Annotated in this window: 114 protein-coding genes (1 of these 114 only partly in view); 46 read left to right on the top strand and 68 right to left on the bottom strand. The window is 70.5% G+C overall.

Features of this window, described 5'->3' with window-relative positions; genetic code table 11:
- The 4 genes from ABFJ78_RS26690 to ABFJ78_RS26675 form a co-directional block, all read left to right on the top strand.
- Positions 1-241: the final stretch of a TIGR03620 family F420-dependent LLM class oxidoreductase gene (locus ABFJ78_RS26690; RefSeq protein WP_436389221.1), read on the top strand. 659 nt of this gene lie to the left of the window's left edge; only the last 241 of its 900 coding nucleotides appear in the window; its start codon lies beyond the left edge, outside the window; the stop codon is at positions 239-241.
- Positions 238-1053: a TIGR03620 family F420-dependent LLM class oxidoreductase gene (locus tag ABFJ78_RS26685; protein WP_436389218.1), complete on the top strand. Its 816-nt coding sequence runs from the start codon at positions 238-240 to the stop codon at positions 1051-1053. The genes ABFJ78_RS26690 and ABFJ78_RS26685 overlap by 4 nt, the downstream gene beginning before the upstream one ends.
- Positions 1054-1181: 128 nt before the next feature.
- Positions 1182-2510, top strand: a complete 1329-nt coding sequence (locus ABFJ78_RS26680; RefSeq protein ID WP_436389216.1) for an ankyrin repeat domain-containing protein — start codon at positions 1182-1184, stop codon at positions 2508-2510.
- Between the two features lie 70 nt (positions 2511-2580).
- The gene (locus ABFJ78_RS26675) at positions 2581-3462 is read left to right on the top strand and encodes a nuclear transport factor 2 family protein (RefSeq protein ID WP_436389214.1); all 882 of its coding nucleotides are present in this window, start codon (positions 2581-2583) and stop codon (positions 3460-3462) included.
- Here ABFJ78_RS26675 and ABFJ78_RS26670 read toward each other — a convergent pair.
- The 4 genes from ABFJ78_RS26670 to ABFJ78_RS26655 form a co-directional block, all read right to left on the bottom strand.
- Complete coding sequence (locus ABFJ78_RS26670; RefSeq protein ID WP_086670329.1) at positions 3459-3737, bottom strand: DUF397 domain-containing protein; 279 nt, start codon at positions 3735-3737, stop codon at positions 3459-3461. The two genes, ABFJ78_RS26675 and ABFJ78_RS26670, sit on opposite strands and share 4 nt — an antisense overlap.
- Before the next feature lie 85 nt (positions 3738-3822).
- Complete coding sequence (gene ilvC / locus ABFJ78_RS26665; protein ID WP_043780773.1) at positions 3823-4836, bottom strand: ketol-acid reductoisomerase; 1014 nt, start codon at positions 4834-4836, stop codon at positions 3823-3825.
- 32 nt (positions 4837-4868) lie between these two features.
- Complete coding sequence (gene ilvN, locus ABFJ78_RS26660) at positions 4869-5375, bottom strand: acetolactate synthase small subunit (RefSeq protein ID WP_003080760.1); 507 nt, start codon at positions 5373-5375, stop codon at positions 4869-4871.
- Between the two features lies 1 nt (position 5376).
- Positions 5377-7269 (bottom strand): acetolactate synthase large subunit, encoded by a 1893-nt coding sequence (locus ABFJ78_RS26655; RefSeq protein WP_436389211.1) that lies wholly within the window; start codon positions 7267-7269, stop codon positions 5377-5379.
- A gap of 324 nt (positions 7270-7593) precedes the next feature.
- Between ABFJ78_RS26655 and ABFJ78_RS26650 the strand changes: the two genes are divergently transcribed.
- Together ABFJ78_RS26650 and ilvD are read left to right on the top strand one after the other, a co-directional pair.
- On the top strand, positions 7594-8043 hold the full coding sequence (locus tag ABFJ78_RS26650) for a PH domain-containing protein (protein WP_436389209.1): 450 nt from the start codon (positions 7594-7596) through the stop codon (positions 8041-8043).
- 47 nt (positions 8044-8090) lie between these two features.
- Entirely contained in the window at positions 8091-9935 is a 1845-nt protein-coding gene (gene ilvD, locus ABFJ78_RS26645) for a dihydroxy-acid dehydratase (protein WP_436389207.1), read from the top strand.
- A 237-nt stretch (positions 9936-10172) separates the two neighbouring features.
- Here the strand turns inward: ilvD and ABFJ78_RS26640 are convergent, their stop codons facing one another.
- Positions 10173-10748 carry a DoxX family membrane protein gene (locus tag ABFJ78_RS26640; RefSeq protein ID WP_436389206.1) on the bottom strand — a complete coding sequence of 192 codons (576 nt, stop codon included), beginning with the start codon at positions 10746-10748 and terminating at the stop codon, positions 10173-10175.
- 37 nt (positions 10749-10785) lie between these two features.
- Positions 10786-11694 carry an NAD(P)-dependent oxidoreductase gene (locus ABFJ78_RS26635; RefSeq protein ID WP_436389203.1) on the bottom strand — a complete coding sequence of 303 codons (909 nt, stop codon included), beginning with the start codon at positions 11692-11694 and terminating at the stop codon, positions 10786-10788.
- 65 nt (positions 11695-11759) lie between these two features.
- Here ABFJ78_RS26635 and ABFJ78_RS26630 point away from each other — a divergent pair, with 65 nt between their 5' ends.
- Positions 11760-12965, top strand: coding sequence for a PQQ-dependent sugar dehydrogenase (locus ABFJ78_RS26630; protein ID WP_436389201.1), 1206 nt, complete (start codon positions 11760-11762; stop codon positions 12963-12965).
- A 27-nt stretch (positions 12966-12992) separates the two neighbouring features.
- On the opposite strand, the gene ABFJ78_RS26625 is transcribed toward ABFJ78_RS26630, so the two are convergent.
- The 8 genes from ABFJ78_RS26625 to gatC all read right to left on the bottom strand — a co-directional run bounded on the left by ABFJ78_RS26625 (position 12993) and on the right by gatC (position 21192).
- Positions 12993-14135 (bottom strand): Gfo/Idh/MocA family protein, encoded by a 1143-nt coding sequence (locus ABFJ78_RS26625; protein WP_436389199.1) that lies wholly within the window; start codon positions 14133-14135, stop codon positions 12993-12995.
- Positions 14132-14848, bottom strand: coding sequence for a cupin domain-containing protein (locus ABFJ78_RS26620; protein ID WP_436389197.1), 717 nt, complete (start codon positions 14846-14848; stop codon positions 14132-14134). The genes ABFJ78_RS26625 and ABFJ78_RS26620 overlap by 4 nt, the downstream gene beginning before the upstream one ends.
- Complete coding sequence (locus tag ABFJ78_RS26615; protein WP_436389195.1) at positions 14845-15765, bottom strand: PmoA family protein; 921 nt, start codon at positions 15763-15765, stop codon at positions 14845-14847. The genes ABFJ78_RS26620 and ABFJ78_RS26615 overlap by 4 nt, the downstream gene beginning before the upstream one ends.
- Positions 15762-16835 (bottom strand): Gfo/Idh/MocA family protein, encoded by a 1074-nt coding sequence (locus ABFJ78_RS26610; protein ID WP_436389193.1) that lies wholly within the window; start codon positions 16833-16835, stop codon positions 15762-15764. The genes ABFJ78_RS26615 and ABFJ78_RS26610 overlap by 4 nt, the downstream gene beginning before the upstream one ends.
- A gap of 507 nt (positions 16836-17342) precedes the next feature.
- On the bottom strand, positions 17343-17873 hold the full coding sequence (locus ABFJ78_RS26605) for a hypothetical protein (protein WP_436389191.1): 531 nt from the start codon (positions 17871-17873) through the stop codon (positions 17343-17345).
- Positions 17874-17876: 3 nt separating this feature from the next.
- A complete protein-coding gene (gene gatB / locus ABFJ78_RS26600; protein WP_436389189.1) occupies positions 17877-19382 on the bottom strand; it encodes an Asp-tRNA(Asn)/Glu-tRNA(Gln) amidotransferase subunit GatB in 1506 nt (501 codons plus the stop codon).
- Entirely contained in the window at positions 19379-20896 is a 1518-nt protein-coding gene (gatA, locus tag ABFJ78_RS26595) for an Asp-tRNA(Asn)/Glu-tRNA(Gln) amidotransferase subunit GatA (protein WP_436389186.1), read from the bottom strand. Before gatA ends, gatB begins: the two co-directional genes overlap by 4 nt.
- Positions 20893-21192, bottom strand: a complete 300-nt coding sequence (gatC, locus tag ABFJ78_RS26590; protein ID WP_284743223.1) for an Asp-tRNA(Asn)/Glu-tRNA(Gln) amidotransferase subunit GatC — start codon at positions 21190-21192, stop codon at positions 20893-20895. The genes gatA and gatC overlap by 4 nt, the downstream gene beginning before the upstream one ends.
- Positions 21193-21427: 235 nt before the next feature.
- On the opposite strand from gatC, the gene ABFJ78_RS26585 reads away from it, so the two are divergent.
- On the top strand, positions 21428-22081 hold the full coding sequence (locus ABFJ78_RS26585; RefSeq protein ID WP_436389183.1) for an amino acid-binding protein: 654 nt from the start codon (positions 21428-21430) through the stop codon (positions 22079-22081).
- A 31-nt stretch (positions 22082-22112) separates the two neighbouring features.
- Here ABFJ78_RS26585 and ABFJ78_RS26580 read toward each other — a convergent pair whose 3' ends face one another.
- The 4 genes from ABFJ78_RS26580 to ABFJ78_RS26565 all read right to left on the bottom strand — a co-directional run bounded on the left by ABFJ78_RS26580 (position 22113) and on the right by ABFJ78_RS26565 (position 26603).
- A complete protein-coding gene (locus ABFJ78_RS26580) occupies positions 22113-22607 on the bottom strand; it encodes a GNAT family N-acetyltransferase (RefSeq protein ID WP_436389181.1) in 495 nt (164 codons plus the stop codon).
- Complete coding sequence (gene ligA / locus ABFJ78_RS26575) at positions 22600-24771, bottom strand: NAD-dependent DNA ligase LigA (protein ID WP_436389178.1); 2172 nt, start codon at positions 24769-24771, stop codon at positions 22600-22602. Before ligA ends, ABFJ78_RS26580 begins: the two co-directional genes overlap by 8 nt.
- Positions 24772-24782: 11 nt before the next feature.
- Positions 24783-25481 carry a hypothetical protein gene (locus tag ABFJ78_RS26570; RefSeq protein WP_436389175.1) on the bottom strand — a complete coding sequence of 233 codons (699 nt, stop codon included), beginning with the start codon at positions 25479-25481 and terminating at the stop codon, positions 24783-24785.
- A gap of 84 nt (positions 25482-25565) precedes the next feature.
- A complete protein-coding gene (locus ABFJ78_RS26565; protein WP_436389173.1) occupies positions 25566-26603 on the bottom strand; it encodes a methionine synthase in 1038 nt (345 codons plus the stop codon).
- 134 nt (positions 26604-26737) lie between these two features.
- Between ABFJ78_RS26565 and ABFJ78_RS26560 the strand changes: the two genes are divergently transcribed.
- The 5 genes from ABFJ78_RS26560 to ABFJ78_RS26540 all read left to right on the top strand — a co-directional run bounded on the left by ABFJ78_RS26560 (position 26738) and on the right by ABFJ78_RS26540 (position 31165).
- A complete protein-coding gene (locus ABFJ78_RS26560) occupies positions 26738-27562 on the top strand; it encodes a phospholipid scramblase-related protein (protein WP_436389171.1) in 825 nt (274 codons plus the stop codon).
- 105 nt (positions 27563-27667) lie between these two features.
- Positions 27668-28711, top strand: a complete 1044-nt coding sequence (locus ABFJ78_RS26555) for an MBL fold metallo-hydrolase (protein ID WP_436389169.1) — start codon at positions 27668-27670, stop codon at positions 28709-28711.
- Positions 28712-28790: 79 nt separating this feature from the next.
- Complete coding sequence (locus ABFJ78_RS26550) at positions 28791-29192, top strand: GNAT family N-acetyltransferase (RefSeq protein ID WP_436389167.1); 402 nt, start codon at positions 28791-28793, stop codon at positions 29190-29192.
- Between the two features lie 10 nt (positions 29193-29202).
- Positions 29203-29655, top strand: coding sequence for an N-acetyltransferase family protein (locus ABFJ78_RS26545; protein WP_436389164.1), 453 nt, complete (start codon positions 29203-29205; stop codon positions 29653-29655).
- A 346-nt stretch (positions 29656-30001) separates the two neighbouring features.
- Positions 30002-31165: a DUF222 domain-containing protein gene (locus tag ABFJ78_RS26540; protein ID WP_436389163.1), complete on the top strand. Its 1164-nt coding sequence runs from the start codon at positions 30002-30004 to the stop codon at positions 31163-31165.
- Between the two features lie 7 nt (positions 31166-31172).
- Here ABFJ78_RS26540 and mnmA read toward each other — a convergent pair whose 3' ends face one another.
- The 4 genes from mnmA to ABFJ78_RS26520 all read right to left on the bottom strand — a co-directional run bounded on the left by mnmA (position 31173) and on the right by ABFJ78_RS26520 (position 36225).
- The gene (mnmA, locus tag ABFJ78_RS26535) at positions 31173-32264 is read right to left on the bottom strand and encodes a tRNA 2-thiouridine(34) synthase MnmA (protein ID WP_436389161.1); all 1092 of its coding nucleotides are present in this window, start codon (positions 32262-32264) and stop codon (positions 31173-31175) included.
- Positions 32265-32268: 4 nt separating this feature from the next.
- The gene (locus ABFJ78_RS26530) at positions 32269-33465 is read right to left on the bottom strand and encodes a cysteine desulfurase family protein (protein ID WP_436389158.1); all 1197 of its coding nucleotides are present in this window, start codon (positions 33463-33465) and stop codon (positions 32269-32271) included.
- A gap of 64 nt (positions 33466-33529) precedes the next feature.
- Entirely contained in the window at positions 33530-34897 is a 1368-nt protein-coding gene (locus ABFJ78_RS26525) for an MFS transporter (protein WP_436389156.1), read from the bottom strand.
- A 44-nt stretch (positions 34898-34941) separates the two neighbouring features.
- A complete protein-coding gene (locus ABFJ78_RS26520; protein WP_436389153.1) occupies positions 34942-36225 on the bottom strand; it encodes a helix-turn-helix transcriptional regulator in 1284 nt (427 codons plus the stop codon).
- Positions 36226-36373: 148 nt separating this feature from the next.
- Between ABFJ78_RS26520 and ABFJ78_RS26515 the strand changes: the two genes are divergently transcribed.
- On the top strand, positions 36374-37276 hold the full coding sequence (locus tag ABFJ78_RS26515) for an NADP-dependent oxidoreductase (protein WP_436389152.1): 903 nt from the start codon (positions 36374-36376) through the stop codon (positions 37274-37276).
- 342 nt (positions 37277-37618) lie between these two features.
- Here ABFJ78_RS26515 and ABFJ78_RS26510 read toward each other — a convergent pair whose 3' ends face one another.
- The 4 genes from ABFJ78_RS26510 to ABFJ78_RS26495 form a co-directional block, all read right to left on the bottom strand.
- Positions 37619-38497: a lysophospholipid acyltransferase family protein gene (locus tag ABFJ78_RS26510; protein WP_436389150.1), complete on the bottom strand. Its 879-nt coding sequence runs from the start codon at positions 38495-38497 to the stop codon at positions 37619-37621.
- Positions 38494-39276, bottom strand: coding sequence for a GNAT family N-acetyltransferase (locus ABFJ78_RS26505; RefSeq protein ID WP_436389147.1), 783 nt, complete (start codon positions 39274-39276; stop codon positions 38494-38496). Before ABFJ78_RS26505 ends, ABFJ78_RS26510 begins: the two co-directional genes overlap by 4 nt.
- A 157-nt stretch (positions 39277-39433) precedes the next feature.
- On the bottom strand, positions 39434-40393 hold the full coding sequence (locus ABFJ78_RS26500) for an electron transfer flavoprotein subunit alpha/FixB family protein (RefSeq protein WP_372671856.1): 960 nt from the start codon (positions 40391-40393) through the stop codon (positions 39434-39436).
- 28 nt (positions 40394-40421) lie between these two features.
- Complete coding sequence (locus ABFJ78_RS26495; RefSeq protein WP_436389144.1) at positions 40422-41207, bottom strand: electron transfer flavoprotein subunit beta/FixA family protein; 786 nt, start codon at positions 41205-41207, stop codon at positions 40422-40424.
- Positions 41208-41450: 243 nt separating this feature from the next.
- Here ABFJ78_RS26495 and ABFJ78_RS26490 point away from each other — a divergent pair, with 243 nt between their 5' ends.
- Entirely contained in the window at positions 41451-42296 is an 846-nt protein-coding gene (locus ABFJ78_RS26490) for a DegV family protein (RefSeq protein WP_436389142.1), read from the top strand.
- Here ABFJ78_RS26490 and ABFJ78_RS26485 read toward each other — a convergent pair.
- Positions 42274-42699, bottom strand: coding sequence for a hypothetical protein (locus ABFJ78_RS26485; protein WP_436389140.1), 426 nt, complete (start codon positions 42697-42699; stop codon positions 42274-42276). The genes ABFJ78_RS26490 and ABFJ78_RS26485 overlap by 23 nt on opposite strands.
- A gap of 53 nt (positions 42700-42752) precedes the next feature.
- Between ABFJ78_RS26485 and ABFJ78_RS26480 the strand changes: the two genes are divergently transcribed.
- The 3 genes from ABFJ78_RS26480 to ABFJ78_RS26470 are packed head-to-tail and all read left to right on the top strand — an operon-like array spanning position 42753 to position 45527.
- Complete coding sequence (locus tag ABFJ78_RS26480; RefSeq protein WP_436389138.1) at positions 42753-43526, top strand: class I SAM-dependent methyltransferase; 774 nt, start codon at positions 42753-42755, stop codon at positions 43524-43526.
- Positions 43523-45028, top strand: a complete 1506-nt coding sequence (locus tag ABFJ78_RS26475; protein ID WP_436389136.1) for a 1,4-alpha-glucan branching protein domain-containing protein — start codon at positions 43523-43525, stop codon at positions 45026-45028. The genes ABFJ78_RS26480 and ABFJ78_RS26475 overlap by 4 nt, the downstream gene beginning before the upstream one ends.
- 10 nt (positions 45029-45038) lie before the next feature.
- Entirely contained in the window at positions 45039-45527 is a 489-nt protein-coding gene (locus tag ABFJ78_RS26470; RefSeq protein WP_436389133.1) for a glutathione peroxidase, read from the top strand.
- 38 nt (positions 45528-45565) lie between these two features.
- Here ABFJ78_RS26470 and ABFJ78_RS26465 read toward each other — a convergent pair whose 3' ends face one another.
- Complete coding sequence (locus tag ABFJ78_RS26465) at positions 45566-46795, bottom strand: YbiU family protein (RefSeq protein ID WP_436389131.1); 1230 nt, start codon at positions 46793-46795, stop codon at positions 45566-45568.
- 90 nt (positions 46796-46885) lie between these two features.
- Here ABFJ78_RS26465 and ABFJ78_RS26460 point away from each other — a divergent pair, with 90 nt between their 5' ends.
- Complete coding sequence (locus ABFJ78_RS26460) at positions 46886-48004, top strand: ROK family transcriptional regulator (RefSeq protein WP_436389129.1); 1119 nt, start codon at positions 46886-46888, stop codon at positions 48002-48004.
- Positions 48005-49014: 1010 nt separating this feature from the next.
- On the opposite strand, the gene ABFJ78_RS26455 is transcribed toward ABFJ78_RS26460, so the two are convergent.
- Complete coding sequence (locus ABFJ78_RS26455) at positions 49015-50778, bottom strand: glycoside hydrolase family 2 protein (RefSeq protein ID WP_436389127.1); 1764 nt, start codon at positions 50776-50778, stop codon at positions 49015-49017.
- 125 nt (positions 50779-50903) lie between these two features.
- On the opposite strand from ABFJ78_RS26455, the gene ABFJ78_RS26450 reads away from it, so the two are divergent.
- Complete coding sequence (locus tag ABFJ78_RS26450; protein ID WP_436389126.1) at positions 50904-52181, top strand: glycosyltransferase family 4 protein; 1278 nt, start codon at positions 50904-50906, stop codon at positions 52179-52181.
- Positions 52182-52263: 82 nt separating this feature from the next.
- On the opposite strand, the gene ABFJ78_RS26445 is transcribed toward ABFJ78_RS26450, so the two are convergent.
- Both ABFJ78_RS26445 and ABFJ78_RS26440 read right to left on the bottom strand, forming a co-directional pair.
- Entirely contained in the window at positions 52264-52392 is a 129-nt protein-coding gene (locus tag ABFJ78_RS26445) for a hypothetical protein (protein WP_436389125.1), read from the bottom strand.
- Between the two features lie 119 nt (positions 52393-52511).
- The gene (locus ABFJ78_RS26440; protein ID WP_436389124.1) at positions 52512-53291 is read right to left on the bottom strand and encodes a class I SAM-dependent methyltransferase; all 780 of its coding nucleotides are present in this window, start codon (positions 53289-53291) and stop codon (positions 52512-52514) included.
- Between the two features lie 303 nt (positions 53292-53594).
- On the opposite strand from ABFJ78_RS26440, the gene ABFJ78_RS26435 reads away from it, so the two are divergent.
- Entirely contained in the window at positions 53595-53771 is a 177-nt protein-coding gene (locus ABFJ78_RS26435) for a hypothetical protein (RefSeq protein WP_436389122.1), read from the top strand.
- On the opposite strand, the gene ABFJ78_RS26430 is transcribed toward ABFJ78_RS26435, so the two are convergent.
- On the bottom strand, positions 53768-54226 hold the full coding sequence (locus ABFJ78_RS26430; RefSeq protein ID WP_436389121.1) for a nuclear transport factor 2 family protein: 459 nt from the start codon (positions 54224-54226) through the stop codon (positions 53768-53770). The genes ABFJ78_RS26435 and ABFJ78_RS26430 overlap by 4 nt on opposite strands.
- Before the next feature lie 81 nt (positions 54227-54307).
- Between ABFJ78_RS26430 and ABFJ78_RS26425 the strand changes: the two genes are divergently transcribed.
- Complete coding sequence (locus ABFJ78_RS26425; protein ID WP_436389119.1) at positions 54308-54838, top strand: TetR/AcrR family transcriptional regulator; 531 nt, start codon at positions 54308-54310, stop codon at positions 54836-54838.
- On the opposite strand, the gene ABFJ78_RS26420 is transcribed toward ABFJ78_RS26425, so the two are convergent.
- Positions 54829-55695, bottom strand: a complete 867-nt coding sequence (locus ABFJ78_RS26420; RefSeq protein WP_436389118.1) for a hypothetical protein — start codon at positions 55693-55695, stop codon at positions 54829-54831. The two genes, ABFJ78_RS26425 and ABFJ78_RS26420, sit on opposite strands and share 10 nt — an antisense overlap.
- Positions 55696-55705: 10 nt before the next feature.
- Complete coding sequence (locus tag ABFJ78_RS26415; RefSeq protein ID WP_436389116.1) at positions 55706-56197, bottom strand: SigE family RNA polymerase sigma factor; 492 nt, start codon at positions 56195-56197, stop codon at positions 55706-55708.
- A 143-nt stretch (positions 56198-56340) separates the two neighbouring features.
- Here ABFJ78_RS26415 and ABFJ78_RS26410 point away from each other — a divergent pair, with 143 nt between their 5' ends.
- Entirely contained in the window at positions 56341-59883 is a 3543-nt protein-coding gene (locus tag ABFJ78_RS26410; protein WP_436389115.1) for a S8 family peptidase, read from the top strand.
- A gap of 116 nt (positions 59884-59999) precedes the next feature.
- Here ABFJ78_RS26410 and aceB read toward each other — a convergent pair whose 3' ends face one another.
- Entirely contained in the window at positions 60000-61607 is a 1608-nt protein-coding gene (gene aceB / locus ABFJ78_RS26405) for a malate synthase A (protein ID WP_436389114.1), read from the bottom strand.
- A gap of 93 nt (positions 61608-61700) precedes the next feature.
- Complete coding sequence (gene aceA / locus ABFJ78_RS26400) at positions 61701-62981, bottom strand: isocitrate lyase (RefSeq protein ID WP_400903133.1); 1281 nt, start codon at positions 62979-62981, stop codon at positions 61701-61703.
- Positions 62982-63209: 228 nt separating this feature from the next.
- Between aceA and ABFJ78_RS26395 the strand changes: the two genes are divergently transcribed.
- Positions 63210-64634 (top strand): short-chain fatty acyl-CoA regulator family protein, encoded by a 1425-nt coding sequence (locus tag ABFJ78_RS26395; protein ID WP_436389112.1) that lies wholly within the window; start codon positions 63210-63212, stop codon positions 64632-64634.
- Here ABFJ78_RS26395 and ABFJ78_RS26390 read toward each other — a convergent pair.
- On the bottom strand, positions 64624-65613 hold the full coding sequence (locus ABFJ78_RS26390) for a hypothetical protein (protein WP_436389111.1): 990 nt from the start codon (positions 65611-65613) through the stop codon (positions 64624-64626). The two genes, ABFJ78_RS26395 and ABFJ78_RS26390, sit on opposite strands and share 11 nt — an antisense overlap.
- A complete protein-coding gene (locus ABFJ78_RS26385; protein WP_436389109.1) occupies positions 65610-66101 on the bottom strand; it encodes a SigE family RNA polymerase sigma factor in 492 nt (163 codons plus the stop codon). Before ABFJ78_RS26385 ends, ABFJ78_RS26390 begins: the two co-directional genes overlap by 4 nt.
- Before the next feature lie 86 nt (positions 66102-66187).
- Between ABFJ78_RS26385 and ilvA the strand changes: the two genes are divergently transcribed.
- Positions 66188-67444, top strand: coding sequence for a threonine ammonia-lyase IlvA (gene ilvA, locus ABFJ78_RS26380; RefSeq protein WP_436389108.1), 1257 nt, complete (start codon positions 66188-66190; stop codon positions 67442-67444).
- 20 nt (positions 67445-67464) lie between these two features.
- On the top strand, positions 67465-68031 hold the full coding sequence (locus ABFJ78_RS26375) for an NADAR family protein (protein ID WP_436389106.1): 567 nt from the start codon (positions 67465-67467) through the stop codon (positions 68029-68031).
- 1 nt (position 68032) lies between these two features.
- Here ABFJ78_RS26375 and ABFJ78_RS26370 read toward each other — a convergent pair whose 3' ends face one another.
- Positions 68033-69409 carry an alpha/beta fold hydrolase gene (locus ABFJ78_RS26370; protein WP_436389105.1) on the bottom strand — a complete coding sequence of 459 codons (1377 nt, stop codon included), beginning with the start codon at positions 69407-69409 and terminating at the stop codon, positions 68033-68035.
- 515 nt (positions 69410-69924) lie between these two features.
- Positions 69925-70629, bottom strand: coding sequence for a FadR/GntR family transcriptional regulator (locus tag ABFJ78_RS26365; RefSeq protein ID WP_436389103.1), 705 nt, complete (start codon positions 70627-70629; stop codon positions 69925-69927).
- 75 nt (positions 70630-70704) lie between these two features.
- Between ABFJ78_RS26365 and ABFJ78_RS26360 the strand changes: the two genes are divergently transcribed.
- Together ABFJ78_RS26360 and ABFJ78_RS26355 are read left to right on the top strand one after the other, a co-directional pair.
- The gene (locus ABFJ78_RS26360) at positions 70705-71580 is read left to right on the top strand and encodes a carbon-nitrogen hydrolase family protein (protein WP_436389102.1); all 876 of its coding nucleotides are present in this window, start codon (positions 70705-70707) and stop codon (positions 71578-71580) included.
- Positions 71577-72902 carry an APC family permease gene (locus tag ABFJ78_RS26355; RefSeq protein ID WP_436389100.1) on the top strand — a complete coding sequence of 442 codons (1326 nt, stop codon included), beginning with the start codon at positions 71577-71579 and terminating at the stop codon, positions 72900-72902. The genes ABFJ78_RS26360 and ABFJ78_RS26355 overlap by 4 nt, the downstream gene beginning before the upstream one ends.
- Position 72903: 1 nt before the next feature.
- Here ABFJ78_RS26355 and ABFJ78_RS26350 read toward each other — a convergent pair whose 3' ends face one another.
- The gene (locus ABFJ78_RS26350) at positions 72904-73263 is read right to left on the bottom strand and encodes a hypothetical protein (RefSeq protein ID WP_436389099.1); all 360 of its coding nucleotides are present in this window, start codon (positions 73261-73263) and stop codon (positions 72904-72906) included.
- A gap of 61 nt (positions 73264-73324) precedes the next feature.
- Positions 73325-74077 carry an acyltransferase gene (locus ABFJ78_RS26345; RefSeq protein WP_364457597.1) on the bottom strand — a complete coding sequence of 251 codons (753 nt, stop codon included), beginning with the start codon at positions 74075-74077 and terminating at the stop codon, positions 73325-73327.
- A gap of 52 nt (positions 74078-74129) precedes the next feature.
- On the opposite strand from ABFJ78_RS26345, the gene ABFJ78_RS26340 reads away from it, so the two are divergent.
- The 5 genes from ABFJ78_RS26340 (at position 74130) to ABFJ78_RS26320 (ending at position 78461) form a co-directional block, all read left to right on the top strand.
- A complete protein-coding gene (locus ABFJ78_RS26340; protein WP_436389098.1) occupies positions 74130-75092 on the top strand; it encodes a nucleoside hydrolase in 963 nt (320 codons plus the stop codon).
- The gene (locus ABFJ78_RS26335) at positions 75089-76234 is read left to right on the top strand and encodes an NlpC/P60 family protein (protein ID WP_436389097.1); all 1146 of its coding nucleotides are present in this window, start codon (positions 75089-75091) and stop codon (positions 76232-76234) included. Before ABFJ78_RS26340 ends, ABFJ78_RS26335 begins: the two co-directional genes overlap by 4 nt.
- Before the next feature lie 100 nt (positions 76235-76334).
- Entirely contained in the window at positions 76335-76742 is a 408-nt protein-coding gene (locus tag ABFJ78_RS26330) for a YciI family protein (RefSeq protein ID WP_436389096.1), read from the top strand.
- Between the two features lie 5 nt (positions 76743-76747).
- Positions 76748-77245, top strand: a complete 498-nt coding sequence (locus tag ABFJ78_RS26325) for a pyridoxamine 5'-phosphate oxidase family protein (protein ID WP_436389095.1) — start codon at positions 76748-76750, stop codon at positions 77243-77245.
- A gap of 70 nt (positions 77246-77315) precedes the next feature.
- Positions 77316-78461, top strand: coding sequence for an RNA polymerase sigma factor (locus ABFJ78_RS26320; RefSeq protein WP_436389094.1), 1146 nt, complete (start codon positions 77316-77318; stop codon positions 78459-78461).
- 157 nt (positions 78462-78618) lie between these two features.
- Here ABFJ78_RS26320 and ABFJ78_RS26315 read toward each other — a convergent pair whose 3' ends face one another.
- Both ABFJ78_RS26315 and ABFJ78_RS26310 read right to left on the bottom strand, forming a co-directional pair.
- Entirely contained in the window at positions 78619-79434 is an 816-nt protein-coding gene (locus ABFJ78_RS26315; protein WP_436389093.1) for a hydrolase, read from the bottom strand.
- A complete protein-coding gene (locus tag ABFJ78_RS26310; RefSeq protein WP_436389091.1) occupies positions 79431-80273 on the bottom strand; it encodes an alpha/beta fold hydrolase in 843 nt (280 codons plus the stop codon). The genes ABFJ78_RS26315 and ABFJ78_RS26310 overlap by 4 nt, the downstream gene beginning before the upstream one ends.
- 98 nt (positions 80274-80371) lie before the next feature.
- On the opposite strand from ABFJ78_RS26310, the gene ABFJ78_RS26305 reads away from it, so the two are divergent.
- Positions 80372-80743, top strand: coding sequence for a winged helix-turn-helix transcriptional regulator (locus ABFJ78_RS26305; protein WP_436389090.1), 372 nt, complete (start codon positions 80372-80374; stop codon positions 80741-80743).
- A 4-nt stretch (positions 80744-80747) separates the two neighbouring features.
- Here ABFJ78_RS26305 and ABFJ78_RS26300 read toward each other — a convergent pair whose 3' ends face one another.
- Positions 80748-81116 (bottom strand): VOC family protein, encoded by a 369-nt coding sequence (locus ABFJ78_RS26300; RefSeq protein ID WP_436389088.1) that lies wholly within the window; start codon positions 81114-81116, stop codon positions 80748-80750.
- Positions 81117-81176: 60 nt separating this feature from the next.
- On the opposite strand from ABFJ78_RS26300, the gene ABFJ78_RS26295 reads away from it, so the two are divergent.
- On the top strand, positions 81177-81809 hold the full coding sequence (locus tag ABFJ78_RS26295; RefSeq protein WP_436389087.1) for a winged helix-turn-helix transcriptional regulator: 633 nt from the start codon (positions 81177-81179) through the stop codon (positions 81807-81809).
- Here ABFJ78_RS26295 and ABFJ78_RS26290 read toward each other — a convergent pair.
- From ABFJ78_RS26290 to ABFJ78_RS26280, 3 genes are all read right to left on the bottom strand, one after another.
- Positions 81799-81942: a hypothetical protein gene (locus ABFJ78_RS26290; protein WP_436389085.1), complete on the bottom strand. Its 144-nt coding sequence runs from the start codon at positions 81940-81942 to the stop codon at positions 81799-81801. The two genes, ABFJ78_RS26295 and ABFJ78_RS26290, sit on opposite strands and share 11 nt — an antisense overlap.
- A 47-nt stretch (positions 81943-81989) precedes the next feature.
- The gene (locus ABFJ78_RS26285) at positions 81990-82181 is read right to left on the bottom strand and encodes a hypothetical protein (RefSeq protein ID WP_436389083.1); all 192 of its coding nucleotides are present in this window, start codon (positions 82179-82181) and stop codon (positions 81990-81992) included.
- 83 nt (positions 82182-82264) lie between these two features.
- Complete coding sequence (locus ABFJ78_RS26280) at positions 82265-83416, bottom strand: MFS transporter (RefSeq protein WP_436389082.1); 1152 nt, start codon at positions 83414-83416, stop codon at positions 82265-82267.
- Positions 83417-83527: 111 nt separating this feature from the next.
- On the opposite strand from ABFJ78_RS26280, the gene ABFJ78_RS26275 reads away from it, so the two are divergent.
- Both ABFJ78_RS26275 and ABFJ78_RS26270 read left to right on the top strand, forming a co-directional pair.
- Positions 83528-83923 (top strand): YciI family protein, encoded by a 396-nt coding sequence (locus ABFJ78_RS26275; protein ID WP_436389080.1) that lies wholly within the window; start codon positions 83528-83530, stop codon positions 83921-83923.
- The gene (locus ABFJ78_RS26270; protein ID WP_436389078.1) at positions 83923-85131 is read left to right on the top strand and encodes an RNA polymerase sigma factor; all 1209 of its coding nucleotides are present in this window, start codon (positions 83923-83925) and stop codon (positions 85129-85131) included. Before ABFJ78_RS26275 ends, ABFJ78_RS26270 begins: the two co-directional genes overlap by 1 nt.
- Before the next feature lie 3 nt (positions 85132-85134).
- Here the strand turns inward: ABFJ78_RS26270 and ABFJ78_RS26265 are convergent, their stop codons facing one another.
- Positions 85135-85461 carry an antibiotic biosynthesis monooxygenase family protein gene (locus tag ABFJ78_RS26265; protein ID WP_436389077.1) on the bottom strand — a complete coding sequence of 109 codons (327 nt, stop codon included), beginning with the start codon at positions 85459-85461 and terminating at the stop codon, positions 85135-85137.
- Positions 85462-85514: 53 nt separating this feature from the next.
- Here ABFJ78_RS26265 and ABFJ78_RS26260 point away from each other — a divergent pair, with 53 nt between their 5' ends.
- From ABFJ78_RS26260 to ABFJ78_RS26245, 4 genes are read left to right on the top strand one after another with little or no spacing between them, the layout of a single operon-like run.
- A complete protein-coding gene (locus tag ABFJ78_RS26260) occupies positions 85515-85943 on the top strand; it encodes a MarR family winged helix-turn-helix transcriptional regulator (RefSeq protein WP_436389075.1) in 429 nt (142 codons plus the stop codon).
- Between the two features lie 41 nt (positions 85944-85984).
- On the top strand, positions 85985-86560 hold the full coding sequence (locus tag ABFJ78_RS26255) for a PadR family transcriptional regulator (protein ID WP_436389073.1): 576 nt from the start codon (positions 85985-85987) through the stop codon (positions 86558-86560).
- Between the two features lie 11 nt (positions 86561-86571).
- Positions 86572-88008: an FAD-dependent monooxygenase gene (locus ABFJ78_RS26250; protein ID WP_436389072.1), complete on the top strand. Its 1437-nt coding sequence runs from the start codon at positions 86572-86574 to the stop codon at positions 88006-88008.
- A gap of 33 nt (positions 88009-88041) precedes the next feature.
- Positions 88042-88527 carry a hypothetical protein gene (locus ABFJ78_RS26245; protein WP_436389070.1) on the top strand — a complete coding sequence of 162 codons (486 nt, stop codon included), beginning with the start codon at positions 88042-88044 and terminating at the stop codon, positions 88525-88527.
- Between the two features lie 452 nt (positions 88528-88979).
- Here the strand turns inward: ABFJ78_RS26245 and ABFJ78_RS26240 are convergent, their stop codons facing one another.
- Together ABFJ78_RS26240 and ABFJ78_RS26235 are read right to left on the bottom strand one after the other, a co-directional pair.
- Positions 88980-89510: a GNAT family N-acetyltransferase gene (locus ABFJ78_RS26240; RefSeq protein WP_436389068.1), complete on the bottom strand. Its 531-nt coding sequence runs from the start codon at positions 89508-89510 to the stop codon at positions 88980-88982.
- A 10-nt stretch (positions 89511-89520) separates the two neighbouring features.
- Positions 89521-90462: an SDR family NAD(P)-dependent oxidoreductase gene (locus tag ABFJ78_RS26235; protein ID WP_436389067.1), complete on the bottom strand. Its 942-nt coding sequence runs from the start codon at positions 90460-90462 to the stop codon at positions 89521-89523.
- Between the two features lie 646 nt (positions 90463-91108).
- On the opposite strand from ABFJ78_RS26235, the gene ABFJ78_RS26230 reads away from it, so the two are divergent.
- Positions 91109-91426 carry a hypothetical protein gene (locus ABFJ78_RS26230; RefSeq protein ID WP_436389065.1) on the top strand — a complete coding sequence of 106 codons (318 nt, stop codon included), beginning with the start codon at positions 91109-91111 and terminating at the stop codon, positions 91424-91426.
- 76 nt (positions 91427-91502) lie between these two features.
- On the opposite strand, the gene ABFJ78_RS26225 is transcribed toward ABFJ78_RS26230, so the two are convergent.
- From ABFJ78_RS26225 to ABFJ78_RS26190, 8 genes are all read right to left on the bottom strand, one after another.
- Positions 91503-92768 (bottom strand): tyrosine-type recombinase/integrase, encoded by a 1266-nt coding sequence (locus ABFJ78_RS26225; protein ID WP_436389064.1) that lies wholly within the window; start codon positions 92766-92768, stop codon positions 91503-91505.
- Positions 92769-92813: 45 nt separating this feature from the next.
- Entirely contained in the window at positions 92814-93014 is a 201-nt protein-coding gene (locus tag ABFJ78_RS26220) for a helix-turn-helix transcriptional regulator (protein WP_436389063.1), read from the bottom strand.
- A gap of 26 nt (positions 93015-93040) precedes the next feature.
- Positions 93041-94684, bottom strand: a complete 1644-nt coding sequence (locus tag ABFJ78_RS26215) for a replication initiator (protein WP_436389062.1) — start codon at positions 94682-94684, stop codon at positions 93041-93043.
- Entirely contained in the window at positions 94681-96264 is a 1584-nt protein-coding gene (locus tag ABFJ78_RS26210; RefSeq protein ID WP_436389061.1) for an FtsK/SpoIIIE domain-containing protein, read from the bottom strand. The genes ABFJ78_RS26215 and ABFJ78_RS26210 overlap by 4 nt, the downstream gene beginning before the upstream one ends.
- A 327-nt stretch (positions 96265-96591) precedes the next feature.
- Positions 96592-96954, bottom strand: coding sequence for a helix-turn-helix domain-containing protein (locus ABFJ78_RS26205; RefSeq protein ID WP_436389060.1), 363 nt, complete (start codon positions 96952-96954; stop codon positions 96592-96594).
- Positions 96947-97483, bottom strand: a complete 537-nt coding sequence (locus ABFJ78_RS26200; protein ID WP_436389059.1) for an AMED_5909 family protein — start codon at positions 97481-97483, stop codon at positions 96947-96949. The genes ABFJ78_RS26205 and ABFJ78_RS26200 overlap by 8 nt, the downstream gene beginning before the upstream one ends.
- 19 nt (positions 97484-97502) lie before the next feature.
- On the bottom strand, positions 97503-97790 hold the full coding sequence (locus tag ABFJ78_RS26195; protein ID WP_436389058.1) for a hypothetical protein: 288 nt from the start codon (positions 97788-97790) through the stop codon (positions 97503-97505).
- Between the two features lie 285 nt (positions 97791-98075).
- Complete coding sequence (locus ABFJ78_RS26190) at positions 98076-98552, bottom strand: hypothetical protein (protein ID WP_436389057.1); 477 nt, start codon at positions 98550-98552, stop codon at positions 98076-98078.
- A 452-nt stretch (positions 98553-99004) separates the two neighbouring features.
- Between ABFJ78_RS26190 and ABFJ78_RS26185 the strand changes: the two genes are divergently transcribed.
- On the top strand, positions 99005-100372 hold the full coding sequence (locus ABFJ78_RS26185; RefSeq protein WP_436389055.1) for a hypothetical protein: 1368 nt from the start codon (positions 99005-99007) through the stop codon (positions 100370-100372).
- A 3-nt stretch (positions 100373-100375) separates the two neighbouring features.
- On the opposite strand, the gene cutA is transcribed toward ABFJ78_RS26185, so the two are convergent.
- Positions 100376-100702 (bottom strand): divalent-cation tolerance protein CutA, encoded by a 327-nt coding sequence (cutA, locus tag ABFJ78_RS26180; RefSeq protein WP_436389053.1) that lies wholly within the window; start codon positions 100700-100702, stop codon positions 100376-100378.
- 258 nt (positions 100703-100960) lie between these two features.
- The gene (locus tag ABFJ78_RS26175; RefSeq protein WP_285999219.1) at positions 100961-101713 is read right to left on the bottom strand and encodes a GNAT family N-acetyltransferase; all 753 of its coding nucleotides are present in this window, start codon (positions 101711-101713) and stop codon (positions 100961-100963) included.
- Positions 101714-102200: 487 nt separating this feature from the next.
- Between ABFJ78_RS26175 and ABFJ78_RS26170 the strand changes: the two genes are divergently transcribed.
- Positions 102201-102353 carry a hypothetical protein gene (locus ABFJ78_RS26170; RefSeq protein WP_436389052.1) on the top strand — a complete coding sequence of 51 codons (153 nt, stop codon included), beginning with the start codon at positions 102201-102203 and terminating at the stop codon, positions 102351-102353.
- A gap of 1 nt (position 102354) precedes the next feature.
- Here ABFJ78_RS26170 and ABFJ78_RS26165 read toward each other — a convergent pair whose 3' ends face one another.
- From ABFJ78_RS26165 to ABFJ78_RS26135, 7 genes are all read right to left on the bottom strand, one after another.
- Positions 102355-103185, bottom strand: coding sequence for a LysR family transcriptional regulator (locus ABFJ78_RS26165; protein ID WP_436389697.1), 831 nt, complete (start codon positions 103183-103185; stop codon positions 102355-102357).
- 16 nt (positions 103186-103201) lie between these two features.
- The gene (locus ABFJ78_RS26160; RefSeq protein ID WP_436389050.1) at positions 103202-103582 is read right to left on the bottom strand and encodes a DUF427 domain-containing protein; all 381 of its coding nucleotides are present in this window, start codon (positions 103580-103582) and stop codon (positions 103202-103204) included.
- A 62-nt stretch (positions 103583-103644) separates the two neighbouring features.
- Complete coding sequence (locus tag ABFJ78_RS26155) at positions 103645-104409, bottom strand: HAD family acid phosphatase (protein ID WP_436389049.1); 765 nt, start codon at positions 104407-104409, stop codon at positions 103645-103647.
- 81 nt (positions 104410-104490) lie between these two features.
- Positions 104491-105657 carry a THUMP-like domain-containing protein gene (locus ABFJ78_RS26150; RefSeq protein ID WP_436389048.1) on the bottom strand — a complete coding sequence of 389 codons (1167 nt, stop codon included), beginning with the start codon at positions 105655-105657 and terminating at the stop codon, positions 104491-104493.
- A gap of 1 nt (position 105658) precedes the next feature.
- The gene (locus ABFJ78_RS26145) at positions 105659-106624 is read right to left on the bottom strand and encodes a class I SAM-dependent methyltransferase (protein WP_436389047.1); all 966 of its coding nucleotides are present in this window, start codon (positions 106622-106624) and stop codon (positions 105659-105661) included.
- Between the two features lie 4 nt (positions 106625-106628).
- Positions 106629-107408: an enoyl-CoA hydratase/isomerase family protein gene (locus ABFJ78_RS26140; protein WP_436389045.1), complete on the bottom strand. Its 780-nt coding sequence runs from the start codon at positions 107406-107408 to the stop codon at positions 106629-106631.
- A 54-nt stretch (positions 107409-107462) separates the two neighbouring features.
- Positions 107463-108284 carry an ABC transporter ATP-binding protein gene (locus tag ABFJ78_RS26135; RefSeq protein ID WP_436389044.1) on the bottom strand — a complete coding sequence of 274 codons (822 nt, stop codon included), beginning with the start codon at positions 108282-108284 and terminating at the stop codon, positions 107463-107465.
- Positions 108285-108583: 299 nt separating this feature from the next.
- On the opposite strand from ABFJ78_RS26135, the gene ABFJ78_RS26130 reads away from it, so the two are divergent.
- Complete coding sequence (locus ABFJ78_RS26130) at positions 108584-109129, top strand: cysteine dioxygenase (protein WP_436389041.1); 546 nt, start codon at positions 108584-108586, stop codon at positions 109127-109129.
- Positions 109126-109521 carry a rhodanese-like domain-containing protein gene (locus tag ABFJ78_RS26125; protein ID WP_436389039.1) on the top strand — a complete coding sequence of 132 codons (396 nt, stop codon included), beginning with the start codon at positions 109126-109128 and terminating at the stop codon, positions 109519-109521. Before ABFJ78_RS26130 ends, ABFJ78_RS26125 begins: the two co-directional genes overlap by 4 nt.
- Positions 109522-109527: the final 6 nt, after the last annotated feature.

Genomic DNA, 109527 nt, shown 5'->3' with positions numbered 1-109527 from the left:
CTCCGTCACCGTCTACCTCGCGGGCTGGAAACGGCTCGGCTACACCGAAGCCGACATCGCGGGGCCGAGCGACCGGTTCGTCGACGACCTCGTGGTGTGGGGCGACGCCGCGACGATCGCGAAACGCCTCGGCGAACTCCTGGACGCGGGCGCGGACCACGTGCTGCTGACGCCGTCCGCGGCAACGTTCGAGTCCACTGTGGACGTCCTGCTCGACCTGGCCCCGGAGGTGCTCCGATGAGCGTGGGAATCTGGCGGTTCTTCGACGGCGCCCCGATCACCGAGCTGCGCGACACAGCCGCCGAGGTGGAGGAACTCGGCTTCGCCGCGATCTGGTTCGGCGAGTACGCCGGCCGGGAGGCTTTCACGCAGGCGGGGTTGCTGCTCGCGGCGACGTCGGAGCTGACCGTCGCCACCGGGGTCGCGCGGTTCGACCAACGCTCCCCGCTCGCGGCGGAAGGCGCCATCCGCGCCCTGGGCGAGGCGTACCCGGGCCGGTTCGTCGCGGGACTGGGCGGGCACCGGCCGGGCGCGCGGCCGCTGACGGCGTTGCGCGAGTACCTCGACGGGATGGACGCGGCCGAGCTGCCGGGCCTGCCCCAGCCGTCGCCCCGCCCGCGGCGGGTGCTCGCGGCGCTCGGCCCGAAGCTGCTGGACCTGGCGGCCGAACGCGCCGACGGTGCCCACCCGTACTTCGTCCCGCCGGAGCACACGGCAATGGCGCGCGAGCGGCTCGGCCCGGGCAAGTACCTCGCCGTCGAGCAGGCGGTGGTGCTCGACGCGGCCGCCCGGGACGTGGCCCGGGAGCACGTCGGCCTGTACGTCCGGCAGGCGCCACACCACCAGGCGAACCTGCGCCGGCTCGGCTTCACCGACGACGACCTGGCCGACGGCGGCAGCGACCGCCTGGTCGACGCCGTCGTCGCGGCCGGGGAACAGGCGGTGGCGGACCGGATCCGGGCCCACCTCGACGCGGGCGCCGACCACGTCTGCGTCCAGGTGCTGGCCCGCACGGAGAAGTCCTACCGCAGGCTGGCCGACCTCCTGCCCTGACCGGGGTACGCTGGCGGGGCGCGGCAGGGGCCGCGTCCCGTCCGCGGAAAGGGCCGAGCCCACCCCGGCAGCACCGCACCACCAGCTCCGCACCTTCTTTCCTGCCCGGTGCCGGCGGACCACGGGCGATGAGGAAAGGAGGCACGACGGTGCCCGGTGGACTCAACCTCGAACAGCTCCGCAAGCGCGCGAAAGAGCTCGCGCGCGCGGAAGGCGTCAAACTCGCCGAAGCGCAGTTCCGGGTCGCCCGCGACCACGGTTTCCCGAGCTGGCCGAAGCTGCGGGCGTACGTCCGGCGCGTCACCGAACACGGCGAAGCCCTGCAGCACCCGTACCACCAGGACGTCGAGTACTACGCCGAGCGCGCGCTCGGCCTGCTCGCCTCGGCCGAGGACGAGACGCCCGGCGCACGCGAGCCCTTCGACCGCTGGGAACAGCCCCTCACCCGTGACGGCGCTCGCGCGGTCGTCGCACGGGAACACGGATTCGGTTCCTGGAAGTCACTTCGCGCGCACGTACAGTCCCTTGTGGACAGTGGCGAGCCGTTCGCCCGCGCGTACCGGGCGGTCGAAGCGCGGGACCTCGATGGCCTCGAAAAGCTGCTCGACGAGTTCCCCCGCCTAGTCACCGCCCGCGGCACCAACGGCAACGACCTGCTCGGCATGGCCGGCGCGACGTGCGACGAGCGGCTCAGCCGGCTCCTGCTCGACCACGGCGCCGACCCGGCGCGCGGCAACGTCCACGGCTGGACGCCCCTGCACCAAGCCGCCTACAGCAACCTGCCGCACCTGCTCGCCCTGCTGCTGGAGCGCGGCGCCCCGGTCGACGTCCCGGCCCGCGGCGACGGCGGCACTCCCCTGGTCGTCGCCCTGTTCTGGGGCCACCGCGAAGCCGCGGAGACGCTCGCGAAACACAGCCGGGCGCCGGGCAACCTGCGCGTCGCGGCCGGGCTCGGCGACACCGGCTTCATCGACGAGCTCCTGACTTCGGGCGACCCCGGCGCGCACCGCGGTTTTTACCGTCCCCACAGCGGTTTCCCGGCCTGGCAGCCGACGGACGACCCCGCCGAGGTCGTCGACGAAGCCCTGTCGTGGGCCGCGCGCAACGACCGCGTCGAAGCACTGCGGCTGTTGGTCACGCGGGGCGCCGACGTGAACGCCGACGTCTACCGCGGCACGGCGCTGGCGTGGGCGGCGGCGCAGGGCAGGCTCGCCGCCGTCCGGGCGCTCCTCGACCTCGGCGCCGACGTGAACCACGCGGGCACGTTCGGCGGCCCGAACCACGGCGAGGGCGCCACCGCCCTGCACCTCGCCGCGCAGTCCGGGCACCTCGACGTCATCCGCGCGCTCGTCGAAAACGGCGCGGACGTCGGCGCCCGGGACGCGATCTTCCACAGCACCCCCGGGACGTGGGCGGAGGTGTGCGGGCAGCCGGCCGCCCGGGACCTCCTTCGCTAGACAATCGGAGTCTGTAGTCCGTATCGTTTCAGGCGGACTACAGACTCCGTTTTGCCCACTGGGAGGATTCATGACCACACCTCGCGACGTCTTCACCGCGTTGTCCGACGGCATCAGCGAAGGGCGGTTCGCCGACCTTTCCGCTCTCTACGCCGAAGACACCGTCGTCGAACACCCGCAGGCCGTGCCGCGCCCGACGCGCATCACCGGCCGGGCCGCCGTCCACGAGCGGTTCACCGGTGTCCTCGCCGGGGCGCTGCGGCTCACGCGCAAGAACGTCGTCGTCCACGAGACGACCGACCCCGAGGTCATCGTCGCCGAATACGACTACGACGCCGAGTCGGCCGAAACCGGCCGCACGATCGCGACGGCCAACATCCAGGTGCTGCGCGTCCGCGACGGCCTGATCGTCCACTCCCGCGACTACCACGACTACCTGCGCCTCGCGGCGATCCGCGACGGCGTCGACCAGCTGGCGAAGGCTTACGAGCAGGCGCCGCCGCGCGAGTTGTCGCCGATCGGGCCACGGACGTCGAGCGATCCGAAGAGCCGGCGCGGAGTGTTCGAGCGGCTCGTCTACGGCGTCTCGGACAAACGCGGCGAAGAGCTGGCCGAGCTGTACGCCGAGGAAACGCACGTCACGCACCCGTTCCAGCCGGGCTCGGCCGTGGTACGGACGCGCGAGGAGCTGCGGGCGCACTTCAAGCAGGCCGCGGGGCTGGGCATCGACTTCGAGGCGACCGACCTGGTCACCTACGAGGGCACCGATCCCGAGGTGCTGATCGCGGAGTTCGCCTACCAGGGCGAGTACGGCGGCCGCCCGGTGCGGATCGCCAACATCTTCGCCATGCGGATTCGCGACGGCCTGGTCGTCGAGTCCCGCGACTACGGCGACCACCTCGGCATCGCCGGCGAGCTCGGCAGGATCCCCGAGCTGGCGGCGAAGCTTTAAGCCTCCGCGAGGTCCTCGGGCAGGTCGAACTCGCCGTCGCGGACGCCCTTGACGAACGCGTCCCACTCCGACGGCGTGAAGACGAGGATGACGCCGTCCGGCTTCGCCGACTGCCGCATGGCGGTGTAGGTGACGCCGTCGGTGTGCTCGATGAAGGCGTACTCGACGCAGTCGTCGAGGGTGACGCCCTCCGGCTCCGCCCGGATCCACTCCGCCTTCGTGAAGTCGAGGTGGTGCCGGATGTGCGCCTTGTCGTCGACCGGCTGCTCACTCATGTCACCAGCGTAGCGAAACGACCACCGAACGCACTGAAGGGGACGCCCCTCGCGGGCGTCCCCTTCAGCGTCCTGCCGGAAAGGCTCAGGCGGTCTCGGTGATCGGCCGGTCCACCCACGACATCAGGTCGCGCAGCTTCTTGCCGGTCGCCTCGATCGGGTGCTGGTTGCCCTGCTCCTCGAGCTTGGTGAAGTTCGGCCGGCCGGCCTCGTCCTCGGCGACCCATTCGCGGGCGAACGTGCCGTCCTGGATCTCGCCGAGGATCTTCTTCATCTCTTCCTTGACCGCCGGCGAGATGACGCGCGGGCCGCGGGTCAGGTCGCCGTACTCGGCGGTGTCGGAGATCGAGTAGCGCTGGCGCGCGATGCCGCCCTCGTACATGAGGTCGACGATCAGCTTCAGCTCGTGCAGCACCTCGAAGTAGGCGATCTCCGGGGCGTAGCCGGCCTCGGTGAGCACCTCGAAACCGGTCTGCACCAGCGCGGACGCGCCACCGCAGAGCACGGCCTGCTCGCCGAAGAGGTCGGTCTCCGTCTCTTCCTTGAACGTCGTCTTGATGACACCGGCGCGGGCGCCACCGATGGCGGCCGCGTAGGAGAGGGCGAGCGCCTGGGCGTTGCCGGAGGCGTCCTGCTCCACGGCGATGAGCGCCGGGACGCCCTTGCCGTCGACGAACTGGCGGCGCACCAGGTGGCCCGGGCCCTTCGGGGCGACCATGGCGACGTCGACGTTGGCCGGCGGCTTGATCAGGTCGTAGCGGATGTTGAAGCCGTGCCCGAAGAAGATCGCGTCGCCGTCCTTGAGGTTCGGCGCGATGTCCTGCTCGTAGATGAAGCGCTGCTTGGTGTCCGGCGCCAGGATCATGATCAGGTCGGCTTCGGCCGACGCCTCGGCCGGGGTGAGCACGCGCAGGCCCTGCTCCTCGGCCTTCGCCCGCGACTTGGACCCCTCGGGCAGGCCGATGCGGACGTCGACGCCGGAGTCGCGCAGGCTCAGCGAGTGGGCGTGGCCCTGGCTGCCGTAGCCGATGACAGCGACCTTGCGCCCCTGGATGATCGAGAGGTCGGCGTCGTCGTCGTAGAAGATTTCCACTGCCATGGGGGTACTGCTTCCTTTCCTGACTTACTTCTCTATCGCGGTGATGTGGCGGTGATCGAACGGGCGCCGCGACCCACCGCGACCATGCCGGACTGCACGAGTTCGCGGATGCCATACGGCTCCAGCATCCGCAGCAACGCACCGATCTTGTCGGACGTCCCGGTGGCCTCGACGGTGAGTGCCTCCGGAGAGACGTCCACCACCTTGGCCCGGAAGAGCTGGACGGTTTCGAGGACCTGGCTGCGCACGGTGTTGTCGGCGCGCACCTTCACCAGCAGCAGTTCGCGCTGCACGGCGGTCGACTGCTCCAGCTCGACGATCTTGATCACGTTGACCAGCTTGTTGAGCTGCTTCGTCACCTGTTCGAGCGGTAGCTCTTCCACGGCGACCACGATCGTCATGCGGGACACCTCGGGGTTTTCCGTGGGCCCGACGGCGAGGGACTCGATGTTGAACCCGCGGCGGGAGAACAGGCCCGAGACGCGCGCGAGCACACCCGGCTTGTTCTCGACCAGCACACTCAGCGTGTGGACGCTCATCTCAGCGCTCACCCTCCCCGGCGGCTTCCGCGGCAGCCTCGGTCGTCTCGACCGAAACCTCGTCGTCGTCGAACAGCGGCCGGATGCCCCGGACCGCCATGATCTCGTCGTTGCCGGTGCCTGCGGCGACCATCGGCCACACCTGGGCATCCTTCCCCACGACGAAGTCGATCACGACGGGGCGGTCGTTGATCTCCATCGCGCGGCGGATGGTGGCGTCGACGTCTTCCTTCGTCTCGCACCGCAGGCCGGCGCAGCCCAGCGCTTCGGCCAGCAGCACGAAGTCCGGGATGCGGTGCTTGTGCGTGCCGAGGTCGGTGTTGGAGTACCGCTCCGAGTAGAAGAGGTTCTGCCACTGCCGGACCATGCCCAGGTTGCCGTTGTTGATGACGGCGACCTTGATCGGCGCGCCCTCGATCGCGCAGGTGGCCAGCTCCTGGTTGGTCATCTGGAAGCAGCCGTCGCCGTCGATCGCCCAGACCTGCTTGTCCGGGACGCCGAACTGCGCGCCCATCGCGGCCGGCACCGCGTAGCCCATGGTGCCGAGCCCGCCGGAGTTGATCCAGGTGCGCGGGTTCTCGTACTTGACGAACTGCGCGGCCCACATCTGGTGCTGGCCGACGCCGGCGGCGTAGACCGCGTCCGGGCCGACGAGCTCGCCGATCCGCTCGATGACGTACTGCGGCGACAGCGAACCGTCGTCCGGCCACTCGTAGCCGGCCGGGTAGGTCTTGCGCCAGTCGTCGAGCAGCGTCCACCAGTCGGCGAGGTCGGGCTTGCCGCCGTGCTCGAACTCCGTGGTGACGGCGGCGATCAGCTCGCCGATGATCTCCTTGCAGTCGCCCACGATCGGGACGTCGGCCTTGCGGTTCTTGGAGATCTCGGCCGGGTCGATGTCGGCGTGCACGATCGCGGCGTCCGGCGCGAACGACGACAGCTGGCCGGTGACCCGGTCGTCGAACCGGGCGCCGAGCGCGACCAGCAGGTCGGCGCGCTGCATCGACGCGACCGCGGCGACCGAGCCGTGCATGCCCGGCATGCCGAGGTGCTGCGGGTGCGAGTCGGGGAACGCGCCGCGCGCCATCAGCGTCGTGACGACCGGGATGCCGGTCAGCTCGGCGAGCTGCTTCAGCTGCGCGTGCGCCTCCGCCTTGATGACGCCGCCGCCGACGTAGAGCACCGGGCGGCGCGACTTCGCGATGAGCTTCGCGGCTTCGCGGACCTGCTTGCCGTGCGGGCGCAGCGTGGGGCGGTAGCCCGGCAGCCGCAGCTCCGTCGGCCAGGAGAACGAGGTCATCTCCTGCAGCACGTCCTTGGGGATGTCCACCAGGACCGGGCCGGGCCGGCCCGTGGACGCCAGGTGGAACGCCTCGGCGATGGTCCGCGGGATGTCCACGGGGTCGGTGACGAGGAAGTTGTGCTTGGTGATCGGCATGGTGATGCCGCAGATGTCGGCCTCCTGGAACGCGTCGGTGCCGATCAGCGCCCGGGACTGCTGCCCGGTGATGGCGACGACCGGGACGGAGTCCATGTTCGCGTCGGCCAGCGGGGTGACCAGGTTGGTCGCGCCCGGGCCCGACGTCGCCATGCAGACGCCGACCTTGCCGGTGGCCTGCGCGTAGCCGGTGGCGGCGTGGCCCGCGCCCTGCTCGTGGCGGACCAGGACGTGGCGGACCTTCGTCGAGTCCAGCAGCGGGTCGTAGGCGGGCAGGATGGTGCCGCCCGGAATGCCGAAGACCACCTCGGCGCCGACCGCCTCGAGCGAGCGCACGAGGGACTGCGCGCCGGTGACGCGCACCGGGGTTCCCGCCGGTGGCGCCGGCTTCGGACGTGCTCCGGGCGTTCCGGGCGTCGGCCCGGGTTTCGCGTCGCTGCGCGACGTGGCACTGGTCATCGGTTCTGCCTCGTGGGTCTCGGTGTCACTCGTTCGGGTCGGTTTTGTGCGGTGGGGCGGGGAATCTCTTCCCTAGGGCAACAAAAAACCCTCGCCGACCGTAAGGTCGCACGAGGGTTCGCGCGTCGACGCAGCGGAAAGTCTTCCCTAAGCGTCGACGCGCTTGGGAAGTACGAGGCCGGTCAGCGGTGTCACGACGCTGACGCTAGTCCGAAGGTCTCTCGGGTGTCAACTCTGCGGGACGACGTGTCCGCATCGTGGACGCGGGTCACACCCGCGCGACCCGGGTTCGGGCCGGTCGCGCGCGCGGTGCACCATTTCCGGGTGGCCGAAAAAGAGCAGGACGAAGGCCGGAAGGCCGTCTTCCGCATCCCCCGCACGTCGTTCATGGCGATCGCCCTCCTGACGATCTGCGTGACGCCGGTCGCGCTCGGGGACATCCCGTACTTGCAGTGGCTCTACCTTTTCCCCATCGCGCTCGCGGTGTTCGTGATCCGGACCCGCACGATCGCGACCCGCGAAGGACTGGCCACCCGCACGATGTTCGGCCACCGCGACGTCCCGTGGTCGGCACTGAAGGGCCTGGCGATCACCAAGAAGTCGCGGGTGCAGGCGGTGCTCAAGGACGACACGAAGGTGCCGCTGCCGACCGTGCGGACCCGGCACCTGCCGGTGCTGTCGCTGGTCAGCGAGGGTCTGGTCGCGGATCCGAGCGGGCTCTTGGACTCCGACGACATCAAGCCCGGCCAGTCCAAGGCGTCACCGGCGGAGTAAATTGGTCCTACCAGTTTCGCCGGCCATCCTTTGACCTGGGAGTTTCCGTGCCGCCTCTCCGTTCCCGGACCACCACCCACGGCCGCAACGCGGCGGGCGCGCGCTCGCTCTGGCGCGCCACCGGCATGACCGACAGCGACTTCGGCAAGCCGATCGTGGCGATCGCCAACTCCTACACGCAGTTCGTGCCCGGCCACGTGCACCTCAAGGACCTCGGCGAGATCGTCGCCGACGCGGTCAAGGAAGCCGGCGGCGTCGCGCGCGAATTCCACACCATCGCCGTCGACGACGGCATCGCCATGGGCCACTCCGGCATGCTCTACTCGCTGCCTTCGCGCGAGATCATCGCCGACTCGGTCGAGTACATGGTCAACGCGCACCAGGCCGACGCCCTGGTGTGCATCTCCAACTGCGACAAGATCACCCCGGGCATGCTCAACGCCGCGATGCGGCTCAACATCCCGGTGGTGTTCGTCTCCGGCGGCCCGATGGAGGCCGGCAAGGCGGTCGTCGTCGGCGGCGTCGCGCAGGCCCCGACCGACCTGATCACGGCGATCGCCGCGTCGGCCAGCCCCGAGGTCGACGAGGACGGGCTGTCCGTCGTCGAGCGCTCGGCCTGCCCGACGTGCGGGTCGTGCTCCGGCATGTTCACCGCGAACTCGATGAACTGCCTCACCGAGGCGCTGGGCTTGTCGCTGCCGGGCAACGGCTCGACGCTGGCGACGCACGCGGCGCGGCGCGCGCTGTTCGAGGAGGCCGGCCGCACGGTCGTCGAGCTGTGCCGCCGCTGGTACGAAAACGACGACGACTCGGTGCTGCCGCGGTCGATCGCGTCGAAGGCGGCGTTCGAGAACGCGATGGCCCTCGACATGGCGATGGGCGGCTCGACCAACACGGTGCTGCACATCCTCGCCGCCGCGCAGGAGGGTGAGGTCGACTTCACGATCGCCGACATCGACGCGATCGGCCGCCGCGTGCCGTGCCTGTCGAAGGTGGCGCCGAACTCGGACTACCACATGGAGGACGTCCACCGCGCGGGCGGGATCCCGGCGATCCTGGGCGAGCTGTACCGCGGCGGGCTGCTGAACACCGACGTGCGCTCGGTCCACTCCGACGACCTCGACTCGTGGCTTTCCACCTGGGACATCCGGGCCGAGTCGCCCTCCCCTGTCGCTCTCGAGCTGTTCCACGCGGCGCCGGGCGGAGTGCGCACGACGCAGGCGTTCTCGACCTCGAACCGCTGGTCGTCGCTGGACACGGACGCGGCGGGCGGCTGCATCCGCGACGTCGAGCACGCGTACACGAAGGACGGCGGCCTGGCGATCCTCCGCGGCAACCTGGCGGAGAACGGCGCGGTGATCAAGGCCGCGGGCATCGACGAGGACCTGTGGCACTTCGAGGGCCCGGCGCGGGTGCTGGAGAGCCAGGAGGAGGCGGTGTCGGCGATCCTCAAGAAGGAGATCCAGCCGGGCGAGGTGCTGGTGATCCGCTACGAGGGTCCCGCGGGCGGCCCGGGCATGCAGGAAATGCTGCACCCGACGGCGTTCCTCAAGGGCTCGGGCCTGGGCAAGAAGTGCGCGTTGATCACGGACGGCCGGTTCTCGGGCGGGTCATCGGGGATTTCGGTGGGCCACATCTCCCCGGAGGCCGCGGCGGGCGGCCTGATCGGCCTGGTGGAGAACGGCGACCGGATCCTGCTGGACGTCCACGAGCGCCGGCTGGAGCTGCTGGTGGACGCGGAGGTGCTGGCCGAGCGCCGCTCGAAGATGGAGGCGTCGGAGCGGCCGTGGCAGCCGAAGGAGCGCCAGCGCCCGGTGACGGCGGCGCTGCGCGCGTACGCGCGGATGGCGACGTCGGCGGACACCGGCGCGGTCCGCGACGTGAACAAGTAAGGCTGGTTCAAGGCGCCGAAGGCCGTCCCGGCGCCGGGGCGGCCTTCGGCTTTCCGGGGCCCCAGCCGCGACTTTCCCGAGCCCCAGCCGCGCGAGGCCCCCCCCCCCCCGTTTCCGGGACCCAGCCGCGAGGGGGACCCCCGATTTCAACGCTACCGGCGGCCACCGACATTTTCCCGGCCCGGCACCGGAGTTGTCCCCAACCCCGGCCCACATCGCCGAGTTGTCCCCAGGCCGCTACCGCGTCAAAACGATGACCACCACGGCCGCCGCGGCGGCCAGCAGCAGCGAAACCAGCCCCAGCGGCAACGGCCGCTTCCGCCACGGCGTGTTCCGCTCCAGCGAAATCGGCCCGGACCCGGTGAACAGCAGGCTCAGCGCCGACATCCCCAGCAGCAGCTCGAACTCGAAGCCCTGCCCCTGCTGCTCGAAGAACCCGCCGTGGAACTTCGCGTACACCGCGTTCGCCGCGACCCCGAGCAGCCCCGCCGCGGCCAGGGGCGTGAACAGCCCGACGACCACCAGCACCCCGCCGCCCAGCTCGACGATCCCGGTGATCCACGACAGCAGCGTCGTCTGCTTGTGGTAGCCGAACGTCTCCAGCACCCGCGCGAACCCGCCGATGCCCGGCCCACCGAACAGGCCGAACAGGTGCTGCAGGCCGTGCGCGCCCATCGTCGCGCCGAGCCCCACCCGCAGGATCAGCAGGCCGAGGCCCAGCCCGCCCTGGCGTGGGGTGTCGTCGGCGCCGTCGTCCTCGACGCCCGACAGGAGGCTGGTGGGCTGCTGCGAAAAGTCGTCTCCACTGCTCACGCGCGAAGGGTAGGGGATCCGCGACGCCCTGGCGAGCTCAGTACTCGCCGTGGACCAGGTTGTCCGGCAGCTCGCCCCCGGCGTACCGCGCGATCTCCGCCGCCGCGACGGCGTACGACCGCCCTCGCACGCCGCGCACGGCCCCACCGACGTGCGGCGTCAGCAGCAACCCCGGCGCCGTCCACAGCGGGTGCCCCGGAGGCGGCGGCTCGGGGTCGGTGACGTCGAGCGCGGCGCGCAACCGTCCCGTGGTCAATTCGGCGACCAGGGCATCGGTCTCGACGACGGCGCCGCGGGCCACGTTGACCAGCACCGCCCCGTCGCGCATCTCGGCGAGGAACGCCGCGTCGACCATCCCGCGGGTGCGCGAAGTCAGCGGCACCATCAGCACGACGACGTCGTGCAGCCCGAGCAGCGACGGCAGCTCGCGCACGCCGTGCACGCCCTCGCGCGCGGTCATCCCGACCATCGTGCACCGCGCGTCGAACGGCTCGAGCCGGCGCCGCAGGTGCTGCCCGAGGTCGCCGGCGCCGATGATGAGCACCCGCTTGCCCTGCAGCGTGTCCGTGCTCTGCCGCTCCCACCGGCCCTCGCGCTGCGCCGCGCCGAAGACGTCCAGCTTCCGGTACATCGACAGCAGCGCGGCGACTACCCACTCGGCGGTGCTCCCGCCGTGCGCGCCCCGGCACGTCGAGAGCAGGACGCCGTCGGGCACCTTGCCGACCCAGTCCTCGGCGCCGGCGGACAGCAGTTGGATGAGCTTCAGGTTCGGCAGCGTGCGCCACAGCTGCTCGCCCGGCGGGTGCTTGCCCGGGATCAGCACCTCGGCCTTCGCGGCTTCCGCGGGCACGGGTTCGCCCCACTGGTGGCGCACGGGCAGGACCCGCGGCACCTCGGCGAGCACGGTCATGCCCTCGTCGTCGGGGACCAGCACGGTCAGCGTCATGATCCCCAACGTAATCCAGGAGTACTCACCCATGGTTCACGCGGTGGCCCCTAGGCTGGGGGATCATGCGCACTCGGTACCGGTCGGCCCTGCTGGCGATCTTGGCTTGCGGCGTCCTGCTGCCCGCCGGGTGCGCGCGGTTCGACGACACCGCGGCGGGCCAGACGTTCAGCCCGGCGCCCGTGCCCAGCCCCGAGTCGCCGCCGGAGGTCCAGGGCCCGGGCGCGGACTCCGGCGACGGCAAGCAGGCGCGTCCCGGCCAGTCGGCCACCCCCGTCCCGCCGCCGCAGGGCTGCAAGGACTTCGACCCGGCGGTCATCGCGACCTGCCTGGACACCGTCGCGGCGGTGGCCGGCCTGCCGGGTGACGGCTCCACGCCGAGCGCGCTGGCGGGCGAGCGCAAGAGCGGCCGCGTGCTGCTCGCGACGGCGGGCAAGGACGCCACGGACTTCGCGAAGCTCGACGTCCAGGCGGCCGGCGACGGCGGCCTGACCGGGCTCGCGCTGTCGCCGTCGTACGTCGAGGACCAGCTCGTGTTCGCTTACGTGACCACGGCGACCGACAACCGCGTCGTGCGCTTCGCCAAGGGCCAGGCGGCGAAGCCCGTGCTCACCGGCATCCCGAAGGGCGCGACCGGCAACCGCGGCACGATCAGCGCCGACAACCGCGGCGCGCTGCTCGTCGCGACCGGCGACGGCGGCAACCCGAACGCCGCCGCCGACCCGAACTCGCTCGCCGGGAAGGTCCTGCGGATCGACACGTCCGGCAAGGCCGCGGCGGGCAACCCGAACGGCTCCCTGGTCGTGGCGGCCGGGCTGCACGCGCCGGGCGGGCTGTGCACGTCCGCCGACGGCGGCCGCGTCTGGGTCACCGACCGGCTCGCCGACAAGGACGCCCTCTACCGCGTGCAGGCCGGGCAGCCGCTGACGACGCCGGCGTGGACGTGGCCGGACAAGCCCGGTGTCGCGGGTTGTGCGGATTTCGTCGACGCGAACGGCCTCCTCGGCGTCGCGACGTCGCTGGCCGGGAACCTGCAGAACCTGCCGGTGACGGCGGACGGCGCGATCAGCGGCAAGCCGTCGGTGAGCCTCGACGGCAAGACCGGCAAGCCGCCGGAGACGTTCGGGCGGCTCGCCGGGATGAGCATGATCAACCCGCAGCTCGCGGTCGCCGGCACGGTCAACAAGGACGGCGGCACGCCGGTGTCGAGCGACGACCGCGTCGTGCTGATCACCCCGGCGACCTCCGGCGGCGGCAACGGCAAGGACTGACTTCCCGGTTTCGCCGATTCGCGACCATCAGCTCAGCGGCTTGAGTTCGACGCGGCGCCCTTCCGCCGACGACGTCAGCCCGGCCTCGGCGAGCTGCAGCCCGCGGGCGGCCGAGAAGAAGTCGTAGCGGTGTTGCCGTCCGGCGACCACGTCCCGGACGAACTCCTCCCACTGGGCCTTGAAGCCGTTGTCGAACTCGGCGTTGTCCGGCACCTCCTGCCACTGGTCGCGGAAGGGTTCGGTAGCCGGCAGGTCCGGGTTCCAGACGGGCTTCGGCGTCGCCGAGCGGTGCTGGACGCGGCATCGTCGCAAACCGGCCACGGCGCTGCCCTCGGTGCCGTCGACCTGAAATTCGACGAGTTCGTCGCGGAACACCCGCGTCGACCACGACGAGTTGATCTGCGCGATGGCCCCCGACTCGAGTTCGAAGATGCCGTACGCGGCGTCGTCGGCCGTCGCCGCGTACGCGTCGCCCTTTTCGTCCCACCGGCGCGGGATGTGCGTGACCGCCTTCGCCGTCACGGCCTCGACGCGGCCGAAGAGGTTCTCGAGGACGTAGTTCCAGTGGCAGAACATGTCGAGGACGATCCCGCCGCCGTCCTCGGCGCGGTAGTTCCAGCTCGGGCGTTGCGCCTCTTGCCAGTCGCCCTCGAAGACCCAGTAGCCGAACTCGCCGCGCACCGAGAGGATGCGGCCGAAGAACCCGCCGTCGACCAGCCGCCGCAGCTTCCGCAGGCCGGGCAGGAACAGCTTGTCGTGGACGACGCCGTGACAAATCCCGGCGTCGCGCGCGAGGCCGGCCAGCTCCAGCGCCGCCGGCAGCGTTTCGGCCAGGGGCTTCTCGGCGTAGACGTGCTTGCCCGCGGCGATCGCCGCCCGCACCGACGGCTCGCGCGCCGACGTCAGCTGTGCGTCGAAGTAGATCCCGACGTCACCGATCGCCGATTCGACGTCGGTCGTCCACGCGGTCAGGCCGTGCCGTTCGGCGAGTTCCCGGAGTTTCGCCGCGTTGCGGCCGGCGAGGATCGGCTCGAGCTGGACGCGGGTGCCGTCCGGCAGTTCGACCCCACCTTGCTCGCGGATGGCCAGCACCGACCGGAGCAGGTGCTGCCGGTAGCCCATCCGGCCGGTGACCCCGTTGAGCAGCACTCCGATGCTCGTCTGGTTCATCGCTGACGACCCTCCTGGTCGATGTCGTATTCCGTGCGACGCCCGCACATGCCGAAGCCGTCCGGGTTCGACGGCGTCGCGACCCGCACACCCGACTGTTCGAGGTGGCTCCCGTCGCCGTCGGCGAGGGCCTTGAGGTGCGCGCCGGTCAGTTCGGCGGCCTTCAGGGCCCCGGCCTGCCAGCGCGGCACCCAGTCTCCGATTTTCGGCGACACGAGCGCGACGGCCGCCCGGTGGAACGCCCGCAGCGGCGCCGGATCGCCGTCCAGCAGCGCTTCGCGCAGCGGCAAGTAGCCGCGAACGGCCAGGTCACGGCGCGTTCTGGCGGCGTCGTCGGTTTTCGGCAACGCGGCGGCCTCGGCGTAGGCGGCCGGGTCGGCGAGCACGTCGGCCGGGAACGTGAACACGGCGTCGCCGGCCTCGGGCAGACCGCTGTTCTGCATCAGGACGGTGACGCGCAGACCACCACCCTGAACCATCCGGTGGACGGTCCCCGGCGCGAACCACGCGACCACGCCGGCCTCGAGCGGCGTCTCCGCGTAGCCGCCGGTGCTCAGCGTCTGGACGGCGCCACGGCCGGCCGTGACGACGTAGGCCTCGGTGCAGGCGAGGTGGACGTGAGGACTGCCGCCGAGGACTCCATCCTCGGCTTCCCACTCGTAGGCGCGTAAGTGAGAAATACCGATTCCACCGGGAAGTGTGAATTCGTTCATGACCATCCGTGCCTGTCGAGGTAGTCGGTCACCCGATCGCGGTCCCACGCCCCATCGGCGACGACGACCCGGTAGCGGTAGGTGAAGCTCTCCCCCGGCGGCAGGGCGAATTCTTCGAAGAACGCCCACGAGAAGGCCACCATGGGCGTGTCCTGGGATCGGACGAACCAGTGCGACTCGTGGATCGCGTGGTCGTTTTCCGGCGAATGCGCGAAGACGAGCGTCGAGTGGGCGTCGACGTCGTCGTGCTCGCCGACGAAGGCGAGCCACGGCGCCCGGGCGCCCATCATGTCGTCGCCGCCGAGATCACCGGGCCCGAGGACGCGGCCGCCGCTGAAGTCGCGCGGACCCCGCCAGTGCAACCCGGTGTACCCGGCCTTCTCGCGGCCGGCGGTGGTCGGGCTGCCGAACACGAGCGGCGCGTCGCGGACGTTGGTCAGCTCGATGCCCCAGTCGATGGCCCAGGCGCCCTCGCCGGGTTCGACGGAGTGGACGACGATGTCGCGTCGCTCGCGCGCCCATTCGTCGCCGCGGTGGGTCACCCAGGTGAGCCGTTCGGTGAAGGTGAGCCGGTCGCCGGCGACGGTGAAGCCGGCGAAGCCGTCGTGCCGCATCGAGCCGATGCGGTCGGGCAGGTCCTGGTACCAGCGGCCGGGGACGTAGGTGTGGCCGCCCCAGAAGTTCTGGCCGGAGAGGTGGCTCGAGGTCATCTGCAGCCCCTTGTGCCACCGGTGGTCGGCGGGCCGGTACCCGCTGACGCGCCGCCCGCGCAGGGTGCGCAGCGGGTGGGTGTAGGGCTTGCGCGACTCGTAGGCGACGGGGTCGGGCTTGTACACATAGGACATGAGCGGCACGCCGGCCGCTTCGACGATCACGCGGTCGCCGTGCCGGTGCGTGACGGTGATGTCGGCGCTCATCCGGCCATCCCCGCGTAGAACGGATCGCCCGGCCCGATCTCCCCGCGTCGCACGGTCCGCCCGGTCGCGGCGGCCTTGTAGAGAGCGGCGACGAACTCGAGCACCCGCCGCCCATCCGTCCCGCCGGCGGGAGGGCGCTGTCCGGCCCGGCAGGCGTCGAGAACGGGCGTCAACGCGGCGGCGTGCGAGCTGCCGACGTCCTCTTTCGGTTCGGTCTCGATGGGCCCGGCCTTCGGCGCGAGCGTGTATCGCCAGTTTTCGGCAGCGTGGCCGTAGAGGTGCGTGAGCTCGACGGTGGCGCGTTCGCAGTCGATCCGGATCCGGCTCACTTCATCGGGCGAGAGAACGCTGTTGACGACGGTGGCCAGCGCCCCGGAGTCGAACCGGACGAGAGCGGTGGAGACGTCCTCGGTCTCGACGTCGTGCACGAGCCGGGCGGTCATGGCCTGGACTTCGGCCCACTCGTTCGCTTCGCCGGCGAGGAGGTGGAGCAGCAGATCCATCTGGTGGATGCCGTGGCCCATGGCGGGCCCACCGCCTTCGGTCGCCCACCGTCCGCGCCAGGGGACCGCGTAGTAGGCGTGGTCGCGGTACCAGGTGGTTTGACAATGCGCGACGAGAGGGCGGCCGAGTTCCCCGTCTTCGAGCAACTTCCGGAAGTGGGCGGCGGCAGAGCCGGACCGCTGCTGGTAGACGAAGGAGACGTACGGGCCCCCGTCCCGTTCGGCCGAGGTCATGTCGTCGTATTCGGCGAGCGAACGGCACGGGGGCTTCTCGCACCAGACCCAGGCGCCGCTCTCGAGGGCCTGTTTGGCCTGTTCGACGTGCAGCCCGGGAGGCGTGCAGATCGAGACGAGGTCGGGTTCCTGCTCGGCGAGCAAGGTATCGAGATCCTGGTAGGGCTTGGCCCCCTCGGTCGCGTCACAGAAGGCGAGGGCGCGAGCTTCATCGATATCGGCGACGGCCACGAGATCGACGGCGTCTTGGTGGGCCCGAAAGGCGGTCCGATGGCTGCCGGCGATGGCCCCAGCCCCGACGATGGCAGTCCGTAAGCGCTTTCCCTGAGCCAACCGGAACCTCCCTCAACAGCCCGACCTACGTCCCCGCAACCCCCGCCACACCGGCACGCTCGCCGCGCATCCGTGCGGCCATCGCCACACCGCGACCTCTCGCACCTCGCGGCATCCGCACTGCCACCGCCACACCGCGACCTCTAGCACGTCGCGGCCACCGCCACATCTCGCCGCACGCGCGCGGGCCGTCGCCGCACGCCAACCGCCCTCGCGCGGCCACCTCCGTACAGCGCCGCGCGAGCCGCGTTCCGCCGAGTCATTCCGCCGCGGCACATCACCGCACCGTCGCGGGTTTCCCGGTCGCCGACACTGCCCGCCGGCCGCCAGCAGCCTCGGGCGCCCTTCGCTTCGACCGTGTCAGAAAGCGCTTTCTCGCGCAACGCTCGCCACCGATGTCAACGTTGTCACCGTAGGCTCACAACCGGAACGGACGACTCGGTCACCGGGGCAGCGAACCCAGACCCGGACCGCCGGGGCCACCCAGGCCAGTTCGCCGAAAACCGGTCAGCGGCTCTGGCTTCGAGGCTGACGCTTCCGCGGCTGCCGGCTTTCGGCCCGCGCCGCCCGCATGTCCAAGAAAGCGGCCACGCCCGACACGAGCGCGGCCAGCACCCCGAGGAACCGCCCGAACCCGGCGCCGATGGCGATGCCGGCGGCGTCGAAGATGCCGCGCTGGTCGGCGTCGAACTCCCAGTCCAGCGTGACCCAGCCGATCGCCATCAGCAGCAGCGCCGCGGCGGCGACCACCAGCCACAGGTGCGGCAGGCCGCTGACCCGCGCCTTCCGGATTCGGCCGAAGACGACCACGACCACCCCGGCCAGCACCAGCGCCAGCGGCGGGCACCACGCGAAGAAGCTCGAATTCCACGCGTCCCGGACGACGTCACCCCGCGGCAACGACGACAGCACGGCCTCGATGTCGGGCTTGTTCGTGCTCAGCGTCGTCCACGGGAGGAACGTCGAGCCCAGCGCGAGCAGCCCGGCCGCCAGGCCGAGCCACTCGCGCCAGGTGACGCTCTTGACGGAAAAAGACAACGGTCAGGAACCGACGCGTTCGATGATCAGCTCGCGGACCCGCTTGGCGTCGGCCTGCCCCTTGGTCGCCTTCATGACCGCGCCGACGATCGCGCCCGCCGCGGCCACCTTGCCGCCGCGGATCTTGTCCGCGACGTCCGGCTGCGACGCCAGGGCCTCGTCGATCGCGGCGAGCAGCGCCGAGTCGTCCGAGACGACCTTCAGCCCGCGCTTCTCGACCACGTCGCGCGGCTCGCCCTCACCGGCGAGCACGCCCTGGACGACTTCCTTGGCCAGCTTGTTCGTCAGCTCACCGGACGAAACCAGCCCGATGACCTCGGCCACCTGCTTCGGCGTGATCGCCAGGTCGGCCAACTCGACCTCGCGCGTGTTCGCCTCCTGGGCCAGGGTGTTGACCCACCAGCCACGCGCCTCGTCCGGCGACGCGCCGGCCTCGACCGTGGCCGCGACGAGGTCGACAGCACCGACGTTCAGCAGGTCACGCAGGGCTTCGTCGGAAAGCGACCACTCCTGCTGGATCCGCTTCCGCCGCTCGGACGGCATCTCCGGCAGCGTGCCGCGCAGCTGTTCGACCCACTCGCGCGACGGCGCGATCGGGACCAGGTCGGGCTCCGGGAAGTACCGGTAGTCCTCGGCGGTCTCCTTGGTCCGGCCGGACGACGTGGAGCCGTCGGCCTCCTGGAAGTGCCGCGTCTCCTGCTTGATCGAACCGCCCTCGGCGAGGATCGCCGCCTGCCGCGTCATCTCGTAGCGAACGGCGCGCTCGACGCTGCGCAGCGAGTTGACGTTCTTCGTCTCGGTGCGGGTACCGAACTCGGTCGCGTCCTTCGCCATCAGCGACACGTTCGCGTCGCACCGCAGGGAGCCCTGGTCCATGCGGACGTCGGACACATCGAGCGCGCGAAGCAGGTCACGCAACGCCGTGACGTACGCGCGCGCGACCTCGGGAGCCCGCTCGCCGGTGCCCTCGATCGGCTTCGTCACGATTTCGATCAACGGCACGCCGGCCCGGTTGTAGTCCAGCAGCGAGTGCTCGGCGCCGTGGATCCGGCCGGTGGCGCCACCGACGTGCAGCGACTTGCCGGTGTCCTCCTCCATGTGCGCGCGCTCGATCTCGACGCGGACGATCTCGCCGTCGTCGAGCGTGACGTCGAGGTAGCCGTTGAAGGCGATCGGCTCGTCGTACTGCGACGTCTGGAAGTTCTTCGGCATGTCCGGGTAGAAGTAGTTCTTCCGGGCGAACCGGCACCACTCGGCGATCTCGCAGTTCAGCGCCAGGCCGATGCGGATCGCGCCCTCGACGGCCTTGCCGTTGACGACCGGCAACGCCCCGGGCAGGCCGAGGCAGGTCGGGCAGACCTTCGTGTTCGGCTCGCCGCCGAACTCGTTCGGGCAGCCGCAGAACATCTTCGTGTTCGTGTTCAGCTCGACGTGCACTTCGAGCCCGAGCACCGGGTCGAAGCGTTCGATGACGTCGGCGTAGTCCATCAACTCGGCCACGGCAGTCACTTCGTTCCTCCCAGCTCCGGGACCTTGTGGATGAGCGCCCCGCCGGCGGCGGCGTCGCGGGCGGCCTCGTAGGCGGCGCCGACCCGGTAGAGCCGGTCGTCGGCGAGCGCCGGGGCCATGATCTGCAGGCCGACCGGCAGGCCGTCCTCGTCGGACAGCCCGCTCGGCACGCTCATCGCGGCGTTGCCGGCGAGGTTCGACGGGATCGTGCACAGGTCGGCGAGGTACATCGCCATCGGGTCGTCGACGCGCTCGCCGATCTTGAACGCCGTGGTCGGCGTCGTGGGCGAAACGAGGACATCGACCTTTTCGAACGCGGCCGCGAAGTCACGCGTGATCAGCGTGCGCACCTTCTGCGCCGAGCCGTAGTAGGCGTCGTAGTAGCCGGACGACAACGCGTAGGTGCCCAGCATGATGCGCCGCTTGACCTCGGCGCCGAAGCCCTTCTCGCGGGTCAGCGACATGACCTCTTCGGCGCTGTGCGTGCCGTCGTCGGCGACGCGCAGGCCGTAGCGCATGGCGTCGAACCGGGCGAGGTTCGACGAGCACTCGCTCGGCGCGATCAGGTAGTACGCGGGCAGCGCGTAGACGAAATGCGGACACGAGACCTCGACGACCTCGGCCCCGAGCGCGCGCAGCTGCTCGACCGCGGCCTGGAACGACCGCTCGACGCCCGGCTGGTAGCCCTCGCCGCCGAACTCCTTCACGACGCCGACCTTGACGCCCTTGAGATCACCGGCCATGCCCTGGCGGGCGGCGGCGACCACCGGCGGCACCGGCGCGTCGATGGAGGTCGCGTCGAGCGGGTCGTGCCCGGCGATGACCTCGTGCAGCAGGGCGGCGTCGAGCACCGTCCGCGCGCAAGGGCCGGCCTGGTCGAGCGACGACGAAAACGCGACGAGCCCGTACCGCGACACCCCGCCGTAGGTCGGCTTGACCCCGACGGTGCCGGTGACGGACCCGGGCTGCCGGATCGACCCGCCGGTGTCGGTGCCGATGGCGATGGCGGCCTCGAACGCCGCGATCGACGCCGACGAGCCACCGCCCGACCCGCCCGGGATGCGGGCGTGGTCCCACGGGTTGTGCGTCGGGCCGTACGCCGAGTTCTCGGTCGACGAACCCATGGCGAACTCGTCCATGTTCGTCTTGCCGAGGATCACGACACCGGCTTCGCGCAGCTTGCGCGTCACGGTCGCGTCGTACGGCGGGATCCAGCCTTCGAGCGTTTTCGAACCACAGGTCGTCGGGATGCCCTCGGTGGTGAGGACGTCCTTCAGCGCGAGCGGCACACCGGCCAGCGCCGACGCGGGCGCGCCGCCACCGGCGATGCCCTCGTCGACAGCCTTGGCCGCGGCCAGCGCGCCCTCGGTGTCGACGTGCAGGAACGCGTGGACGTGGTCGTCGACCTCGGCGATCCGGTCCAGGTGGGCCTGCGTGACCTCGACCGCGGACACCTCGCGCGCGTGGATCTTCTCCGCCAGCTCCGCGGCGGTCAGCTTGATGAGCTCGGTCACTGCTCTTCCCCCAGAATCCGCGGCACCCGGAAGCGGCCGTCCTCGGCGGCCGGCGCACCGGCCAGCGCCTGCTGCTGCGTGAGCCCGGGGCGGACGACGTCCTGCCGGAAGACGTTCGTCAGCGGCACGGCGTGCGACGTCGGCGGCACGTCGTCGGCGGCGACCTCGCTCACCTTGGCCACCGAGTCCAGGATCTGGTCGAGCTGGCCGGCGAAGACGTCGAGCTCGTCGTCGGTCACGGCCAGCCTGGCCAGCTTCGCGAGGTGCGCGACCTCGTCTCGGGAAATGTTGGGCACGCGGGTGACTCCCGGGTTGTGCTGTGCGGGTTGTCTCGGAAGCTGCAAGTCTATGGTGACGGCGCGGGCGGACTCGACTGGGTTACGCCCGGCGCAGGCCGGGTGCCGTCCGGCGACGCTCGACTCCCGCCCGGCGGACAGCAGGCCCGCGGACCGGGTGGGTCTGTCACAATCGGCGACCGGCATCGAGCGTCCCACGGCAAGGCTGGGACGCCAGAGGCGAGAGGGGCGCGTGGTGTCGTTCCTGATCCGGGTCATCCTTCCGGACAGCCCGGGGACCCTCGGCGCGGTCGCCACGGCGCTCGGCACGGTGGGCGCCGACATCCTCAGCGTGGACGTCGTCGAGCGGGGCACCGGAGTGGCGGTGGACGACCTCGTGGTCGAGCTGCCGTCCGGTCGTCTGCCCGACGCGCTCATCACGGCGGCGGAGAGCGTCGACGGCGTCGAAGTGGACGCGGTCCGCCCATACGCGGGCGTGCTGGACACGCACCGCGAGCTCGAACTTGTCGAAGAGATCGCCGCGCAGCCGAAGTCCGGCCTCGACATCCTGGCCGAAGGCGTGCCCCGCATCGTGCGCGCCGGCTGGGCGATGATCGTCGAGCACTCGGAGACCGGCGCGCTCCGGCTGGCGTCGTCGAGCGCCGCCCCCGAGACGCCGATCACCGACCTGCCGTGGCTGCCGCTCGAGCGCGCGACGGTGCTCGACGGCGAAGAAGCCTGGATCCCGGAGACCTGGAAGGAGCTCGGCACCGAGCTGGCGGCGACCCCGCTCGGCAAGCCGGGCAAGGCGCTCCTGGTCGCGCGACCGGGCGGCCCGGCCTTCCGCGCCGCCGAGGTCGCCCGGCTCGCCCACCTCGCCGGGATCGTCGCGGTCGTCCTCGACGGCTGACGCGCGTCGCCGAATTACGGCAACGCCCAGGTCAGACGTCGATCCGGTAGGCGATCAGGCTGATGTGCGGGTACGGCCGCCAGTCCCGTTCGGCCAGCCGCGCGAATCCGAGACGGTCGTAGAGCCGGTGCGCGCTACGCATCCCTTCGAGGCTGCTGAGGACGACCCTGCGAACGCCCAGCGCCCGCGCGCGGTCGAGCACGGCCCGGGTAAGCGCCTCGCCGATGCCCCGCCCGCGCGCCGACGGCGCCACGGCCAGCATCCGGAACTCCAGCTCGCCGGGACGCGAAATCTCGGCGTAGGGCGACCCCGGCCGCACGACGGTCACCGTGCCGAGCACCTCCCCCGCCGCATCGACGGCGACGAGCACCTCGGCCAGCTCGACCCGCCGCGCGATGTCGCGCAGTTCCGCGTCGTACCCGACGTCGGCGGCAAGGTGACCGTCAACGTCGTAGGCCTGCACCGTGACCTCGCCCGCCGCGGCGTATTCGTCGGGCCGCGGTGGCCGGATCTCGACATCACTCATCCGTCTCCCCAGAGTCGTCTTCGGCGGTCTCGTCGCCGGCCGGCAGCGCCACCTCCTGCGCCGCCTCGGGCCCTTGCTCCAGCAGGACGCGGAACCCGCCTTCGTCCAGCACTGGCACCTTCAGCTGCACGGCCTTGTCGTATTTCGAGCCGGGCGAGTCCCCGACGACGACGAAGGCGGTCTTCTTCGAGACCGACCCGGCCGCCTTGCCGCCGCGGGCCATGATGACCTCCTTGGCCTCGTCGCGGGAGAAGCCGTCGAGCGACCCCGTCACCACGATCGACAGCCCCTCGAGGTTGCGCGGGATGGACTCGTCGCGCTCTTCCTCCATCCGCACGCCGGCGCGCCGCCACTTTTCGACGATCTCCCGGTGCCAGCCGACCTCGAACCACTCCCGCGTGGCGCGCGCGATGGTCGGGCCGACGCCGTCGACGTCCGCCAGCTCTTCCTCGGTGGCCTGCTCGATGCGTTCGATCGAGCCGAACTCGCGGGCGAGCGCCTGCGCCGCGGTCGGCCCGACGTGCCGGATCGACAAAGCGACCAGCACTTTCCACAGTGGTCGATCTTTGGCGACGTCGAGGTTGGTGAGCAGCTTTCGCGCGTTCGCCGACAACTCGCCGGCCTTGGTCCGGAACAGCTCGACCTCGGCGAGGCTGTCTTCGTCGAGGTCGAAGATGTCGCCCTCGTCGGCGACCACGCGGGCGTCCAGCAGCGCGACCGCGGCCTCGTACCCGAGCACCTCGATGTCGAACGCGCCGCGCCCGGCCAGGCTGAAGAGCCGCTCCCTCAGCTGCGCGGGGCAGAAGCGGCTGTTCGGACAGCGGATGTCCTTGTCGCCTTCCTTCTGGTACGCGAGCTCGGTGCCGCAGGCGGGGCAGTGGGTGGGCATGACGAACTCGCGCTCGTCACCGGTGCGCGCGTCGACCACCGGCCCGAGAACCTCGGGGATGACGTCACCGGCCTTGCGGATGACGATCCGGTCGCCGATCAGCACGCCCTTGCGCTTGACCTCTTCCTGGTTGTGGAGGGTGGCTCGCGCGACGGTCGACCCCGCGACCTTGACCGGCTCGGTGACCGCGAACGGGGTCACCCGTCCGGTCCGCCCGACGTTGACCTGGATGTCCAGCAGCGTCGTGATGGCCTCTTCCGGCGGGTACTTGTACGCGATCGCCCACCGCGGCGCGCGCGACGTCGTGCCCAGCCGTCGCTGCAGCGCCACCCGGTCGACCTTGATGACGACGCCGTCGATCTCGTGCTCGGCGTCGTGCCGGTGTTCACCCCAGTAGGTGATGTGCTCGGTGAGCTCCTCAGCCGTCGTGAGGACCTTGCTGTGCGGTGACACCGGCAGGCCCCACGCGGCCAGCGCGTCGTACGCCTCCGACTGTCGCTGTGGTTCGAAGCCGTCGCGCTTGCCGAGGCCGTGGCAGATCAAGCGCAGCCGGCGTTCGCGAGTGATCTTCGGGTCTTTCTGCCGCAACGAACCGGCCGCGGTGTTGCGCGGGTTCGCGTACGGCGGCTTGCCCGCTTCGACCATCTTCGCGTTCAGCTCGAGGAAGTCCTCGACGCGGAAGTAGACCTCGCCGCGCACCTCGACCAGGGCCGGCACCGGGAACTCGTCGGTGCCGGTGAGCGTCTCGGGCACCTGGTCGAGCGTGCGCATGTTCAGCGTGACGTCTTCGCCCGTGCGGCCGTCACCCCGGGTGAGCGCGCGGGTGAGGTGGCCGTTTTCGTACAAGAGGTTGATCGCCAGGCCGTCGATCTTCAGCTCGGCCAGGAATTCGGTGCGCCCGACCTCCTTCTCGACGCGTTCGCACCACGCCAGGAACTCGTCCTTGTCGAAGACGTTGTCGAGGCTGAGCATGCGCTCGAGGTGGTCGTACGCGGTGAATTCGGTCGAGAATGTGCCACCGACGCGCTGAGTCGGCGATTCAGGCGTGACGAGGCCCGGGTACTGGTCTTCGATCCGCTGCAGCTCGCCCAGGAGCTCGTCGAACTGCCCATCGGAGACGATCGGCGAGTCCAGGACGTAGTAGCGGAACTGGTGATCGCGCAGTTCCTCCGCGAGGGCGCCGTGGCGCTCGCGCACGTCGGCCGGGACGTCGGTGACGTCCTCGGCGGCCACCGGGGCGGCGGCCGGGTCCTGGGGAAGTTCGGTGCTGCTCACGGGTGGTAACCCTAGTCGGGGGGTCCGACATTTTCGTGCCCGTCGGTGCCCAGTCCGCGGACCAGTTCACGAAGCTCCAGAAGGGTGATCGCTCCGGCGGGCTCGGCCGCCGCGGTCTCCACGCGCCGTAGTCGTTCGGCGGCGAGCCGTTCACCCAATGTCGCATCCAGCGGCAGGAACGTCATGGTCTGCCGCGCCGCGTCGTCGAGGTCGGCGAAGCCCGGGTGGAAGACGGCGACGTCGACGACGTGCTCGTCCTCGTCGACCTGCGCGACGACCCGGACGTCGGCCAGCGCGATCCGGTGCTCGCCGAGGTTGACGGTGACCTCGGTCGGGTCGGGCACCGGCGGGACCGAGTCGTGGTACTCCCAGATCGCGTCGTCCGGCGGCGCGGCGACGCGCCACGCGTCGGTGAACGGCCGCAGCTCGGGGTCCTCCTGGCCGGTTACGACCAGGGCGTAGATCGACCGACGACCACGTTCGAGCGAGAAGTGCAGCCGCGGGTGCAGCGCCTCGACCAGCTGGCAGAGCTCGTGCTCGACCCGGTGCGGCTCGCCCTCGCCGAGCGCCGCGCTGACCATCGGCAGGAGGTCGTACCAGCCCTGCCAGAACGCCTCCGCCGCGGCCGCCGGATCGTCCGGCACGTGCTGCTCGGGCCACGCGGTGCGCGGGTCGGGCGGGTCGGCATTCTTGCGGCGGAACAGGCGCATGGTCAGGAGTGGTCCTTGTTCGATCGGCTACGCCGCCACGCTACTTGCCCGGCGTGGCGGACGTCGGCGAGTTGCCGGATTCCGTCACCAGCCTTCCGGCGGCTCGACGAAGGCCTTGCCCAGGTCACGCGTCAGCGAGAGGGCGCGGCGCAGCCAATCCGGCGTCGCGCCGGCGAGGCCGCAGGCAGGGGTCGGCACCGCGCGTTCGGCGAGGACGCCGCGGTTGAAGCCGAGCCTGTCCGCCAGCCGGAACGCCGGCTCGCCGACGTCCTTCAGAGTCAGCGGTGACGCGGGCGCCGTCGACGGAACCGCGCCCAGGAAGAGCGTCGCCCCGCCGTCCCAGACTTCGCCGATCTCGTCGAGGAACGCGGCGGACGCGCCATCGAGCGCGGCGAGGTCGAAGGCGAGAGCGTCGGCGCCGGCTTCGCGCAGCAGCCCGAGCGGCGGTTTCGCGGCGCAGCAGTGCAGGACCACCGGCTGGCCGGTGATCGCCTTCGCGCCTTCGATCACCGTCGAAAGCAGGTCACGCGCCTCGGGCGCCGGCACCGCGGCGACGTTCCCGTAGCCGGACGGCGTCGACAGGCCACCGGCCAGCACCGCGGGCAGCGACGGCTCGTCGAACTGGACGACCACGGGCGCGCCGGTCCTGGCCTGGACCTCGGCGATGTGACCGGCGAGGCCGTCCAACAGGGAGGACGTGAAGTCCCGCAACGCGCCGCGGTCGGTGAGCACCCGGTGGCCGCGGGGCAGCTCGATTCCGGCACCGAGCGTCCACGGCCCGGCCAGCTGGACCTTGAAGACCGGCGGGGTGGCTCCGGCCTTCTCCCGCGCCTCCTGCACGGCGTCGAGGTCCCAGCGAAGCAGATCGACGGCCTGGCGGTGCTCGTGTCCCGGCCGCGCGACCACGCGGTAGCCGCTCGGCACGACGTCGACGGCCAGGTCCACCAGCAGCGCCGCGGTCCGGCCGAGCATGTCCGCGCCGACGCCACGGGCAGGCAGCTCCGGCAGGTGCGGGAAGTCCGGCAGCTCGCCGAACACGATCGCCGCGGCTTCCGCGGGGTCGGTGCCCGGCATCGAACCGATCGCCGTCGCGGCACCGCTGGGCCAAACTCGCTCATTCACGACGTCCGATTCTGGTCGACCACCCGCCGGCGGCGCCGACCGGGCTCCCGCGCCTCGCCGTCCCGAGGCAGACATACGCCGCATTTGCCTCTACCGGCACCGTGACGCGGCCGGCGCGGATAGGCTCACCCGCCATGACGAGTTCGCCACCGCAACCGGGTTGGTATCCCGACGCGCGGGACCCCCGTCTGCACCGTTGGTGGGACGGCCAGGCCTGGACGGCCAACACCCGGCCGGCCTACCAGGCACCACCACCGAGCGACTCCGCGCCGATCGAGCTGGACATCGAGCGGGCGCACGACCCGGCCCGGATCCAGGACCAGGTCAACCGTGCGACGCGCGGCCGAGGCGCTGCGCGCACGGGCGGCGGGACGTTGTTCACCGAGCCGGTCCTGGTGGTCAACCAGCGCGCCAAGCTGATCGAGATGGCCAACGAGTTCGGCGTCTTCGATCAGAACGGCAACCGGCTCGGCGGAGTGGTCGAGGTCGGCCAGAGCACGCTGAAGAAGGCGATCCGGCTGCTGACGAACTACGACCAGTTCCTGACGCACAAGTTCGAGGTCCGGGACGCCAACCACAGCACCGTGCTCAAGGTGACCCGCCCCGCCAAGGTGTTCAAGTCACGGTTCCTGGTCACGAGGGCCGACGAGACCCCGATCGGCGAGATCGTCCAGGAAAACGTCTTCGGCAAGATCCGTTTCGGCTTCGTCGTCGACGGCCACTCGGTCGGCGGGATCTTCGCCGAGAACTGGCGCGCCTGGAACTTCTCGATCCGCGACCACGCCGGCACCGAGGTCGCCCGGGTGACCAAGACGTGGGGCGGATTCCTCAAAGCCGCCTTCACGACCGCCGACAACTACGTCGTGGAGATCCCTCACCCGCTACCGGATCCGCTGGCCAGCATGGTGGTCGCCGCGGCCCTCACGATCGACACCGCCTTGAAGCAGGACACCGACTGAGCGAGTGACCGGTGTCTCAGCTTCTCCCGGTGGACAGCAGGCCCGGCACGGCTCAGGGTGAATGAAGGCCGGGACGCAGCAGTCTCGCCGGGACGGGAGGTCACCGTGGAACCGTTGCCGGAAAGCAGCGACAGGAACTGGACCGAGCCCGGAATCTACGAGGTCTCGACCGGCGTCTACCGGATCCCGTTGCCCCTGCCCAACGACGCTCTGCGCGCGGTCAACGTCTACGCGGTCACCGATGGCGAGAAGCTGGTCCTGGTCGACTCCGGCTGGGCGTTGACCGTCGCGCGACAACAACTCTCGAACGCACTCGGCGGGATCGGCGCAGAGCTCGCCGACGTCAGCGAGTTCCTCGTGACACACGTCCACCGTGACCACTATTCGCAGGCGGTCGTCCTTCGTCGCGAATTCGGCTCCAAAATTGCCCTGGGGCAGGACGAAGAGCCGTCGCTGAAGGTTTCCGGCAACCCCGATCGGTTGCCGATGGAAGCTCAGGTCGATCTGTTGGTCCAGGCGGGGGCCGGCGAAGTCGTCGAAGCCCTGGCCCGCGAGTTCGGCACGAACCGCCGGCACACGGAGGCCGACCTCTGGGAAGCGCCCGATGAGTGGTTGACGCCGGGACCGCGCCCGATCCTGCCCGGCCGCCAGTTCGACGTCGTCGCCACTCCCGGGCACACGGCCGGCCATGTCGTGTTCGTCGACGACACCGCCGATCTGCTGTTTTCGGGCGACCACGTGCTGCCGCACATCACGCCATCGATCGGCTTCCAGCCGGTGCCGGTCGAACTCCCGCTCAACGACTTCATGGACTCGTTGCGCCTGGTGCGGGCGATGCCGGACCGACGCATGCTTCCCGCGCACGGTCCGGTGTCCGAAAGCGTGCACACGCGGGTCGACGAACTTTTGGACCACCACCGGCAACGCCTCGAGACGATCGGCTCCCAGATCGCAGCCGGTGCGAGCACGGCATACGAGGCCGCGCATCGGATCGGCTGGACCCGTCGCAGCCGAAAACTGTCCGAAATGGACTCATTTAACCAGATGCTCGCCGTGCTCGAGACAGCCGCACACCTCGATCTCCTGGTGTCCCAGGGCAAGCTGGCCGCTCAGGTCGTCGAGGGCGTTCGCCACTACACGGCGACCTGAGCACCATCGCTGTCAGTACCGCGCGTAGTCGCGCGGTGGCGAATACGGCCCACGACCGGCTTCCTGCATACTGGGCGTAATGGATGTCATCAGACGCGCCAGGGCTTCGGACATCGAGGCGCTCGGGCGCTTGTTCGGCGCACCGGGCGAGCCGCTGGCAACCGCGCTTCGCCAGCTCATGAACACCTCGCACGTCACGCTGGTGGTCGCCGAAGACGACAACGGCGTTGTCGGTACCGCGCAACTGACGGTGTTGCGAGGGCTCATGTGGGAAGGCGCTACCCGCGGCCTGCTCGAAGGCATCCGCGCCGCTCGACGCGGAGTGACCAGCGCACTTCTGACGTGGGGCATCGACGAAGCCCGCCGCCGAGGTTGCAGCCGCGTCCACCTCGATTCCGGCCTTGCCCGCGCCGACTTGCGAGACTTCTACGCGCGCTTCGGGTTCGAGCACAGCTATCAAGGATTCACCCGCGTCCTGTGATACTGGCGCTGTGACCGACTACAGCATCCGCAGGGCAAGGCGCGACGACATCGGCGCGATCGTGCGCATGCTGGCGGAGGACCAGCTCGGCGCGACCCGCGACGATCCCGACGACCTCGAGCCTTACCAGCGGGCTTTCGCGGACATCGACGCCGACCCGAACCAGTTTCTCGCCGTCGTGACATTCGATGACGAGCCGGTCGGGACGCTGCAGCTGACGATCATTCCCGGTCTCGCCAGGCGCGGTGCGCTTCGCGGCCAGATCGAGGCTGTCAGGATTCACGCCGACCACCGAGGGTCCGGACTCGGTGCGGATCTCGTGCGCTGGGCGATCGACGAATCTCGACGACGCGGATGCGCACTCGTCCAGCTCACCTCGGACATCGCGAGGACCGACGCGCACCGGTTCTACGAACGCCTCGGCTTCGCTCCAAGCCACACCGGTTTCAAGCTCAAGCTCTGAGCACCAAGAACGTTGGTACAAAACAGTAATTCGTCTGTCCACATCAGACATTGCCCTCACCGAAGATCCTTCCCAAGTCGGCGACGCGTGCGTCCATGCACGCGACCATCTCGAAACAATCGGGAAAAAGTCAAGCCGCGGAGGGCGCGAAAGGACCGTTCGCTCCCCTTGTCACCCATTCCTCCGAACCTCGGTGACATTTCTTGCGTGGCCCCGTACGGTCGCGTTCATGGCAAGTTCACAACCACTCCGCAAACTCGCCCCTGCGGCTGATCCCCGGAACACCCGCGACAAGCTTCCGCCCGCACTGAGGACGGTCCGTACCGACCCGGAGACGTTGCAGCGCATGAAAGACGAACAAGTAGTCGACCTGATCCGTCACACCGACGCAGAGATCTCCAAGCTGCAAGCCCTTCAGCTACGGGCGATCGCGAACCTCAGCGTGCGCCGGAGACGGGCGCCCAGCGCCGCTTCAGAAGTGGCATTGGCACTCTCCATAACGGAACACCGCGCCAGTGCCATCGTTTCGGCGGCGAACGCACTGATCGCCCGGCTTCCCCGCATGCTCCACCTCATGGACGACGGCCGGCTCGACCTGTACCGCGCCATGAAAGTCACGGATGCGACGGCATGGCTGTCCAGCGACCACGTACGTCTCGTCGATGCGAAACTTGAAGGACGCGTGCTGGGACGCAATGCCACCCAGGTCCGCCGAGCCGCGGCCTACGCGGCCGCGAAGGTCGATCCGGAAGGCGCTGCGCAACGCACCGACCGGAGTCTCGTCGAACGACGCCTTGCCCTGCACCACCAAGACACCGGCGTGACCAGTCTGTCCGTCAACAACGTCCCCACCGAGAAGGCGACAGCGGCTTACAACCGCATCGATCGAGCCGCTCGAGCGTTGAAGACGCCTGAGGAGTCTCGAACGCTGGACCAGCTCCGCGCGGACGTGGCCATGGACCTGCTGCTCAGCGGAACGGGTGGCCCGAACCATCGCGCCGAGGTGTTCCTGCACGTCGACCTGGCGACCTACCTCGGCATGAACGATCTGCCGGCGGCGCTGGCCGGCCGCGGACCCATCGCGGCGTCGATGGCCCGTCGCATCATCAGCGGGTCCGACACGACGATCCGGCGAGTCCTCACCGATCCGCGCAACGGCCAGGTGGTCGAGCTGTCGCCGACGCGCTATCCCCTGGACCCGGCCCACGACGAGTTCATCCGGGTCCGGGACCGCGAGTGCCGGCAGCCCGGATGCACCCGTCCCGCACAGAACTGCGGTGTGGAACCGACTCGGGCGCACGACCAATCCGAGGAAGCCACGGATCAACCGGTCACGTACTGCACGCGGCACCGCAGGCTGAAGAGCCAGCCCGGCTGGGACTACAAAATCACGCCGGACGGCACGGTGAACGTCGCGACACCAGCCGGCCAGGTGCACTCGACGGAACCGCCGTCGATCCACTCCGGCCGACGGCGAGCGAGCCGTAGCCGCAAGAAGTCGCGGCAATGACCGACGGTCAGCGCGTGCCAGAGATCTTCGCGCTGCCCAAGACGACGTCCCCGCCTTCGGCATCCGGCCGGTAGAGCACGACGACCTGACCCGGAGCTACCCCGCGCAGGGGTTCGCGCAGATGCAGCGTCATCGCGTCGGAGTTCACGTCGGCGACCGCGTCGACGATGCCTCCATGGGCCCTGACCTGCACCACGCATTCGGTCGGTTCGGTCAGCGGTTCGCCGCTGGGCCAGATGGCGCGATCGGCCTCGATGACCTTGACCCCGAGCCCGTTGGCGGAACCGACCTTGACGGAACCCGAAACCGGCTCGAGCGAGAGGACGTATCGAGGACGGCCGTCGGGGGCGGGAGCCTCGATCCCGAGGCCCTTGCGCTGTCCGACGGTGAATCCGTGCACTCCGGTGTGCCGGCCGAGCACGGCGCCGGTCTCCGCGTCCACGAGCTCGCCAGGACGCTGCCCCAGGCGGTCTTCCAAGAACTTCTTGGTGTCGCCGTCCGGGATGAAGCAGATGTCGTGGCTGTCAGGCTTGTTGGCGACGGACAGACCGCGCCGCTCAGCTTCCGCCCGGACCTCGGTCTTCCACGAACCGCCCAACGGGAACATGGCGTGGCTGAGCTGCTCCGAGGTGAGGGAGGCGAGCACGTAGGACTGGTCCTTGCCACTGTCCGCGCTGCGACGCAACTCCGGCACGCCGTCCACCACGGAAAGCCGCGCATAGTGGCCTGTCGCGACCGCGTCGAAGCCGAGCGCCATTGCCTTTTCGAGGAGAGCTTCGAACTTGATCTTCTCGTTACAGGTGACGCAGGGATTCGGCGTACGCCCGGCGGCGTACTCGCCGACGAAGGTTTCCACGACCTCTTCGGTGAAGCGCTCCGCGAAATCCCAGATGTAGAAGGGGATTCCGAGAATGTCAGCGGCCCGCCGGGCGTCGTGCGAGTCTTCGATCGTGCAGCAGCCACGCGAGCCGGTCCGCAAGGTGCCCGGTTTGGCCGACAGCGCCAGGTGCACGCCGACGACGTCGTGCCCGGCGTCGACCGCACGCGCGGCGGCGACCGCCGAGTCCACTCCTCCGCTCATCGCGGCCAAAACCCGCATTGCCTTACACCTCTTGCTTCTGGGTCTGCTTGCGCATTCCGGCCAGGCCGGCCTGTCGCGCGCGCGTGACGACTCCGCCGATCTCGGCGGCGACGGCCTCGACGTCCGCGGCAGTGGACGTGTGGCCGAGGGAGAATCGGAGAGAGCCACGTGCCGCCGCTGAGTCGGCGCCCATGGCGAGCAGCACGTGGCTCGGCTGGGCGACGCCGGCCGTGCACGCGGAGCCTGTCGAACATTCGATGCCCTTGGCGTCCAGCAGCATCAAGAGGCTGTCGCCGGCGCAGCCGGGGAACGTGAAGTGAGCATGACCGGGCAACCGCTCGCCGTCGCCACCGTTGAGGATGGCGTCGGGTACCTCGCGCTGGACGACTTCGACAAGCCCGTCTCGAAGCTCCTCGACACGCTTGGCGTACTCGGATCGGGTCGCGACGCTGGCTCGGACCGCGGCCGCGAAGCCGACGATCGCCGGGACATCGAGAGTGCCAGAGCGAACGCTGCGTTCCTGGCCGCCGCCGTGCAGCAGCGGCACGCAGGTCACGTCGCGGCCGAGGAGGAGCGCGCCCACGCCGAACGGGCCACCGAGCTTGTGGCCGGTCAACGTGAGTGCCGCGGCACCGCTGGCTGCGAAGTCGACCGGTACGGCGCCGACGGCCTGAACCGCGTCGGTGTGGAGCGGGAGGTCGAACTCCGCGCAGACCGCTGCCAGTTCGGCGATCGGGTTGATCGTGCCGACCTCGTTGTTGGCCCACATCACCGTCACCAGCGCGACGGCATCGGGATCCGCGGCTATGGCGGCGCGGAGGACGTCCGGCGAGACTCGGCCCTGGCTGTCGACTTCGAGCAGCGTGATCTCGGCGCCGCAATGGGACTCGAGCCATTCGACGGTGTCGAGCACGGCGTGGTGCTCCGCCGCCCCGCACAGGATGCGGCGACGCTGCTCCTGCTCGTCGTGGCGGGCCCAGTAGATGCCCTTGAGCGCGAGGTTGTCGCTCTCGGTGCCGCCGCCGGTGAAGATCACCTCGGAGGGGCGGGCGCCAAGGGCGTCGGCGATGGTTTCGCGGGCTTCCTCGATCATCCGACGGGCGCGGCGGCCCGAAGAGTGCAGCGCGGAGGCGTTGCCCACGTTGGACAGCGCCTCGGTCATCGCCGCTACGGCTTCGGGCAACATCGGAGTGGTCGCCGCGTGGTCGAGATAGGTCATCGCTCCTTCAGGGTAGTCCGCTCCACCGCGTGACGAAGCCCACCCTGGCCCTGGAAGTGGGCTGTCACACCTTCGACGGCCAGCGTCCGGTCAGCCGGACCCCCAGCAGCGCCAGCGCCACCAAGGCCACGGTGAGCAGGGCTATCGCCGGCGATGGGGCGAGAACCGAACCGACGAGGCTGAGCAGGACACCGCCCAGGCCGATGAGCAGCGCCGATCCAACCCAGTCGGCCAACTGCACTGCCGAAGTGTTGAAACCGCGCTCGCCCTCGGGTGAGTACCGGAGCAAGAGGACCGAGATCGCGGGCATCGCGATCCCCATGCCGGCGCCGCCGACCGCGCAGGCCACGAACGCCGGCCAGGCGGGGAACCAGGGTTGGGAGACCAGGCCGAAGACGACCAGACCGGCCGCGACCAGCCAGAACCCCGTGCGCAGCGATGCTTCCCGGGACCAGTTCAGGTACCGGCCTTGTGCTGCCGACGCCGCGGACCAGCCCAGCGCCGTGATGGTCAGCGGCAGGCCCGCCAGGGCCGGGCTGTAGCCGTGGACCGCGGTCATCGTCAGGGGCAGGTACGCCTCCATCCCGGCGTACGCGCCGGCGATCAGGGCGCGGGACGCAACGACCGTCGGCAGGCCGCGGCGAGAGGTCAGGGTTCCGGTCGGGAGCAACGTCCGAAGGGCGTAGCCCAGGGCCACGAGGCCGGCCGTGCCGTAGACGAGGGCCAGCAGCGATTGGTGCTGGGCCGCCCACGTCAACGCCGCGACGCCGAGGGCGGCGATGATCGCCTGGACGACGCCCGCGCGGCGGCCGGCGGCCGGCGGCAGGTGGGCAGGCAGACGGCGGACGACCACCACCAGCATCGCCACGCCGATGACCACCAGCGGGACCAGACCGAGGAACACCCAGCGCCAGCCGATGCTGACCGTCACCACGCCGGCCACCGAGGGGCCGATCACCGCCGGTAGGACCCAGGCCGCCGCGTTCGCCGCGTAGATCACCGGGCGTTCCTGGTCGGTGAACGTCAACGCGATCAGCAACGAGACCGACACCAGCAGCAGCCCCGAGCCGAAGCCCTGCAGCGCGCGGCCGAGGAGGAACGTCGGCATCCCGGTCGCCGTCCCCGCGACGACCAAGCCCGCCGCGAACAGCACCGGCCCCGCCAGCAACGCCGGTGCCGGGCCGCGGCGGTCGCCGATCCGGCCCGACAGCACCGTCGCGACCACGCTCGAGATCAGGAAGATCGTGAACGGCCACGAGTACAGCGACAGCCCGTGGAGGTCGGCGACCAGGGTCGGCATCGCCGTCGCGACGCCCATGTTCTCGAACGCGACCAACGTGACCACCAGCAGCAGCGCGATCGTGGTCAGGCGGTGTTCCACGGTCCACAGCACGCTGCGGCGACGGGGAGTGGAGTCGAGCGTCGAGGCCATGATCAGCAGCGTGCAACCTCCAGTCCGCTGGAGGTCAAGCCGGTTCAGGCCGTGCGGTGGGCCACCGGCTCCAGGCGCAGGTCGCGGGCCAGGGCGGCGGCCTCGCCGCGGGAGCTCACGTCCAGCTTGTCGAGGATGTTGCGGACGTGGAACTTCACCGTGTGCTCGCTGAGCTGCAGCTGCGCGGCGATCTGCCGGTTGCGCAGGCCCTGCGAGATCCCCGTCAGGACCTCGACCTCGCGCGGGTTGAGCCGGTCGAGGGGACGCAGCTCCGGTGGGTCGGCGATGCCCAGCGGGAGGACCGCGGTGACCGTCGTTCCCCAGCCGGGCACCGCGTCGACCTCCCAGTGGCCGCCGAGGGCGGTGAGCCGCTCGGTCAGGCCGCGGGCCGGGGTCGCGTCGGCGACTTCGGGACTGTCGTCGCGGACCGTGATGCGCAGCGCCGCGCCGTCCAGGCGCCACGACGCCCGCAGCCGCGTGGTCGCCGGGCGATCCAAGGCCGCGAGCACCAGGCCTCGGGTCATCGTCCGCGCGGTGTGGGCGATGTCCTGCGGAAGCGAGGCGTCCCCGACCGGGTCGACCAGGTCGACGTCGACGTCGGTGTGGCGGACCAGGTCGGCCAGCTGGGTTCTGAGCAGGGCGAAGGCCGCGGCCGCCCGTTCCTCGGACAGGGCTTGGTCGCGATCGACGACACCCTTCAGTTCGAGCAACGCGTCGCGGGCCAGGTCGGCTGCCGTGCGGCGGGCGACGACGTCGGAAAGACGTCCCGAGCGCAGCACCGCCAAGAGTGTGGTCAGCGTCGCCGCGTGGGTTTGGCCGAGGTCCGTGATCGCCTGGGCTCGTGCGGTGGCCGCCGCGAGGTTGCTGGCAAGGACGTTCGGGCCCGGGTCGGTCGCGCGCTGGCCCGCGTCCGTGCCGAGGATGTGCCACAGCTGCGCGGCCAGCTCCAGCTCGGCCGTCGGCAGTTCGCCGTCCGTCGGCACGACGACCAGCACGGCGCCCTTGCCGACCGCCGGCATCGACGAAAACAGGACGAGACGGCGCTCGACGCCGCCCAGCACGCCGTCGACCACCAGGGCCTTGCCCGGCTCGCTGCGGTCGACCAGCCGTTGCAGTTCGGCGCTTGTCACGGCGTCCGCGATCGCCTGGTCGCCGATGACCTTCAACGGGCTGCGCGGGCAGTCGCCGGTCTGCATGGCCGCCGCGTGGTGCGGGATCAGCTTGCCCAGCTCGTCGGAAAACCGGCCGAGCAGGTGGGGCCGCGGCGCCGAAAGGAGCCGTTCGACGACGTCCAGCACGTGTCGCGGATCCGACCACGAAGCATCCATGCCGTCCAAAGTAGGCGCGGGCGCGGTGCGGCGGCCTGCTCGTCCGGCTAGTGAACACTGCTCGTCCGGGTGGTTCGGCAGGAATACCACGCGCGTTGACTCGTTGGGGAGGACATTCGAAGTCACAACTCGAGGAGCGCAGAGAACCATGCGAGCGATCACCTTCTCCGCCTACGGCGGGCCGGACGTCTTGCAGATGTCCGAGGTCCCGGTGCCGGAACCCGGCCCGGGGCAGGTGCGGCTGGCCGTCCGGGCCGCCGGAATCAACCCGATCGACTGGAAGATCCGCAACGGCTTCATGCAGCAGAACTTCCAGGTTCCCTTCCCGCACACCCCCGGTCTCGAAGTGGCCGGTGTCGTCGACGCCGCCGGCGAGGGCGCGGAGTTCGCCGTCGGCGACGAGGTGTTCGGCTGGTCCGAGACCGGCGCCTACGCCGAGTACGCGCTGGCGAAGACGCTCGCGCCCAAGCCCGCCGGTATCTCGTGGGCGGACGCGGCGGCGCTGCCGGTCGCCGGCGAGACCGCGCTTCGCGTTCTCGGGCTGCTTGAGGTCCGCGAAGGCGAGACCCTGCTGGTGCACGGCGCGAGCGGCACCGTCGGGCGCTTCGCCGCGCAGGTGGCCGTCGCGCAGGGCGCCACCGTCGTCGGCACCGCCGGCAGCCGGAACCTCGACGACCTGAAGTCGCTGGGGGTCGTGCCGGTCCGCTACGGCGACGGCTGGGAGGAGCGGGTTCGCGAGGCCGCGCCCGGACCGGTGGACGCCGTGTTCGACGCCGCCGGGCATGGGGTGCTGCCCGGGTCGGTCGAGCTGCGGGGCACGAAGGACCGGATCGTCACCATCGCCGACGGGGCCGCCTTCGAGCTGGGGATCCCGTTCTCGAGCGGGGGCGAGCAGTCGCGGGAGGTCCTGACCGGGATCGCCGGCTGGGTGACCGACCGCGGGGTCCGGATCGCGCAGGGCAAGAGCTACCCGCTCGAGGACGCGGCCGCCGCGCAGATCGAGAGCGAGGACGGCCACCCTGGCGGGAAGCTCACGCTCGCCATCGGCTGAACGGGAAGCCCGCAAGCGCGGCTGAGTGCCGGCGCAGACATGACGCGCCCGACAGATCGATCAGACCGGCGCGCCGAGTCAGGTGGGCGATTTCAGCCGGCCTGACGGTCCGCGCCGGCCGGGTTTGGACCGAGTTCGGACGGGGCCGGGCGGGCCGACCGGAGGGGCCGAGCCAGGCCGACGAGGCGAGCCGGCCAAACGAGCCGAGGCCACAGCCGCCGTCGAACTCCGCGCCGAAGATCGGCGAACGGGCCTGTCATCGGATCACGATGACAGGCCCGCAAAACCCGCGAAAGCCTCCCGACCCGGGCCTGTCGCCGGATCGCGGCGACAGGGCCCGGATCACTTCGCGGGAGGCGAAGCCAGTGGGACCCGCTGGACGCTCCGGCGCCGCTGCTGGGCCGGGATCTGCACCGTCCCCAGCGCCGAATGCACGGCCGCCTCGGCGAGCGCCGCCAGTTCGCGGCGGTTCTCCGCGCGGCCCGGGGCGATCTCCGGGCAGATGTGGACGTCGAGCACCAGCCCGCGCAACGCCGCGACCCGGCGCAGGGACGCGATCAGCGACTCCGGGCCGATGAACGCCGGACGGCTCGTCTCGCGGCCGTCGGCCAGGCGGTACCGCAGGGCGATCGGGCGGACCGGGACACCGCCGTCGATGGCCGCCTGGAAGGTCGCCGTCGTGAACCGGCCGGACGCCAGGCCGCACCACGTCGTGCCCTCCGGGGTCACGCTCACCAGCGAGCCCGTCCGGAGCGCGTCCGCGAGCGACGCCATCGTGGCCGGCAGCGTCGTAAGCCGTTCGCGGTCGAGGAAGATGCTGCCGCCCCGGCGGACCAGGCCGCCCAGCACCGGCCAGCCCGCGATCTCCTTCTTGGCCAGCGCGCGCATCGGTCGCAGCGCGTTGATCGCGACGATGTCCAGCCACGAGATGTGGTTGTTGACCACCAGCGCGCCACGGCCGGCGGGCGCGGTCAGGAAGTCGGCGCCGCCCCGGATGTCCAGGCGGACGCCGAACGCCCGCAGCATGCCGCGGAAGATCAGCCGCACCCGGCGCTCGCGCCCCCACGACACCAGCAGCAACGGCGCCGAGGCCAGCGCCGCGACGACAACGAGGATCGCCGCGGTGACGCGCAGGATGCGTCGCGGAAAACCGACCACCGGGTCGCCGTCGGTCAGGCAGCCGTCGCCGCACGGCGACGTCGGCATCCACGCGTGGCTCATACCTGGACCCCGAGGAAGAACTTCAGGTACCGCTCGTCGACGTTGTGCAGGTCCAGCACGACGAAGAAGTCCGCGACACCGAAGTCGGCGTCGAGCGCGGGCGGACCGTAGGCCTTGGCGCCGAGCCGGACGTAGCCCTTGATCAGCGGCGGCAGGATCGAGCGGCCGGGACGTTCGATCGCCGACGCGTCCCACGGGATCAGCGGCGAGACGCGCGTGGCCTCGTCCGAGTAGTGCTTGGTGCGCAGGACGTCCCAGACGCCGGCGGCGAAGGATCCGCCGTCCACCAGCGGGACCGACGCGCAGCCGGCGAGGTAGCGGTGGCCGGACAGCAGCATGTAGCGGGCGATCCCCGCCCAGACCAGGCTGACGACGGCGCCGCTGCGGTGGTCCGGGTGCACGCACGACCGGCCGGTTTCGACCAGGGACGGCCGAAGCGCGTCGAGGGCGCTCAGATCGAACTCGCTGTCCGCGTAGAGCTTCCCCGCCTGGGCGGCGCGGTCCGGCGGCAGCATCCGGTAGGTGCCGACGATTTCGCCCGTGTTGTCGTCGCGGACCACGAGGTGGTCGCAGAACTCGTCGAACTCGTCGACGTCGAGACCGGCGACCGGCGAGTGCAGCCGCGCGCCCATCTCCTCGGCGAAAACCCGGTGCCGCAGCTTCTGCGCGGCGACCACTTCTTCGTTCGCGTGGGCGACGAGAAGGGAGTACCGGGGAGCGTCCGCGGGGAGGTCGGCACCCGCCTGATCAGTGCTGACGAGGAGCTGTGACGTCGTCATGGTCAAGGTGTACCTGCGCGTTGGAAGCCGCGGAGAGTGCCATCCGATGACCGATTAGTGCACGTTCAGTTAATTGCGGGTTCTCAGGCTTCTCTCAGGTCCCGAAAACGCGCGAAGGGCCTTCCGGGAAGTCCCGGAAGGCCCTTCGAACAGGCAATCAGCCCTTGCGCTTCTCGACCGCTTCGGTCAGCTGCGGCGCGACGTTGAACAGGTCGCCGACGATGCCGAAGTCGGCGATCTCGAAGATCGGCGCCTCCGGGTCCTTGTTGACGGCGATGATCGTCTTCGACGTCTGCATGCCGGCGCGGTGCTGGATCGCGCCGGAGATGCCGAGCGCGATGTACAGCTGCGGCGACACGGTCTTGCCGGTCTGGCCGACCTGGAACTGCGCCGGGTAGTAGCCGGAGTCGACCGCCGCGCGCGACGCGCCGACAGCCGCGCCGAGCGAGTCGGCCAGCTTCTCGACGACGTCGAACTTCTCCGCCGAGCCGACACCGCGGCCACCGGAGACCACGATCGAGGCCTCGGTCAGCTCCGGACGGTCACCGCCAGTCACCGGCTCGACGCCCGTGATGCGAGTGGACTTCGCCGCGTCGACCGCGGGGATCTCGACGGTCTCCTCGGCCGCCGCGCCCTCGGCCGGCTCGGCCTCGACCGCGCCCGGGCGGATGGAGACGACCGGCGCGCCCTTCGCGGACTTCGACTTCACCGAGAACGCGCCACCGAAGATGGACTGGTCGATGACGCCGTCGCCGTTGACGCCCACGGCGTCGTAGATCAGGCCGGAGCCCAGGCGCACGGCCAGGCGGGCGGCGACCTCCTTGCCCTCACCGCTGGCGGTGACGAGCACCGCGGCCGGGGACGCCTGCTGCGCGAGCGCGGCGAGCACGTCCACCTTGGGCGTGACCAGGTAGTTCGCGGCGTCGTCGCCTTCCGCGACATACACCTTGGCGGCGCCGTGCGAGGCCAGCGCCTGCTTCGCCTTGGCGGCGGTCCCGGTCGGGCCGACGACGACGGCCGACGGCTCACCGAGCGCGCGGGCGGCGGTCAGCAGCTCGAGCGTGACCTTCTTGACCTCACCGTCGACGTGGTCGACGAGGACGAGTACTTCAGCCATGTTCTTGTTCCTCCTCGAAGAGCCGTTGTCAGATGAGCTTCTGGCCGACCAGGTACTCGGCGACCTTGGTGCCGCCGTCGCCCTCGTCTTCGACCTTCTCGCCGGCGGTGCGCGGCGGCTTCGGCGCGGATTCGGTCACGGTGGACCACGCGTTGCCGAGGCCGACCTCGCCCGCGTCGACGCCCAGGTCGGCGATGGTGAACGTCTCGACCGGCTTCTTCTTCGCGGCCATGATGCCCTTGAAGGAGGGGTAGCGCGGCTCGTTGATCTTCTCGCCGACGCTCACCACCGCGGGCAGGGTCGCCTCGAGGCGAGTGAGCCCGTCCTCGGTCTCGCGGACGGCCTTGATGGTCGTGCCCTCGACGGTGACCTCGCGGGCGTAGGTGACCTGCGGCAGGCCGAGCAGCTCGGCGAGGATCGCGGGGACGGCGCCGCCGCGGCCGTCGGAGGACTCGTTGCCGGCGATGATCAGGTCGTAGCCTTCGACCTTGCCGATGGCGGCGGCCAGCACCTTGGCGGTGGCGATCGCGTCGGAGCCGTGCAGCGCCTCGTCGGAGACGTGGATGGCCTTGTCGGCGCCCATGGACAGCGCCTTGCGGATGGCGTCGGTCGCGCGGTCCGGGCCCACCGAGATCACGGTGACCTCGCCCTCGCCGGCTTCCTTGATCTTCAGTGCCTCTTCGACGGCCTTCTCGTTGATCTCGTCGAGCACGGCGTCGGCGGATTCGCGGTCAAGGGTGTGGTCGGACCCGTTGAGCTTCCGCTCCGAGTAGGTGTCCGGTACCTGCTTGACCAGGACGACGATGTTGGTCATGGGTCTGCTTCGACCTCCCGGTTCGTGGCCCGCGGAAGACCACGGGACAGTGCTCTACTGGCCGGTAGATTAGGGCCAATCGGCGCGCAGGACCCGCCGAGGTGACGCCATTCACCTGGATGCGCAATCTAATGGGACCATCGTCCCGGTAGTCGACCGGTTACCCCACCCGAACCGCCGTTCGTCCGATCGGACCAACCACGGCCTACTCGCAGTGGGTGTAAGGCATTAACCTCCCCCACCATGCCCGCGCGCATCGCCGTCATCACCGACTCGAGCTCCTGCCTGCCCGACCTCGTCGCGTCCCGCTGGGCCATCGGAGTCGTCCAGATCCAGCTGAACATGGGTGGTCACTTCGACGACGAAAACCGCTTCGACCGCGGCGACGTGATCGACGCGCTGAGAGCCGGGCAGGTATTGACCACTTCGCCCCCGGATCCGGGGGCGTTCTTCTGGACCTACCAGGAAGCGGCCGCGTCCGGCGCGACCGCGATCGTCAGCATCCACATTTCCGGCCGCATGTCCGACACCGTCCGCGCGGCCCGGGAGGCCGCCCAGCAGGTCCGCATCCCCGTGCACGTCCTGGACAGCCGCACCACCGGGATGAGCCTCGGGTTCGCCGCGGTGTCCGCGGCCCGGGCGGCCGCGGCGGGCGCGGACGCGGCCCGGGTCATCGAGGCCGCCGAACGCCGCTGCTTCACCAGCACCGAGTTCATCTACGTCGACACGCTGGAGTATCTCCGCCGCGGCGGGCGGATCGGCGCCGCGCAGGCGATGCTCGGTACGGCGTTTTCGATCAAGCCACTGCTCACGGTCAAGGACGGCGAGGTCGCGCCGCTGGCCCGCGTCCCCGGCACGCGGCGGGCGCTGGCCAAGATGGTCGACCTCGCGGTCAAGAAGTCCGGCGGTTTCCGCGCCGACATCGCCGTGACCCGGTTCGGCGCCAGCGACCACGAGCTCGAAATCGGCCGGCAGATCGAGCGGCGGGTGCCGGCGATGGCCGAGAGCATGGTCGTCGAGGCGAGCACGGTCATCGGCGCGCACCTCGGTCCCGGCGCGCTCGGCATCACGGTGTCACCGGTGTACTGACCCGCCGCCCGGGAATCGCCAGGACCACGAGCGGGACGACGACGCCGAGCCCGGTCGTCGCGATGATCAGCACCTGATCGATCCGCTCGAAGTGCGCCACGTGACCGAGGTGGTAGAGGAAGTGCGGCAGGCCGAACAGCAGCCCCGCCACGCCGGCCAGCCGCGCCACGGCTGTGGTGCCGATCACGGCGGCTCCGACCAGCAGCGCGGCGAGCGTCAGGTTGAGGCCGCCGAAGTCGCGCAGGAGGTGCTCGTTGAAGGGCCCGTCCATCGCGACCCAGCCCGTGCGGAATCCGGGAAAGTCCTGGTAGAAGCCGGTCGGCGAGACCAGTGGCCAAGTTCCGACCACGGCCTCGACCAGGCCGAAGACGACGAGCAGAACGCGGGTGATTGTCCGTTGCATGACCACGGAACGAGACGGCCGCGCCGGACGTGACACCCGCTAGGGTCGCGGAGGTGACCACCCCAGCCACCCGGGCCGAGGCGCTGCACCTGACCGGCGAACGGACCGTCCCCGGCATCGCCGAGGAGAATTATTGGTTTCGCCGCCACGAAGCCGCGTACCTCGCCCTGCTCCCCCACTGCGCGGACGCGACGGTGCTCGAAGCCGGCTGCGGCGAGGGCTACGGCGCGAGCCTCCTCGCGACGACGGCCCGCCGGGTGCTCGCGCTGGACTACGACGTGCCGACCACCGAGCACGTCGCCCGTCGCTACTCCGATGTCGCCGTCGCGCGGGCGAACCTGGCGTTCCTGCCGGTCCGGGACGGTGCGGTCGACGTCGTGGCCAATTTCCAGGTCATCGAGCACCTGTGGGATCAGGCCGGGTTCCTCGCCGAGTGCCGGCGGGTGTTGCCGCCGGGCGGCAAACTGCTGGTCACGACCCCGAACCGGCTGACTTTCACCCCGGACAGCGACACGCCGCTGAATCCGTTCCACACGCGTGAGCTGGCACCGGCCGAGCTGGCCGGGCTGCTCACCGACGCCGGGTTCGACGTCGAATCGCTGCACGGCCTGCACCACGGCGACGCTGTTCGCGCCCTGGACGAGCGGTACGGCGGCTCGATCATCGACGCGCAGCTCGACGTGGTCATGGGCTCGCTGCCCGGCCAGGCCGTGTGGCCGCCCGCGCTGCTCGCCGACGTCGCCGCGATCGAGGCCACCGGCTTCGCCATCCACGGCGACGACCTCGACGCCAGCCTCGACCTGGTCGCCGTGGCGGTGCGCCGATGAACGAAGGCACCTTTTGCCTGGTCCTCCACAGCCACCTGCCGTGGCTGCCGCACCACGGGAGCTGGCCGGTCGGCGAGGAATGGCTGTACCAGGCGTGGGCGCATTCGTACCTGCCGATGGTCGACCTCCTCGAGCGGTTCGCCGCCGAAGGCCGCCAGGACGTGCTGACGCTGGGCGTGACGCCGGTGCTCGCCGCGCAGCTCGACGACCCGTACAGCATCCGCGCGTTCCACGACTGGCTCGGCCACTGGCAGCTGCGCGCCCAGCACGCGTCGACGCTGTGGCGCGGCGACCCGACCCTGCGCGAGCTGGCCGCGGCCGAACACCGGACCGCCGTCCGCGTGGCCGAGGAGCTGGGGACGCGCTGGCGGCACGGCTTCTCGCCGATCCTTCGTTCGCTGGTCGACAATGCGACGATCGAGCTGCTCGGCGGGCCGCTGGCCCACCCGTTCCAGCCGCTGCTGGACCCGCGGGTGCGCGAGTTCGCGCTGACCGCGGGCCTCGCCGACACGGCGTTGCGACTCGGCTCCCGGCCCGAAGGGATTTGGGCGCCGGAGTGCGGCTACGCGCCCGGTATGGAAAACGACTACGCGGCGGCCGGCGTGCGGCGCTTCATGGTCGACGGGCCGTCTCTGCGCGGCGAGACGTGGGCGGCGCGGCCGGTCGGCGACAGCGACGTGGTCGCTTTCGGACGAGACCTCGAGGTCACCTACCGCGTCTGGTCGCCGAAGGCCGGCTACCCCGGCCACGCGGCGTACCGCGACTTCCACACCTGGGCGCACGAGGTCGGGCTCAAGGCGTCGCGCGTCACCGGCAAGACGGTCGAACCGGCGGACAAGGCGCCGTACGACCCGTCGCTGGCCGCGGACGTGCTGGGACTGCACGTCAAGGACTTCGTCGACACGGTGGTCACGCGGCTGCGTTCACTGAAGGCGCAGCACGGCCGTGAGGCGCTCGTGGTCGCCGCGTACGACACGGAGCTGTTCGGCCACTGGTGGCACGAAGGCCCGGCGTGGCTCGAAGGCGTGCTGCGCGCGCTGCCCGAGGCCGGTGTCCGGGTGACGACGCTCAAAGGCGCACTCGACGCCGGGCTCGTCGGCGAGCCGATCGACCTGCCGGCGTCGTCGTGGGGGTCGGGCAAGGACTGGCGCGTCTGGGACGGCGAGCAGGTCAAGGACATGGTCGACGCCAACACCGCGCTGCAGCGGCGGCTGCTCGACCTCGTGGCCGGTTTGCCGACGACGGCCCGCGACACCGTCGCCGACCAGGCCGTCGCCGAGGCGATGCTGGCGCTGGAGAGCGACTGGGCGTTCATGGTCACCAAGGACTCGGCCGCGGACTACGCGCGTCGTCGCGCGGCGGTCCACACCGAGCGCTTCGACGCGTTGGCCGATTCGCTGCGACGCGGCGACCGCGCGCGGGCCGGGCAGCTGGCCGCGGCCTACCGCGCCGACGACGGACCGTTCGGGCACCTCGACGCCCGGGCGCTGAAGCACGACTGAAGGGACCTTCATGGGGATCCACGAAATTCCGGTCAAGACGCTCGACGGGCAGGACAGCTCGCTGGGCTCGCTCGCGGGCAAGGCGCTGCTCGTGGTCAACGTCGCGTCGAAGTGCGGCCTGACCCCGCAGTACTCCGGCCTCGAGCGGCTGCAGGAACGCTTCGGCGGCCAGGGCTTCTCCGTGGTCGGTTTTCCGTGCAACCAGTTCGCGGGGCAGGAGCCGGGCAGCGCCGAGGAGATTCAGACGTTCTGCTCGACGACCTACGGCGTCACGTTCCCGTTGTTCGAGAAGATCGACGTCAACGGCGAAGGCCGGCACCCGCTGTACGCGGAATTGACCAAAACGGCCGACGCCGACGGCGAGACCGGCGACGTCCAGTGGAACTTCGAGAAGTTCCTGGTCGGCGCGGACGGCGAGGTCCTCGCGCGGTTCCGGCCGCGGACCGAGCCCGAGGACGAGCAGGTCGTCAAGGCCATCGAGGCTGCCCTGCCCGCGTGAGACGACCGCGCCGGGCTCTCGGGCCCGGCGCGGCGCCGTCACAGGCCGAGTTGGTCGCGGCCGGTCGCGGTGAGGTCGTCGACCGTGGCGCGGCCGGTCCAGGTCACTTCGTAGTCTTCGGGCGCGAAGTCGCCCGGGCTCGCGCCGGTCAGGAACGCGCGGCCGCACTTCTCGGCGTAGGCCGCGTTCTTCGGGCAGTGCGGGCTCGCCGGGATGTACATGACGTTGCCCCAGCGGTCCGGGTTGGTGCCGTCGGCGACCGCGTGGATGACGTCGCCGTGCCACCAGACCGTGTCGCCCGGTTCGATCTCGGGGATCGAGGTCAGCGCCGGCAGCAGGTCGTCGTGGTATTTGTCGTTCACGGGCAACGCCTGGCCGTTGGCCGCGCCGCAGAGGTCGTCGTCGGGGATATCGTCCTGTAGCGCGCGAAGCAGCACGTACGCCATCGCCGACGGGATCGGCACCACGTGCAGCACGCCGTCGCCCTGGCGCATTTCCGACAACGCCGTCCAGCCCTGGAACGTGCGGAAGGCCGAGCACATAACCGTCGACGGGTATTCGTCCACTTCGGTGCGGTAGGCGCCGTCCCACGGGTCGTACTGTTGCCAATTTCCGGCGAAAACGTGGCGGAAGACCTGCTGGTAGGCGGGCAGCAGCCAGCGTTCGACCGAGCCGGAGTCGGTGTGCGCGGACAGCCCGAGCGAGGCCGAGCCGGGCGGGCGGCGGCGGATGCGGTCGGGGTAGGCCGTGTCGCGATCGGGGTCGAACCAGACGCGGCCCTCGGACTCGTGCCGCCAGAAGGAGTTGAGGAACCGCCGGACGGCGACCATGTGCTCGTGCTGGCGGGCCTGGATCTGCGGCTTCGACCAGTAGACCGGGTAGATCTGCGGCTGGCTCGACGCGAGACCGGCGAAGACGTCGTCGGCCGGTCCCTGGTAGGTCCCGGCGAAGTCGTTGTCGGCGAGGTACGCGGCCAGTTCGGCGTCCCAGGCCTCGGCCGTTTCGCGCGCGAAGGTGCCTTTGACGACGGCGCAGCCGCGGCGCCGGACGGCGTCGAGCGTGCGCCGCGGCACGGTGTCGCCGGCGATGTCCCGATATCGGACGACGGGGAAGGCGTCCGGGTCGGCGGCGACGGCGTCGACCTCGCGCCGCATCCGGTCGCGGACTCCGGCGAACGCGCCGGCGACGTCGCCGATCCGGGCACGCAGTTCCTGCTTGGTCCGCGAGACGGCCTCGGACATGTTCGCGGGCAGCTCTGTGGTCGTCATCGGTGTTCCTCGCGATCTTTTGGTTAGGACTCCTTACTAGAATGGCCCGGCTACGGTAACCCCTGTCCGTCTCCCGCCACAAGAGGTGCGATGTCCCACCCCGAACTGCCGCTTCCGCGCCTGGCGATGCTGCGGGCCATGACCGACCGCGCGGTGCTCGACCACGTTTTCGTCCGCGGGCGGACCACGCGCGCCGAGCTCGCCGCGACCACTGGGATCTCGAAGCCGACGATCTCCGAGTCGGTCCGCCGCCTGGAGACGGCGGGCGCGCTGCGGGCCACCGGCACCGACCAGACGGGGCGCCGTGGTCGTATCGCGACCTTCTACGAGCTGGCCGCCGACGCCGGGCGCGTGGTCGCCGCGGAGGTCAACCAGCGGGGCATCCGGACGGTGACGACCGACCTGACCGGGACAGTCCTGGCCACCGCCGACCATTCTCCGGAGGACGACCGGCCGATGACCGCCGCGGTGCGGGACGCGGTCTCCGCGGCGGGCGGAGCCGGGTCGGGGCCGGTGCGGGCGACCGCGATCTCGGTGGCCAACCCCGTCGACCCCGTCACGCACGAGGTCGTCGAGCTGCCGGGGTCGCCCTTTCCCGAGGGACGGCTCCGAGCCGGGGACATCGGGGATGACGTTCTTTTGGACAACGACGTCAACTTCTCCGCGCTCGCCGAACGGCGCGAGGGTGCCGCGCGGGAGGCGAAGAGCTTCGCTTACGTCTATGTCGGCGCCGGGCTCGGCGTCAGTCTTTATGTCGGTGACCAGCTCGTGCGGGGCGCGCACGGGCTGGCGGGCGAGATCGGGTACCTGGACAGTTCGGGGTCGACGCTCGCCTCGGCTCTCGCCGACCAGGGTTTCGGCCGGTCGGACGCACCTTCGCTGGACGTCGACGCGATCTTGACCACGCTCGGCCAGGCCGACGGCGACGCCGTGGCCGCCGAACGGCTACGGCTGCTCGGCGCGACGCTCGGGCGGGCCGTGGCCGCGATCTGCACGATCGTCGATCCGGACCTGGTGCTGCTGGGCGGCCCGGCGGGAAGTCGGCCGGGCCTCGTGGCCGAGATCCGCCGAACGGTCCGCGCGGCGGCGCCGGGGCCGGTCCGGGTGGAGGCCGGCGCGGTGACGGACTCGGCCGCCCTGCGCGGCGCCCTGTTGTCGGCTCTCGACCACGGACGAGATGGCCTGGTCAGGACCGTCGCCGAAAGCTGACCAGACAACGAGACGAGATGGCCTGGCCAGAGCCATCGCCCAAAGCTGACCAGACAACGAGACGAGATGGCCTGGCCAGAGCCATCGCCCAAAGCTGACCAGACAACGAGACGAGATGGCCTGGCCAGAGCCATCGCCCAAAGCTGACCAGACAACGAGACGAGATGGCCTGGCCAGAGCCATCGCCCAAAGCTGACCAGACAACGAGACGAGATGGCCTGGCCAGAGCCATCGCCCAAAGCTGACCAGACAACGAGACGAGATGGCCTGGCCAGAGCCATCGCCCAAAGCTGACCAGACAACGAGACGAGATGGCCTGGCCAGAGCCATCGCCCAAAGCTGACCAGACAACGAGACGAGATGGCCTGGCCAGAGCCATCGCCCAAAGCTGACCAGACAACGAGACGAGATGGCCTGGCCAGAGCCATCGCCCAAAGCTGACCAGACAACGAGACGAGATGGCCTGGCCAGAGCCATCGCCCAAAGCTGACCAGACAACGAGACGAGATGGCCTGGCCAGAGCCATCGCCCAAAGCTGACCAGACAACGAGACGAGATGGCCTGGCCAGAGCCATCGCCCAAAGCTGACCAGACAACGAGACGAGATGGCCTGGCCAGAGCCATCGCCCAAAGCTGACCAGACAACGAGACGAGATGGCCTGGCCAGAGCCATCGCCCAAAGCTGACCAGACAACGAGACGAGATGGCCTGGCCAGAGCCATCGCCCAAAGCTGACCAGACAACGAGACGAGATGGCCTGGCCAGAGCCATCGCCCAAAGCTGACCAGACAACGAGACGAGATGGCCTGGCCAGAGCCATCGCCCAAAGCTGACCAGACAACGAGACGAGATGGCTTGGGCAGGGCTGTTGTCCAAAGCCGGCGAGACCGCAGGTCGAGCAGCAGTGCCTTCGCCGACATTCGACCACAGCGCGGCCCGCCCGAGTCCGTCGCCGAACGCCGACCAGGCCGCGCACTCGGCGCGAGCGTGGTCGGGAGTCGACTACCACCTCAGGCCGAGCCGGCGTCGATCACCGCTCGGGCGCACTTCGCGACCACCTCCGCGTCGACCTTGACCACCCGGCGGTCGTACGTCAGCAGGCCGTTGACCTCGTTCTCGACATCGGTCGTCTGGGTGTACACCGCGCCGGACAGACCTCGCTCGGCCACCACTCGCTCGAGAGCGGTGCTCACCTCCGCGTAGCGCTCGGTGAGCCGCTCGCGGGTCGGCGTCATTTCGTACGCGTTCGGCGGGCCGGGCCAGCAGTGGTTCTCCAAGACGAGACCGAGGCCGCCGTACTCGCCGTCGACGATCGCCCGGCCGTCGACCACCGTCGGCTCCCCCGGGCCCACGTACGTGTGGTCGTCGTAGACGTCGCCCGCGCCGGTGTCCGGGCGGGAGAAGCAGCAGTTGACCCCGCTGTTCGCGATCACCAGCCGGGTCGGGTCGAGGGCTTTGACCAGTTCCGCGACACGGGCCGTGTCGTACTCGCCCCAGCCCTCGTTGAACGGCACCCAGCCGACGATCGACGGGACCGCCCGCAGCTGCGTGATCATTTTGGTCAATTCCGCTTCGAACAGCTCGCGAGCTCGTGGGACGGGGTCCGGCGCGACGCCGGGTGGGCCGTCGAACGACACCGTCAGCGAGGGCATGTCCTGCCAGACGACCAGGCCCAGCGTGTCGGCCCAGTAGTACCAGCGCGCCGGCTCGACCTTGACGTGTTTGCGGACGAAGTTGAAGCCCAGCTCCTTGGTCTTCTCGAGGTCGAAGCGCAGGGCGTCGTCGGTGGGGGCGGTCGAGATGCCGTCCGGCCAGTAGCCCTGGTCGAGCGGGCCGTGCAGGAACGTCGGCCGGCCGTTGAGCGCGATCCGCGGACGGCCTTCGGAGTCCGGGAGCAGGCCGATCGTCCGGAGACCGGCGTAGCTGCCGACCTCGTCGAGGACCGCGCCATGCCGGTCGAGCAGCTGGACGCGCAGCGTGTAGAGGTGCGGGTCGTCGGGGGTCCAGAGGCGTGGTCCGGGAACGTCCACGCGCACCGACGTCCCCGCCGCGCCCGAACCACGGGCGACCTCGCCGTCCGTGGCCGAAACGACGACCACGACTGACGAGCCGCCGGTGACCTGCGGGAACACCGTCACGCCGGTGAGGTCCGGGGTAAGATCAAGTCGTTCGACACGAGACTGCGGCACCGGCTCGAGCCACACCGTCTGCCAGATTCCGGACGACGCCGTGTAGCAGATCCCGCCGGGTGCGTTGCGCTGCTTGCCGACCGGGAAGGGCTCGATGTCGGTGCGGTCCTCGGCCCGGACCGTCAGCTCCTGCGGACCGGACGCGCGCAGGACGTCGGTGATGTCGGCGCTGAACGCCGTGTAACCACCTTCGTGCGTCGCGACGAGCTGGTTGTTGACCCACACCTTCGCCGTCTGGTCGACCGCGCCGAAGTGCAGGAGGATCCGCTGGTCACGCCAGTCCGGCGGGATTTCGACCAGGCGCCGGTACCAGAGGACCTCGTCGCGCCGGCCGATTCCGGACAACGCCGACTCCGGTGGGAACGGGACCAGGATCCGCTCGCCGTAGCCGGACGGTCGTGGTTCGTCCGGCGACGACGGCCAGCCCGCGTACTCCCAGACCCCGTTGAGGTTCAGCCAGCGCGGCCGGGTCAGCTGGGGCCGCGGGTACTCGGGCAGGGCGTTGTCCGGGCCGACGTCGCCGGTCCACGGGGTGGTCAAGGGCGGGTCGAGCCGGCGCCAGCCGGTGTCCTCCGGTGCAGTCATCCCCGCCGATGGTGGCAGAGATCCGCAGGGTCGCCAGTGAGTCGGATCACATTCGCCGGCCACGCTGGCCGGTCGGCTGGCACGGGCGCCGCCGGGCCGTCCCGACTCGCGAGTAACCTCTGCCCATGCGTGTGCTGATGCTGTCCTGGGAGTACCCGCCAGTGGCCATCGGTGGCCTGGCGCGGCACGTGCACGCGCTCGCCACGCACCTGGCCGGCCAGGGTCACGAGGTCGTCGTCCTCTGCCGGCACGCGGCGGGCACCGACGCCGGGACGCACCCGCGCACCGACCGCGTCGTCGAGGGCGTGCGGATCATCCGGGTCGCCGAGGACCCGATGCACGTGACGTTCGAACGCGACCTCGTCGCCTGGACGCTGGCCATGGGGCACGCCATGATCCGCGCCGCGCACGACCTCCTGCGCGGCTGGCAGCCCGACGTCGTCCACGCGCACGACTGGCTGGTCGCGCACCCGGCCATCGCGATCGCCGAGGCCGCGCGGGTGCCGTTGGTCGGCACCATCCACGCGACCGAGGCCGGGCGGCACTCCGGCTGGCTGTCGCACCCGCTGAACCAGCAAGTTCACTCGGTCGAGTGGTGGCTGGCCAACCGGGCCGACGCGCTGATCACCTGCTCGCAGGCCATGCGCCGCGAGGTCGCGCACCTCTTCGAGGTCGAGGCCGAGGACGTCACGGTGATCCACAACGGCATCGAGGAACGCGGCTGGCAGGTGCCGGCGGACGAGATCGCGCGCGCCCGCGAGGTCTACAGCCCGGCCGGTGCGCCGCTGTTGCTCTACTTCGGACGACTCGAGTGGGAGAAGGGCGTGCAGGACCTGCTCGCCGCGCTCCCCCGCATCCGGCGCCGTCACCCCGGGACTCGGGTGGTCGTCGCCGGAAAGGGACGACACTTCGACGAGCTGGTCGAGCAGTCGCGGAAGCTGCGGGTGCGGCGGGCCGTCGACTTCGTCGGGCACCTGTCCGACCGCGACCTGCGCGCGGCGCTCGCGGCGGCCGACGCGGTCGTGCTGCCCAGCCGGTACGAGCCGTTCGGCATCGTCGCCCTGGAGGCCGCGGCCGCGAAGGCGCCGCTGGTGGCGTCGACGGCGGGCGGGCTCGGCGAGGTCGTCGTGCACGGCGAGACCGGGCTCGCGTTCAGCCCCGGCGATGTCGCGGAACTGGCCAACGCGGTGACGGCGGTGCTCGGTGACGCCGACGCGGCGGCCGAGCGGGCGCAAGCCGCGCAGTCCCGGCTGGCCGCGGACTTCGACTGGGGCCGGATCGCCGAGGCGACCGTCGCGGTCTACCGGCGGGCCAAGCCGGGCGAGCCGGTGGAGCTGCCGCGGCCGAAGATCGCGACCGGGAACGCCTTCGAGCCCGTCGCCGCCGGGGTGCCGGAGCTGTAGGCGGTGGGTCGCCGGCGCGACCACGGGGGCGGTCGGCGTGGTCGATCGGCGACGAAGGCCCGAACTGTAGGTAGCGGCCCGCTCAGAAGTGGCAAGGGCGGACGCAGTCGGGGCGGGCCTCGGTGGGCGCGGCCGTCGTGATCACGGCACCGAACGAAAACGACAACGCGACGAAAACGACGGCGACGACAGCTCTCAACCTGCTGGTCATGGGGACTCCTCGGGATCGCCGGCGCAAGGACGCGCCTGGCAGCGAGCATCCGCGCCGGTTCCCGGGGAAACAATAAGCGGAACAGTACGGGCCGATACGCATTCGCCTTGCGTGATCGGTCAGCGGGTTCCCGTCAAGACGCGGACCCGGACCTGCTCACGCAGTGGTCCGAACGGCGACAACGCTTCCCGGACACGCTCGGTGAACGCCGGCCGCTCGTCGACGGCGGGCAGCTGGGACGGGCTCATCGCCGAGAAAACGCCACCGACGATCTCCTCGATGCTCAACACCGCGTCGTACGAGATGACCTGGGAATCGACCACGTACCCCGCAGCTGAGAGGGCATCCGCGTAGCGCGCCTGGCTCGCCGAGTCCGTGCCGCAAGTCCGGTGCAGGGGTGTCCCCAAAAACGACGACAGCACCTCTCGCAGCGCCGACGACCACGCCGTGTCCTGCAGCCACAGCGGCTCGCCGTTCGTCACCACCGCGACGCCGCCGCCCGGGCGCAGCAACGTCCGCGCCGTCGTGAACAGCCGCTCGTGGTCCATCCAGTGCAACGCCTGCGCCACCGTCAGCGCGGCCAGCCGGCCCGGGCCGACGACCGGCGTCAACGCCGCGACGTCGGCGTCCGCGCCCAGGAGCCAGGTCGCGTTCGGCGACGACGTCGCCGCGCGGGCCTGGGCGAGCATCGCCGGTTCCGGGTCCATGCCGAGCACCGCGCTCACCCGGGGCGCCAGGACCCGGGTGAGCTGGCCGGTGCCGCAGCCGAGGTCGAGCACGACGTCTTCGCGGGTCAACGCGAACGACGTCGTCAGCGCGTCCGCCACCGCGGGTGGGTAGCCGCGGCGGAACCGCTGGTAGTACTTGCTCACTTCGCCGCCGAACGCCGGTTCCGTCATGACCCCGAGCCTGCCCAAGGAGACCGCCGGCCGGTCGTCGTTCCGCTCAGGGCGGACTCGAGCGTCACAGTCGGATCTCGACCGGCAACCCCCTGCCTGCTCGCGCTCACGCCGGCGGCCGCCGCGCAGACCACGTCACCACCACTGCCCACCTGGCTCAAGCTGTCCGTCTACAACGGACATCCCGGCGAAAAGGTCTCACTCACCGTCGCCTGCGATGGTGAGGCCGGCCCGGTCACGACCAAGGCGCTGCGCATCACGGCACCCCCGGCCCCCAACGCCGAAGGACACCAGTCGTGGGCGTTGTTCGCCGAAAGCGTCGTCGCGGCCGTCGCGCCCGGCACCTATCCGGTTTCCTTCCGCTGCGCGGGAAAGCCCGTCACCGTGCGCTTCACGGTCCTGGCGGCGAAGTCCCGGCCCGGCCAGGTGAAGGTCGTCCCGCACGGTGCGCCCCGGACCGGGGACGGCTCGGCCGCCTAGAAGACCGGCAGCAGGACGCCGTGCTCGGACTCCGGGCGCGGGCCGAAGATCCGGCGGTCCGACGCCTCGATCGGCACGTCGTTGATGCTCGCCTCGCGCCGCCGCATCAGGCCTTCGTCGCTGAACTCCCACAGCTCGTTGCCGTAGCTGCGGAACCACTGGCCCTCGGCCGTGCGGGACTCGTACTGGAACCGGACGCCGATGCGGTTGCCGCGGAAGCCCCACAGCTCCTTGCGCAACGCGTAGTCCAGCTCGCGCTCCCACTTCGCCGTCAGGAACCTGACGATCTCGGCGCGTCCGACGACGTGCTGGTCGCGGTTGCGCCACACCGAGTCCTCCGTGTACGCGAGCGAGACCCGCTCCGGGTCGCGGGTGTTCCACGCGTCCTCGGCGGCCTGGACCTTCTGACGGGCGGTGTCCTCGTCGAACGGCGGGAACGGCGGACGCGGGCTCATGGGTGCTCCTTCGAGAAGTGGAGAACGTACGTTCTCCGGTAGTCTAGAGAACGCTCATTCTCCACGCCAGAGGCAGGTGCCATGACCCCCACGGAGGCGACCGACCGGTTGCTCGAGGCCGCCGAGGAGCTCTTCTACGCCCACGGCGTCCAGGCGGTCGGGATGGACGCCGTCCGCGCGCGCTCGGGCGTCTCGCTCAAACGGCTCTACCAGACCTTCCCGGCGAAGAACGACCTGGTCGAGGCCTACCTCCGCCGCCGCGACGAGCGGTGGCGGGCGTCGTTGCGCGAATTCGTCCACGCCCGCGGCGACGACCCGCTCGCCGTGTTCGACTGGCTGCGGACCTGGTTTACCGAGCCCGGCTTCCGCGGCTGCGCGTTCATCAACTCCTTCGGCGAGTTCGGCGAGCCGGCGCCGGGTGTCGCGGCGGCGATCCGCGAACACAAGGACCACGTCCGGACCTATCTGCGTCGTCTCGTTTCCGACGAAACCCTCGCCGACCAGCTGTTCTCACTCGTCGAAGGCGCGACCGTGCTCGCCGCGATCACCGGCAACCCGGGCGAAGCGAGCACAGCCCGCGAAGCCGCGAAGGTCCTCCTGGCTCAGGGGTAGAGCGTCAGCCCGGGGTCGAGCGCGATGTCGGTCAGCTGGGCGAGACTCAGCGGCGGCGACGGCATGTCCGGCCCGTCCGGGTGAGGCTGCTTGGCGTCGTCGGCGACGTTCTGCGCCTCCACCATGACGCCCGTGCCGTCGGGCCTGGTGACGTTCGTCCGGTTGGCTGTCCCGTATCCCGGAGAGCTGAGTGTTTCCTCGACGATCGTCTCACCGTGTGGCCCGGCCTTCCGCTCGCACGATTGCTGCGTGTCCTCGGGCGGCGGGCCGCACTCGGTGGCCGGTGTGGCGTTGCCGCCGAGCCGGGTGACGATCGCCCAGACGTTGCCCTTGCGCGAGCCGTCGGCCGTCGTCGCCGCGGCCATGAAGTAGTCCTCGCCGCCGCTGCACGAGCTCTCGTGCCGCACCTGCGCGGAAAACACGTGGTAGAAGGCCAGCGGCCCGTGCTGCTTCCCCTTCGGGTACTCGCCCTGGGCGTGCGGCTGCAGCTTCGTCCCGGCCGCGACCCGCTGCTGGACGGCGGCGATCAGCACCCCGGTGAGCCGGTTCGCCGCGACGTCCGCCTTCTCCGGGATCGGCGCGCCGGTCTGCGGCGGGTAGGGACTGACGGCGCACGGATCCGGTGACGCCGGCGCCGAAGGCGTGTCGGCCGGCACCAGAGCCGTGACCGGGTCACCGGGCGCGAACACGAAAGCCGCGCCGACGACCACCGCCGCCACGCCCGCCCCCGCGGCCGTCCACGGGACCGCCACCCGGCGCACCCGCGCGCGACGGCGTTCGCGGTCCAGCACCGCTTCGACGTCCACAGTGGACACCGGCACGACACCGATCGCCGCGTCGAACTGTTCCTTGCTCACAGGCCCTCCTTCAGCTCAGGCTCGCGGCGACGAGCGCGCGCAGCGAGTCGAGCCCGCGCGCGGTCTGGCTCTTGACGGTTCCGGGCGAACATTCGAGGATCTCGGCCGTCTCCTCGACCGACAGGTCGCAGTAGTAGCGCAGCACCACCGCGGCCCGGCGCCGCGGCGGCAGCGCGTCGAGCAGTTCGAGCAGGCCGAGCCGTTCGACGACGTCGTCGCCGGGCAGCACGGCCGGCTCCGGCAGCGTCTCCGCCGGCTCCTCGCGCCGCCACGCCCGGGCCTTCTCGTCGAGCCACGTCCGCACCAGGATCCGCCGCACGTACGCGTCCACGTGCGCCATCCGCCGCGCCCGCGGCCAGTGCCGGTACAGCTTGCCGATCGTGATCGACACCAGGTCGTCGGCGAGGTGCCAGTCCCGGCACAGCAGGAACCCCGTCCGCCGCAGGACGTCCATCCGCGCCGTCACGTAGTCGCGGAACCCCGCCTCTTCCGACCGTTTCACGCGTTCCTCCTCGTCGCCCCCACACCCTCTCCAACGGGACCGGCGGGCACCGGGGTTGCTCGGAGATCGGAAATCGGGCAACCCGCGGGCACGCGGTGGCCGTTCCTCCAGCCGAGGGACCCACGACAGTGAGGAAACATCCCATGAAACGACCTTTCGCCGCGATCCTCGCGGCGACCTCGGCCGCGGCCGTGTTCACTGCGCCGGCCGCCGTGGCCGCCGGCGCACCACCCGTGACACCGAGCCGGATCACGCTCGTCACCGGCGACCAGGTGCTCGTCAGCGGCACGGACGTGCGGGTGCTGCCCGCCCGCCGGGACCGGCCGGTGCCGTTCCAGCAGTACACGCGCCGCGGCGACGCGTACGTCCTGCCCGGCGACGCCGCCGGGCTGGTCCGGTCCGGGCGGCTCGACGAGCAGCTGTTCAACGTCACCGGCCTGCTGCGCCAGGGCTACGACGACGCCCGCGCGCCGCACGTGCCGCTGCTGGTCCGCCAGGCGGGACCGGCGATCGCCGCGCGGACCGGCGTGGCTGCCCGGCCGGCCGCGCTCGGCTACACCGCGCTCGACGAGCCGAAGCCGGGCGCCGCGGCGTTCTGGAACCGGCTCGTCGCGGAACCCGCGACGCTCGCGGCAGGCACCGCGAAGGTGTGGCTGAACGCGAAGATGCGCGCCAGCCTCGACCAGAGCGTGCCGCAGATCGGCGCGCCCGCGGCATGGCAAGCGGGTCTGACCGGCCGCGGCGTCGAAGTCGCGGTGCTCGACACGGGGATCGACGCCGGTCACCCGGACCTGGCCGGGCACGTGGCGCTGAGCAAGGACTTCACCGGCAAAGGCAGCGTCGAGGACGGCGCCGGGCACGGCACGCACGTCGCGTCGACGATCGCCGGCTCCGGCGCGAAGTACCGGGGCGTCGCACCCGACGCGACACTCGCCGTCGGCAAGGTCCTCGACGACTCCGGCCACGGAACCTTCGACCAGATCCTCGCCGGCATGCAGTGGGCGGTGACCGAAGCGCACGCCCGTGTCGTGAACATGAGCCTCGGCGGCGGGCCGTCCGACGGGACCGATCCGGTGTCCGAAGCCGTGAACACCTTGTCGCGCCAGTACGGCACGCTCTTCGTCGTCGCCGCGGGCAACTTCGGGCAGGACGAGTCCGTCGCGACGCCGGCGGCGGCCGACGCCGCGCTCGCCGTGGCCGCGGTGTCCAAAAAGGACGTCCGCAGCCCGTTCTCCAGCCGGGGCCCGCGGGTCGGCGACGGCGCCGCCAAGCCGGACGTCGCGGCCCCGGGCGAGTCGATCACCGCGGCGTGGCCCGGCGGTGGCTACCAGAGGCTGGACGGCACGTCGATGGCGTCGCCGCACGTGGCGGGCTCGGCCGCGATCCTCGCCCAGCAGCACCCCGACTGGACCGCCGACCGGCTGAAGGCGGCCCTCACCAGCACCGCCACCCCCGTCGACGCCGGCCCGGCCGCGGTCGGCACCGGCCGCGTCGACGTCGCCCGCGCGACGACCGCGACGGTCACCGCCACCGGCAGCGCCTCGGTATTCCTCCCATGGCCCCATCATGGGATGACTGGCAAAACGGCCGTGACCTGGTACAACTCCGGCGCGACGCCGATGACGCTGACGCTCGAGTCGTCCGTCGCAGGCCTGACCTTCCCGGCGACCGTGACCGTGCCCGCGGGCGGCGGCACCGCCGTCGAACTGACCTTTCCCGCGCGGGACGGGCACCCGGGCACCTTCTCCGGCATCCTCACCGCACGCGGCGACGGCGTCAGCACCAGGACGGCGTTGTCCCTCAGGCAGGAGGACGAGACGTACGACCTGACCGTCGGGCTCGTGAACCGCGACGGGAAGCCGTGGACGCCGACGGGCTACCCGCCGGTGACGATCGTCGACCTGGACACCGGCACCCTCACCCAAGGCGAACCGGGCACCTTCCGGCTGCCGCGCGGCCGCTACGTCGTGAACAGCGTCATCGAAACGCCGCGGCCGGGCCAGGAACCGTCCTACAGCTTCCTCACCCATCCCGAACTGGTCCTCGACCACGCCGTCACGCGGACTTTCGACGCCCGCGACGCCAAGCCCGTGTCGCTCGAGCCGGACAACCCGGCCGCGCGCGGCGGCACCCACAGCGTCGAACGGCTGAGCCGGATCACGGCCTGCGCGTGCGTCTTCTCCAACGGGTTCGACCTCGACCCGCGCTTCCACGAGGCCTTCGCCGCGACGGTCCCGGGCACTTCGTCGACGACCTTCGCCTTCAGCCAGACGCGCCGGGCCACCCAGCCCGACCTGGAGCTGACCGCCGACGACGGGCAGCCGTTCGCCGTCCGGGGCAGCTGGCTGGAGTCGGCCGCCCCGGCCGGGACCAGCACGCTCCCGGTCGTGTCCGGCGGCGCCGGTACGCCCGAAGACCTCGCGAAGATCGACGCGCACGGCAAGCTCGTGGTCGTCCGGTTCCCGGTGGGCATCGCGGTCGACGAGGCCTACCGGCGGCTGGCGGACGTCGAAAAGGCCGGGGCGAAGCTCGGCATGGTCGACCTGTCCGGCGACGCGGCCGCGACCACGGTCCTCGGCGGCGGACTGCCGGCGCTGACCCTGCCGGTGATCTGGAGCGGCCAGAGCGTCACCGCGCAACGGTTCACGGAGCTGGCGAAGAAGGGCGGCGCAACGGCGACGGTCGTCAGCCGTCCGTCACCGGAGTTCCGCTACGAACTCGCCGACGGCGTCGAGGGAAAGCTGAGCGTTCCCCGCCTGCAGCGGCCGAAGACCCGCGACCTCGCCGAGGTGCGCACGGCCTACCACGACGGCGCGCCCGGCGAGGTCCGGTACGTCGCCGGGTACGGGTTCTTCGGCCGGATGGTCGGGTACGGCTACACCGAACCCGTTGCCGCGCAACAGGAACGCGTCGAGTACTACACCCCCGGCAAGTGGGACGCGGTGTGGACGTCCGGGCTGCGCGGCGAACTGAGCGAAGACCTCGACGTCAAAGCGGGCCGGAAGTACCGGCTGGCCTGGAACAAGGCGGTCGCCGGGCCGTCGCTGCGCGGGCTGACCGTGACGCACTCGGGTGAGCAGCCGCGGCCGTGGGCGTGGCGCAAGGACGGCGTCTTCGACGTGTGGCTGCCGATGTTCGGCGACGCCGCCGGGCATCCGCGCACACCCGATTTCGGGGAGCTGGGCTCCGTGACGCTTGCGAAGGACGGCGTCGCGATCCCCGTCGAACCGTCGGGTGCGCCGACGCAGGCGAGGATCCCGGTGCCGGACGCCGACGGCGCGTACCGGCTGACCGCGGACGTCCACCGGCACGCCGACTGGTGGCCACTGTGGACGGACATCTCGGCGGAGTGGACGTTCCGCTCGTCGGCCGCCGCGGACGGCAAAGCGTTGCCGCTGCTCACCGTCCGGTTCGATCCCGCGGTCGACGTCCGCAACCGCGCGCCGGGCAACCGCGTCTTTACGTTCCCGGCAGTCGTGGAGCGAAGTGGGCGCACGTTGTCCGTCGAAACGTCCACGGACGACGGACGCACCTGGCACCCCGCGCCGGCGCTGAAGACCGGCGGCCACTGGACCGTCGTGGTCCGCAACCCGGCGAGCGGGTTCGTCTCGCTGCGGGCAAGCGCGGCCGACGACGACGGGAACACCGTGCGGCAGACGGTGATCCGCGCCTACGCGGTGGGCTGAACGTGAACCGACCCGGCGACGGGGAGCCACCGTCGCCGGGTCGGTCCGGACCCACACCATCCCAACAGTGTGGAATCCGCCCGCCCCTCGTCAGGTAGGGGCGGGCGGGGCCCCTGCTACCGGGCGTCCGTGAGGTACCGCGCGTAGGCACCCGTGGTGAGGAAGCTCGGCAGCTTCTCGCCCAGCGCGGTTTCGGTGAAGATCTCGTACGCGTCGTCGAGGCGGTTCTCCGAACCGAGTTCGGCGCGCACCGAGGCCAGTTCGTCGTCCAGGAACTCGACCGCCAGCTCGCGGGTCAGCGCGGTGCCGTCCTCGAGCTTCGTGCCGTTGCGGATCCACTGCCAGACCTGGCAGCGCGCGATTTCCGCGGTGGCCGCGTCCTCCATCAGGTTGTGGATCGCCGCGGCGCCGGTGCCGCGCAGCCACGCGTCGACGTACCGCAGCGCGACGTTGATGTTCGCGCGCACGCCCGCTTCGGTGACCTCGCCGCCGGCGCTCGCCACGTCCAGCAGGTCCTCGGCGGTGACGTGGACGTCTTCGCGCAGCTTGCCGAGCTGGTTGGGCCAGCCGCCGAGCACGCCGTCGAAGACCTCGCGGCAGATCGGGACCAGGCCCGGGTGCGCGACCCAGGAGCCGTCGAACCCGTCGCCGGCCTCGCGTTCCTTGTCGGCGCGGACCTTCTCGACGGCGGTCGCGTTGACCTCGGGGTCCTTGCTCGGGATGAACGCGGCCATACCGCCGATGGCGTGCGCGCCGCGCTGGTGGCAGGTGCTCACCAGCAGTTCGGTGTAGGCCCGCATGAACGGCACGGTCATGGTGACCTGCGCACGGTCCGGCAGCACGAAGTCGGCGCCGTGCGCGGCGAAATTCTTGATGAGGCTGAAGATGTAGTCCCAGCGGCCGGCGTTCAGGCCCGCCGCGTGCTCGCGCAGCTCGTAGAGGATCTCGTCCATCTCGAACGCGGCGGTGATCGTCTCGATCAACACCGTCGCGCGGATCGTGCCGCGCGGGACGCCGAGTTCGCGCTGCGCCATCAGGAAGACGTCGTTCCACAGCCGCGCTTCGAGGTGGTTCTCCAGCTTCGGCAGGTAGAAGTACGGGCCGACGCCGCGGGCCAGCAGCTGGCGCGCGTTGTGGAAGAAGTACAGGCCGAAGTCGACCAGGCTCGCCGAGACCGGACGGCCGTCGATGCGGATGTGCTTCTCCACCAGGTGCCAGCCGCGGGGACGCGCGACGATCGTCGCGGGCTCGTCGCCGATCGTGTAGCGCTTGCCGGCCTCGGTGGTGAAGTCGATGTTGCGGCGGATGGCGTCGTAGAGGTTGAGCTGGCCGTCGATGACGTTGTGCCACGTCGGCGACGTCGCGTCTTCGAAGTCCGCCAGCCACACCTTGGCGCCGGAGTTCAGCGCGTTGACCGTCATCTTGCGGTCGGTCGGGCCGGTGATCTCGACGCGGCGGTCCTCCAGACCCGGCGCGGTCGGGGCGACCTGCCAGGACTTGTCGTCGCGGATCCGGCGGGTCTCCGGCAGGAAGCCCAGCGGCTTCTCCCCGGACTGCAGTTCCTCGCGCCGCGTGCGGCGGGCGTCGAGCAGCTCGCGCCGGCGGCCGGCGAACGTGTTGTCCAGCTTGGCCAGGAAGTCGAGTGCCGCCGGGGTCAGGATCTCCGCGAACCGGCCCTCGACCGGCCCGGTGACCTCGATGCGGTAGTTCAGCCGATCAACCATGGGGTGCCTCCACGAGCTGTGCAGGGAAGGAAAGAAGGGGAGGGACGCGGCCTGACGACGGGAGGGGGTGCCGCCGTCAGGCCGCGGCCGGGATCAGTGGAACTGGGCCTCTTCGGTGGAGCCCTTGAGCGCGGTGGTCGAGCTCTCCGGGTTCAGCGCCGTCGCGACGTTGTCGAAGTAGCCGGTGCCGACCTCGCGCTGGTGCTTGGTGGCGGTGTAGCCGCGGCTCTCCGAAGCGAACTCGCGCTCCTGCAGGTCGACGTAGGCGGTCATGCCTTCGCGGGCGTAGCCGTGCGCCAGGTCGAACATCGAGTAGTTCAGCGCGTGGAAGCCGGCCAGCGTGATGAACTGGAACTTGTAGCCCATGTGGCCGAGCTCGCGCTGGAACTTCGCGATCGTCGCGTCGTCCAGGTGCTTCTTCCAGTTGAACGACGGCGAGCAGTTGTACGCCAGCATCTGGTCCGGGAACTTCGCCTTGATCGCCTCGGCGTACTTGCGCGCCACCTCGAGGTCGGGCTCCGAGGTCTCCATCCAGAGCAGGTCGGCGTACTGGGCGTAGGCCAGGCCGCGCTCGATGCAGGGCTCGATGCCGTTGCGGACCTCGTAGAAGCCCTCGGCGGTGCGGCCGCCGGTCAGGAACTGCTGGTCGCGCTCGTCGACGTCGCTGGTCAGCAGCGTCGCGGCCTGCGCGTCGGTGCGTGCGACGACCAGGGTCGGCACGTTCAGCACGTCGGAGGCGAGCCGCGCGGCGTTCAGCGTGCGCTCGTGCTGCTTGGTCGGGATGAGGACCTTGCCGCCGAGGTGGCCGCACTTCTTCTCGGACGCGAGCTGGTCTTCCCAGTGCACGCCCGCGGCGCCGGCCGCGATCATGCCCTTCATCAGCTCGAACGCGTTGAGCGGGCCACCGAAGCCGGCCTCGGCGTCGGCGACGATCGGGGCGAACCAGTCGATGTCGGTGTTGCCCTCGGCCCAGTTGATCTGGTCGGCGCGGCCCAGCGCGTTGTTGATGCGGCGGACCACGGCCGGCACCGAGTTGGCCGGGTAGAGGCTCTGGTCCGGGTAGGTCTGGCCGGACAGGTTGGCGTCGGCCGCGACCTGCCAGCCGGACAGGTAGATGGCCTGCAGGCCCGCGCGGACCTGCTGCACGGCCTGGTTACCGGTCAGCGCACCCAGCGCGTGGATGTAGTCCTCGGTGTGCAGGAGGTTCCACAGCTTCTCCGCGCCGCGGCGGGCCAGGGTGTGCTCCTCGACGACGCTGCCGCGCAGCTTGATCACGTCTTCGGCCGAGTAGGAGCGCTGCACGCCCGCCCAGCGCGGGTCGTTCGCCCACTGCGCCGCCAGCTCCGCGGCCGCCTGCTTGGCCTGTTCCGTCATCGGTTCTCCCGGTGTTGCGAAGTTTGCGATTGCTCGCCTTGCCTGATCTGACCCTCGCATGGCAGGGAAAATCCGGTCCAGCTGTCCAAGTTGCCAATTTGTGCGAAGGGTCCGTAGGCTCCTTGCAAAGGTTGCGAATCGGTCGATTCGCAACTGCTCGAAAATTCGCGTTCTTGACCGTTCACGTAACCGTTCAGGACCGGAAACCTTCCGGAGAAGAGGGCTCGAATGGAGAAGACTTTCGCCGGAGCGCGGTTGCGGCACCTGCGCGAAAGCCGGGCGATGAGCCAGGCCGACCTCGCTCGTGTGCTGGAGATCTCACCCAGCTACCTCAACCAGATCGAGCACAACTCGCGCCCGCTGACCGTCCCGGTGCTGCTGCGGATCACGCAGGCGTTCGGCGTCGACACCGAGTTCTTCGCGAACAACGACACGTCCCGGCTGGTCGCCGACGTCAAGGAAGCCCTGCTCGACGAGGCCCTCGGCGTCGACGTCACCACCAGCGAGCTGAACGAGCTGGCGACGAACCTGCCGGCGATCGCGCAGGCGCTGGTCAAGCTGCACCGCAGCTACCGCAATGCCGTCGAGAGCACGGCCGCGCTGACCACGGAAAACGGCCTGGGCCTGCACGGGAGCGCGGCGGCGCCGTTGCCGCACGAGGAGGTCCGCGACTTCTTCTACGAGCGCGAGAACTACGTCGCCGAGCTCGACGAGCGCGCCGAGAAGATGGCCGCCGACATCCCGCTGCAGCGCGGCCAGGTGCTCGGCGCGCTCAAGGAACGCCTCTGGCAGCGCTACGGCGTCGAGGTGACCAGCGACGGGATCGACGAATCCGCAGGTCAGCAGCACCGCTACGAGCCGGTGACGCGCGTGCTGCGGCTGGCGCCCAGCCTGCGGGTCGGGCAGCAGGCGTTTCGCATGGCTTCGCAGATCGCGTTGCTCGAGTACGACGACCTGATCACCGAGCTGGCCGACTCGTGGGCGTTCTCCGGCCCGGCCGCGCGCTCGCTGGCCCGCGTCGGCCTGGCGAACTACTTCGCGGGGGCGCTGATCCTCCCCTACGGACCGTTCCTGGCCACCGCCGAGCGGTTCCGGTACGACATCGAGCGGCTGTGCGACCACTACGGCGTCGGCTTCGAGACCGTGTGCCACCGGCTGTCGACGTTGCAACGCCCGAAGCAGCGCGGGGTGCCGTTCTCGTTCGTGCGGGTGGACCGGGCGGGGAACATGTCGAAGCGCCAGTCCGCGGCCGGCTTCCACTTCTCCCGGGTCGGCGGCGCCTGTCCGCTGTGGAACATCTACGAGGCGTTCACCCAGCCGGGGAAGATCCTGACGCAGATCGCGACGCTGCCGGACGGCAAGAGCTACTTCTGGATCGCGCGCACGGTGTCGCGCAACATCGGCGGGTACGGCAGCCCGGGCAAGACGTTCACCGTCGGCCTGGGCTGCGAACTCCGCCACGCCGGCCGGCTCGTCTACTCGACCGGCCTCGACCTGGACGAGCCGGCCGCCGCGACGCCCATCGGGATGGGCTGCAAAGTCTGCGAACGGCCGGCCTGCTCCCAGCGCGCCTTCCCGACGATCGGCAAGCAGCTCACCGTCGACGAGAACACCAGCACCTTCGTCCCCTACCCGGCGGTGCCTAAGGGCTGACCACGTGCGTCGTCCACTTCGACTCGTCCGGGCCGAGCAGCGTGATCCGGCTCAGCAGCTCCTTCGCCGTGATGCCGGCGGCCTTTTCCTTGTCGATCCCGACACAGGCTTCGAGTCCGTTCTTCTTCACGCACTGCGGCACGCCGAGGCCGTCCTTTCTGCTCGCGCCGGGCGGGGCGACGTTGATCGTCACCAGCGCCCCGTTCGCCGAGTACTGCAGCACCAGCTTCCAGGGGACGTTGTCCTGGTCCGGCCGGCGCGACGTGTAGGCGTCGGACAGGTGGAACGACGGCGGCAGGCTCGTGATGCGCAGCGGCAGCGGCACCCCCCGGGTCGCGAACGTCGCCCCTTCGGCCACCCGCACCAGCACCTGCTGTAAGTCGGGCCGGGCGAGGTAGTACGTGTGCAGCTGGGCCCAGCGCCCGTCCGGGGTCGGCCAGCGCAGGTAGCTGTCGCCGTGGTTGAGGGGGTCGTTCGAGTCCGCCGTCACCCAGTGGCCGTCGCGGTCGCCGACCTTCTGCGGGACCTGGTGCGGCGTGCCGCTCAAGTTGCGCGGCGCGGGCGGTTCGCGGTCGTAGACCGACAGCCAGATCATCGGGGCCAGGTCACCGCGGCCGATGGCCAGGACCGTGTCGCCGTGTCCGCCGGCGGCGTACTCGATGCCGGTGATCTCCTCCGGCAGCCAGCCGAAACTCGCCTTCGCGACCAGCGGATTGTCGGTGGGCGCCGGCGCGGCGGGTGCGGGCACGGGCGTGGGCAGGACGGCGGGCGGCGCGGGCGGTGGCGTGGGCCGGAACACCGACACGGCCGTCAGGCCCGCCGCCGTCACCACCGCGGCGCAGCCGACGACCAGCGCCGTGGTCCGCGCGCGACGACGACGTCCCCCCAGCCGGCGGGCCCGGTCGAGGTCGATCCGGGGCGGCGGCGCGGGCGTGTCGGCGAGTTCCTTCAGCTGGGTGGCCAGCTCGTGGTCGGTCATGCTCGTCCCTCCCGGATGGGGTCGGCCAGCAGCTCGCGCAGCGTTTCCACGGCCTTCGCGGTCTGGCTCTTGACGGTGCCTTCGGAACAGCCGAGCGCTCGTGCGGTGTCCGCGACCGGCAGGTCGCCGAAGTAGCGGAGGACGACGGTCGCGCGCTGGCGGGCGGGCAGCCGGTCCAGCGCGGCCCGCAGGTCGAGCGCCGCTTCGACGTCCGAACCGGGCGCCGGCCGCTCGTGGTCGGCGCCCCGCAGGTCGACGCGGCGCCACCACGACGTCCGCTGCTCGGCGAGGAACGCGTTGACCAGCGTCCGGCGCGCGTAGCCGTCGAGGTTGTCCGCCCGGGCGGCCCGCGGCCAGTTCGCGTAGAGCCGGGTGATCGCCGTCTGGACCAGGTCGTCGGCCCGGTGCCAGTCGCCGCAGAGCAGGTACGCGACCTTGCGGAGCCAGCCGGCCCGTGTCGTCACGTAGTCGGTGAAGCCCGCCTCCATGGAACCCCCATCGTGTTCGTCACCCCTTTGATGCGCCCGGAGGCCCGGACGGTTGCCCGGCGCGCGCGAGTCGTAGATTCATCGGGGTGCACGACATCGACACGGTGACCGCGGCGACCATCGAAAAGGCCGCCGAGCGGCTGGCCGGGGTGGTGACCCGCACGCCGCTGGAGCCGAGCGCGCGGCTGTCGTCCCGGGTGGACGCCCAGGTCTGGGTGAAGCGCGAAGACCTGCAGACAGTCCGGTCGTACAAGATCCGCGGCGCGTACAACTTCATCGTCCAGCTCGACGAGCCGACCCGCGCCCTCGGGGTCGTCTGCGCCAGTGCGGGGAACCACGCCCAGGGCGTCGCGTACGCGTGTCGCCGCCTGGGCGCCGACGGCCGCGTGTACGTCCCGGGCACCACGCCGCGGCAGAAGCGCGAGCGCATCGCGACGCTCGGCGGCGCGCACATCGAGGTCATCGTCGTCGGCGAGACGTACGAAGACGCCTTCGCCGCGGCCAACGAGGACGCCCAGCGCACCGGCGCGACGCTCGTGCCGGCGTTCGACGACGTCCGCACGGTCGCCGGCCAGGGCACGGTCGCGCTGGAGGTGATCGACCAGCTCGGGTTCGTGCCGGACGTCGTGGTCGTCCCGGTCGGCGGCGGCGGCCTGCTCGCCGGCGTCGGCAGCTGGCTGCGCGAACGGCACCCGGACGTCCGGGTCGTCGGCGTCGAACCGGCGGGCGCGGCGTGCATGGCGGCGGCTTTGGAAGCGGGCCGGCCGGTGCGGCTGCCCGAGCTCGACACGTTCGTCGACGGCGCCGCGGTCCGCGAGGCCGGCGCGGTCACCTACCCGCTGGTCCGCGAGAGCGGCGCCGAGCTGACCGCCGTCGCCGAGGGCGCGATCTGCACCGAGATGCTCGCGATGTACCAGTCCGACGGCATTATCGCCGAACCCGCGGGCGCGCTCGCCGCGGCGTCGCTCGGCTCGGTCGTCCGGGTGGAGCCGGGGCAGACCGTCGTCGTGGTGGTCTCCGGCGGCAACAACGACGTCAGCCGCTACAGCGAGATCCTCGAACGCTCGCTGATGCACGAAGGGCTGAAGCACTACTTCCTGGTCGGGTTCCCGCAGGAGCCGGGCGCGCTGCGGCGGTTCCTCGAGCAGGTGCTCGGCCCCGAGGACGACATCACGCGCTTCGAGTACGTCAAGCGCACCAACCGCGAAATGGGCCCGGCGCTGGTCGGCATCGAAATCGCCCGGCCGGCCGACCTGCCGGGACTGCTGGCGCGGATGGACGCGAGCCCGCTGCAGGTGGAGCGGATCGAGCCGGGCAGCCCCCTGTTCCACTTCCTGCTCTGACCGCGTGGTCCACTAGGCGGATGGTGAAGGTCGACGGTGTCCGCAGTGTCGAGGCGTTGCGCGAAAAGGTCCACGAGGGTGCGGAGCCCGAATACCTGCTGTTCTACGGGCACGCGCCCGCGAAGTCCGGCCGGGTCACGGCGAGCTGCCTGAGCCAGTGGTGGGTCGACCCGTTCGAGGCCGACGGCGTTCGCTACCCCACCGCCGAGCACTACATGATGGCGGGCAAGGCGCTGCTGTTCGGTGACGTCGAGAAGGCCGAGCTGATCCGGTCGACGCCCGACCCGAAGGCCGCGAAGGTGCTCGGCCGCGAGGTCGCCGGGTTCGACGCGGCGACCTGGGAGCGGCACCGGTTCGACATCGTCGTCGACGGCAACCTGGCCAAGTTCAAGGCCCACCGCGACCTGCGCCGGTTCCTCCTGGGGACCGGCGACGCCGTGCTCGTCGAGGCGTCCAAGAAGGACCTCGTGTGGGGCTCCGGTCTCGCGCGCGAGGAGAAGAACGCGACCAAGCCCGACTACTGGCGCGGGCTGAACCTGCTCGGCTTCGCGCTGATGGAGGTCCGCGACCAGCTGCGCGCCCGCTGAGTCACGTCGGTGCGCCCGGGCAGGACTTCGCCGTCGCCTGACCCGTGTCGAAGAAAGTGACAGCTGCGTCGGCGCAGGGCAGCGAAGCCAGGGAGCCGTGGACGTCGTCCTCGACGGTCATGAGCGTGCCGCCGATCTCGTTCTGCATCCGCAGCGCCCAGCCGATGGGCGTGACCGGCTCGTAGCGGTGACCGACGAGCTGCAGCGGGCTCGTCCCTTTTTCGAACGACCACGGCCGGGCGGCCAGCGGCCAGCCGACGCAGAGCTGTTCGTAGAGGCCGTAGCCGCCCGCGACGGGGAGCCGGTTCATCCGGTCGAGGCGGTGCTGCCAGACGGTGTCGAAGTCGCGGGGGCTCGGCGACTCGTTGCAGAGCAGGGCCGTCTGCTGGAAGTGGTTGAACGCTTGCGGCTCGCCGTCCCAGCTTTTCGTGGTCAACTTCCGGCTCTCGGCGGTGCCGCCGTCGCGGATGGCAGCGAGTTGCTTCGCCAGGCCGGCCCACTCGCGGCGCGGGTTGGCGAGCATGCCGTTGACGGTGGCTCCGTGCCGGTCGCGCAAGTCGAGCAGCGCTTTCGCGACGACGGGCTCGGTGGTCCCGAAGTGGTAAACGACGTCGTAGCGGGCGATCCACGACGCGAACTCGTGGAAGGTGTTCTCGCCGGCGGTCGCCTGGTCGTCGTCCATTTCGGTGACACTCAGCTCGGGCGGCATGACGGAGTCGAGCAGCATCTTGTCGACGTGGTCGTCGAAGAGCGACCGGTATTGCGCGCCGAGGGCGGTGCCCCAGGAGACGCCGTAGTAGCCGATCTTGTCTTCGCCGAGGGCTTGCCGGATCGCGTCCATGTCCCGGGCGATGGCCGGCGTGGTCAGGTTCCGGACGAAGTCGGGGTGCGCGGCGACGCAGGCTTGGTTCGCCGCGGCCGCGCGCTCGGCGGCTTCGCGGGCTTTGTCCTTGTCGGGGACGGGCTCCGGGAAGTCGACGTCGCACGGCAGGTCGGCGCTGTAGCCGACGCCGCGCGGGTCGAAACCGACGAGGTCGTGGTGCACGCCGATGCCGCCGGCGTGACTGTCGGCGATGCTGCGCGGCATGGCCAGGCCGGACTGGCCGGGCCCACCGGGGTTCAGCAGGACGACGCCGGTCTTCGCGCCCGTCGCCTTTATGCGGCTGACGGCGATGTCGATTTTCGGGCCAGCCGGGTCGGCGTAGTCGAGCGGGACGGGCACGAGGGCGCATTCGGTGCGCTGGTCATCGGAGTCCCAGCCCTTTGCGACGGCGGAGCAGAGTTGCCAGGAGAGCCCCTCCGCGGCGGCGACGGCCGGGACAGCGGGAACGAGCGCCACGGCGGCGAGCAGTGGGACGGCGAACCGGATGATCGACATGGGCTCAGGCTGCCGGGGCGGGGGTGGCCGGAGATCGGCCGATCAGCCGATGGTCACCGCCGAGTGGCCATCGCTCTCCGGCCGCGCCGTGGTCGGTTGTCGACCATCGCCTCGTCGCGCTGACCAAGCCCGGCCGACCAGCGACCGGGCAGCCGAGCCGTGGTCGGCTTCCAGCCATCATCGGCACGAGCCACGGCTGGCTTCCGACCATCACCCGGCCCCGGCCTGCTGACCACGGCGTGGTCGGTTTCCGGCCATCATCGGCACGAGCCATGGCCGGTTTCCGGCTATCCCCCGGCCCCGGCCTACTGACCACGGCACGGTCGGCTTCCGGCCATCACCGCCCCGCGCCCTCCTGACCACGGCACGGTCGCCTTCCGGCCATCGTCGACACGAGCCATGGCCGACTTCCGGCCATCACCCGGCCCAGGCCTGCCGACCACGGCATGGTCGGTTTCCGGCCATCACCACCCCGGCCCCTCCTGACCACCGCGTTGCCGGTTTCCGGCCACCGCTCAGCCGAGGCCGACGAACATCGTCTGGTGCAGGCCGCGCACGTGCTTCCTCGTCACCCGCGCCGCCGCGTCCGGGTCGCCCGCCGCCAACGCCTTCACCAGCTTCGCGTGGTCGCGGTTCGACTCCCGCAGCTTCTCCATCGGGTACGGCAAGTAGAACCGGTACAGCTCCGCCAGCACCACCTCGTACTGCGCGACCGCCGCCGCCGGGCCGGGCGCCGCCACTGTCCGGTGGAACTCCGCGTCCAGCTCGTGGAACTCCGCCCAGCCCTTCGCCGAGTCCATGCGCGCGACCAACGTCCGCAGGCGGGACAGGTCCGGGGACCGCTTCGCCACCAATTGGACCAAGCCAGACTCCAAGACCATGCGGTGGTCGATCAGCTCGCGGACTTCCGCCGCCGACTCGCGATAGGCGCCGACCTCGCGGACTCGCTCCGCCGGTGGGTCCGCGGCCACCGATGTCCCGCCGCCCCGGCCGCGGCGGCGTTCGATCAGGCCGTCGCCGACCAGGGACTCCAGAGCCCTTCGCACCGTGATCTCCGCGACGCCCAACGCCCGCGCGATCTCGGCGTTCGCGGGCAGGCGCTCGCCCGGCTTCAGCAGGCCGAGCTCCACCGCGAGCGCGATGCGCGCACGGACGGTGTCCAGTGCCGACAACCGCCGGATACCGGTGAGGGCCGGGGCGCTCAGGTCTGCCGTCGCCATGAAACGACCGTACCGCACAAACTGCTCATCTTGAGCACTCTTGTTTAAGTGTTCAAGATGGACTATTTTTCGTCCATGCCGCGACCACTGCCGATCGCCCTGGTTCAAGCGCCGCCCCGGCCCGTCGGGGACGGCGGGTTCGCGGGCGAGGTCGAAGCCGTCCTTCGCCGGTTTCCGGACACGCGCCTGGCCGCCTTCCCCGAGCTGCACCTCTGCGGCGTCGACGGCGAAGGCGACGAGCGGACGCGTCAACTGCGCGAAGCCGCCGAGCCGTTGCACGGAAAACGGACCACGGAACTCGCCGAGCTGGCCGGCGACCTCGGGATCTGGCTCGCGCCCGGCACCGTCTGCGAAGCCGGCGACCACGGCGAGCTGTTCAACACCGCCCTGGTCTTTTCCCCGCGAGGCGAACTGGCCGGCTGGTACCGCAAGGTCTTCCCCTGGCGGCCGCACGAGCCGTACGACCCCGGCGACCGGTTCGTCGTCGCCGATCTGGCCGACGCCGGCCGCGTCGGGTTCTCCATCTGCTACGACGCCTGGTTCCCCGAGGTGACCCGGCACCTCGCCTGGATGGGTGCCGAGCTCGTGCTCAACCCCGTCCAGACCACGACCCCCGACCGCGCGCAGGAGCTCGTCCTGGCCCGGGCGAACGCCATCGTCAACCAGGTGTTCGTCGCCAGCGTGAACACGGCCGGCCCGTTCGGCATGGGCGACAGCCTGCTCGTCGGGCCCGAAGGCGACGTCCTCGGCGCGTTGCCCGGCAGTGACCACGGCGTCCTCGCCCACACCATCGACCTCGACGAGGTCGCCCGCGTCCGCCGCGACGGGACCGCCGGCACCAACCGCGTCTGGGCGCAGTTCACCCCCGCCGACGCTCCCCTGCAGCTACCGCTCTACCAGGGCCGGATCGACCCGGACCGCTGGAGCCCCCGAGAAGGAGACGACCGATGACCACCACGGGCGCGGCCCCGGCCACCCTGCAGCGCCGGCTCGGCCTGCCCGGCGTCGTCCTGTTCGGGCTCGCCTACATGGCTCCGCTGATCGTGCTCGGCACCTTCGGCATCGTCGCGACCACGACCGGCGGCACGGTGCCCTCGGCGTACCTGCTCGCCCTGGTCGCGATGCTGTTCACCGCCGCCAGCTACGGGAAGATGGCCGCCACCCACCCCGTCGCCGGTTCGGCCTACACCTATGTCCGGAAAGCGGTCGACGCGCGCGCCGGGTTCCTCGTCGGGTGGGCGGTGCTGCTCGACTACTTCTTCCTGCCGATGGTGATCTGGCTGATCGGTGGCGCCTACCTCTCGGCGGAGTTCCCCTCCGTGCCCAATTGGATCTGGTTGATCACTTTTATCTTGGTGACGACGATCCTCAACGTCCTCGGCATCAAGATCGCCGAAAAGGCCAACTTCGTCCTCATGGCCTTCCAGATCCTGGTCATCGGCTTCTTCGTCGTTCTTTCGGTCAAGCAGGTGCTGCACGTCGGTGGTTCGCTGGCGAGCACGCAGCCGTTCTTCCACCCGGGCAGCACGCTGGGCACGGTCTCCGGCGGCGCCGCGCTCGCGACGTACTCCTTCCTCGGGTTCGACGCCGTCACGACGTTGACCGAGGAGACGACCGAGCCGCGCCGGACGATCCCCCGCGCCATCCTGCTGACCGCGCTGATCGGCGGCGGCATCTTCGTCGTGCTCGCCTACTTCACCCAGCTCGCGCACCCGGGCAGCGCGTTCACCGACGAGTCCTCCGCCGCGTTCGAAATCGCGACGACGATCGGCGGCAACCTCTTCGCGTCCTTCTTCCTCGCCGGCCTGGTGGTCGCGCAGTTCGCGTCGGGGATCGCCGCGCAGGCGAGCGCGTCGCGGCTGATGTTCGCCATGGGCCGCGACGGCGTGCTGCCGCGCGTTTTCGGCAAACTGCAGCCGCGGTTCGCGACGCCGGTGTTCGGCATCGTCCTGACCGGGCTCGTCGGGCTGGTCGCGCTGGCGCTGGACGTCAGCACGTCGACGTCGTTCATCAACTTCGGCGCGTTCACCGCGTTCACGTTCGTCAACGTCAGCGTGCTCGCGACGTGGCTGCGGGACCGGACCGGGAAACGCGTGCTGACCTGGGTGGTCTTTCCGCTGATCGGCGCCGTGGTCGATTTGTGGCTGCTGGTCAACCTCGACGGCATCGCGCTGGTCTTCGGCCTGGTCTGGCTGGTGATCGGCATCGCCGTCCTGGCGGCGATCACCCGCGGCTTCCGGCGGCCGCCGCCGGAGATGACGTTCGAGGAGTAGGTCAGCCGCCCGGGCAGTCGGTGCCGCCGCCGCTGCGCTCGACGCAGTGGCGCGGTCCCGGCGGCTCGGGTGGCGCGTGGCGCACGTGGTCGGCCCAGTTCAGCCCGGCGACCGCGACCGCCAGGGCCACGCAGATCCCGAAGAACCAGGTCCAGCCCCGCCGGCGCGTGGTCGCCGCGACGACCACGCCCACCAGCGGCAGCCCGGCGCCGAGCCAGGCCGCCCAGGTCAGGTAGCCGTCGCCCGCGTGACTGCTCGTGCCGAACACCGGGAAGCTCGCCAGGAAACCCTGCAGCACCAGGAGCGGGACGACAAGCAGCAGCCCTACGGCACAGAGCGCCAGCACGAGCGAAGACCACATTTTCCGGAGTTCCCCCACCCGGCCAGTGTGCCCGGAAACGGACCGGACGATCTGAGTGGATCTACTGCTCGAGGGTCTTCTGCAGCGCCTTGTTCGCCTTCCGCGCCATGTCCGCGACGGCCTCGCGACGAGCCGCGTCGGCCGCGTAGTCCTCTTCGCGGTTACGCACGACCCGCGCCGGCGCGCCGACCGCGATCGAGTAGTCCGGGATGTCGCCGCGGACGACCGCGTGCGCGCCCAGCACCGAGCCGCGGCCGATGCGCGTGCCCTTCAGCACGCTGACCTTCGTGCCCAGCCACGTGTCGGGGCCGATGCGGACCGGCGATTTCACGATGCCCTGGTCCTTGATCGGCACGTGGATGTCCGAAATGACGTGATCGAAGTCACAGATGTACACCCAGTCGGCGACCAGCGTCGCCGCGCCGAGCTCGATGTCGAGGTAGCAGTTGATCACGTTCTGGCGGCCGAACACCGACTTGTCGCCGATCCGCAGCGAACCCTCGTGGCAGCGGATCGCGTTGCCGTCGCCGATGTGGACCCAGCGGCCGATCTCCAGCCGCCCGTAGCCCGGCCGGCAGTGGATCTCGACGTCCTTCCCGAGGAAGAGCATCCCGCGCAGGATGATGTGCGGGTTGGCGAGCCGGAACTTGAGCAGCCGGTAGTACCGGACCAGGTACCAGGGCGTGTACGCGCGGTTGCGCAGCACCCAGCGCAGCGAGTCGGCGGTCAGGAACTTCGCCTGCCGCGGGTCCTGCCGCGCGCGGCGCCAGGCCCGCACCCGCGACAGCGCGGGCGCACCCCACATCGACGTCATGCCCGTGACCGTAACCTGTGTACGGGACGGGTTCACGGGCAAGGGGAGCTGGATGGGCACGAAGCTGATCATCGACACCGACCCGGGCGTCGACGACGCGCTGGCGATCGCGCTGGCGGCGCTGTCCCCGGACGTCGACCTGCTGGGCGTGACGTCGGTTTTCGGCAACGTTCCCCTCGACCGCACGACGGCGAACGCGCGCCGGCTGCTGGAGCTGTTCGGCCGCACCGACGTGCCCGTGGCCGCCGGGGCGTCGCGGCCGCTCGTCTATTCGAAGCCACGTGACGCCAAGGAGGTCCACGGCGGCGACGGACTCTCGGGCCACTCCTACACGCTGCCCGAGGCGACCCGTCCGCTCGAAGAGCGCGACGCCGTCCGCCTGATGCTGGACATCCTCGAAGCGTCGGACGAGCCGGTGACCATCGCACCGATCGGGCCGCTGACGAACATCGCCGCCCTGTTCGCGGCCCACCCGGGCGCGGCGGCGAAGATCGGGCGGCTGGTGATCATGGGCGGCGGCGTGACGTTCGGCAACAGCACCACCGCCGCCGAATTCAACATCTGGAGCGACCCCGAGTCGGCCCGCCGGGTGCTGGTCGAGGAGGACGTCCCGATCGTGCTCGTGCCACTCGACCTCACGCACCGCTGCGCCGTCGACGGCGAATGGCTGGCCAAGCTCGCGGCATCGGGGCCGGTCGGCGCCACCCTCGAAGGCCTCACCTCCACCTACCGGCAGCACTACACGCGCGTGTTCGGCGAAGACCGGATGGTCATGCACGACGCCGTCGCGGTCGCCGAGGCGATCTCGCCGGGAATCCTCCACACCGAGACCTACCGCGTCGACGTCGACTGCGGGCTGGGGCCGGCGCGCGGGCAGACGCTCGTCGACCGGCGGAAGCTCGGCGAGGAAGATCCGCAGTTCACACCCGGCCGCCCGATCGAGGTCGCGATGGACACCGACCTCGACGGCCTGCGCGGGTTCGTCCTCGACCGGCTGACTGGGGCCGCGCGGTGAGCGAAGAGCCCGAAGTCGTGCCGGAGGAGAAGGCAGAGCCGCGCCGCCGGAGAGCGGCCGTCGTGGTGGCCGCGGTGGTCGTGGTCGCCGCCGCGCTCGTGGTCGGCGTCCAGTTCGCGCCGAAGCAGCAGGAGACGACGAACGCGGCCGCGACCAGCACGCCGACACCGTCTGTCGCGAAAACGACCACGTCCCCACAGACGACGACGTCCGCGCCGCCGAAGGTGCCGGAAGCGAGCGAGTTCGACGCCTGGGCGTCCAAGACCAGCCAGTGGCTCGACGTCCCGCTGCGCGCGATGGTCGGCTACGCGAAGGCGACGACGAAAATCGGCAAGGACATCCCCGGCTGCCACCTTTCCTGGGTGACGCTCGCCGCGGTCGGCAAGGTGACCTCCGACCACGGCCGCGCGCGGGGTGGGCAGATCGGCACCACCGGCGTGCTCGACAAGCCGCTCGGCACGATCGAGGTGCGCGACTTCTACAACAAGGTCGTCTCGACGCCGAACGCCGCCGGGCCGATGCAGCTCTCCCCCGCGCTCTGGGCGAAGTACCAGGCGAGCTACGCGGGCGGGAAGCCGGATGTCCAGAACATCGACGACGCCGCGCTGACCACCGGCCGCGCGCTGTGCGACGGCGGGACCGACCTGTCGCAGGGCCAGCCGTGGTGGGACGCGGTCGCTAAGCTGCAGTCGGCGCCGCTGTTCCTGCACCGGACGCTGGCGACGGTCAACGTCTACGGCACGGTCGGCCAGGGCGCGGCCGCGCCGAACCCGGCGGTGTTGAGCGCGGTGAACTTCGCCATCGACAAGATCGGCCTCCCCTACATCTGGGGCGGCAACGGCACCGGCGGCAACGACCCGGGCTTCGACTGCTCCGGCCTGACGACGGCGGCGTACGGCAGCGCCGGCGTCAAGCTGATGCGCACGGCCGACACGCAGTTCCGGAGCGTCCCGCATGTGACCGATCCGCAGCTCGGCGACCTGATCTTCTACGGCGAGCCGGCGACGAAGATCCACCACGTCGGCCTCTACATCGGCAACCAGCAGATGATCGACGCGCCGCAGACCGGCCAGGCCGTGCAGGTGCACTCCTACCGCCGGGACGGCGACGACTACGCCGGAGCGGGCCGCCCGACCGCCTGAAAAAAGTTTCTCGAGCGGCGATGTCGAGAACGCGCGATCGGCTGCGTCCCCGGTGCGAACGCGGCCAAGATGGGCCGCACCCGCACCGAGGAGAACGACGATGGCCAAGTACCTGCTGCTGAAGCACTACCGAGGTGCCCCGGCTTCGGTCAACGACGCGCCCATGGACCAGTGGACGCCGGAGGAGATCTCGGCCCACGTGAAGTACATGGAGGACTTCGGTAAGCGGCTCGAGGAGACCGGCGAGTTCGTCGAGCACCGCGCGCTCGCCCCGCAGGGCACCTGGGTCCGCTTCGACGGCGAAGGCCGCCCGCCGGTCACCGACGGCCCGTTCGCCGAGACGAAGGACCTCATCGCGGGCTGGACGATCATCGACGTCGACAGCTACGAGCGCGCCCTCGAGCTGGCCGCGGAGCTCTCGGCCGCCCCGGGCAAGGGTGGCGAGCCAGTCGCCGAATGGCTCGAGCTGCGTCCGTTCTGGGGCCCGGCGACCACCATCACGGAGTGACAGCCATGGACCAGAACGCTATCGACGAGGTCCTGAACCGCCCGCTCAGCCGGGAGCTGCTGGCCCGCGACCTGACCCGGCTGGCCTACACCGCCCTCGACGGCACCCCGCGCTCGATCCCGATCGCGTTCACCTGGAACGGCTCGCAGCTCGTCCTGTGCACGTCGACGAACGCGCCCAAGCTGCCGGCGCTGCGCCGCAACCCGGCGGTCGCCCTGACGATCGACACCGAGGTGCACCCGCCGAAGATCCTGCTGATCCGCGGCACCGTCGAGCTGGACGTGGTCGACGGCATCCCGGACGAATACCTGCAGTTCAACGGCACCTACCGGATGACGTCCGAGCAGCGCGTGGAGTGGGAGGCGGGCGTGCGGTCGCTCTACGACGGCATGGTCCGCATCGTGGTCACGCCGACCTGGGCGAAGCTGATCGACTTCGAGACGACGCTGCCGTCGGCCGTCGAAGAGCTCATCCGCCGGCGCGACGAGCGCCAGTCCGTCTAGCAGGGGGAACCATGGGGAACTGCGAGCCGGCGGGGATCATCGTCGAGCCGGCGGAAAGGATCGGGTGAGCGTGGACGAGGTTCTGCTCCGCAGCCTGACGCCGCACGTGCTCGGGGTCGTCGTCCGGCGCGGGGCCGACTTCGCGTCGGCCGAGGACGCCGTGCAGGACGCGCTGGTCGAGGCCCTGCGCGTCTGGCCGGCCGATCCGCCGCGGGACCCGAAGGGCTGGCTGGTCACCGTCGCGTGGCGCAAGTTCCTCGACGCGGCCCGGTCGGACAGCGCCCGCCGGCGGCGCGAGGACGTCGTCGACGTCGAGCCGGCGCCAGGGCCGGCGGCCACGGTGGACGACACGCTCCAGCTGTACTTCCTGTGCGCGCACCCGTCGCTGACGCCGTCGTCGGCGGTCGCGTTGACGCTGCGCGCGGTCGGCGGGCTGACCACCCGCCAGATCGCGCAGGCCTACCTGGTCCCCGAAGCGACCATGGCGCAGCGGATCAGCCGGGCGAAGCGCACGGTCGGGAAAGTGCGGTTCGACCAGCCCGGCGACGTCGCGACCGTGCTGCGGGTGCTCTACCTCGTCTTCAACGAGGGTTACTCCGGCGACGTCGACCTGGCCGCCGAGGCCATCCGGCTGACCCGGCAGCTCGCGGCCGCGATCGACCACCCGGAGGTCGCCGGGCTGCTCGCGCTCATGCTGCTGCACCACGCGCGGCGCGCCGGCCGGACCGCGGCGGACGGCAGCCTGGTGCCGCTCGCCGAGCAGGACCGCGGCCGCTGGGACACCGCGGCGATCGCGGAGGGCGTCGAAATCCTGCAGGCGGCGCTCGCCCGGGACCGGCTGGGCGAGTTCCAGGCCCAGGCGGCCATCGCGGCCCTGCACGCCGACGCGCCCACGGCCGGCGAGACCGACTGGGTGCAGATCGTCGAGTGGTACGACGAGCTCGCGAAGCTGACCGACAGCCCGGTCGTCCGGCTCAACCGCGCGGTCGCGGTGGGCGAGGCGGACGGCCCCCGCGCGGGGCTCGCCGCCCTCGCGGAAGTGGACGGCACGCTGCCCCGCCACACGGCGGTGGCGGCGTACCTCCACGAGCGCGACGGCGACCTGGTGACCGCGGCCAGGTTGTACTCCGAGGCGGCCGGGAAGGCACCGAACCTGGCCGAGCGCGACCATTTGACCCGGCAGGCCGCGCGGCTCAACACCCGCCTGCGCGGCTGATACGCCGCTCAGGCCCGGATTCGCATCCTCGACACCCGCCCGCGCGGCTGACGCGCCGCTCAGGCCCGAATCCGCACCGTCGACACCCGCCTGCGCGGCTGACGCGCCGCCCTGGCTCGAGATCAGCAAAGTCGCACCCCTCGACACCCGCTGTGGCTCAGCCGAGGTGGTCGTTTTCCCCGCTCACCCAGGCGATGTACCGCTCGGCCGAGCGGCGGACCGCCCCCTTGGCGTCGCTCCGGATCGTTCCGCCCAGCAGGCCGTAGAGGCGGTCGAACTCGTACGGCTCCAGCCGCTCCACGATCCGGCGGACCAGGCCCGCCGACAGCGGGATCTTGTTCGGGTAGCTGCGCATGAACGTCACCCAGCCGGCCGCGGCCACCGGCACCATCGTGTCGCCGGCCAGCAGGACGCCGCCGGTCTCGGTGGCGACGTGGGCCACCGCGGCGCCGGGGAAGTGCCCGCCCGCCTCGACCAGCGTCACGCCCGGCAGGACCCGCTCGGTGCCGGACCACTCGCGCAGCACCGGGTCCTCGCGCCGCACCCACCGTCGATCCGCCGCGTGCACCAGCACCGGGACGCCGCCGAGCCGGTGGCTCCAGCTGACCTGGGAGCCGTACATGTGCGGGTGGCTGGCCACGATCACCGCGGCGCCGCCCAGTTCCCCGAGCCGGTCGGCGAGCGCCGCGTCGAGGTGGTTCGGCGGGTCCCACAGCAGGTTGCCGCCGGGCGTCCGCACCAGGTGGGTCCACTGGCCGATGCCGAACGACGGCTCCCGGTTGAACCGGTGCAGCCCCGGTTCCAGCTCCTCGTGCACGACTTCGCCGGCCGGAAGGTCGTCCAGCGTCGTCCACACCTGGCCCGACGCGGGCACCCATTGGCGGTCGTCGGCGCAGATGGCGCAGTCGCCGGCCGGGGGTCGTTCGGTGTCGGGGTGCTCGACCCCGCAGGTTCCGCAGATCCAGATCGTCACGACGCCAGTGTCGAAGCTCCAGCGAGGTCGAGGTCAAGGAACGGCTCGAGCAACGGGAGCAGGGCGTCCGGCCGGTCGAGCGGGATGATGTGGCCGCAGTCCTCGACGAGGTGGGTCACGAGGTCGTCGGCGACCGGCCGCAGCTGGCGGGCGAGCGCGTCGCCCACCGGGTGGGCGCCGATCGCCATCGTGGGCACCGTGAGACGGCCCGCCGCGACGGCTTCCGCGATCTGCCCGGCGGTGATCGGCATCGCGCGGTAGTGGGCGAACGCGGCACGCAGGGCGTCGCGCCCGGTGTACGCGGCGACGAAGTGGTCGCGGAGCTCGCGCGGCAGCCCACGGCCCCGCGTCCCCGCGTTGAGGAACCAGTCGACGTACTCGCTTTCGTGCCCGGCCAGGACGGTCTCGGCGAGTCCCGGGACGGCGTGGAACCCGAACCACCACGGCGGCCCGCCCGCGAGGAAGTCCTCGGCGCCCGGGAGGCGGCCCAGCAGCGACTCCATCAGGACGAGCCGGCGGACGCGCCCGGGGCGGCGCATGGCCAGGAGGAACGCGGGCGGCGCGCCGGCGTCGATGCCGACGACGGCCGCCACCGGCTCGCCCAGCGCGTCGAGGAGCGCTTCGGCGTCGGCGGCGAGGGTGCCCGCGTCGTAGCCGCCGGGCGGACGCCCCGACTCGCCGAGGCCGCGCAGGTCCGGCGCGATGACGCGGTGGCGCCGCGCCAGCCGTGGGACGACTTCGGCCCACAGCCGCCGGGTGTGCGGGAAGCCGTGCAGCAGCAGGACGGCCGGGCCCTCCCCGGTGACCGTGACGCCGACTTCGATGCCGTTCACCAGCATGTCTCTCCCTGAGCAGTTACCATTGGTTACCACAAAACCGTAGGTAACTTGCGGACGCCGGCCAAGACGGCACTTTCCCGACAGGTGGTGAGCTCGAAGTGACCCCCTCCCCGCGCGGCGACCTGTTCGACCCGGCGTGCCCGACGCGCCGGCTGCTCGACCGGATCGGCACGAAGTGGACGTCGATGGTGGTCAAGGTGCTGGCCGAGGCGGACCCGCGCGAGGTGCGGTTCGCCGAGCTGCAGCGGCGGATGCCGGGGGTCTCGCAGAAGATGCTGTCGGTGACGCTGCGCTCGATGACGAACGACGGCCTGATCGCCCGCCGCGTCGAGCCGACGGTGCCGCCGAAGGTCCACTACCGGCTCACCGACCTGGGCCGGTCGCTGGAGGTTCCGCTCGCGGCGCTGCGGAACTGGGCCGAGGAGAACATGGCGGCGATCGACCGGGCCAACGCGGCCGCGGCTGGCTGACTCCTCAGGCGGGTCCGGCGAGGCCGATCAAGTTGCCCTCCGGGTCGGTGAAGTGCGCGACGACCAGATCGCGCCCCGGTGCGCGGTCCGGGCCCAGCCGGCGCGTGCCGCCGAGGCGTTCGGCTTCGGCCAGCGCGGCCGCGACGTCCGGGACGCCCACGTAGAACACCACGTGGCTTTCGTACCCCGCCCCGCCGCCGACGCCGCCCGGGATGCCGTCCGTCTCCACGAAGCCGTAGTTGCCCGCTTCGGACACCTGGGCCGACACCGGCCCCGACGTGTCGTACTCCCAGCCGAACAGCTCGCCGTAGTACTCGCGAAGCCGCGCCGGGTCGGTACCGATGATCTCGAAGTGCACGACCGGATTTCCCATGGCGGCCACCGTACGCCTTGGTAGTTGTTAAAAACAACCACGAAGTTGTATATTACGACCATGCCGACGAGCCGCAGCTACGGAGACGCCTGCACCATCGCCCGCGCGCTGGACGTCGTCGGGGAACGCTGGGCGCTGCTCGTCGTGCGCGAGCTGCTGCTGGGGCCGCAACGTTTCTCCGACGTCCGCCGCGCGCTGCCGGGCGCCAGCTCGAACCTGGTCACCGACCGGCTTCGCGAACTGGAGGGGCACGGCGTCGTCGCCCGCCGGCAGCTGCCTCCCCCGGCGGCCTCGACGGTCTACGAGCTGACGGACTGGGGCCGCGAGCTGGAGCCGATCGTGCTGGCGCTGGGCACGTGGGGTGCCCGGCTCTCCCTTCCCCCGTCGGCGCACCTGGGCACGATGTCCGTGCTGCTGTTCCTCCGCGGCTTCGCCCGCCCGCGGTCGACGGCGTGCCACCGCGTCGAGCTGGACAGTCGCGTGTGGACGGTCCGCACCGAACCGGGCCGGCTGACGGTCGAGCCGGGCGAGCCCGCCGCGCCGGACGCGACGATCCGGACCGACCCGCCGACGTTGAACGCGCTGCTCGAAGTGCCGTCCGACCTGGACGCGGCGATCGCCGACGGCCGGGTGACGGTCGACGGCGACCGCAAGGCCGTCCGGCGCCTGCTGCGCGAGACGCTCAGCGCGTGAACGCGGCGGCGTGGTCGGCGGCCCATTCGGGGAAGCCCCGGGCGGGGCGGCCGGTGACGTCCCGGACCGTCTCCGTCGTCGGCTGCGGCCGGTCCACCAGCGCGGCCAGCCGCCGGATCCGGGCTTCGACCACTTCGGCCGACCCGACGCTGCCGAGCCCGCGTGCCGCGAACGCGGCGGTCAGCTCCCGGCGGTAGCGTCGAGGTCCTGGGTTTCGACGCGGGCCGGCCGCCCGGTCACCCGGCCGAGCACCGCTGCCTGCTGCCGCACGGTGAGCGACTCGGGCCCGGTCAGCGAGTACGTCGCGCCGAGGTGCCCGGACGACGTCAACGCGCGGGCGGCGACGGCGGCGATGTCGGCTTCGTGGATCAACGCCGTACCCGGCCACGAGCACCGGCTCCTCGTCTACACGGCGGCGCCCGGCACGCCGTCCGCCGACGAGCTGAAGCGGCTGCTCAGCGCGTGAGCGCCGCCTCGCGGACCCGCAGCGACGGCGCCAGGAACAGGATCCCGAACGTCACCACGACCGCCGACGACAACGCCCAGTGCAGCCCGATCCGCGTCGCCAGCGCGCCCACCAGCGCCGGCTCGACCAGGAACCCCAGGTACCCGCACGCGGCGACCGCCGCCACCGCGCGGCCCGGCGCGTCCGCCTGCTTGCGGCTCGCCACGCTCCACGCGATCGGCACGATCCCGGCCACGCCGAGCCCGACCACCGCGAAGCCGAACACCCCGGCCACCGGCCACGGCGCGGCGAGGACCACGGCGAACCCCAGCACCGCGACCGTGGTCGCCACCCGGACGAACCGCACCGCGCCCACGCGGCCCACGATCCGGTCGGCCACCAGGCGGACCGCGATCATCGTCCCGGAGAACGCGAAGTAGCCCAGGGAGGCGAGCGCGGGCGTCGCGCCCGTGACGTCCGCCAGGTACACCGCGCTCCAGCTGTTGACCGCGCCCTCGGCGACGAACCCGCAGAACGCGATCACGCCCAGCGGCACCAGCGCCCGGCTCGGCCACGCGAACGCCGCGTCGCCCTGGCCGCGGTCGGCTCCGGTCAGGAAGAGCGCGCGGCCCCACAGGGCCAAGGCCAGCAGCACCGCGCCGGCCACCGGGAAGTGCGCCGAAACCGGGACGTGCAGGGCCTCCATCAGCGCGTCGACGCCGGAGCCCGCGAGGCCGCCGATGTTCCAGAACGCGTGGAAGCCGGCGAAGATCGGCCGCCCGTAGCCCTCTTCGACGCGGGCCGCGTGCGCGTTCATCGCGACGTCGAGCAGGCTGTTGCCCACGCCGAGCACGACCAGCGCGGCCACGAAAACCGGCGCGGACCCCGCGAACGCCACCAGCGGCAGCCCGCCGCACAGCACGGCCGCGCCGAGCACGACCGCCGCGCGGCTGCCGATCCGGGTGAGCAGCGCCCCCGCGCCCAGCAGCGCGACCACCGACCCGAAGGCCAGGCCGAACAGGCCCGTGGCCAGCTGTCCCGTGGTCAGGCCCAGCTGCTCCTGCACCGCCGGCACCCGCGCCAGCCAGGTCGCGAACGCCGCCCCGCAGACGGCGAAGACGACCGAGACTCCCAGGCGCGCACGCTTCAGTTCCCCCGTCACGCTCCGCGATTATCCTGATCTTGGGGAAAATCGGCTAACTGTGTAGAGACCGCGGGCCGGGCTCCGTCCTTTCCCGTGAACGCGCCACCGGGGCGCGGAAAGGAGCCGATCATGGCGAAGTACATGCTGCTGATGAGCTACACCGCCGGTGCCGGGTGCGAGCTGCCGGTGGGCGAATGGCCGCCGGAGGACATCCGGGCGCACATCGACTTCCAGCACGCGCTGGACGCCGAGCTGCGCGACAAGGGCGAGCTCGTCGACGCCCAGGGCCTGGCCGGACCGGACCTGGCGAAGACGGTCGTCTCCGACGGCCGGACCAGCCCCGTGGTCACCGACGGGCCGTACCCGGAGGGCAAGGAGCTGCTGGCCGGCTACTGGCTCGTCGACGTCGAGAGCGAGGAGCGCGCGCTGGAGATCGCCGCGAAGGCGTCGGCCGCCCCCGGGCCGGGTGGGGTGCCGATGCAGCAGCCGATCGAGGTCCGCCAGGTGATGAGCGCGCCCGCCTGATGGCCGGCGAGGAGGTCGAGGACCTGCTGCGGACGCTCGCGCCGCAGGTCCTCGGCGTCGTCGCGCGGCGCTTTCGCGACTTCGACGCCGCGGAAGACGCCGTGCAGGAAGCGCTGCTCGCGGCCGCGCGGCACTGGCCGTCCGGCGGGCTGCCGGACAACCCGCGCGGGTGGCTGATCCAGGCCGCCGTCAACCGGCTGACCGACCAGCTCCGCAGCGACCAGGCCCGGCGGCGCCGGGAGGACGCGGCGGCGCTGGAACCGCCGCCGGCGGATGTCCCGGATCGCGACGACACGCTGGTCCTGCTGTTCCTGTGCTGCCACCCGGCGCTGCCGCCGGCGTCGGCGATCGCGCTGACGCTGCGCGCGGTCGGCGGCCTGACCACGGCCGAGATCGCGGGGGCGTTCCTGGTCCCGGAAGCGACGATGGCCCAGCGGATCACCCGGGCGAAGGCGCGGATCAAGGCGTCGGACGTCCCGTTCCGGCTGCCCGCCGCCGACGAGCGCGACGCCCGGCTGCGGTCCGTGCTGCACGTGCTCTACCTCGTGTTCAACGAGGGCTACACGAGCAGCGCGGGCGGCCGGCTGCACCGGACCGAGCTGTCCGGCGAGGCGATCCGGCTGACGCGGCTGCTGCACGCGATGCTGCCGGCCGACGGCGAGGTCACCGGGCTGCTGGCGCTGATGCTGCTCACGGACGCGCGGCGCCCGGCGCGGACCGGGCCGTCCGGCGAGCTGGTGCCGCTGGCCGAACAGGACCGGACGAAGTGGAACCGCGCGCAGGTCCGCGAAGGCGTCGCGCTGGTCACCGAGGCGCTCGCGCTCGGCGACGCGGGCGAGTACCGGCTGCAGGCCGCGATCGCCGCCGCGCACGACATCGCGCCACGCGTCGAGGACACCGACTGGGACCGGATCCTGCGGACGTACCGGCTGCTGGAGCGGCTGACGGACAACCCGGTGGTGACGCTCAACCGCGCGATCGCGACGGCGATGGTGGACGGCCCCGCGGCCGGGCTCGCGCTGCTGGAGACGCTGGAGCTGACCGGGCACCGGCTCGACGCCGTCCGCGCGCACCTGCTGGAGCTGGCCGGGGACGTCGACGCCGCCGTCCGGCACTACGACGCCGCCGCGGCGCGGACGACGAACACACCGGAACAGCGGTACCTGCTGACGCGGGCCGCGCGGCTGCGGGAGGAGTCCCGGTCCTGACGGTCAGCTGTGGTGCACCGACTCGACCGTGTACAGCTGCGGGTCGGCCTTCGCGAGCGCCAGCGCGGCCTTCATGTGCTCCTGGCACTCCGGGTCGGTGAGCATCGCGCGGAACGCGTCGGCGCTCTCCCACTGGGCGTAGTTGACGACGCGGGTGCCCTCGGCGCCGGCGTGGATGTTGGCCGCGACGAAGCCGGGCCGGTGCCGCATCACCTCTTCGGTCGCCGTGACCAGCACCTCGACCAGCTCCTGCTGGTGCGCGGGGTCGACGGTGAAGACGTTGATCAGGGTCGCGAGGTTCGCGTCCGGGTCGATCGTCGTGGTCGCCATGCTTCCCCCTGTGTCAGGTTCCTTACATAGCCAGTATGTGTAAGGTTCCTGTCATGAGTCAAGCCCCGACCGGCGAGCGGCCCGGCTACCTGCTCAAGCGCGCTCAGCAGGCACTGAACCAGGTCTGCACCGACCGCCTGCGGCCGCTGGAGCTGTCGATGTCGCAGTACGCCGTGCTGCGCGCGCTCGACGAGCACCCCGGCGCGTCGTCGGCCGAGCTCGCGCGGATCACGTTCGTGACGCGCCAGTCGCTGCGGGACGTTTTGGGCGGACTGCGGTCGGCGGGACTGGTCACCGTCGCCGAGCAGGCGAGCACGGGCCGGGCGCGACCGGTGGCCCTGACCGCGTCCGGACGCGCGAAGCTGCACGCCGCCGACGAGCTGGTCACGCAGGTCGAGGCGGAAATGCTCGGCACCCTGTCGCGCGATCAGCGGCGCTACCTGGCGGACCTGCTGCACACGTGCGTCGCCAACCTGACTTGACGAGCGCCGTATAGTCGGTTCCGAGTAATAGGGAGCGACTAGTGCCGTCACGCAAGATCCGCAACACCCTCGCGCTGGCCCTGCTGGGCCTGCTGCTGGAACGCCCGATGCACCCGTACGAAATGGCGTCCACGCTGCGCGAGCGCTACAAGGACAGCAGCTTCAAGATCAACCCGGGTTCGCTCTACGACACCGTGGAATCGCTGGCGAAGCACCGCTGGATCGAGCCCGTCGAGACGGTTCGGGAGGGCAACCGGCCGGAGCGGACCGTCTACGCGCACACCGAGCTCGGCCGCCAGGAGTTCGTCGCCTGGCTGGACGAACTCGTCCGCCGACCGGTCGCGGAGTACCCGAAGTTCGTCGCCGCGGTGAGCTACCTCGGCGCGCTCGGCCCGGAACGCGCGGCCGACGCGCTCGAGGAACGCGCCCGCCACCTCGCCGAGCGCATCGACGGCGCGAACACCGCCCTCGACGAGACCGTCGGCAAGGGCGCGCCGCGGCTGTTCATGATCGAGGTCGAGTTCGTCCGGCACGCGTGGCAGGCGGAGCTCGACTGGGCCCGCGCCACCGCCGCGGAAATCCGCTCCGGCTCGCTGCCGTGGCCCGACCACTCCTGAGGGGAAACACCGTGCTCGAAACCGATGTCCTCGTCGCCGGGGCCGGGCCCGCCGGCCTGCTGGTCGCCGCGGAGCTCGCGCTGGCGGGCGTCCGCACCACGATCGTCGAACGCCACCCTTCGCGGCCGCCGTACTGCCGCGGCTTCAACCTCAACTCGCGGTCGCTGGACCTGCTGGCCCGCCGCGGGCTGGCCGAGGGGCTGGTCGCCGAAGGGCACCAGGTGCCGCACGCGCCGGCCACCGGCCTCCCCGGGCCGCTGCTGCTCGCCGGCGCGGCCACCGATCACCCGTTTTCGCTCGGGATCCCGCAGACCCGCGTCGAGGAGGTGCTGGAGAGCCGGGCCGCCGACCTCGGCGTCGAAATCCTGCGGGGGCACGAGCTGCGGTCGTTCACGCAGTCGCCGGAAAGCGTTTCCAGCGTCGTCCACAATGGACAATTCGGCCGCACGATCACCGCGCGCTTCCTGGTGGGGTGCGACGGCGGGCGCAGCACGGTGCGCAAGCAGGCCGGGATCGATTTCCCGGGGATCGACGCGCGCTGGTACGCACTGCTCGGCGACGTCGAATGCAAGCTGCCGTACGGGGTTTCGGCCGGACCGGACGGCCGCACGCTGTTCGTCATCCCGCGGCCGGGGTACGTGCGGATCGTGGTCCGCGAGGACGACCCGCCGGCCGACAAGTACGCCCCGGTGACACTGGAACAGCTCCAGACGCAGGTGGACGCGGTGCTGGGGCGGCACGTCGAGCTGCGGTCGCCGCGTTGGCTGACCCGCTTCGGCGACGCGGCGCGTTTGGCGTCGCGGTACCGCGAAGGCCGGGTACTGCTGGCGGGCGACGCGGCGCACATCCACCCGCCGGCCGGGGCGATCGGGGTGAACGTGGCCCTCGACGACGCGTTCAACCTGGGCTGGAAGCTGGCGGCGACGGTGCTGGGGACGGCACCTGCCGGCCTGCTGGACACCTACCACGCCGAGCGGCACGCGGCGGGTGAACGGATCCTGGCCAACACCCGGGCGCAGGTGGCGTTGGAGGAGAGCGCGTCGGAGCCGTGGGCCGACTTGATGCGCCGGGTCGCCGCGCACCCGGCGGGAAACCGGGCGCTGGCGGAGATCATCACGGGGCTGGACGCGTGTTACGAGCCTGGCGGACACCCGTGGTCGGGGCGGCTGGCACCGGACGTGCCGCTGGTGGTGGCCGGTCGCGAGACGCATTTGGCCGCGTTGCTGCATGCGGGGCGCCCGGTGTTGCTGGATCTGACCGGTTCGTTCGGCGCGTGGTCCGGATTCGACGTCGTGCCGGCCGAGTCACCGTCCACTTCGGACGTCGGGGCGGTACTGCTGCGGCCGGACGGCCATGTGGCCTGGGTGACTTCCGGCTCGGACCAGGAGGGATTGGCGGAGGCGGTGCACCGCTGGATCGGCGACGTCCCGGTCCCGGCGCCGGCCTGATCCGGGCGCGTATCCTTCGGCGGGGGGTGGCGGATGCGGGGACGCTATTGGCTACTGGTGGGGTACGTCCTGGTGGCGGGCGGACTGTGGCTCACCACCGGCTACTGGCCGTGGCTGCTTTGGGCGTTCCCGATCGCCCTCTTCCTCACGACGGTGCTGATGCTGTCGGGCTACAGCAGCGAATTCACGATCCGCCGGCGGTGGCGCGAAATGCGGGAGCTCGCCGACCGGATCGGCGCCCGTGACGGCGAACTGGTGCGGGAAAGCCGGCGGCGCTGGGCTGTCATCGGCCACCAGGCCGCGATGAACTTCCAGACCATCCGCCCGGGTACCGAAGCCGAAGTCCGCCGGGCGCTCGTCGGCAAGGTCACCTCGGCCGGGTACGCGCGGACCAACTCCGGTTTTTTCAAGACCGCGAACGGCAAGGTGACGCTCGGGATCCGGGTCGAGCGAACGAAGTCCTACCAGGTCGTCCCCGAGGGGCACGTCCACGTCGAGATCTCGATGACCGAGGCGTGACGCGGGCGGCGCACCGCCGGAGCGGCGGCGGCCCCCGCCCTTCCCTGGCAGGGCTCCGGCAAAGTCGTGGCCGCGCGGTCTGCCCGGCGTCGCGGCGATGCCATGAAAGGGTCGTTCATGTCGTCTGACGAGGTGAACGACCCGTTCATGACGTGCGGACGACCGGATCGGCCACCCCGGCCCCGCAGACAAGCCCCCGCCCTTCCCTGGCAGGGCTCCGGCAAAGTCGTGGCCGCGCGGTCTGCCCGGCGTCGCGGCGATGCCATGAAAGGGTCGTTCATGTCGTCTGACGAGGTGAACGACCCGTTCATGACGTGCGGACGACCGGATCGGCCACCCCGGCCCCGCAGACAAGCCCCCGCCCTTCCCTGGGGGGCGTCCCCTGGTCCAGTCTACCGGCGCCCTCCGACAAAACTCCGCGATCGGGCGGCGGACGCCCGGGCTGTCCACAATCAGCCCTGGCTGTGGACAGCACGGGTCAAGACCGCCCGCTGCTCGACCCGCCCGTCCAGCGTGAACCGGCTGTGCGGCACGAAACCCAGCTTCTCCACCACCCGCGCCGAAGCCTTGTTCACCGGTTCGTACACCGCCAGCAGACGTTCGGCGAAACCGGACGAAAACACGTGGTCGCGCACCGCCGCCGTCGCCTCGGTCGCATACCCTCGGCCCCAGCCCGACGGGGCGATCCACCAGCCCATCTCCACCGCCGGCGCCGCCAAGCCGGACTCCGTGGCGCTGCGGCTGACCAGCGAGACCACGCCGTCGAACGAGCCCGGCGATGCCGATACCGCGAACCAGCCGAACCCATGGGCAGCCCAGTGCGCCAGCGTCGCCTGGTGCTTGGCGAGCGTGTACTCGCGGGTCCACGGCTCGCCCGTGCCCACGTACCGGACCGTCTCCGGGAGCTGGGCCAGCGCGAACAAGTCGTCGAAGTACTCCTCGGCCCACTCGTGCAGCGTGAGCCGTTCCGTGGTGATCAGCACCAGCGACAGTTTAGGCGTGCGCGGTCTTCCCGCCATCGATCACCAGCTGCGCCCCGGTCATGTAAGGGAAGTCGCCCGAGGCCAGCGCCAGTGCGAACACCGCGATCTCGTCCGCCGTCGCCATCCGCTTCAACCCCGGGACGTTCGTCTTCGCCCAGTTCGCCGCCATCGCGTCCCACACCGCGTCCGGCAGGCTCATCGCGCCGCCCGCGCGGCGCACCAGTTCCGTGTTCGTCGTGCCGGGGACCAGCGCGTTGACGCGGATGCCCTGCTCCGCGTAGTCCAGCGCCGCGGTCTGGACCAGCCCGACCAGGCCGCGCTTGGACGCCGTGTACGCGCCGCGGCCGGCGTCGGTGGCCAGCGCGTTGGACGACGCCGTGACCACCACCGTGCCGCCGCCCGCCGCCAGCAGGTGCGGGACCTCGTACTTCAGCGCCAGGAAGTTCCCGCGCAGGTTCGTGCCGACGACGTCGTCCCACTCGGCCGCGGTGTACTCGTGCAGCGGCTTCTGGACGGTGACGCCCGCGTTGTTGAAGCACACGTGAAGCCCGCCGTACTTCGCCGCGACCGTGTCGACAAAGCGTTTCACGTCGTCCTCCGACCGGACGTCGGCGCGCACGTACGTCGCTTCTCCGCCCGCGTCCCGGATCTGGCGCTCGACCTCGGCGCCGAGGTTTTCGCGACGCCCGCAGAAACCGACTTTCCCGCCTTCGGCCGCGAACCGCACCGCGGCCGCGCGGCCGATGCCCGACGTCGCGCCGGTGACCAGCACGACCTTCCCGGCGAACCGCCGCGCCGCCGACGGCCCGATCCGCGGCGTCGGCACCCCGCCCTGCACGAACGCGACCCCGCCCGCGACGCCGGCGACCGCGCCCACCCCGGCGGCGATCCCGCCGGTGGCCAAGAGCCGGCGACGGCTGTAGCGGCGGGGTTCTTCGTTGTTCTCGCTCATGCCCCCAGCGTGGCGGGGTCCGGCCGCGCGGCCATCTGTCGAACCGACTGGTGTTCACCACCGGTCACCGGGGTAGCCCGTTCGGCCGATGGTCCACACCACGGTTAATGGTCTATACCAATTAGGTCAGGAAGTCCCCGCCGCCGCGCTCGTCGTCGTGGAGGTTCCACCATGCGTCTCCGTTCCCTGCTGGCCGGGCTGGCCGGCCTCGCGCTCGTGAGCACCGGGCTCGGCACCCCCGCCGAGGCCGCCGCCGGGTCGCCGATCCCCGTCGGGCCCTACGTCGACATGGGCGCGTGGCCATCGCCCGGCCTGTCCGGGATGTCCGCCGCGAGCGGCATCAAGGGCTTCACGCTCGCGTTCGTCAACTCCTACGGCCTGCAAGGCCAGCTGGTTCGGCGCGTACGACCCGCGCACGGCCTGGCAGAAGGACGAGATCACCAAGATCCGCAACGGCGGCGGCGACGTCAAGATCTCCTTCGGCGGCGCGTCCGGCATCGAGCTGGCGCAAGCGTGCAGCACGTCGGCGCAGGTCGCGGCCGAGTACGACGCCGTCGTCAAGGCCTACGGCCTGAAGTACGCCGACTTCGACATCGAGGGCGCGGCGATCGCCGACCCGACGACGATCGCCCGCCGCTCGCAGGCCTTGAAGACGCTGCAGAACAACAACCCGGGGCTGAAGATCTCGCTGACGCTGCCGGTGCTGCCGACCGGCCTGACCGCCGACGGCCTCAACGTCGTCAAGTCGGCCAAGGACGCCGGGGTGAACCTCGACCTCGTGAACGTCATGGCGATGGACTACTACCAGGGCGCGGGCGACCAGGGCGCGAAAGCGATTTCCGCGGCCAAGGCGACGCAGGCGCAGCTGAAGTCGCTGTACGGGCTGAGCGACGCGGCGGCGTGGAAGAAAGTCGGCGTCACCCCGATGATCGGCGTCAACGACTCGCAGAACGAGATCGTCTGACAGCGAAATGCGCTCTGACCTGGGGATCATCACCCCGATTCATGGGGTACCAGTAGCCTAGGCCGTCACCAGGCCGTCAGGCCGTCTCTTCAGCTTCTCCGGCCGCCGTGCGCGGCTTGAACATCTCATCCGCAGCGGCCCGCGCCCGCTCATGGCTCGACGGCATCAAGTGCGTGTAGACCTTGAGCGTGAAGCCCTCGTTGGTGTGACCGAGGTAGGCCGCCAGCTCCTTGACGCTCACGCCGCGCGCCAGCATCGATGACGCGAACAGGTGCCGCAGCGCGTGCATCCCGTCGTCCCGGTCCTCATAGGACAGACCGGCTGCCTTGAACGCCGGTTGCCAGATGACGTAGTTGAACGCCGTCCGCTTGTACAACTCGCCATGCTTGTTGACCATGAGAACGTTGATCGTCTCGAACGCACGCCCGTCACGCTCCGCCCACGGCAACGTGATTCGCGTAGAAGGGAACCGCTCAGCGTACGCATCGAGGGCATCCAGCACGCCCCGTCCAATTGGAATGGTTCGCGTCTTGTGCCCCTTCGGGAGTTTGAACTTCCGTTCGCTGCCAACGGTCACCATCTGCCGCGTGCAGTGGTAGACCATCTCGCGCCGGTCCACGTTGTCGAGACTGAACGCGAACATCTCGCCCTGCCGCAGCCCCAGCCCGGCGCCCAGCGGAACACATGGCTTGAACCGCTCGGGAAGAGCCAGCTCTATCCGCCGCAGGCGAGCGTCAGGCCACGGAACCACCTTGCGCTGAATCCTTTTCGGAGCCTGAATCGACGCGTCACGACAAGGGTTCTTCTTGATCTTCCCGTCAGCTACGGCAGCATCCAGGATCGAGGACACGAGGTCGAAGAGTGTCCTCTGATAGGTTGCCGAAGTCTCCCTATCCTGCTTACGAAGCCACGCCAGCCACTCACGAATCGGCTCGGGAGTCTTGAAGGACGAGAGGAGCTTGTTACCAAGGAACGGGTAAACCTGATTCTCAAGCCGCGACTTTTCAATATAGACCGTCGATTCGTCCTGCGATCGGCCGGCCATCACAGTCTCCGCATACACGCGGAACTTGACTTTTCCCGCATTAGGATCGGCATAAGTTCCCGCGTACACGTCGTTTTCCATCTTGGTAAGGAACTCACGCGCAGCAGTGAGCTTCCCATCCGGAAACGACCGCGACCGTTCCACCTTGTCCGGATCCAGGTAGCGAACCTTGTACCTCAAACCCTTCCCGTGCAGCGAGGTTCGCTCCTGGACCGGCTTACCCCTGCCGTTGAGCACCGGCTTCCCGGTTTCGGGATCTTCCTTGTCCCGAAACCACCTATCTTGAATATGGCCCATCCCGCTCTCCCTTCTTCGCAACCGATTGCCGAAACATCGATCCCGTTACGCGACACCCAACTCCGCGACCCAGGCACGTACCGCCACTGGGTCATAGCGAACATGCTTACCCAGCTTCAGGAAGGGTGGCCCATAGTTCTTGAGCCGCCAGTCCCGCAGCGTCTTTTCCGGAATGCCGAGGAAAGCCCCCAGTTCTTCCGGCCCCCACAATCCCTCGATCGCCACCACACTCACCCGCACCGTCATCCCCGCGTCCTCCCCTCCACGTTGGGTCAAGCAGCCTCCAGGACCGCAGCTGCCGAAGTTTCTTGCCCTGGAGGTGCGGCGGCGAGCATCGCGGCCGAGTACTCCGCCTGCCACGTGATCCGCTCCGAAATCGCCCGCATGACCAGCTGGTCCCGTGGCGGGCAGCGGGTATCCCCAGGCTCGACCTTGCGCCACACGAACCGATCCGGGGCCGGTTCCGGCTTGCTGATCCCAACCGCAGCCAGCGCGGACAGCACGAACCCCCGGCGGTCGGCCTTGTGATCAGCCACCGTCTTCCCGGACCACTTGCGCGACACCAGGACCCGCCGCCCCGGAAGCCCGAGAGTTGCCCGGCGGTGAGCGCGTCCCTTGCAGTGCCCCGGAGTCGTCTTCCCGTTGGCTCCCTTCGGATTGATCCCATACAGCAGCCAGACCGCGCAGCGCGGCGAGCACGGCGTCACGGCCAGCTGGGTGTGAAGCATGTCGTGGTGGTCCTGCTGACCGGCGGTGCCAGCCTCCACGACCTCACCCGTGGACTTCGTCAGGTACTTCGTGAGATAGCCGATATGGCGCCCGGCTTCCTCCGTCCCACCGAGCAAGCCCTTCGAGTGCACCTGCGCACCGAAGGTCACGACATGCGCCGGAGTCTCGACGGCCTCCACCGCGTCATCCCAGGCCGTCAGCGGCGCCCGCGTCTCCGGGTCCACAAAGGAACGCGAATCGGGATCCCACAACGGTTTCCGGTCCGTGTAGACCATCTCGTCATGCGCAGGCCACCACACCTGGTGATAGGTCGCCTCCGTGACCAGCCGGATAGTCTCGTGCGAGATCGCACCCCGCAACGCCGCGTGCAAGTGCGGAGCCGCCCGCTTCTGGGGCTCGACCGTGGCGAAGTACTGCACATCCCAGCCGACGACGCGGCGCAGGTTCTGCCACCACCGATCCACCAGCGCCGCGAAGTGCACCGCATCCCGAGCAGCCCGCCGATAGTCATACGATGCCGGGTCGACCGGGGACCCATCGGGCCGAACCCGGCCGTAGGTGTCGCAGGTCAGTGTGACGAACATCGACGGCCGGAACTTCCCCGCGAACTCCCGCCCCACCGTCGTCTTGCTCACCTTCCGCCGAGGCAGGTTCGGCGCATCCTGCCGCCGCTTCGTCGACCGCTTCACCGCCTTCCGCTCCACCTCATCCAGCGAAGGCAGCCGACCCGTCATCCCCGAGGCCCGCAACTCGGCATCCACGCCCGCGACCTCTGCCCGCAACTCTTCCGCCTCAACCTCATCCCCTGCCACCACCACGTCCCGGTAGTGCGCCGCCAAGTCGGCCCGGTAGGTCAGCAACTCGGTTTGAGTCTCCGAGGGCTTCTCGCGGGTGATCACCGGCTCTTCGGTCAGGTGCCAGCCCTCCCGGCACTGGGCCTGCCGCAGCGCCTTCGCCTTCCGGGCACAAGGCAGGCACACCGACTCCACCGTGGAGCCGCACGGGACGGGGACATAGCGGACCTCGCCGGTTTCGGTGTCCCCGACCTCCATCGTGAACGGCCGGACACACACCCCGAACTTCTCCGCCGTGGCCTTCACGACCTCCGCCGACAACGCCCCGCGGACTCGCCCGACCGGGTTGGCCGGCGGGGCCTGCACCTGCACATCTTCCGTCGTGGTGGTCATGCCGACCTCCCTTCGCCCGTGCGCCGATCGGCCAGGTTGACCACCTGGGCTCCGCCGTTGGTGACGTAGTTCTCCAGTTGCTTGATCGTCTGGTCAGGCACCCATCCCGCGCGGACGCGCAGGGGTTCGCGGATGCCTTCGCCCCAGACGTAGCCGACCCCGGCCGCCGACTCGGGAATCCGGTTGGCCCACGCGCCACGCTCGTACGCGCCGTCACCGAGCACCATCGGGACCTGCGTCTTCGAGGTCAGCCGCATCGCGATCCGCCGGGGCAGCAGCTCCCGCACCGGCACCGTGTCCTTCGTCGGCTCCTGCACATAGCCCCGGACCGTGAACCCGAGCGCCCGGCCCTGCGTGGTCAGAATGGCCAGCTTCTCCACGATCAGGTCCCGGGTCTTGCGGTCGGTGTACTTCGTCAGCGCCCCGATCTCGTCGAACTCCAGCAGCTCCACCGGATACTCCGTCGATATCGGCACCTCCCGCGTGTTCCCGGCGAAGACACGCTTGCGGTTCTCCAGCTCCTCCAACAGTGCGTCGAGGACGTCGAGGGCTTCCTTTCCGGACTGGCCGTAGCGGGCAAAGATCCCGCGCCCGTAGGACAGCTCCATCGCCTTCGGGTCGATCCCCGACACCCGGATAACCCCGGCCCGGATCGCCGACGCGGCTGCCACCAGCGGGCACCACATGACCGAGTTCTTCCCCGACCCGGTAGCCCCGGCGACGAGGGTGTGTGACCCGGTGCCGACCAGCGGGAGCCTCCACGGCTTGCCGTACTCCGTCGCTCCGGCGAACACCGCCCGCAGATCCACCCCGGTCCCGTCGACGGCGACCAGGTCCGGCACCGGCAGGCACGTCACCGGTGAGGCCAGCAGATCCCGGCGCATGAAGTCGATCGACACCACGTCGGGCTCGAGTTCTCGAATTTGGCAACGGGTGACCTTCCGGGCCACCGCCAGCGCGCGGGCCGCCTGGTCGAACTCCTCCGGGGTCTGGCCGGCCACCAGCCGCACTCGCACCTCATCCCACGAGGCACCGGACCGCACCGACAGCAACTTGGGCACCGCGACCGGGTCCGAGCGGTTCTCACTGCGCGACACCGAGTGGCGCCGCCGCCCGACCAGGGACACCGTCACGTCGACCGGCACCGACGCATCCCGGACCACCAACCCGCAGGCGGTCAGCCAGCCGCCGAGCTTCTGTCCGTAGAGCGCCCAGCGCAGCCACCACGACCGCACCCACCGCCCGCACCACTGGTCATAGCCGACCGCGTCCAGCCGCCACCAGACGAGCTGGACCAGGCCCAACATCCCGACCGTGACAGCAAGCGAGACCCAGCCCAGCCAGTTCCACCACGCCCAGACCGCCACCAAGGTCAGGCAGGTTCGCCAGCGGGTGACCAGTTGCCGAACAATCCAGACCACCGCCCGCAGCAGCCCCCACAGGGCCACCGCCACGAACGCGAGCGCGGCCAGTAGCTCCGCCATCCGCGCAAGGGCGTGACCGACCTTGGCCAGCACCCACAGCAGCACCGCCAGGCCGCCGCCGACGAGCGTCGTCATCATCACCGCGTGTGCGTCCATCAGCGGCCACCTCGCACACCAGCGGTCGGCAGCGTCAGTACCAGCGGCAACATCCCCATACAGGGACCGCACTTGCTCTCACCGGGCAGTAGCCGGGCGAACTTCTTACAGTTTGTGCAGCGCATCCGGGTGACCCCGGTTGACTGCCGTTGGTTGTCATCATTTATCGTATTCATTGTTCGCTTACTCCAGTGGACAGACGCAGAACCGGAACAGGTTGGTAGCCAGGGGCCGGTTCTGCGTTCTAATAGGACAAACTCGCACACGCGGACGTGTTTATCTGACACACGTCCCACGTGTGGAATATCAATATTCAGTTCTTTGAATTCAACTAGTGCGCGCAGCCTCCCCGTGCCAAGTTGAGCAGTTGCCGCGTGAACGGAGTTCGACGCCTTCGGCCAACAAAATGTTGCGGGTTTGGTTGTAGCTCATGCAATACGTCACGGCGAGCTGCCGGATCGACCGGCCGTCGCGGTATGCGTTGACCAAGCCCGGAGGGGTGGGCGGCAGAGGGATCTTCGGCGGCCGCAACTTCACGCCCTCGTCGAGCAACGCAGTACGAATCTTGCGGTAGCTGAACGGATACCGCGCCACCAGTCCCTCGATCGTCTCACCCACCGCGTAACACTCGACCAGTTCGGCGACCGTCACCGAATCCAGCGCGCCCGACCTAGGCCCTTCCTCAGTCATCACCGCCACCCATGGAGTCCGCGTGCACCCTTAAGGCCAACAGGGCGAACATGGCACGATCCTCGCCCAGCGCGTCCGCCAGCGCCGCGATCACCTCCAACGACCCCGGTCGACGCGATCCCACCTCGATCGCTTGCAAGGTCGACTTGCCGATCTTCGCTTTCGCCGCCACGGCAGTCAGGCTCAACGATTTCCGTTCCCGCGCCGCCCGGAGATACACGCCGAATTCGACGTCCGGCAACGGCGGAAGCTGCCCTTCGCTCAGGCGCGCAGCCGGGACAACGTGAGTGCCCGCCGCCTCTACCCCTTCCCGTCCGTAGTCCGATTTCCACTCAGGCTTCTTGGTCAGGCTCTCCACCTCGCGCCGTTCACGGTCGAACCAGTACAGCGCCTCGTGGTGGTGTCCCCGATCAAGATCGGCGACCGCCCGGTACATCCGCGCGTTCGCCCGCCGGAACGCCACCCACGCCGACACCGGCGCATCCCGTCCCGGCATCCGCGCATACGAATCGTCGTGCGCCTCGTGCAATGTCCGAGGCCCCCGAGCGTCAGCAGCCGCCACCGTCGCCGCTCCCATCACGCCCGTCCGGATCCGCCACGCGAGCAGCCAGCAGCGCCGCCAGGTCGTCCACCCCTTCGCGGAGCCGGAGAAGGAACGCCACGCATGCCGGCCACTCGTCCCGGTCGCGTGGCACCGTCAGCGATACCGCCGAAGTCGCTCCGGTCACCACCAGCATGGGCGGGCTCGCCGGGTCCGGGCCGGTCTCCTCCACCGCCACCGGGTCCCGGGACTCGACCGTCCACGTGACCCCGAACCCGTCGACTCGAAGTACCATCACCGTCTGCCTTACTCGCCCAATCCCTTGCCAGTTCCGCGAAACCTTCAGCCGCCGACTCCAGCGCCGCTACGCACCACCACGGCAATCCCTGCGTCTGCGCGAGTTCGTGCCACGCCCGCGACACCCGCCGCGCCGCGTTGGAGGTGTTCAGCGAGTTCACCGGCGACAACACGCGCTTCCCGTGCTCCCACGCCGCCATGTAGTCCCGATAGGCGGACTCCCAGGACCGAACCCGGCCCTGAAAGTCCTGCCCACCGGATGACGGCTCAGCCGCTCTCACCGTCACGCCGCCTTGCTCGCCGCTTCCCCACCGGCCGCCGAGCCCGACCGACCCGACGACTTCGAACCAGCACCGGAACCCGCCCCGGTCTCCTTGAACCCGGTCGCGCGGAACGCGTAGGACTGGTATTTGAATTCGCCCTGCCCGGCCACCTTCGGCTCAGCCGTGAGGCCGTCCAGCTCTACCGGCCGCATGCCGGGCAGCACTTCCGGCCCCGTGGGCACCGGCTGGTGATCGGCCAGCAAGATCACCTCGAACGAAGCACGCTTCGCCTTCAGCTCATCCGGGTCGGTCACCATTACCTTCCACTGGCGCTTACCCGTCACTTCGTCCACCCGCTGCCGCGTCGGACGACCCGCCGCCCGGTCCTCCCGAGACTGGTACTCCGTGTCTGCCGTCACCTCCCCCACCATCACAAGCCCCTGGGGAAACGCCTGGTCAAACGCGATTTCGAACCTGTAGCCCCTGGCGATAGCCATCTGATTTGAACCCTTCGTTGTAGCTACTCTTTGAGCGATGCTTTATCTGCATCTACGTCATCAGCCGTGTCCATCAGCATCCGGCCAATCGTTCGCGCCTCATCAGCGGATAACGTCAAATCTCGTATGCCTGGGATAGAAAGGATTACAGCCGCTCCTTCTCGGAACGCCCACATGTACCTCTCCGCCCCCTCGTCACCATCCTCACTCGGACGAGAGCCGGTGCGTCGCACGCGCTTCGCCATGTAACAGCCCTCTCACTTCGCGGCCTCCCTACGTGCTCGGCTTGTCGAACAACTACTACAATCGGCCAAACAGGCGGGTTCCGAAACAAAGGGCGGGCATACGAATACAGCAGCGCGCACGGAATATTCCTCCGACGCATATCGCCAGGTCAGAGGCGCGCCAACGTGCTACACTCGATGCATACGGCATCTTCAGGGGGTGACCAGATGAACGACGATGTCACAGCGGTTGCGCCGGACCTTCCGGCCGACTTCTGGGAACAGTCCGACATACGTTCGCCCCTGCTTAGCCAGCACTTCGGGCGGTTCCTCCGCGCTTATCGCTCCGCGCAGTCCCCGAAGGTCAAGCAGGCCGACCTAGCTGCCTGGCTCGGCATCACGCAAGGCCAGCTCAGCAAGCTCGAACGGTCCCCCGCCGCCATTCATGACCTGGTCAAGCTCCAGAAATGGGCCGAAGCGCTACACGTGCCAAGCGATCTCTTGTGGTTCGGAAAACCGCAGGCCGAGGCCGGCCAGCGGGAAGCCGCTCCGGCCGAGACAACCGATCAGGAGCCAAGTCACGTACCCCGCCGCGACCTCCTGAAGGGCGCGGGCGTCTTGGCCATTTCGGCCGCAAGCGCTGGATTGCTGGCGAACGCGCCTTGGCAGCGCCTCATGGATTCCGTCGAAAACGACCGTCCTGTCGATATGGCCACCGTTCAACTCATGCAAGACCGAACGGCGGACTTTCACGACAACGAACACACCGTCCCGGCACGGCAGTTGCTTGACGGATTAGTGCGTCACCGCGCGGTAATATCCGCCTTGCTCGCCAACGCTCGAACAGAAAGTATTCGCAACGAACTCGTTCGCACTTTCGGCGAGACTGAAGCACTCGTCGGATGGCTACACTTCGACCTTGGAAACGCAAACGAGGCAGTGCAGTCCTGGCGAAAGACGCTGAAGATTGCCAAAGACTCAGGTGACGGCCCGTTGGCTGCGTGTGCGCTTTCCTATTGGAGCTACCTGGCGTCCTCGCGAAACGACACCGTCCCGGCCGTGCGGCTACTACAGCAAGCCGAAAGCTACGTTCCCGGTAATACAGCTCCTGCTACCCGGTCATGGGTGGCGGCGCGTCAGGCCGAGGAACTGAGCCGTCTGGGCAATGAGACGGAGGCCATGCGTGCGCTAGAACGGGCTTTCACGGCGTTCGACTTCGCACACCCGCGCACGGAGCGCCATTGGACGACGTTCTTCACGGCGAACAGGCTGGGTAGCCTCACGGTGTCGACCTACATGGGACTTCAGCACAAGGACGCTCCTGCCATCGCAGATTCCTTGCTTGCGTCCCTGCCTCCGACCGTTCGGAAGCAGCGCGCTCTAGCTCTCGCCGACTTGACGACGCTTTGCGTGCGGGCGAACGACTACGATCGCGCACGCGCGCTGGTGGACAGTGCGATCGATTCGACAATCCGCACCGAGAGCAGCTTGTCACGACAGCGCCTGCTCACACTGTCCTCCGAGCTTGCGTCCGCGAAGAAGGGCAGTCCTGGAAACACCATGCGAGACAAGATCCGATCAGGCTTGCATCGGTAGCGGCTACGCTGGCCGCGTCTCGGTTGTCAGCCAAGCAAGGTATTCTTCGCTACCCGCTTCGATCGGCTGCGCGACAATATCGGGCACGTCGTAATGGTGATTCTCTTTGATGTGAGCGAAAAGCAGGTCAAGCCGGTCACCGTCGGTCTTGACCAGGCACTGCCACTCCTGCTCATCATGAATGCTGCCCTGCCAACGGTAGAAGCTCCGGACTGGCCCGGTCACTTGGGCACACGCGCCGAGACGTGCCTCTACGATGCCGCGAGCTAACCGCGCTGCGTCCTCTGCGCTGTCCGTCATCGTGACGACCGTGTAGTAGCTACGCGACAACGTGTCCTCCTTCGGTCCGCGCCTGCCCACCCGAGTTTACTGCCGAATTTGGCTCTATGGGATCAAGGCGCCGCCTGCGGCGGCGCGTACAGGTCACCTTGCGTACGTCGGGCGCTGCCCTTGGCGGACCGGCCTCCGCTCCGCTCTGGCCAGCCGCCGGGCGCGCCCGCCGAACAGCTCGGCACCGCACACGCGCCGCCGCCGACCTCCAACCCCATCGAGCACCGTCATCACCGTTCGGCATCGAGACTCGATGCGTCACGGTAGGGCGCTCATCGGGTGCTGCATCCAGACGTTCCACTCCTCGTACATGCCGAGGTCGCGTTCACGGTCGATGTCCACCAGGTCGAGCGCTCCGGGGACGACGTACCGGCCGGTCTGGGGAAAGGCCATGCCCGTCCATTGCTCCCATTGAGCGATGGTTCCGGACACAACCATGGACCGTGGGACAGGGGCCACGATGTTGGCCCCGAGACGTTGATGCGTGCGAATCCAGGGGTCCAGATGCAGCCCGTCCTCGCGGGTCCAACGCAGAAAATCCGCCATCGACGTCAGCGGATAGCTCGCCTTCAACGTCGGCCGCACCGGCACGATAACTCGTTGGAGACCGGCGTCCGCCGCGCGTTCGCGGAGAGCGGTCAGCACCTGTCCGGCCAGGCCGCCGCCCGAGTGGTCGGGCCGGACCGTGGCAGACATGATGCACAGCGTGTCAGGTTCCACCTGGCCTTCATATCCTGTCACCGCAGCAACGAGGGCACCGTCGTAACCGTCCGGGAGCGTGTCCGCTTCGCCGTCCCAGTGCAGCGTCACCGCGACCGCGCTGGCCAGCACCTCCCCATCGTCGACTAGGAGCACGTCGAACTCCGGAAAGTACTGTTCTGCGGCTTCACGGTGGGCGCCCGACACCGCATCGTGGAGAACAAACTCCGGCCACGCTGCACGCAACGAAGCCACGGCGCCAGCTTTGAGATCACGATTCTCAGCGGTGGTGACGATCTTCAATTTCCGCACCAGCAGAGCCTAAACCGCTCCACCGTCCCACGACGACGCACCTATTCAAGGCGGGCCGTTCCCTCGCAGGCGATCGTTTAACACCGGCCTACCGGCATCAAGAGCGCCTGACGGCGTCGCTACGCGATGAGCTCCGCTCACTCTTGACACCAGCAGTCCGGTGCTAACCAGCGGCAGGGGCGAGGAAGACGGGGGCGGAGAGCCCACCGCGTACACCAGCCACGGAAGAGGGACCCGAGGATGCCAAGCCGACGGCTCAGCCCGAATCAGACGGCCCTGTTCAGCCATTACCAACTCACCCTCTGGACCGAGCAGGCCCGCGCCGCCAGGCCGTCACCAGGCCGTCAAACGATCGGACGGGACCGGACCCAACCGGACGCGACAAGCACAAAGCAGCAGGTCAACGGCACGCCACGCCGCCGACCCGCTGCTAGGTCGCGCAAGGTCGCAGAACGAGATCTTCTACCAAAAGGACGCGAAGGCGCTGGTGGCGTTCGCGAAGACGGTCCACCTGGGCATGCTGTCGTTCTGGGAGGCGGGCCGCGACGCGAACGCGTGCACCGGCGCGCTTTACAAGTGCACCAACGTGCCGCAGTCGCCGTACGAGTTCGCGAAGATCTTCGCCGGGTACACCGGCTGATTCACCAGCGGGCGGCGTCCGCGAGCAGTGCGTCCCGCACTGCCGCGGGCCCCGCCCGGCAGGGTTCCGCGCGGGTGACCACGAACAGCGTGTTGATCGGCGGCTCCTCCGGTTCGAGCAGCGCGACCAGCGAACCCGAAGCCAGCTCGGCCGCGCACAGGTACCGCGGCAGCACGCTCACCCCGAACCCGGCCAGCACGCCCGCCAACACACCCCGCAGATCCGGGACGACGACCGCGGGCCCGGACGGCGGCCGCACGCCCAGCACCGATCGCCAGTAGCGGCGGATGATCGGCAGATCCTCCGCGTACGCCACCAGCGGCGCCGAACGCGGGTCGCCGGTGAAGCCGCGGGCGCCGACCAGGACGAACTCCTCGTCCGTCAGCGGGGTCGCCGTCAGACCGCGGCCGCGGGGGCGGATCGTCGACACGACCAGGTCGAACCGGCGCTGCGAAAGCCCCGCCAGCAGGTCCTCGGCCAAACCGAACGTCACCCGCAACCGCAAACCCGCCGAAACCAGGCCCGACAGCGCCGGCAACACTCGCAAGGTGGTCAGCTCAGTGGGCCCGGCCAGGTGGACCGGCGTCGCGAACGGGTCGACTTCGCCGACCGTCAACGCGGACAGCGCGTCCACGTGCGGGGCGATGCGCGCCGCCAGCTCGTCGGCCGCCGAGGTCGGGGTCACGCCCCGCGCCCGGCGGACGAACAGCTGCTGCCCGAGCTCCTCTTCGAGGGCTCTGACCTGCGCGGTCACCGTCGGCTGGGACAGCCCCAGCGACGGCGCCGCGCCGGTCAGCGAACCTGCCCGGTGGACGGCCAGGAACGTCCGCAGCAGATCGAGGTCCAGCTCAGTCCTCGATCAGCTCGATCGAATCCACGACGTTCGGGTAGAACGCGACGTGGTCCTTGATCGGCGCGACCGGGTCGTACGGCTTCTCGTACGTCCAGACCGCGTTCTCGCCCTTCACCTCGCCCGCGTTGAGCGAGTAGTAGCTCGCCTCGCCCTTGTACGGGCAGTACGTCTCGTGGTCGGTCCGCTCCAGCACGCCCGCGTCGACGTCGGCCAGCGGGATGTACTGGACCGCCGGGTACGTGGATTCCTGCAGCGTGAAAGCGTTGCGGCTGTCCGCGATGACGCGGCCGCCCGCCTTGACCACCACGCGCGCCTTCGTCGGCTCGACGGTGATCGGGTGGTCCGGGCCCGGGACCAGCACCTTCTTCTCCGGCATGTCAGCTCCTCGAGAGAATCGTGTACCAGGAGCAGCACCCCGGGCCCGGCCGTTATTCCGGCTCAGGGCAGGTAGTACATCGGGTTCGGCAGCTTGATCGGGCGCAGCGCGTAGCCGCCCTCGAGGTCGCTGAACTGGTCGCCGACGTTGAGCACGATCTTCGCGCCGGTCGCCTCGATGTGCGCGCGCGTGCCCGACTTGTACTGGACGGTGTTGCAGGTCAGCCCGCACGGCAGGTAGTCGGGCGCGGTGGTCTTCGGCTTGAAGAACGCGCCCGCTGGGGCCGGGTAGCCCTCGTTGGCCAGGTTCTTCAGCGACTGCGGGCCCTGGAACTCGTTGCGGCCGGTCAGGAAGTAGACCTTGACGCCGCGCTGCGAGGCCCAGTTGGCCAGCTCCAGCACCGGCTTGTTGGCGACGAACGTGCCGTTGTCGATCGCCTGCTGCTGCTTGACCGGGTCGAAGCCGAAGTCGTTGTCGGCCTCCCAGCCGTAGGTGATCTCGGAGGTGTCGTCGACGTCCAGCACGATCGCCGGGTTGTTGACCTTGCCCAGCTGCTGCTGCAGGTAGCGCTTCGCGTCGGAGACGACGCGGTTGCTGTCCTTCGCGAACTGGCTGGTCTCGGAGTAGTGGTGCTTGCCCGCGGCGTCGAGGTAGTCGCCGTAGTAGGCCTTGACGTCGTTCTTGACCTGGCCGATGTTGGCCGGCTCCTTCGAGCGGGCGGCGGTCGCGTCGTCCGACCCGGCGAGCGCGGTCGCCCCCGAGGCGACGGTGGCGCCGATGGCCGCGGCGGCGGCGAGCTTGACGAGACTTGACCATTTTCCGGACACGGCGAACCCTCCAGTGGAACTTGACGACCCGGGGAACCTACGTCACGTTCACCGGGAGTTCCACCCCTCGAAAGTTTCCGTTCACTTGATTCTTTCAGCGCGGCAGAGGAACGCGACGGGCGACCGGCCGATCCGCGTCAGCACCACCGAAGCCTCCGCGCCACCGCGGGGTTTCAGCCGCCGCCGCAGCGCGTCCGGGTCGACGTCCAGGCCGCGCACCAGGATTTCCAGCCGCCCGACGTCGTGCTTCTTGAGGACAGCCTTCAACGCCTTCTCCGTGTACGGCCCGTGTTCCAGGACGCGGAAGGCCCGCACACCCGGCGGCGGAGTGTCACCGGTCAGGTACGCGATGCGTTCGTCCAGCTGCCACAGCCCGTGCCGCGCCGCGTAGTGGCGGACCAGGCCGGCCCGGACGACGGCGCCGTCGGGGTCGACGATCCACTCCCCCGGCTCGCGCGTGGGCAGTTCGTCCGGTTCGGCGTCGGTGACCGTCCACTGTGTCCCGTCCGAGCGCAGCACGGTCGCCCGCCGCGTGACGCCGGTGCCCAGGCCGCGCCAGAGGCAGGATTCGCGGACCTGACCGTCCAGGGACACCAGTTCGACCTCGTCCGCCCAGGGCGTGAGCGCGAAGTCGAGGCCGGGCGCGCACTTCACGGACAGCGCCCGTCCCGGGTAGGCGTCGACCAAGCCGTCCAGCGGCGGGGCGAAGTCCGCGGGTTTCCACGCCCGCCGTCCGGCGGAGTCCCGCCGGGCCGGATCCGCGACGACGACCCCCGAACGGCTCGCCGGCCGCAGCGCGTCGGCGCGGACGAGTCCGAACGCGACACCGGCCGCGCTTCCGTTGTGCCGCGCCATTTCCAGCCGGACCGGGTCCAGATCGGACCCGAGCGCGCGCCGCGCCACCCGGGCGATTTCGACGAGGTCGGCGCCGACCGAGCACGTGACGTCGTGGACGTCGAGCCCCGCCAACCGCGCGGCCCGGTGCCGCGCCACAATCGACGCGCTCGCCTGCTGGAGCGCGTCGGACGTGAACAGCCAGTCCACACCGGACAGTTTGCCGACGGCCTTCCGGCGCAGCAGCACGGTTTCCAGCACCGCGGCCGCGTGCTCCTCACCTACCAGACGACGAACGGCCGCAACCGAAGCGATCCGGTCGGTCAGCGGCAGGACCGAGACCTCGGCGAGCGCCGCGACACCCACGTCCGAACGCAGGTAGGCGACGTCGCCGAGGCTGAACGAATAACCCAATTCAGGACGGCCGCTTGGTCCCGGTGATCATCACGTTGTAGAACAGCTCGCGCGGCAGGATCTTCGACAGCACCTTCTTGTCCACAGCGGACAGACGCAGCCACAGGCGGTAAGCGAACATGCGCCAGCGCACGGTGAGCTTCTCCTGCGGCACGGCAGCCTCGAACGTCCGGATCGGCCAGCCGGCCAGCGCCGCGGCGAACTCCTCGGTGACCGCGTGGACGTCCTGCGCGCCGGCGCCGCGGGCCCACGACTCCAGCTCCGACGGGTCGAACGTGTGGATGTCGACCACGGCCTCCAGCGCGGCGGCGCGGGACGACTCGTCCAGTTCGGACTGCGGACGGCGCCAGCCGCTCAGCGCGGGCAGCTTCGTCACGCGGGTCGTCAGGAACCAGGTGAACTGGCCGAGCTTGCGGGCGTAGAAGTCGCCCACCTTGGTCGGCTCGCCCGCGAAGACGAACCGGCCGCCCGGCTTGAGCACGCGCAGCACCTCGCGGAACGCCGCCTGGACGTCCGGGATGTGGTGCAGCACCGCGTGCCCGACGACCAGGTCGAACGTGTTGTCGTCGTACGGGATGCGCTCGGCGTCGGCGACGCGGCCGTCGACGTCGAGGCCGAGCTTCTCGGCGTTGCGCAGCGCGACCTGGACCATGCCGGGCGAGAGGTCGGTGACCGAGCCCTTCTTGGCGACGCCGCCCTGCATGAGGTTCAGCAGGAAGAAGCCGGTGCCGCTGCCCAGCTCCATCGCGTGCTGGTAGGGCTGGCCGTCCTCGCCCGCGACGGCGTTGAACACGTCGGTGGCGTAGGAGATGCAGCGCTCGTCGTACGAGATCGACCACTTCTCGTCGTAGGTGCCGGCTTCCCAGTCGTGGTAGAGCACGTTCGCCAGCTTGGGGTCGGCGTAGGCCGCCTGGACCTCTTCGGCGGTGGCGTGCGGGTTCGGGGCCGGGTCGTTCACGTCGGTCAAGGCGTCATTTCCCTTCGAAAGTGGCCTTGCCGGGCCCGTTTTCGATGAACGACTTCATGCCGTTCTTCTGGTCTTCGGTCGCCCAGAGGGCGGCGAACAGGTGCGATTCGAGCTTGAGCGCGTTCGGCAGGTCCATGTCGAGACCGCCGTCGATGGCCGCCTTGGCCGCGCGCAGCGCGACGGCCGGACCGTTCGCGAACTGCGCTGCCCACTTGTGCGCGGCCGCGTAGACGTCGTCCGGCGCGACGACCTGGTCGACGATCCCGAGCCGCAGCGCCTCTTCGGCCTTGACGAACCGTCCGGTGTAGACGATGTCCTTGGTCTTGCTCGGGCCGATCAGCCGCGCCAGGCGCTGGGTGCCGCCCGCGCCGGGGATGACGCCGAGCTGGATCTCCGGCTGGCCGACCTTGACGTTGTCGCCGGCGACGCGCCAGTCCGCGGTCAGCGCCAGTTCGAGGCCGCCGCCGAGGGCGTAGCCGGTGATGGCCGCGACGACCGGCTTCGGGATGTTCGCGATGGCCGCGAGGGTGCCGGTGAGGTTCGCGCCGAACTTGGCGATCTCCGGGTAGGTGCGGGTGGCCATCTCCTTGATGTCCGCGCCGCCCGCGAAGGTCTTCTCGCCGCCGTAGAGGATCACCGCGCGGACGTCGTCGCGCTCGGTGGCCTCCTTCGCCAGCTCGGCGAGCTCGGCGGTGACCTGGGCGTTCAGGGCGTTGACCGGCGGCCGGTCGAGCCGGATGGTGCCGACCCCGTCCTTGACCTCGAGGGTTACGAACTCTCCCACGCCACTCCTCCTCGTTGAACAAGTGCCAGCAGGCTACCCGCCGGTAAGGCCACCCTAGCGGCGACGGGCGAAGAAGCGATCCCCGGAGCGCTCCAGCACGAGGTCCTGGTCGAACGTCTTCGAGAGGTTTTCGCTGGTGATGACGTCGTCGACCAGGCCGGAGACCACCGCGTGGCCGTCGCGCAGGAGCAGCGCGTGGGTGAACCCCGGCGGGATCTCCTCGACGTGGTGGGTGACCAGGACCAGGGCCGGCGCGTCCGGGTCCATCGCCAGGTCGGACAGCCGCGCGACCAGGTCCTCGCGGCCGCCCAGGTCGAGACCGGCGGCCGGCTCGTCGAGCAGCAGCAGCTCCGGGTCGGTCATCAGCGACCGGGCGATCAGCGCGCGCTTGCGCTCGCCCTCGGACAGCGTGCCGAAGGTGCGCTCGGCCAGGTGCCCGATGCCCATCGCGTCGAGCAGCTCGGTCGCGCGGGCGGTGTCGAGGGTGTCGTATTCCTCACGCCAGCGGCCGAGCACCGCGTAGCCGGCGCTGACCACGACGTCCTTGACGAGCTCGTCACCCGGCACGCGCTGGGCGATCGCCGCCGACGTGAAGCCGATGCGCGGGCGCAGGTCGAAGATGTTGACCCGGCCGATCCGCTCGCCGAGCAGGTCGACCTCGCCGGTGGTCGGGTGCAGCTCGGCCGCGGCGAGGCGCAGCAGGGTGGTCTTGCCCGCGCCGTTCGGCCCGAGCACCACCCAGCGCTCGTCCAGTTCCACGGTCCAGTCGAGGCCGGCGAGGAGGTCGTTGGTCCCCCGTCGGACGCCGACACCGGCCATCCGGACCACGAGGTCGTCAAGTTCGCTGGGCTGGATCGGCTCGCTCACGAGGCCCATTCTGTCTTCCGTCGCGCGCGCGTGCGCACCCGCCCGGGTGAGACGGCGAACCGGCTGGTCGGAGCTGTCCACGAAGTGGAACAGCGCACTCCGCTCGGACGGGCTGTGGCATGATCGCGCCATGTCCGCCGACGCGCCCGTGACCCCGGTGACCCGGGGCTCGTTCTGGCGCCGTCGCGCGATCGACCTGCTCCTCGTCGCTTCCGCCGGGTGTACGCGGGCGCGGCTCCGCTGATCTTCTCCCGCGGTGCCGCGCTGCCTCGCGTCCTGATCACCTTCGCGTCCGAGGAGCACCCGCGTTGACCACTTCCCTCGTCCGTCCCGCCGTCGAGATCCACCCGCAGCTGACCGACCCGCTGCTGCCCGAGCTGCTGCACCCGTCGCGGCTGCTCTGGACGCCGCGCGAGCTGGCGGACCTGACGGCCACCGTCACCACCGAGCTGACCTCGAGTGTCAAGGACATCCTGCGGTTCGACGAGGACCGCCGCTGGTGGGCCCGGCTGGCCCTGACCGACGGCGTCGAGCTGTGGCTGCTGTCGTGGCTGCCCGGTCAGCACACCAAGCCGCACGACCACGGCGGCGCGTCCGGCTCGTTCACCGTCCTGCAGGGCGAGCTCGGCGAGGAGTACCGCTACCCCGGCGGCCCGATCCGGCGGCGCACGCACGTCGCCGGCGAAGGCATCGGCTTCGGCGCCGGCCGCGCCCACCAGGTGACCGGCATCGGCGACGCGCCCGCGGCGAGCGTCCACGCGTATTCGCCGCCGCTGGTCCCGACGCGCGAGTACACGACGCTCGCCGACGTCCCGGCCGAAATCCCGCCGCTGCCCGCTATCGTCCACGGATGAGCGCCATCGACACGCTGCTGGCCGACGCGCGGTCCGGGCTGGACCGCGTCGACCCCGCGCGGGCCCGCGAACTGCAGGAGGCGGGCGCGCTGCTCGTCGACATCCGGCCGCTGGCGAACCGGGAAGCCGAGGGCGAGATCCCCGGCGCGGTGGTCGTCGAGCGGATCCACCTGGAGTGGCGGCTGGCGCCGGACAGCGAATGGCGGCTGCCGGGGGTGACCGAGGACTCGACGGTCGTCGTGCTGTGCAACGAGGGGTACTCGTCGAGCCTCGCGGCCGCCGATCTGCAGCGACTGGGGCTGCCGCACGCGACCGACCTCGAAGGCGGCTTCCGCGCGTGGGCTGCCGCCGGCCTGCCCGTGCAGACCGGCGGCAGCCCGGCGGTGCCGTAAGGGGCC

This window comes from Amycolatopsis sp. MEPSY49, from assembly GCF_051337345.1.
GTDB lineage: Bacteria > Actinomycetota > Actinomycetes > Mycobacteriales > Pseudonocardiaceae > Amycolatopsis.
Note: the sequence above shows the minus strand (reverse complement) of the source record. Positions and strands in the feature narration are given on the sequence as shown.

What these genes read in the sequence shown, in the direction of transcription:
- ABFJ78_RS26685 (WP_436389218.1), top strand. Translation starts at nt 238, where the DNA reads ATGAGCGTGGGAATCTGGCGGTTCTTCGACGGCGCCCCGATCACCGAG.
- ABFJ78_RS26680 (WP_436389216.1), top strand. Translation starts at nt 1,182, where the DNA reads ATGAGGAAAGGAGGCACGACGGTGCCCGGTGGACTCAACCTCGAACAG.
- ABFJ78_RS26675 (WP_436389214.1), top strand. Translation starts at nt 2,581, where the DNA reads ATGACCACACCTCGCGACGTCTTCACCGCGTTGTCCGACGGCATCAGC.
- ABFJ78_RS26670 (WP_086670329.1), bottom strand. Translation starts at nt 3,737, where the DNA reads ATGAGTGAGCAGCCGGTCGACGACAAGGCGCACATCCGGCACCACCTC.
- ilvC (WP_043780773.1), bottom strand. Translation starts at nt 4,836, where the DNA reads ATGGCAGTGGAAATCTTCTACGACGACGACGCCGACCTCTCGATCATC.
- ilvN (WP_003080760.1), bottom strand. Translation starts at nt 5,375, where the DNA reads ATGAGCGTCCACACGCTGAGTGTGCTGGTCGAGAACAAGCCGGGTGTG.
- ABFJ78_RS26655 (WP_436389211.1), bottom strand. Translation starts at nt 7,269, where the DNA reads ATGACCAGTGCCACGTCGCGCAGCGACGCGAAACCCGGGCCGACGCCC.
- ABFJ78_RS26635 (WP_436389203.1), bottom strand. Translation starts at nt 11,694, where the DNA reads ATGACGCTGACCGTGCTGGTCCCCGACGACGAGGGCATGACCGTGCTC.
- ABFJ78_RS26630 (WP_436389201.1), top strand. Translation starts at nt 11,760, where the DNA reads ATGCGCACTCGGTACCGGTCGGCCCTGCTGGCGATCTTGGCTTGCGGC.
- ABFJ78_RS26625 (WP_436389199.1), bottom strand. Translation starts at nt 14,135, where the DNA reads ATGAACCAGACGAGCATCGGAGTGCTGCTCAACGGGGTCACCGGCCGG.
- ABFJ78_RS26620 (WP_436389197.1), bottom strand. Translation starts at nt 14,848, where the DNA reads ATGAACGAATTCACACTTCCCGGTGGAATCGGTATTTCTCACTTACGC.
- ABFJ78_RS26615 (WP_436389195.1), bottom strand. Translation starts at nt 15,765, where the DNA reads ATGAGCGCCGACATCACCGTCACGCACCGGCACGGCGACCGCGTGATC.
- ABFJ78_RS26580 (WP_436389181.1), bottom strand. Translation starts at nt 22,607, where the DNA reads ATGAGTGATGTCGAGATCCGGCCACCGCGGCCCGACGAATACGCCGCG.
- ABFJ78_RS26570 (WP_436389175.1), bottom strand. Translation starts at nt 25,481, where the DNA reads ATGCGCCTGTTCCGCCGCAAGAATGCCGACCCGCCCGACCCGCGCACC.
- ABFJ78_RS26560 (WP_436389171.1), top strand. Translation starts at nt 26,738, where the DNA reads ATGACGAGTTCGCCACCGCAACCGGGTTGGTATCCCGACGCGCGGGAC.
- ABFJ78_RS26550 (WP_436389167.1), top strand. Translation starts at nt 28,791, where the DNA reads ATGGATGTCATCAGACGCGCCAGGGCTTCGGACATCGAGGCGCTCGGG.
- ABFJ78_RS26540 (WP_436389163.1), top strand. Translation starts at nt 30,002, where the DNA reads ATGAAAGACGAACAAGTAGTCGACCTGATCCGTCACACCGACGCAGAG.
- mnmA (WP_436389161.1), bottom strand. Translation starts at nt 32,264, where the DNA reads ATGCGGGTTTTGGCCGCGATGAGCGGAGGAGTGGACTCGGCGGTCGCC.
- ABFJ78_RS26530 (WP_436389158.1), bottom strand. Translation starts at nt 33,465, where the DNA reads ATGACCTATCTCGACCACGCGGCGACCACTCCGATGTTGCCCGAAGCC.
- ABFJ78_RS26525 (WP_436389156.1), bottom strand. Translation starts at nt 34,897, where the DNA reads ATGGCCTCGACGCTCGACTCCACTCCCCGTCGCCGCAGCGTGCTGTGG.
- ABFJ78_RS26520 (WP_436389153.1), bottom strand. Translation starts at nt 36,225, where the DNA reads ATGGATGCTTCGTGGTCGGATCCGCGACACGTGCTGGACGTCGTCGAA.
- ABFJ78_RS26515 (WP_436389152.1), top strand. Translation starts at nt 36,374, where the DNA reads ATGCGAGCGATCACCTTCTCCGCCTACGGCGGGCCGGACGTCTTGCAG.
- ABFJ78_RS26510 (WP_436389150.1), bottom strand. Translation starts at nt 38,497, where the DNA reads ATGAGCCACGCGTGGATGCCGACGTCGCCGTGCGGCGACGGCTGCCTG.
- ABFJ78_RS26505 (WP_436389147.1), bottom strand. Translation starts at nt 39,276, where the DNA reads ATGACGACGTCACAGCTCCTCGTCAGCACTGATCAGGCGGGTGCCGAC.
- ABFJ78_RS26500 (WP_372671856.1), bottom strand. Translation starts at nt 40,393, where the DNA reads ATGGCTGAAGTACTCGTCCTCGTCGACCACGTCGACGGTGAGGTCAAG.
- ABFJ78_RS26495 (WP_436389144.1), bottom strand. Translation starts at nt 41,207, where the DNA reads ATGACCAACATCGTCGTCCTGGTCAAGCAGGTACCGGACACCTACTCG.
- ABFJ78_RS26490 (WP_436389142.1), top strand. Translation starts at nt 41,451, where the DNA reads ATGCCCGCGCGCATCGCCGTCATCACCGACTCGAGCTCCTGCCTGCCC.
- ABFJ78_RS26485 (WP_436389140.1), bottom strand. Translation starts at nt 42,699, where the DNA reads ATGCAACGGACAATCACCCGCGTTCTGCTCGTCGTCTTCGGCCTGGTC.
- ABFJ78_RS26475 (WP_436389136.1), top strand. Translation starts at nt 43,523, where the DNA reads ATGAACGAAGGCACCTTTTGCCTGGTCCTCCACAGCCACCTGCCGTGG.
- ABFJ78_RS26470 (WP_436389133.1), top strand. Translation starts at nt 45,039, where the DNA reads ATGGGGATCCACGAAATTCCGGTCAAGACGCTCGACGGGCAGGACAGC.
- ABFJ78_RS26465 (WP_436389131.1), bottom strand. Translation starts at nt 46,795, where the DNA reads ATGACGACCACAGAGCTGCCCGCGAACATGTCCGAGGCCGTCTCGCGG.
- ABFJ78_RS26460 (WP_436389129.1), top strand. Translation starts at nt 46,886, where the DNA reads ATGTCCCACCCCGAACTGCCGCTTCCGCGCCTGGCGATGCTGCGGGCC.
- ABFJ78_RS26455 (WP_436389127.1), bottom strand. Translation starts at nt 50,778, where the DNA reads ATGACTGCACCGGAGGACACCGGCTGGCGCCGGCTCGACCCGCCCTTG.
- ABFJ78_RS26450 (WP_436389126.1), top strand. Translation starts at nt 50,904, where the DNA reads ATGCGTGTGCTGATGCTGTCCTGGGAGTACCCGCCAGTGGCCATCGGT.
- ABFJ78_RS26445 (WP_436389125.1), bottom strand. Translation starts at nt 52,392, where the DNA reads ATGACCAGCAGGTTGAGAGCTGTCGTCGCCGTCGTTTTCGTCGCGTTG.
- ABFJ78_RS26440 (WP_436389124.1), bottom strand. Translation starts at nt 53,291, where the DNA reads ATGACGGAACCGGCGTTCGGCGGCGAAGTGAGCAAGTACTACCAGCGG.
- ABFJ78_RS26430 (WP_436389121.1), bottom strand. Translation starts at nt 54,226, where the DNA reads ATGAGCCCGCGTCCGCCGTTCCCGCCGTTCGACGAGGACACCGCCCGT.
- ABFJ78_RS26425 (WP_436389119.1), top strand. Translation starts at nt 54,308, where the DNA reads ATGACCCCCACGGAGGCGACCGACCGGTTGCTCGAGGCCGCCGAGGAG.
- ABFJ78_RS26410 (WP_436389115.1), top strand. Translation starts at nt 56,341, where the DNA reads ATGAAACGACCTTTCGCCGCGATCCTCGCGGCGACCTCGGCCGCGGCC.
- aceB (WP_436389114.1), bottom strand. Translation starts at nt 61,607, where the DNA reads ATGGTTGATCGGCTGAACTACCGCATCGAGGTCACCGGGCCGGTCGAG.
- aceA (WP_400903133.1), bottom strand. Translation starts at nt 62,981, where the DNA reads ATGACGGAACAGGCCAAGCAGGCGGCCGCGGAGCTGGCGGCGCAGTGG.
- ABFJ78_RS26395 (WP_436389112.1), top strand. Translation starts at nt 63,210, where the DNA reads ATGGAGAAGACTTTCGCCGGAGCGCGGTTGCGGCACCTGCGCGAAAGC.
- ABFJ78_RS26390 (WP_436389111.1), bottom strand. Translation starts at nt 65,613, where the DNA reads ATGACCGACCACGAGCTGGCCACCCAGCTGAAGGAACTCGCCGACACG.
- ABFJ78_RS26385 (WP_436389109.1), bottom strand. Translation starts at nt 66,101, where the DNA reads ATGGAGGCGGGCTTCACCGACTACGTGACGACACGGGCCGGCTGGCTC.
- ABFJ78_RS26375 (WP_436389106.1), top strand. Translation starts at nt 67,465, where the DNA reads ATGGTGAAGGTCGACGGTGTCCGCAGTGTCGAGGCGTTGCGCGAAAAG.
- ABFJ78_RS26370 (WP_436389105.1), bottom strand. Translation starts at nt 69,409, where the DNA reads ATGTCGATCATCCGGTTCGCCGTCCCACTGCTCGCCGCCGTGGCGCTC.
- ABFJ78_RS26365 (WP_436389103.1), bottom strand. Translation starts at nt 70,629, where the DNA reads ATGGCGACGGCAGACCTGAGCGCCCCGGCCCTCACCGGTATCCGGCGG.
- ABFJ78_RS26360 (WP_436389102.1), top strand. Translation starts at nt 70,705, where the DNA reads ATGCCGCGACCACTGCCGATCGCCCTGGTTCAAGCGCCGCCCCGGCCC.
- ABFJ78_RS26355 (WP_436389100.1), top strand. Translation starts at nt 71,577, where the DNA reads ATGACCACCACGGGCGCGGCCCCGGCCACCCTGCAGCGCCGGCTCGGC.
- ABFJ78_RS26350 (WP_436389099.1), bottom strand. Translation starts at nt 73,263, where the DNA reads ATGTGGTCTTCGCTCGTGCTGGCGCTCTGTGCCGTAGGGCTGCTGCTT.
- ABFJ78_RS26345 (WP_364457597.1), bottom strand. Translation starts at nt 74,077, where the DNA reads ATGACGTCGATGTGGGGTGCGCCCGCGCTGTCGCGGGTGCGGGCCTGG.
- ABFJ78_RS26340 (WP_436389098.1), top strand. Translation starts at nt 74,130, where the DNA reads ATGGGCACGAAGCTGATCATCGACACCGACCCGGGCGTCGACGACGCG.
- ABFJ78_RS26330 (WP_436389096.1), top strand. Translation starts at nt 76,335, where the DNA reads ATGGCCAAGTACCTGCTGCTGAAGCACTACCGAGGTGCCCCGGCTTCG.
- ABFJ78_RS26325 (WP_436389095.1), top strand. Translation starts at nt 76,748, where the DNA reads ATGGACCAGAACGCTATCGACGAGGTCCTGAACCGCCCGCTCAGCCGG.
- ABFJ78_RS26310 (WP_436389091.1), bottom strand. Translation starts at nt 80,273, where the DNA reads ATGCTGGTGAACGGCATCGAAGTCGGCGTCACGGTCACCGGGGAGGGC.
- ABFJ78_RS26300 (WP_436389088.1), bottom strand. Translation starts at nt 81,116, where the DNA reads ATGGGAAATCCGGTCGTGCACTTCGAGATCATCGGTACCGACCCGGCG.
- ABFJ78_RS26295 (WP_436389087.1), top strand. Translation starts at nt 81,177, where the DNA reads ATGCCGACGAGCCGCAGCTACGGAGACGCCTGCACCATCGCCCGCGCG.
- ABFJ78_RS26275 (WP_436389080.1), top strand. Translation starts at nt 83,528, where the DNA reads ATGGCGAAGTACATGCTGCTGATGAGCTACACCGCCGGTGCCGGGTGC.
- ABFJ78_RS26270 (WP_436389078.1), top strand. Translation starts at nt 83,923, where the DNA reads ATGGCCGGCGAGGAGGTCGAGGACCTGCTGCGGACGCTCGCGCCGCAG.
- ABFJ78_RS26265 (WP_436389077.1), bottom strand. Translation starts at nt 85,461, where the DNA reads ATGGCGACCACGACGATCGACCCGGACGCGAACCTCGCGACCCTGATC.
- ABFJ78_RS26260 (WP_436389075.1), top strand. Translation starts at nt 85,515, where the DNA reads ATGAGTCAAGCCCCGACCGGCGAGCGGCCCGGCTACCTGCTCAAGCGC.
- ABFJ78_RS26245 (WP_436389070.1), top strand. Translation starts at nt 88,042, where the DNA reads ATGCGGGGACGCTATTGGCTACTGGTGGGGTACGTCCTGGTGGCGGGC.
- ABFJ78_RS26235 (WP_436389067.1), bottom strand. Translation starts at nt 90,462, where the DNA reads ATGAGCGAGAACAACGAAGAACCCCGCCGCTACAGCCGTCGCCGGCTC.
- ABFJ78_RS26225 (WP_436389064.1), bottom strand. Translation starts at nt 92,768, where the DNA reads ATGGGCCATATTCAAGATAGGTGGTTTCGGGACAAGGAAGATCCCGAA.
- ABFJ78_RS26220 (WP_436389063.1), bottom strand. Translation starts at nt 93,014, where the DNA reads ATGACGGTGCGGGTGAGTGTGGTGGCGATCGAGGGATTGTGGGGGCCG.
- ABFJ78_RS26215 (WP_436389062.1), bottom strand. Translation starts at nt 94,684, where the DNA reads ATGACCACCACGACGGAAGATGTGCAGGTGCAGGCCCCGCCGGCCAAC.
- ABFJ78_RS26210 (WP_436389061.1), bottom strand. Translation starts at nt 96,264, where the DNA reads ATGGACGCACACGCGGTGATGATGACGACGCTCGTCGGCGGCGGCCTG.
- ABFJ78_RS26205 (WP_436389060.1), bottom strand. Translation starts at nt 96,954, where the DNA reads ATGACTGAGGAAGGGCCTAGGTCGGGCGCGCTGGATTCGGTGACGGTC.
- ABFJ78_RS26195 (WP_436389058.1), bottom strand. Translation starts at nt 97,790, where the DNA reads ATGGTACTTCGAGTCGACGGGTTCGGGGTCACGTGGACGGTCGAGTCC.
- ABFJ78_RS26190 (WP_436389057.1), bottom strand. Translation starts at nt 98,552, where the DNA reads ATGGCTATCGCCAGGGGCTACAGGTTCGAAATCGCGTTTGACCAGGCG.
- ABFJ78_RS26185 (WP_436389055.1), top strand. Translation starts at nt 99,005, where the DNA reads ATGAACGACGATGTCACAGCGGTTGCGCCGGACCTTCCGGCCGACTTC.
- ABFJ78_RS26160 (WP_436389050.1), bottom strand. Translation starts at nt 103,582, where the DNA reads ATGCCGGAGAAGAAGGTGCTGGTCCCGGGCCCGGACCACCCGATCACC.
- ABFJ78_RS26135 (WP_436389044.1), bottom strand. Translation starts at nt 108,284, where the DNA reads ATGGGCCTCGTGAGCGAGCCGATCCAGCCCAGCGAACTTGACGACCTC.
- ABFJ78_RS26125 (WP_436389039.1), top strand. Translation starts at nt 109,126, where the DNA reads ATGAGCGCCATCGACACGCTGCTGGCCGACGCGCGGTCCGGGCTGGAC.